At 41.2% G+C, this 115,343-nt stretch carries 97 protein-coding genes and 1 tRNA gene (2 of these 98 cut by a window edge); 56 read left to right on the top strand and 42 right to left on the bottom strand.

Annotation, left to right across the window (positions count from 1 at the left end):
* A protein-coding gene (locus GWK08_RS10950; RefSeq protein ID WP_163607217.1) for a serine hydrolase domain-containing protein crosses the window boundary here: on the top strand, nt 1–111 show its 3' end. 1,371 nt of this gene lie to the left of the window's left edge; 111 of the gene's 1,482 nt are visible here — the last part of the coding sequence; its start codon lies beyond the left edge, outside the window; its stop codon occupies nt 109–111.
* Nucleotides 112–117: 6 nt separating this feature from the next.
* On the opposite strand, the gene GWK08_RS10945 is transcribed toward GWK08_RS10950, so the two are convergent.
* From GWK08_RS10945 to GWK08_RS10920, 6 genes are all read right to left on the bottom strand, one after another.
* Entirely contained in the window at nt 118–549 is a 432-nt protein-coding gene (locus GWK08_RS10945; RefSeq protein WP_163607215.1) for an SRPBCC family protein, read from the bottom strand.
* A gap of 93 nt (nt 550–642) precedes the next feature.
* On the bottom strand, nt 643–1,335 hold the full coding sequence (locus GWK08_RS10940; protein ID WP_163607213.1) for a helix-turn-helix transcriptional regulator: 693 nt from the start codon (nt 1,333–1,335) through the stop codon (nt 643–645).
* Between the two features lie 45 nt (nt 1,336–1,380).
* A complete protein-coding gene (locus GWK08_RS10935) occupies nt 1,381–1,758 on the bottom strand; it encodes a VOC family protein (protein ID WP_163607211.1) in 378 nt (125 codons plus the stop codon).
* A 147-nt stretch (nt 1,759–1,905) separates the two neighbouring features.
* Entirely contained in the window at nt 1,906–3,120 is a 1,215-nt protein-coding gene (locus GWK08_RS10930) for an adenylate/guanylate cyclase domain-containing protein (protein WP_163607210.1), read from the bottom strand.
* Between the two features lie 29 nt (nt 3,121–3,149).
* Entirely contained in the window at nt 3,150–3,815 is a 666-nt protein-coding gene (locus GWK08_RS10925) for a Crp/Fnr family transcriptional regulator (protein WP_163607208.1), read from the bottom strand.
* Nucleotides 3,816–4,983: 1,168 nt separating this feature from the next.
* Nucleotides 4,984–5,068 (bottom strand) — tRNA-Ser (locus GWK08_RS10920).
* A 164-nt stretch (nt 5,069–5,232) separates the two neighbouring features.
* Here GWK08_RS10920 and GWK08_RS10915 point away from each other — a divergent pair.
* The gene (locus GWK08_RS10915) at nt 5,233–5,985 is read left to right on the top strand and encodes a sulfite exporter TauE/SafE family protein (protein WP_163607206.1); all 753 of its coding nucleotides are present in this window, start codon (nt 5,233–5,235) and stop codon (nt 5,983–5,985) included.
* Here the strand turns inward: GWK08_RS10915 and ribB are convergent.
* The 11 genes from ribB to GWK08_RS10860 all read right to left on the bottom strand — a co-directional run bounded on the left by ribB (nt 5,982) and on the right by GWK08_RS10860 (nt 16,931).
* A complete protein-coding gene (gene ribB / locus GWK08_RS10910) occupies nt 5,982–7,115 on the bottom strand; it encodes a 3,4-dihydroxy-2-butanone-4-phosphate synthase (RefSeq protein WP_163607487.1) in 1,134 nt (377 codons plus the stop codon). The genes GWK08_RS10915 and ribB overlap by 4 nt on opposite strands.
* A gap of 17 nt (nt 7,116–7,132) precedes the next feature.
* Nucleotides 7,133–8,614 carry an LptF/LptG family permease gene (locus tag GWK08_RS10905; RefSeq protein WP_163607205.1) on the bottom strand — a complete coding sequence of 494 codons (1,482 nt, stop codon included), beginning with the start codon at nt 8,612–8,614 and terminating at the stop codon, nt 7,133–7,135.
* 4 nt (nt 8,615–8,618) lie between these two features.
* Nucleotides 8,619–9,263 carry a LolA family protein gene (locus GWK08_RS10900; protein WP_163607203.1) on the bottom strand — a complete coding sequence of 215 codons (645 nt, stop codon included), beginning with the start codon at nt 9,261–9,263 and terminating at the stop codon, nt 8,619–8,621.
* A gap of 9 nt (nt 9,264–9,272) precedes the next feature.
* Nucleotides 9,273–11,735: an FtsK/SpoIIIE family DNA translocase gene (locus GWK08_RS10895; protein WP_163607201.1), complete on the bottom strand. Its 2,463-nt coding sequence runs from the start codon at nt 11,733–11,735 to the stop codon at nt 9,273–9,275.
* Nucleotides 11,736–11,796: 61 nt separating this feature from the next.
* A complete protein-coding gene (locus GWK08_RS10890) occupies nt 11,797–12,156 on the bottom strand; it encodes a diacylglycerol kinase (RefSeq protein ID WP_163607199.1) in 360 nt (119 codons plus the stop codon).
* Entirely contained in the window at nt 12,149–12,655 is a 507-nt protein-coding gene (gene tpx / locus GWK08_RS10885) for a thiol peroxidase (RefSeq protein WP_163607197.1), read from the bottom strand. The genes GWK08_RS10890 and tpx overlap by 8 nt, the downstream gene beginning before the upstream one ends.
* A gap of 106 nt (nt 12,656–12,761) precedes the next feature.
* Entirely contained in the window at nt 12,762–13,019 is a 258-nt protein-coding gene (locus tag GWK08_RS10880) for a DUF6952 family protein (RefSeq protein WP_163607195.1), read from the bottom strand.
* A complete protein-coding gene (locus GWK08_RS10875; RefSeq protein ID WP_163607193.1) occupies nt 13,000–13,314 on the bottom strand; it encodes a thioredoxin family protein in 315 nt (104 codons plus the stop codon). The genes GWK08_RS10880 and GWK08_RS10875 overlap by 20 nt, the downstream gene beginning before the upstream one ends.
* A gap of 5 nt (nt 13,315–13,319) precedes the next feature.
* Nucleotides 13,320–13,964, bottom strand: coding sequence for a peroxiredoxin (locus GWK08_RS10870; RefSeq protein WP_163607191.1), 645 nt, complete (start codon nt 13,962–13,964; stop codon nt 13,320–13,322).
* A gap of 174 nt (nt 13,965–14,138) precedes the next feature.
* On the bottom strand, nt 14,139–15,623 hold the full coding sequence (gene nhaC, locus GWK08_RS10865) for a Na+/H+ antiporter NhaC (protein ID WP_163607190.1): 1,485 nt from the start codon (nt 15,621–15,623) through the stop codon (nt 14,139–14,141).
* 81 nt (nt 15,624–15,704) lie between these two features.
* Complete coding sequence (locus tag GWK08_RS10860) at nt 15,705–16,931, bottom strand: aminotransferase class I/II-fold pyridoxal phosphate-dependent enzyme (protein ID WP_163607188.1); 1,227 nt, start codon at nt 16,929–16,931, stop codon at nt 15,705–15,707.
* 154 nt (nt 16,932–17,085) lie between these two features.
* On the opposite strand from GWK08_RS10860, the gene GWK08_RS10855 reads away from it, so the two are divergent.
* On the top strand, nt 17,086–17,547 hold the full coding sequence (locus GWK08_RS10855; RefSeq protein ID WP_163607185.1) for an Lrp/AsnC family transcriptional regulator: 462 nt from the start codon (nt 17,086–17,088) through the stop codon (nt 17,545–17,547).
* 7 nt (nt 17,548–17,554) lie between these two features.
* Here the strand turns inward: GWK08_RS10855 and GWK08_RS10850 are convergent, their stop codons facing one another.
* Complete coding sequence (locus GWK08_RS10850) at nt 17,555–18,685, bottom strand: SMP-30/gluconolactonase/LRE family protein (RefSeq protein WP_163607184.1); 1,131 nt, start codon at nt 18,683–18,685, stop codon at nt 17,555–17,557.
* Between the two features lie 137 nt (nt 18,686–18,822).
* On the opposite strand from GWK08_RS10850, the gene lpdA reads away from it, so the two are divergent.
* Nucleotides 18,823–20,229 (top strand): dihydrolipoyl dehydrogenase, encoded by a 1,407-nt coding sequence (lpdA, locus tag GWK08_RS10845; RefSeq protein WP_163607182.1) that lies wholly within the window; start codon nt 18,823–18,825, stop codon nt 20,227–20,229.
* Between the two features lie 68 nt (nt 20,230–20,297).
* Here the strand turns inward: lpdA and GWK08_RS10840 are convergent, their stop codons facing one another.
* The 4 genes from GWK08_RS10840 to GWK08_RS10825 form a co-directional block, all read right to left on the bottom strand.
* Complete coding sequence (locus GWK08_RS10840) at nt 20,298–20,537, bottom strand: CDGSH iron-sulfur domain-containing protein (protein ID WP_163607180.1); 240 nt, start codon at nt 20,535–20,537, stop codon at nt 20,298–20,300.
* 428 nt (nt 20,538–20,965) lie between these two features.
* The gene (locus GWK08_RS10835) at nt 20,966–22,702 is read right to left on the bottom strand and encodes an ABC transporter ATP-binding protein (protein WP_163607178.1); all 1,737 of its coding nucleotides are present in this window, start codon (nt 22,700–22,702) and stop codon (nt 20,966–20,968) included.
* A 69-nt stretch (nt 22,703–22,771) separates the two neighbouring features.
* Nucleotides 22,772–24,166 (bottom strand): DUF3179 domain-containing protein, encoded by a 1,395-nt coding sequence (locus tag GWK08_RS10830; protein ID WP_163607176.1) that lies wholly within the window; start codon nt 24,164–24,166, stop codon nt 22,772–22,774.
* 105 nt (nt 24,167–24,271) lie between these two features.
* Nucleotides 24,272–25,462: a heparan-alpha-glucosaminide N-acetyltransferase domain-containing protein gene (locus tag GWK08_RS10825; RefSeq protein ID WP_163607174.1), complete on the bottom strand. Its 1,191-nt coding sequence runs from the start codon at nt 25,460–25,462 to the stop codon at nt 24,272–24,274.
* A 300-nt stretch (nt 25,463–25,762) separates the two neighbouring features.
* Here GWK08_RS10825 and pabB point away from each other — a divergent pair, with 300 nt between their 5' ends.
* From pabB to GWK08_RS10800, 5 genes are all read left to right on the top strand, one after another.
* Nucleotides 25,763–27,109, top strand: a complete 1,347-nt coding sequence (gene pabB, locus GWK08_RS10820; RefSeq protein WP_163607172.1) for an aminodeoxychorismate synthase component I — start codon at nt 25,763–25,765, stop codon at nt 27,107–27,109.
* A gap of 16 nt (nt 27,110–27,125) precedes the next feature.
* Nucleotides 27,126–27,953 (top strand): alpha/beta hydrolase, encoded by an 828-nt coding sequence (locus GWK08_RS10815; RefSeq protein ID WP_163607170.1) that lies wholly within the window; start codon nt 27,126–27,128, stop codon nt 27,951–27,953.
* A gap of 3 nt (nt 27,954–27,956) precedes the next feature.
* Nucleotides 27,957–29,270 carry a tRNA lysidine(34) synthetase TilS gene (tilS, locus tag GWK08_RS10810; protein WP_163607168.1) on the top strand — a complete coding sequence of 438 codons (1,314 nt, stop codon included), beginning with the start codon at nt 27,957–27,959 and terminating at the stop codon, nt 29,268–29,270.
* On the top strand, nt 29,270–31,240 hold the full coding sequence (locus GWK08_RS10805) for a protein-disulfide reductase DsbD family protein (RefSeq protein ID WP_163607166.1): 1,971 nt from the start codon (nt 29,270–29,272) through the stop codon (nt 31,238–31,240). The genes tilS and GWK08_RS10805 overlap by 1 nt, the downstream gene beginning before the upstream one ends.
* Nucleotides 31,241–31,438: 198 nt before the next feature.
* Nucleotides 31,439–33,283, top strand: a complete 1,845-nt coding sequence (locus tag GWK08_RS10800; protein WP_163607164.1) for a CocE/NonD family hydrolase — start codon at nt 31,439–31,441, stop codon at nt 33,281–33,283.
* Nucleotides 33,284–33,354: 71 nt separating this feature from the next.
* Here the strand turns inward: GWK08_RS10800 and GWK08_RS10795 are convergent, their stop codons facing one another.
* Nucleotides 33,355–33,507 carry a hypothetical protein gene (locus tag GWK08_RS10795; RefSeq protein WP_163607162.1) on the bottom strand — a complete coding sequence of 51 codons (153 nt, stop codon included), beginning with the start codon at nt 33,505–33,507 and terminating at the stop codon, nt 33,355–33,357.
* Nucleotides 33,508–33,752: 245 nt separating this feature from the next.
* On the opposite strand from GWK08_RS10795, the gene GWK08_RS10790 reads away from it, so the two are divergent.
* The 7 genes from GWK08_RS10790 to GWK08_RS10760 all read left to right on the top strand — a co-directional run bounded on the left by GWK08_RS10790 (nt 33,753) and on the right by GWK08_RS10760 (nt 45,385).
* The gene (locus GWK08_RS10790; RefSeq protein WP_163607160.1) at nt 33,753–35,291 is read left to right on the top strand and encodes a YifB family Mg chelatase-like AAA ATPase; all 1,539 of its coding nucleotides are present in this window, start codon (nt 33,753–33,755) and stop codon (nt 35,289–35,291) included.
* A 186-nt stretch (nt 35,292–35,477) separates the two neighbouring features.
* Nucleotides 35,478–38,348 (top strand): M16 family metallopeptidase, encoded by a 2,871-nt coding sequence (locus GWK08_RS10785; protein WP_239524901.1) that lies wholly within the window; start codon nt 35,478–35,480, stop codon nt 38,346–38,348.
* A gap of 207 nt (nt 38,349–38,555) precedes the next feature.
* A complete protein-coding gene (locus GWK08_RS10780) occupies nt 38,556–41,765 on the top strand; it encodes a S41 family peptidase (RefSeq protein WP_163607158.1) in 3,210 nt (1,069 codons plus the stop codon).
* A 119-nt stretch (nt 41,766–41,884) separates the two neighbouring features.
* Nucleotides 41,885–43,075, top strand: a complete 1,191-nt coding sequence (locus GWK08_RS10775) for an Nramp family divalent metal transporter (RefSeq protein WP_163607485.1) — start codon at nt 41,885–41,887, stop codon at nt 43,073–43,075.
* A gap of 12 nt (nt 43,076–43,087) precedes the next feature.
* Nucleotides 43,088–43,822: a 5-oxoprolinase subunit PxpA gene (pxpA, locus tag GWK08_RS10770; RefSeq protein ID WP_163607156.1), complete on the top strand. Its 735-nt coding sequence runs from the start codon at nt 43,088–43,090 to the stop codon at nt 43,820–43,822.
* A complete protein-coding gene (gene pxpB, locus GWK08_RS10765; RefSeq protein WP_163607154.1) occupies nt 43,819–44,544 on the top strand; it encodes a 5-oxoprolinase subunit PxpB in 726 nt (241 codons plus the stop codon). The genes pxpA and pxpB overlap by 4 nt, the downstream gene beginning before the upstream one ends.
* Nucleotides 44,537–45,385 carry a 5-oxoprolinase subunit C family protein gene (locus GWK08_RS10760; RefSeq protein ID WP_163607152.1) on the top strand — a complete coding sequence of 283 codons (849 nt, stop codon included), beginning with the start codon at nt 44,537–44,539 and terminating at the stop codon, nt 45,383–45,385. The genes pxpB and GWK08_RS10760 overlap by 8 nt, the downstream gene beginning before the upstream one ends.
* Here GWK08_RS10760 and GWK08_RS10755 read toward each other — a convergent pair.
* Nucleotides 45,375–45,608: a hypothetical protein gene (locus GWK08_RS10755; protein ID WP_163607150.1), complete on the bottom strand. Its 234-nt coding sequence runs from the start codon at nt 45,606–45,608 to the stop codon at nt 45,375–45,377. The two genes, GWK08_RS10760 and GWK08_RS10755, sit on opposite strands and share 11 nt — an antisense overlap.
* 352 nt (nt 45,609–45,960) lie before the next feature.
* Here GWK08_RS10755 and GWK08_RS10750 point away from each other — a divergent pair, with 352 nt between their 5' ends.
* The 5 genes from GWK08_RS10750 (at nt 45,961) to GWK08_RS10730 (ending at nt 49,259) form a co-directional block, all read left to right on the top strand.
* Nucleotides 45,961–46,404: a hypothetical protein gene (locus GWK08_RS10750; protein WP_163607148.1), complete on the top strand. Its 444-nt coding sequence runs from the start codon at nt 45,961–45,963 to the stop codon at nt 46,402–46,404.
* 167 nt (nt 46,405–46,571) lie between these two features.
* The gene (locus GWK08_RS10745; protein ID WP_163607146.1) at nt 46,572–47,069 is read left to right on the top strand and encodes a hypothetical protein; all 498 of its coding nucleotides are present in this window, start codon (nt 46,572–46,574) and stop codon (nt 47,067–47,069) included.
* A gap of 43 nt (nt 47,070–47,112) precedes the next feature.
* Nucleotides 47,113–47,823, top strand: a complete 711-nt coding sequence (locus tag GWK08_RS10740; protein ID WP_163607144.1) for a hypothetical protein — start codon at nt 47,113–47,115, stop codon at nt 47,821–47,823.
* A 10-nt stretch (nt 47,824–47,833) separates the two neighbouring features.
* Entirely contained in the window at nt 47,834–48,610 is a 777-nt protein-coding gene (locus GWK08_RS10735) for a sensor histidine kinase (RefSeq protein WP_239524900.1), read from the top strand.
* Nucleotides 48,611–48,614: 4 nt separating this feature from the next.
* Nucleotides 48,615–49,259 (top strand): response regulator transcription factor, encoded by a 645-nt coding sequence (locus GWK08_RS10730; protein ID WP_163607140.1) that lies wholly within the window; start codon nt 48,615–48,617, stop codon nt 49,257–49,259.
* On the opposite strand, the gene GWK08_RS10725 is transcribed toward GWK08_RS10730, so the two are convergent.
* Entirely contained in the window at nt 49,256–50,050 is a 795-nt protein-coding gene (locus GWK08_RS10725) for a DUF2189 domain-containing protein (protein ID WP_163607138.1), read from the bottom strand. The genes GWK08_RS10730 and GWK08_RS10725 overlap by 4 nt on opposite strands.
* A 14-nt stretch (nt 50,051–50,064) precedes the next feature.
* The gene (locus GWK08_RS10720; RefSeq protein ID WP_163607136.1) at nt 50,065–50,796 is read right to left on the bottom strand and encodes a nitroreductase family protein; all 732 of its coding nucleotides are present in this window, start codon (nt 50,794–50,796) and stop codon (nt 50,065–50,067) included.
* A 369-nt stretch (nt 50,797–51,165) separates the two neighbouring features.
* Here GWK08_RS10720 and GWK08_RS10715 point away from each other — a divergent pair, with 369 nt between their 5' ends.
* The 9 genes from GWK08_RS10715 (at nt 51,166) to GWK08_RS10675 (ending at nt 66,526) form a co-directional block, all read left to right on the top strand.
* Nucleotides 51,166–54,465, top strand: a complete 3,300-nt coding sequence (locus tag GWK08_RS10715; RefSeq protein ID WP_163607134.1) for a SusC/RagA family TonB-linked outer membrane protein — start codon at nt 51,166–51,168, stop codon at nt 54,463–54,465.
* 34 nt (nt 54,466–54,499) lie between these two features.
* On the top strand, nt 54,500–55,975 hold the full coding sequence (locus GWK08_RS10710) for a SusD/RagB family nutrient-binding outer membrane lipoprotein (protein ID WP_163607132.1): 1,476 nt from the start codon (nt 54,500–54,502) through the stop codon (nt 55,973–55,975).
* A gap of 22 nt (nt 55,976–55,997) precedes the next feature.
* Nucleotides 55,998–57,506, top strand: coding sequence for a BCCT family transporter (locus tag GWK08_RS10705; protein WP_163607131.1), 1,509 nt, complete (start codon nt 55,998–56,000; stop codon nt 57,504–57,506).
* Between the two features lie 623 nt (nt 57,507–58,129).
* Nucleotides 58,130–59,806: a dihydroxy-acid dehydratase gene (gene ilvD, locus GWK08_RS10700; protein WP_163607130.1), complete on the top strand. Its 1,677-nt coding sequence runs from the start codon at nt 58,130–58,132 to the stop codon at nt 59,804–59,806.
* 12 nt (nt 59,807–59,818) lie between these two features.
* Nucleotides 59,819–61,552 (top strand): biosynthetic-type acetolactate synthase large subunit, encoded by a 1,734-nt coding sequence (gene ilvB, locus GWK08_RS10695; RefSeq protein WP_204336042.1) that lies wholly within the window; start codon nt 59,819–59,821, stop codon nt 61,550–61,552.
* 5 nt (nt 61,553–61,557) lie between these two features.
* On the top strand, nt 61,558–62,091 hold the full coding sequence (gene ilvN, locus GWK08_RS10690; RefSeq protein ID WP_163607129.1) for an acetolactate synthase small subunit: 534 nt from the start codon (nt 61,558–61,560) through the stop codon (nt 62,089–62,091).
* 15 nt (nt 62,092–62,106) lie between these two features.
* Nucleotides 62,107–63,576 (top strand): ketol-acid reductoisomerase, encoded by a 1,470-nt coding sequence (ilvC, locus tag GWK08_RS10685; protein ID WP_163607128.1) that lies wholly within the window; start codon nt 62,107–62,109, stop codon nt 63,574–63,576.
* A gap of 11 nt (nt 63,577–63,587) precedes the next feature.
* Nucleotides 63,588–64,850, top strand: a complete 1,263-nt coding sequence (gene ilvA / locus GWK08_RS10680) for a threonine ammonia-lyase IlvA (protein WP_394352002.1) — start codon at nt 63,588–63,590, stop codon at nt 64,848–64,850.
* A gap of 71 nt (nt 64,851–64,921) precedes the next feature.
* Nucleotides 64,922–66,526 carry an NADP-dependent glyceraldehyde-3-phosphate dehydrogenase gene (locus GWK08_RS10675; protein ID WP_163607126.1) on the top strand — a complete coding sequence of 535 codons (1,605 nt, stop codon included), beginning with the start codon at nt 64,922–64,924 and terminating at the stop codon, nt 66,524–66,526.
* A gap of 83 nt (nt 66,527–66,609) precedes the next feature.
* Here the strand turns inward: GWK08_RS10675 and leuB are convergent, their stop codons facing one another.
* From leuB to GWK08_RS10655, 4 genes are read right to left on the bottom strand one after another with little or no spacing between them, the layout of a single operon-like run.
* Nucleotides 66,610–67,728 carry a 3-isopropylmalate dehydrogenase gene (leuB, locus tag GWK08_RS10670; protein WP_163607125.1) on the bottom strand — a complete coding sequence of 373 codons (1,119 nt, stop codon included), beginning with the start codon at nt 67,726–67,728 and terminating at the stop codon, nt 66,610–66,612.
* 14 nt (nt 67,729–67,742) lie between these two features.
* Nucleotides 67,743–68,330 carry a 3-isopropylmalate dehydratase small subunit gene (leuD, locus tag GWK08_RS10665; RefSeq protein WP_163607123.1) on the bottom strand — a complete coding sequence of 196 codons (588 nt, stop codon included), beginning with the start codon at nt 68,328–68,330 and terminating at the stop codon, nt 67,743–67,745.
* Nucleotides 68,330–69,712, bottom strand: a complete 1,383-nt coding sequence (gene leuC, locus GWK08_RS10660) for a 3-isopropylmalate dehydratase large subunit (RefSeq protein WP_163607121.1) — start codon at nt 69,710–69,712, stop codon at nt 68,330–68,332. Before leuC ends, leuD begins: the two co-directional genes overlap by 1 nt.
* Nucleotides 69,713–69,716: 4 nt before the next feature.
* Nucleotides 69,717–70,889 (bottom strand): 2-isopropylmalate synthase, encoded by a 1,173-nt coding sequence (locus GWK08_RS10655; RefSeq protein ID WP_163607120.1) that lies wholly within the window; start codon nt 70,887–70,889, stop codon nt 69,717–69,719.
* Nucleotides 70,890–71,041: 152 nt separating this feature from the next.
* On the opposite strand from GWK08_RS10655, the gene GWK08_RS10650 reads away from it, so the two are divergent.
* Entirely contained in the window at nt 71,042–72,586 is a 1,545-nt protein-coding gene (locus tag GWK08_RS10650) for a hypothetical protein (protein ID WP_163607119.1), read from the top strand.
* Between the two features lie 3 nt (nt 72,587–72,589).
* Nucleotides 72,590–73,450: a DMT family transporter gene (locus GWK08_RS10645; protein ID WP_239524899.1), complete on the top strand. Its 861-nt coding sequence runs from the start codon at nt 72,590–72,592 to the stop codon at nt 73,448–73,450.
* Here the strand turns inward: GWK08_RS10645 and GWK08_RS10640 are convergent, their stop codons facing one another.
* Nucleotides 73,451–74,140, bottom strand: coding sequence for an RluA family pseudouridine synthase (locus GWK08_RS10640; RefSeq protein ID WP_163607118.1), 690 nt, complete (start codon nt 74,138–74,140; stop codon nt 73,451–73,453).
* A gap of 54 nt (nt 74,141–74,194) precedes the next feature.
* Nucleotides 74,195–75,013 (bottom strand): 3-methyl-2-oxobutanoate hydroxymethyltransferase, encoded by an 819-nt coding sequence (panB, locus tag GWK08_RS10635; RefSeq protein ID WP_163607117.1) that lies wholly within the window; start codon nt 75,011–75,013, stop codon nt 74,195–74,197.
* Nucleotides 75,014–75,073: 60 nt separating this feature from the next.
* Between panB and GWK08_RS10630 the strand changes: the two genes are divergently transcribed.
* Nucleotides 75,074–75,532: a nuclear transport factor 2 family protein gene (locus tag GWK08_RS10630; RefSeq protein WP_163607116.1), complete on the top strand. Its 459-nt coding sequence runs from the start codon at nt 75,074–75,076 to the stop codon at nt 75,530–75,532.
* On the opposite strand, the gene GWK08_RS10625 is transcribed toward GWK08_RS10630, so the two are convergent.
* Nucleotides 75,533–76,963: an L-serine ammonia-lyase gene (locus GWK08_RS10625; protein WP_163607115.1), complete on the bottom strand. Its 1,431-nt coding sequence runs from the start codon at nt 76,961–76,963 to the stop codon at nt 75,533–75,535. It abuts the gene before it with no gap.
* Nucleotides 76,964–77,170: 207 nt separating this feature from the next.
* Here GWK08_RS10625 and dnaK point away from each other — a divergent pair, with 207 nt between their 5' ends.
* Complete coding sequence (gene dnaK / locus GWK08_RS10620; RefSeq protein WP_163607114.1) at nt 77,171–79,072, top strand: molecular chaperone DnaK; 1,902 nt, start codon at nt 77,171–77,173, stop codon at nt 79,070–79,072.
* A gap of 74 nt (nt 79,073–79,146) precedes the next feature.
* Here dnaK and GWK08_RS10615 read toward each other — a convergent pair whose 3' ends face one another.
* From GWK08_RS10615 to GWK08_RS10600, 4 genes are all read right to left on the bottom strand, one after another.
* Nucleotides 79,147–79,293 carry a hypothetical protein gene (locus GWK08_RS10615; RefSeq protein WP_163607112.1) on the bottom strand — a complete coding sequence of 49 codons (147 nt, stop codon included), beginning with the start codon at nt 79,291–79,293 and terminating at the stop codon, nt 79,147–79,149.
* A gap of 18 nt (nt 79,294–79,311) precedes the next feature.
* The gene (locus GWK08_RS10610) at nt 79,312–79,614 is read right to left on the bottom strand and encodes a hypothetical protein (RefSeq protein ID WP_163607111.1); all 303 of its coding nucleotides are present in this window, start codon (nt 79,612–79,614) and stop codon (nt 79,312–79,314) included.
* Nucleotides 79,615–79,784: 170 nt separating this feature from the next.
* Nucleotides 79,785–80,363: a GNAT family N-acetyltransferase gene (locus GWK08_RS10605; RefSeq protein ID WP_163607110.1), complete on the bottom strand. Its 579-nt coding sequence runs from the start codon at nt 80,361–80,363 to the stop codon at nt 79,785–79,787.
* A 2-nt stretch (nt 80,364–80,365) separates the two neighbouring features.
* Nucleotides 80,366–81,010 carry an alpha/beta hydrolase gene (locus GWK08_RS10600; RefSeq protein WP_163607109.1) on the bottom strand — a complete coding sequence of 215 codons (645 nt, stop codon included), beginning with the start codon at nt 81,008–81,010 and terminating at the stop codon, nt 80,366–80,368.
* Between the two features lie 84 nt (nt 81,011–81,094).
* On the opposite strand from GWK08_RS10600, the gene GWK08_RS10595 reads away from it, so the two are divergent.
* From GWK08_RS10595 to GWK08_RS10580, 4 genes are all read left to right on the top strand, one after another.
* Nucleotides 81,095–81,520, top strand: a complete 426-nt coding sequence (locus GWK08_RS10595; protein ID WP_163607108.1) for a PaaI family thioesterase — start codon at nt 81,095–81,097, stop codon at nt 81,518–81,520.
* Between the two features lie 5 nt (nt 81,521–81,525).
* Complete coding sequence (locus GWK08_RS10590; protein WP_163607107.1) at nt 81,526–82,614, top strand: chorismate-binding protein; 1,089 nt, start codon at nt 81,526–81,528, stop codon at nt 82,612–82,614.
* Between the two features lie 41 nt (nt 82,615–82,655).
* Nucleotides 82,656–84,338 carry a 2-succinyl-5-enolpyruvyl-6-hydroxy-3-cyclohexene-1-carboxylic-acid synthase gene (menD, locus tag GWK08_RS10585; RefSeq protein WP_163607106.1) on the top strand — a complete coding sequence of 561 codons (1,683 nt, stop codon included), beginning with the start codon at nt 82,656–82,658 and terminating at the stop codon, nt 84,336–84,338.
* A gap of 83 nt (nt 84,339–84,421) precedes the next feature.
* On the top strand, nt 84,422–84,763 hold the full coding sequence (locus GWK08_RS10580; RefSeq protein ID WP_163607104.1) for a DUF2853 family protein: 342 nt from the start codon (nt 84,422–84,424) through the stop codon (nt 84,761–84,763).
* A 64-nt stretch (nt 84,764–84,827) separates the two neighbouring features.
* Here GWK08_RS10580 and GWK08_RS10575 read toward each other — a convergent pair whose 3' ends face one another.
* Entirely contained in the window at nt 84,828–85,217 is a 390-nt protein-coding gene (locus GWK08_RS10575; RefSeq protein WP_163607102.1) for a hypothetical protein, read from the bottom strand.
* A gap of 83 nt (nt 85,218–85,300) precedes the next feature.
* Here GWK08_RS10575 and GWK08_RS10570 point away from each other — a divergent pair, with 83 nt between their 5' ends.
* Nucleotides 85,301–86,131 carry a CvfB family protein gene (locus GWK08_RS10570; protein ID WP_163607100.1) on the top strand — a complete coding sequence of 277 codons (831 nt, stop codon included), beginning with the start codon at nt 85,301–85,303 and terminating at the stop codon, nt 86,129–86,131.
* Here GWK08_RS10570 and GWK08_RS10565 read toward each other — a convergent pair.
* The gene (locus tag GWK08_RS10565) at nt 86,124–86,477 is read right to left on the bottom strand and encodes a hypothetical protein (protein WP_163607098.1); all 354 of its coding nucleotides are present in this window, start codon (nt 86,475–86,477) and stop codon (nt 86,124–86,126) included. The genes GWK08_RS10570 and GWK08_RS10565 overlap by 8 nt on opposite strands.
* Before the next feature lie 175 nt (nt 86,478–86,652).
* Between GWK08_RS10565 and GWK08_RS10560 the strand changes: the two genes are divergently transcribed.
* The 5 genes from GWK08_RS10560 (at nt 86,653) to GWK08_RS10540 (ending at nt 93,595) form a co-directional block, all read left to right on the top strand.
* The gene (locus GWK08_RS10560; protein WP_163607096.1) at nt 86,653–87,495 is read left to right on the top strand and encodes a 1,4-dihydroxy-2-naphthoyl-CoA synthase; all 843 of its coding nucleotides are present in this window, start codon (nt 86,653–86,655) and stop codon (nt 87,493–87,495) included.
* 12 nt (nt 87,496–87,507) lie between these two features.
* Entirely contained in the window at nt 87,508–88,116 is a 609-nt protein-coding gene (locus tag GWK08_RS10555) for an SPOR domain-containing protein (RefSeq protein WP_163607094.1), read from the top strand.
* Between the two features lies 1 nt (nt 88,117).
* Entirely contained in the window at nt 88,118–89,014 is an 897-nt protein-coding gene (locus GWK08_RS10550) for a 1,4-dihydroxy-2-naphthoate polyprenyltransferase (RefSeq protein ID WP_163607092.1), read from the top strand.
* A 43-nt stretch (nt 89,015–89,057) separates the two neighbouring features.
* The gene (locus GWK08_RS10545) at nt 89,058–89,834 is read left to right on the top strand and encodes a LytR/AlgR family response regulator transcription factor (protein WP_163607090.1); all 777 of its coding nucleotides are present in this window, start codon (nt 89,058–89,060) and stop codon (nt 89,832–89,834) included.
* A gap of 1,853 nt (nt 89,835–91,687) precedes the next feature.
* The gene (locus GWK08_RS10540; RefSeq protein ID WP_239524898.1) at nt 91,688–93,595 is read left to right on the top strand and encodes a histidine kinase dimerization/phosphoacceptor domain -containing protein; all 1,908 of its coding nucleotides are present in this window, start codon (nt 91,688–91,690) and stop codon (nt 93,593–93,595) included.
* 6 nt (nt 93,596–93,601) lie between these two features.
* Here GWK08_RS10540 and GWK08_RS10535 read toward each other — a convergent pair whose 3' ends face one another.
* On the bottom strand, nt 93,602–94,396 hold the full coding sequence (locus GWK08_RS10535) for an SDR family oxidoreductase (protein ID WP_163607086.1): 795 nt from the start codon (nt 94,394–94,396) through the stop codon (nt 93,602–93,604).
* 55 nt (nt 94,397–94,451) lie between these two features.
* Between GWK08_RS10535 and GWK08_RS10530 the strand changes: the two genes are divergently transcribed.
* From GWK08_RS10530 to GWK08_RS10495, 8 genes are all read left to right on the top strand, one after another.
* Complete coding sequence (locus GWK08_RS10530) at nt 94,452–95,486, top strand: o-succinylbenzoate synthase (protein WP_163607084.1); 1,035 nt, start codon at nt 94,452–94,454, stop codon at nt 95,484–95,486.
* 6 nt (nt 95,487–95,492) lie between these two features.
* Nucleotides 95,493–96,437, top strand: coding sequence for a CPBP family intramembrane glutamic endopeptidase (locus GWK08_RS10525; protein ID WP_163607082.1), 945 nt, complete (start codon nt 95,493–95,495; stop codon nt 96,435–96,437).
* Between the two features lie 34 nt (nt 96,438–96,471).
* Nucleotides 96,472–97,536: an AMP-binding protein gene (locus tag GWK08_RS10520; RefSeq protein WP_163607080.1), complete on the top strand. Its 1,065-nt coding sequence runs from the start codon at nt 96,472–96,474 to the stop codon at nt 97,534–97,536.
* Between the two features lie 127 nt (nt 97,537–97,663).
* Nucleotides 97,664–98,233: an RNA polymerase sigma-70 factor gene (locus GWK08_RS10515; RefSeq protein WP_163607078.1), complete on the top strand. Its 570-nt coding sequence runs from the start codon at nt 97,664–97,666 to the stop codon at nt 98,231–98,233.
* A 68-nt stretch (nt 98,234–98,301) separates the two neighbouring features.
* On the top strand, nt 98,302–99,276 hold the full coding sequence (locus tag GWK08_RS10510; protein ID WP_163607076.1) for a FecR family protein: 975 nt from the start codon (nt 98,302–98,304) through the stop codon (nt 99,274–99,276).
* Between the two features lie 153 nt (nt 99,277–99,429).
* Complete coding sequence (locus GWK08_RS10505; protein WP_163607074.1) at nt 99,430–102,909, top strand: TonB-dependent receptor; 3,480 nt, start codon at nt 99,430–99,432, stop codon at nt 102,907–102,909.
* 12 nt (nt 102,910–102,921) lie between these two features.
* A complete protein-coding gene (locus GWK08_RS10500; protein ID WP_163607072.1) occupies nt 102,922–104,412 on the top strand; it encodes a RagB/SusD family nutrient uptake outer membrane protein in 1,491 nt (496 codons plus the stop codon).
* 199 nt (nt 104,413–104,611) lie between these two features.
* The gene (locus tag GWK08_RS10495) at nt 104,612–106,681 is read left to right on the top strand and encodes a vWA domain-containing protein (RefSeq protein WP_163607070.1); all 2,070 of its coding nucleotides are present in this window, start codon (nt 104,612–104,614) and stop codon (nt 106,679–106,681) included.
* 64 nt (nt 106,682–106,745) lie between these two features.
* On the opposite strand, the gene GWK08_RS10490 is transcribed toward GWK08_RS10495, so the two are convergent.
* A complete protein-coding gene (locus tag GWK08_RS10490) occupies nt 106,746–107,168 on the bottom strand; it encodes a DoxX family protein (protein ID WP_163607068.1) in 423 nt (140 codons plus the stop codon).
* 441 nt (nt 107,169–107,609) lie between these two features.
* Here GWK08_RS10490 and GWK08_RS10485 point away from each other — a divergent pair, with 441 nt between their 5' ends.
* From GWK08_RS10485 to GWK08_RS10475, 3 genes are all read left to right on the top strand, one after another.
* Nucleotides 107,610–108,947, top strand: coding sequence for a M24 family metallopeptidase (locus tag GWK08_RS10485; protein WP_163607066.1), 1,338 nt, complete (start codon nt 107,610–107,612; stop codon nt 108,945–108,947).
* A gap of 35 nt (nt 108,948–108,982) precedes the next feature.
* On the top strand, nt 108,983–111,127 hold the full coding sequence (locus GWK08_RS10480) for a TonB-dependent receptor plug domain-containing protein (RefSeq protein ID WP_163607064.1): 2,145 nt from the start codon (nt 108,983–108,985) through the stop codon (nt 111,125–111,127).
* A gap of 128 nt (nt 111,128–111,255) precedes the next feature.
* Entirely contained in the window at nt 111,256–113,475 is a 2,220-nt protein-coding gene (locus GWK08_RS10475) for a carboxypeptidase-like regulatory domain-containing protein (protein WP_163607062.1), read from the top strand.
* Nucleotide 113,476: 1 nt separating this feature from the next.
* Here GWK08_RS10475 and GWK08_RS10470 read toward each other — a convergent pair whose 3' ends face one another.
* Nucleotides 113,477–115,105 (bottom strand): acyl-CoA carboxylase subunit beta, encoded by a 1,629-nt coding sequence (locus tag GWK08_RS10470; RefSeq protein WP_163607060.1) that lies wholly within the window; start codon nt 115,103–115,105, stop codon nt 113,477–113,479.
* 229 nt (nt 115,106–115,334) lie between these two features.
* On the opposite strand from GWK08_RS10470, the gene GWK08_RS10465 reads away from it, so the two are divergent.
* A protein-coding gene (locus GWK08_RS10465; protein ID WP_239524912.1) for a CAL67264 family membrane protein crosses the window boundary here: on the top strand, nt 115,335–115,343 show its beginning. It continues 168 nt past the right edge of the window; only the first 9 of its 177 coding nucleotides appear in the window; it begins with the start codon at nt 115,335–115,337; the stop codon falls past the right edge of the window.

The following is a 115,343-nucleotide window of genomic DNA, read 5'->3' as shown; positions in this document are numbered from 1 at the left end:
GAGATGGAGCTTAGTTTAAAAGACACCATAAACCGGAAACAATACATATTTGAGGTAAAACTGGAAGGAGATGCTCAATCAAAATTTAAAAGTATACAGCTAAAGCAATAGAAACCGTTAACCGTTATACCGGTTTTCATAAGCTACAAAAACGCCCTGTTCCAGGTAATTCTTTAAACACCGGAGGTACATGGCCCAGCAATAAACCGATCCACGGTATTCCTGATTAATATCGGGCCATTTGCAATGAGAAAACCTGAGAAGGACCGAATCTTTTTGACGCTCCAGTTGAAACCCGACTTCGGTATTTAACCAATCTGCACTGGCTTTGGTCATTAGAAATGTAACTTTTGTATTGGGTAAGTACTCAATAATTTTAGCTTCCCATTGGTATTCGGGGCCGAAATCCAGTTTAAACAAGGCATTCATAACCGGGTTTCCTTCGGTGGCTATGGTCCACCATTTTGCCAATCCGTCCGGAGTAGATACGCCTTTGAATACTGCCTCCTGGGAACTGTGAATGCTTAATTCCATAAATACATCTGCCATTGTTTTATTTTTTATGATGGATGATAAAAATAGGAGAGATGCTCCGGATAAAATTGGATAAATACGACAAGATATGATCTATGGGGAGGTGAATTATTTATCTTCAAAAGGGCAGGAGGCAAAGTAATCTTTGATGCTGAAGTTTCTGTCCTCAAATTTCTCGGATAAGATCTTAAAATGCCTGATCCGGTCTATGCGAAAGGCCCTGTAGTCGTTACGTAAATGACACCAGGCGACCAGGATCCATTTAAGTTCGGCGGAGTACATGGCACAGGGTTCAATTTTCCTGAAAGTTATGTTGGTATCTCCTAATTTCTGGTAATCGATCTCGATATAATTAAAGTTGGTAATTGCCAGTTGGATCTCCGAAAGAGCATCGCTGGTAAACTCTTCAAAGTGCCAGTTAAAAACGCGGATCTTATCGCTGAGCAATTCGCTTTTCTCCTGGATGGATGTTCTGAAAACCGACTTTATTTTCGTCATGGCATCGCTAAAATCATTCACAAAGGAAACGTCCTTGGACTGATTTACGATATGTTGTGCTGTAATTAATGCGTTGGCTTGTTTTTCGGTAAACTGAACAGGCGCCACCGTATAATTATCCACAAGACTATAGCCTCTTCCTTCGATGGTATAAACGGGAACTCCGGCTTCTTCCAGTTTACGGATATCCCTGTAAATGGTCCTGACACTGACATCGTATTTTTGTGCCAGTTCCGTAGCTGTTAACAATCGCTTGGATTTTAACAGGGTGAGTATCGATATGAGCCTGGATAGTTGCGACATTGAAACAAAGATAGCGAACCCTGAAAGGATTCGCTATACTAAATATTATCCCATTGAATGAAGAGCCACACGATTACCTTCGGTATCGGTAAATTGAGCAATAAATCCATTTTCCTGAATATCCATTTTGGGCATAATTACTTTCCCGCCCGCAGCTTCAACTCTGGACAGAGGGCCACTCAGATCCTCTCCACCGTTTAAATATACGGTAGAGCCATCTGTTGAAGGGTTCATTCCTTCCATCTGCATGATAGCTCCCCCGACTTTTTCATTTTTCATATCATAAGGAAAGACTCCGTATTTTACATTCTTATCTTCCATATGATGGTCGATAATTTCTATGTCTAAAACCTCTGAATAGAATTTTTTTGCTCTCTCGTAATTTCGTACCGGGATCTCAAACCAGTTAATTGCATTTTTCATTGGATTGTTTTTTTGAATTAATACTACTACAAAATTACCTGTGACTTTGACAGACTATGTCAGGGGTGTTTTAAAAAATTATTTTTCTGATGTTTTTAGTTTGGGAAGCCCTCCTTGTCATCCCTGCGCAGGCAGGGATCCACGGGTTTAGGGTAATTCCGAAACATCGTAGATCGTGATAGGATCTTTAAACCCTTTGATCTTTGCTCTTATGTGTCCTATTGGTTGGATCCAGTCTGCATTTTTTTCGAAAGTAGATTCAGATATCAAAATTTGATTTGGAATGGCCAATGATTCTATCCTGGCGGCAATATTCACCGTCTCTCCCACAACTCCGTATTTCATCCGCTTTTTTGAACCGATATTACCAACGATCAAATGACCGCTATTGATCCCGATCCCCATTTCCAATGACGGTAATTTTTTGCTCAAAAGCTGATTATTGATCTTCTTCATTGCTTTTTGCATTTCTCTTGCACATTCAATGGCCTTCTTTGCACAATTACCTACCGGTTTGGGAGCACCGAATACTACGAGGATCCCATCGCCCAGGATCTCATTTATATAACCGTCATATCCGTGGATTATGCTGATCATTTCTTCAAAATAAAGATTGAGAATATCGACAATAACACTGGCCTCATATTTTTCAGACAATGGCGAAAAACTTCTTAAATCACTCATCAATATGGTAACATATTTTTCTTCTCCACCTATTTTAGGTTGTTCTCCCTCGTTCATAACTCTATTCAGGAGTGATTCGCTCATGTATCTTCCAAACAGTTTTTCGTAAAATTTATTTGACTGTTTTAGTTGCTTATTCACAGATCTTAACTGGTCCTTTGATGCTTGAATTTGACTTTGAATACTGCCTAACTTATGCATGCGAAGCCTTTCAATCAGGAGCTTTCCTATGATCTTAAAGATGTTCAGTTCGTCGTCATCGAGTTTTCTTGTAACCGTATCTGCGATGCAAAGTGCTCCAACATTGTTGCCAAGTAGACTTGTTAACGGAAAACCTGCGTAAAACCGTATTTTGGGGTCGTTGGTTACCATCGGGTTGTCAAAAAACCTCTCATCCCTATGTGTGTCTTCAACTATAAAAATTTCATTTTGTAAGATCGTATGCCCACAGAATGAAGTTGACCTGTCAGTTGAACCGGTGTTTATACCGCAGGCACTATGTATTTTTTGCTGTTTACTTTCGATCGATGAAACATACGCTATCGGAACATTAAGGCATTTAGACAAGATCGTTACAATATTATCTAATTGCTCCGCTTTATTGGAGTTTGATAGATCCAATGCAATTAGGTCAGCAAGCCTCTCCGCTTCATTTTTAGGAATAGATGGTGCTTTCATATTTACATTGCTGTTTCTTTTTTAAGGAATTAATCATCGACTTTTAAAATGGAGATTGTTTTTGTGTCGTAATCTATGACCTCTTGTTTTCTTAAGTTACTGAGTACATTGTTAACCGTTTGACGGGAAGTGTTTGTAAGATGAGCAATATCTTTATGAGTTAGCAGGTTTTTGGCAATCATTCTGTTCCCTTCTGTTTCACCGAACTCCTGGACATAATTGATAATAAACTCTGAAATCCGTGTTGCACTGTCTTTATAGAGCAGGTCCTGGAGCCGCCGCTCCAGTTTTTGTATTCTGAAACCGTAAGCTTTTAAAATGCCATTTTTTAAAGACTTATGCTTCTGCATAAGCTCATTCATTTGCTCAGCTTCAATGTAACATATAATACAATCCTCTAATGCAACAGCTTGTTCCTCATTGGAGTTATTATCTTTAAACAGAGCTAATTCACCGAATACGTTTCCTTTTTTTACTATGAATTTTACTGTTTTGTCTTCGCTGTTTTCAATTTTGATGGTCCCTTTTTTCAGAAAAAATACACAGTCCTTTTCTCTTGAATTAAAATTGATTGTACATCCCTTATCTATATTTTCCATTTCAAGGATCTTACAGATACGCATCATATGAATCCTGCCTAGCTTATTAAACAAATTAAAGCCTTCGAGAAACCAGTATTTTGTTAGTGTATTCATATTTTAAAATTCAAATCTATCTTTTTTAGTTTATTTATCCAGCCGGAAAAAAACACAAAGTTACTTTAGGCGACATTTGTCAAATTTAATTGAGCTTATGTGTGTAATTTTCTGGTATTGAATATTTTGGTTATTAAAATTTCAGGATCACCTTTCTCTTGTATCAAAGCTAAAAACTATTTTTTTAAAGATGATTTTTCTTGTTCCAGGGAATAGTAGAAGTAGTATGTCATCCCTGCGGAGGCCGTCTTTGTCAGTAGGTGATGTAACTGGAATGATATGTCATCCCTGCGCAGGTTTACCTGCCGATAGGCCAGGCAGGGATCTACGTGATGTGGCCGGAGTTAATAGAACTTCCCCTCTGGCTGCATTAGGCTAAAAGGAATGCATTTGGACTAATTACATCCCTGAGAGGAAGAACATTCAGGTTTATGTTCTAACCTGATTCAAATCATGTATTCGGTAAACGGTTCGCGGACAAGTATTCTACTTAAATCACCGCTAGAAAGTGAAGAGGAGTTTTTGACCATATCAAACTGACCGAATTTCGTTATTAGGTCGAAAGTGATAACTCCGGAACCCCGGATAATGTCCTCTTCTTTGCGCAGGTTGTTAATAAATACATCTCTAAGATCAATAAGATCTTTACCCCTTGGGTCATCATAATTCAGCAGCTCATGCTGTATTTTAAAACTAATCATAAAAAAAATTTGAATTAATAATATAAAGATAACCATTATATAAACGCACTCATTTTTTGTGATTCACAGCTATTAATATCTGAATATCAGATTTATATGTGTTTTGCTGTCAACATGAATATTTGACATATTTGTAATGGGACGCCCAGGCATAACTTCAGAGAGGAGAAGTACCGTTTGATGGAGAATACTTGAATTCAAAAACAGATGATAACTATGCCATACTTGCAAATACCTGCTTTTTTCGCTGCTTGCGGTAGGCTGGATAGACAGGCAGGGATCCAGGGATTACTCGCCCTCCTTCGTTACGACTTCGGAGAGCTCGTGATCCCCTTTGAGGAATCCAATACAAAGAAAAGCACCCCTCTCCGAGGGCTGTTTTTTTATTCCTCCTTCGCTTACAATAGCAAGCTTTTGACGCGTATCGGAATAAAAAAAGCTTCACCCTTTGGTGAAGCTTTTCTTTGCGGAGAAAGAGGGATTCGAACCCCCGGAGGTGTGACCCTCAACAGTTTTCAAGACTGCCGCATTCGACCACTCTGCCATTTCTCCTTTAGCGAGTGCAAATATAGAAAGCTTTTTTAATTCTTTAAAAGATTTTTTGAAGTTTTTTATAGAATATTCATTACGAATACCATAGCGAAAGTTTTCCGGGCATTTTTGCTTCAGGCTACCAAAAAATGGGTATTTTCGATACCTGAATTAATTTTCTCTACATGGAATTTGGTTGGGAACTCGTCTTACTGGTCCTTGCCGGTTTTGCTGCCGGATTTATCAATACCCTTGCCGGAGGCGGCTCCTTAATTACGCTTCCTATGCTTATTTTTATCGGCTTACCTTCCAATGTGGCCAACGGGACCAATCGTATTGCTATAATCCTACAGAATTTTTCAGCTGTCATGGGCTTTAAGAGTAAAGGGGTATCTACCTATCCCTTTAATACATATCTTGGCATATCGGCGCTTATAGGGGCTCTCATAGGAGCACAGATCGCGGTAGATATAAAAGGAGAGCTGTTTAACAGGATCCTTGCTATAATTATGATCATCGTGGTGCTGATCATTGTTTTTAAGCCTAAAATAGACCTGGCCAATATGGAAGAGCGCCTTACAGGAAAACACCTGTGGCTGGGAATAGGTGTATTCTTTCTTTTCGGGATCTACGGTGGGTTTATCAATGCAGGCCTCGGATTCCTTATCCTTCTTTTCCTGCACTATGTAAACAGAATGACTCTTGTAAGGGCCAATGCTACCAAAGTGGCAGTAGTACTTATCTATACTCTGGGAGCTTTGGTTGTTTTTGCTTTAAACGGGAAAGTAGACTGGAAAGTGGGGCTGATCCTCTCTCTCGGAAATGCATCAGGTGCCTGGCTGGCCAGCAGATGGTCCGTAAAAAAAGGGGATAAGGTCATTAAACTATTCCTGGTGGGAATGGTAATTGTAATGGCCGTTAAACTCTGGTTTTTTTAGAAGTTTACGTAATCTACGATCTCCAGTCCGTATCCTATCATCCCGACTCTTTTGGTTTGCTCCGTATTGGAAACCAAACGTATTTTGGAGATATTCAGGTCGTGAAGGATCTGTGCCCCGATCCCGAAATCCTTGGAATCCATCTTGATTTTCGGAGCTTTCATCTGCCCATTGGATTGCAGCTTTTTCAGTTCGGATAAACGGTGCAACAGGTTGGTAGATAATATATTCTGATTGATAAAGACTATGGCACCTCTTCCTTCGTCATTGATAAGCTTAAACATATTGTCCAGCTTTTTATCCGCATTATTGGTAAGTGTGCCCAGAATATCGTTATTTACCAGCGTAGAATTAATTCTTGTCAAAACAGGCTCATCATGATTCCAGCTGCCTTTGGTAAGGGCAATATGCACTGCATTATTAGTGGTTTGCTGATAAGCTCTTAAACGAAAAGTCCCGAATCGGGTGTTGATATCAAAATCTTCTTTTTTGATGATCAGGCTGTCGTGCTGCATACGGTAAGCCACCAGGTCTTCAATAGATACCAGCTTGAGATCGAACTTCCTCGCTACTTCCATCAGCTGGGGAAGTCTGGCCATAGTACCATCTTCGTTCATGATCTCTACAATAACTCCGGCGGGTTTTAAACCTGCCAGCCTCGCGAAATCTATAGCGGCTTCAGTATGTCCTGTACGCCTTAACACGCCTCCTTCTTTGGCAACCAGTGGAAAAATATGCCCGGGTTTACTCAATTCAAAAGGTTTGGTGTCCTTATCAATAAGTGCATGAATGGTCTTGGCTCTGTCTGAGGCCGAGATCCCGGTGGTAACTCCGTTACCCCTGAGGTCTACAGATACGGTAAAAGCAGTCTCCATAGGATCGGTATTGTTACCTACCATCATATGAAGCTCCAGCTCTTTACATCTTTTTTCGGTAAGAGGAGTACAGATAAGCCCTCTTCCGTGGGTAGCCATAAAATTGATCATCTCCGGACTCACCTTATCGGCAGCCGCAACAAAATCGCCTTCATTCTCTCTGTCCTCATCATCAACTACAATAATAACCTTCCCATTCCTGATGTCTTCAATGGCTTCTTCAATTGTGTTTAGCTGAATTCTTGTCTGTTCCATGGTTGTTGACCCCATTCTTATTCTTCTTTAGCGCTTTTTTTTCTTTTAAACAGGTTTTTGATGCTTTCGTTAAAACTGTCCATATCAAAAACTCCTTTATCTGCCGTAGCATTCCTGGTAAGCATAACACTTAGCGGAAGCATTACAAGGGCAGAGATCCAGGAACCCAGAACCGGGGAAATACTCCCGTTTTCTGCATAGTTCTTTGCAAAAATATCAATAAAATAATAAGTCAGGAAGAGGATAATAGCCAATACCATAGGCAATCCCATTCCTCCTTTCCTGATAATAGCCCCCAATGGTGCTCCTACAAAGAACAAAATAATACATGCAAACGGAAGGGCATATTTGGAATGAAGCGAGATGACATGGTGATTTAACAGCTTTTCCCGTCTTTGAATATCTCTTTTCTTCCCTTCAATGGTAGCCTTGGTATTTGCAATATTGTTTACGGCAGCGTCCAGCAATTGCTCTCTTCTCCATTCCTCAAACCTGTTGATCAGATCTTCTGCAGAACCTAATTTCCGTACACTGTCTTTCTTTACGATCTTTTCTTTTTCCTTTTTTACTTCCTCTTCCAGGTTAGGGTTGGGAACAAAAGTGGTGATCCCTGTGCGTCGGTAGATATTTTCCCCGAAGCCGTTAACTACCTTTTTATTATCTACATTAATAGAATCTATATAGTAATTCAGCTCGCTGACGTTCAGCATCCTGTAAAGATTATCTACATTGCTCTTTTCCAGGTCTACATCGTTCAGCTTGCTTAAGTCTACATTAATGGTATAAGTCTCGAAATATGCCTTGGCATGCGGATATTTTCTACTTGATTTAGGTGTTGTGGACTTTACATCTTCGTAGTAGTTCCCGTCGATGAGCTTTAATTCCAGAACGTCTGAAGATTCACTACTTTTAAGCTCTCCTTCCGTGGCCTTGATCACTTTATTGTTCTCTCCGCTGGAGGTCTTCTGATGGATGATCACATTGCGGAGGAAATTATCGTTCTCTCCGAATTTTTCATCCACTTTAATATTAAAATCGCCTATATCGTTAAAAACTCCTTCATTAATGGCCAATGCAGGCTTTAATTTACTGATGTTCTTTCGGAGGTTATAGGATTTGAATTCGGCGTAGGGGATAACATTATTGGCAAAGAAAAAGGTTCCGATCCCCAGGATACCAACAAAGATGATCAGGCTCCTCATAGCCCTGTTTAGTGATATACCCGAGGCTTTCATTGCCGCAAACTCATAGTTCTCAGCAAAGTTCCCAAAGGTCATGATAGACGAAAGCAGCACCGTTAACGGTAGTACTTTGTTTACCAGGGTGGGGGAGTAATAAAACAGGAATTTCCCGATAATAACAAAGTCCAGTCCTTTCCCCGCAAATTCATCTATAAAGAACCAAATGGCCTGAAAAATGAAAATAAGCATCAGGATCACAAAAGAACTTGTGAAATTATACAGGAAACGATATAAAATATATTTATCTAATCTTTTCAAATGCCTAATTTCTTATGATATAGTATCCGTCATCTTCATACTTCTTGGCATCAAAAGTAAATAAGGTTTTCGAAATGGGCTGATTTGTTTTAAAAGAATTAACAGTAATCGTGGTTTTCGTACCGTTTTTCCCGGTTTCGATCAGGTTGTAAATGTGTTTGGTCTTAGCGTCTATTCCTAAAAGGATCTGCTTGATCTCCGAATTGGAATCTATAGGTGTAAGTTCTACATACTGGATCTGTCTTCCTTTTACATTCTGAAGGATATCCCAGTCGTAATTATAACCGTTCCTGTAAAAAGTAAGCATTTTAGAAGGGGTAATGGTACCTTCTTCGGCTTCGTCCTTATTTTCAATGGTTACTTCCTCGTTTTCGGGAACGATGGTATATATTTTCTTTCCGTCATAGATCTGTGTTGCCCCCAGGTAGTTAAAGTAGTATTTGTTTTTCTGAATAGTTACATCTCCTCGCGTTTCCTGGTATATATTTTCCTTGGTATTGCTAAGCGCATATTTAAAATCCACGAAAATATTGTCATAGCTGTTTACCTTGTTATATACCTCATCTAAAAGCGCCTTTGCTTTACCGGAATTCTGAGAAATACCTGCAAAAGACACTATCATCATTACTATTACTAAGAATTGTTTCATTGTAATTAATTATTGTTTTTCATTATTAAAAAATTCTTCCAGGGCAGCGAGATCCGTGATCAGTACCTGTCGTGCTTTACTTCCTTCAAAAGGACCTACAATACCTGCGGCTTCCAGCTGATCGATCAACCTTCCCGCTCTGTTGTATCCGAGTTTCAGTTTTCGCTGTAAAAGTGAGGCTGAACCCTGCTGAGCGGTAACGATCACTTCGGCAGCTTCCCTGAAGCGTGAATCCCTGTCAGATACATCTATATCAAGACCTGTGCCAGATTCTTCACCAACGTATTCCGGCAGTAAATGTGCTTCCGGATACGCTCGCTGAGAACCTATATATTCGGTTATTTTTTCTACTTCCGGAGTATCCACAAAAGCACATTGCAGACGAACAATATCATTCCCCTGTGTGTAGAGCATATCCCCTCTACCAATGAGCTGATCCGCTCCCTGACTGTCCAGAATGGTCCTTGAGTCTATTTTAGAGGTTACCCTGAAGGCAATTCTGGCCGGGAAGTTAGCTTTAATAATACCCGTAATAACATTTACCGAAGGCCTCTGGGTGGCAATGATCAGGTGAATTCCGATGGCACGTGCCAATTGTGCCAATCTGGCAATAGGTGTTTCCACTTCCTTCCCTGCTGTCATGATAAGGTCGGCAAATTCATCAACCACCAGCACAATATACGGCAGGAATTTATGTCCGTCATTCGGATTGAGCTTCCTTGCCTTGAATTTGGTATTGTATTCCTTTATGTTACGCACCATGGCATTTTTAAGAAGCTCATAGCGATTATCCATTTCAATACAAAGCGAATTAAGGGTATTAATTACTTTCGTATTATCGGTAATGATCGCATCTTCAGAATCCGGTAATTTGGCCAGATAGTGTCGTTCTATTTTATTGAAAAGCGTAAGTTCTACTTTTTTAGGGTCCACCAGAACGAATTTCACCTCCGCCGGATGTTTTTTATAGAGGATAGAGGTAAGGATAGCATTAAGTCCCACCGATTTTCCCTGACCTGTAGCTCCCGCCATCAGAAGGTGAGGCATTTTTACCAGGTCTACCACATAGGTTTCATTGCTGATGGTCTTTCCGAAGGCGATGGGTAATTCCATTTCTGCCTTCTGGAATTTCGAAGAAGAGATCACCGAACGCATGGAAACGATGGTTGGTTTTTTGTTTGGCACTTCAATACCAATCGTTCCCTTGCCCGGAATAGGTGCAATGATCCTGATCCCCAGTGCGGAAAGCGATAACGCAATATCGTCTTCCAGGTTCTTGATCTTTGAGATACGTATTCCCGCTTCCGGAACGATCTCATATAAGGTAACCGTAGGCCCGATAGTTGCCTTGATCTGTGCAATCCCTATTTTGTAGTTTTTAAGGGTCTCTACGATCTTATTCTTATTTTCTTCCAGTTCCTCCTGGTTAATGGTAATGCTTCCCGCTCCGTAATCGCTCAGCAATTCGATAGTCGGGAATTTGTAGTTACCCAGTTCCAGGGTAGGATCAAATTCTCCGAAATCTTCTACCAGTTTATCAGAAAGGTTCTTCTTTTCCTCTTTTTCTTCTGTAGGAGCTGCAATTTCCACTTCCAGTTTTCCTTCTTCTTTTTCCTCTTTTGGTTTGCTCTCTATAGACATTTCGGTTGCAACCGGTTCTTCCTCTGCAACTTTAACCTCAAAGGAGTTTTCTATGTCAACATCCGAAAGTTTATCTATGGTAGAATAATTCTGTATGGTGGGCTCCATGTTTTCCAGAGAAAGCTCGAATACAGATTTTTTGCCATCATCTTCTGTAGTCTCCGCTGGTGTTTCGGTATTTGCAACCACAGGAGCAGCGGTTTTTTCTTCACTTTTAAAATCGGAGGCGATCTCTTCCTGCTTTCTGATAAAATACTCGCTTATTTTTTCAGGATTGAGTTTTAAGCGGATCACCAGGTAACTGATAAGTACAAAGGTGAGCAGGAGGATAACTCCTATCTTTCCGATATATATCTGAAGGAAATCGTTGAGTTCATAACCGATGATCCCGCCCAGAAGCGGTGCTCTTTCTCCAAGGAAACCAAACAGGGTGGAGGTCCATGTAATAATTAGGATACTCCAGAACCATCTGTTGATCAGGCTGTTCTTTTTAATACTGAGGAAAAAATAGAGGCCTGTAAAAAAGAAAAGGAAAGGGAAAACAAAAGAAGAGATCCCGAATCCCTTATAGATGAACAGATGACTGACGGAAGCTCCGAATTTCCGCATCAGGTTTTTAGCTTCGGAATTGCGATTGGCAAAATCCGATAGCAAACTCTGGTCCTGTTGCCAGGTAAAGAAATAGGAAACGAAAGCAACCAGCAGGCCAATACTGAAAAGCATTAAAAGTGTCCCAAAAATGATCTGATATTGTTTAGGAACTGAAAAGGATTTTGCTGGCTTGGTTTTCTTGCGTGCGGTAGTTTTTTTATCTGTCTTTTTTTTCGCCATTAGCAACGTTAGGTTTAAAACAAAAATACAAATTACTAACGTTTTACTTCAATATATATTTTTAAAATATTTTGGGAAGATAGATGATGCAGGCAACGATAACGGCCACAATGGCACTGATAAAAACCGCACCGGCCGCTATGTCCTTTATAAAACCGATCTTATCATTAAAATCGGGATGGATAAAATCGGCCATTTTTTCAATAGCGGTATTTACACCTTCCACACTCATGATCAGGCCTATGGTAAGGATCTGGATCAGCCATTCTGTGGAAGAAATATTAAAATAGAAACCTGCCAGAGTTACCAGAATACTCATAAATACCTGTACCTTGATACTGGCTTCGGTAGTTATCAGCAGAACAGCACCCTTAAATGCATATCCTACGCTCTTTATTCTTTTAATGATAAAATTAGTCATTCTGAAGAGCTTCTAGGGCAGCTTTGTAATTGGGCTCGTCTACAATCTCATTTACCTGCTCCGTATATTTTACAATACCGTTTTCATCTAATACGATAACCGCTCTGGAATGAAGTCCGTCTAAAGGACCATCGGTAAATTCGAGCCCGTAGTCCTTCCCGAAAGCTCCGTTCTTAAAGTCGGATAGATTGATCACATTTTCCAGCCCTTCTGCTCCGCAAAACCTCGATTGTGCAAAAGGAAGGTCCCTGGAGATACAAAGTACCCTGGTATTTTCGAGTTCGCTTGCTTCCCGGTTAAAGGTCCTTACCGAAGTAGCGCAGGTAGAAGTATCTATACTTGGGAAAATATTGAGAACCACTTTAGATCCTTCAAAATCCTTTAGAGTGGCGTGTGTCAGATCGTTTTTTACTAATTGAAAATCCGGAGCTTTATTTCCCGTCTGCGGCAAATTACCTATGGTATTTATCGGATCTCCTTTTAATGTAACTGTTGCCATGTTTCGTCTTTTACAATTAATTATTCAAATTTAATACAAAAGAAAATCCTCTGCGAATTTCTGCAGAGGATTTCTATGTTTTTCATCGAATTTATAAAGAGCTCAGTTATTGATCTATAGATCCAAGTACTCTCGACATAAATCCGTTTAGAGCTTCTTTTTTGTCCATTCCGCTCTGTATGCTTTTATGAACCTCAATAGCTCCGTACATATTGGAGATCAGTTCGCCTATTACATCCAGTTCTTCGTCTTTAAGGGAAGGGACTTCCGTAATAGCTTCTAAAGTCTCGATAGCTTCTACTACAAAATCTTCATCGTTCTCTTCAATGAAGTTTGTCAGTTGTTTAATTAGCGGTAACTTCATTTACAAGATCTGTTAATGATTCCAGTTTATTAGTCTGTACCTGGTTTACGAATGCCCCGTTCTTAAAGGTTGCGAAAGTCGGAAGGTTATCCACTTTGGCAAGTTTTCTCGATTCCGGGAATTTTTCCGCATCAACCACAACAAAAGCAGCCTGCTCGTTTTCCGAGGCCATTCTTTTAAACTTGGGTTTCATGATCCTGCAGTTACCACACCATCCCGCAGAGTACTGAACCACTACGGTCTCATTATTAGCGATAACTTCAGACAGATTGTCCTGATCTAATTCCTGTATCATTTTTCTTAGTTAAGAGAGTGGCTTAAATATTCTGCTACTCCGTCTCTTGTAGCTTTCATAGCTTCTTTCCCGTCTTCCCAGTTTGCAGGACAAACTTCTCCGTGATCCTGAACGTGAGCATAAGCGTCGATCAGTCTCAGGTATTCGTTTACGTTTCTCCCAACAGGCATATGGTTAATACCTTCGTGGAAAACAGTTCCTTCTTCATCTATTAAATAAGTAGCCCTGTAGGTTACGTTATCACCTTCAAAGATGAACGCGTCCATATCTTCATTATAAGTTTCGTTCTGAAGATCAAGGATCCCAAGGATATTAGCCAGGTTACGGTTAGAATCAGCAAGGATAGGGTAGGTAACTCCTTCGATACCTCCGTTATCTTTAGAAGTGTTTAACCATGCAAAGTGTACTTCAGCAGTATCGCAAGACGCACCTATAACGATCGTATTTCTTTTTTCGAACTCAGGTAAGGCTTCCTGAAATGCGTGTAGCTCTGTCGGGCACACAAAAGTAAAATCTTTTGGATACCAGAAAAGAAGTACTTTTTTCTTGTTGTTTACTGCTTCTTCCAGAACATTCAGTGAAAATGTGTCGCCCATTTCATTCATTGCGTTCACATTAAGATTTGGAAATTTTTTACCTACAAATGCCATTGATTTTGGTTTTAATTTTTTAATAATTTCCGGCAAAAGTAAGTCGCAGATCGCTAATAAAAAATATCTGATATTAGATTTGTTTATAATTATATAAGGAAAGCTTATATTAAAAATAAAAGAGGCTGATAATGATGTCATCAGCCTCTTTTTCTATAAGTTTTTAAAGTGATTTTATTTTGTTGTCAATTGCTTGATCTTTATTTTGAATGCTGCAAAAAGCAGGGTCATAAACGGACTCAGCCAGTTGAAGATCGCATAGAAGAAATACTCACCTACACCAACACCGAGTACTCCCGATTGATAGGCTCCACAGGTATTCCAGGGAATCAGCACTGAGGTTACCGTACCCGAGTCTTCCAGGGTCCTACTTAAGTTTTCAGGAGCCAGGTTCCTGTCTTTATACGCCTTGGAGAACATCTTTCCCGGTACTACAATAGCCAGGTACTGATCGGAAGCCGTAACGTTTAAGGCCAGACAACTTGCTACGGTACTTGCAAAAAGACCGAAGGTGCTGGTAGCCAGATTAAGCAGGGCTTTACTGATAGTAGCAAGAGCTCCGATGGCATCCATAACCCCTCCGAAAACCATGGCACAGATGATCAGCCAGATGGTGTTAAGCATTCCGTTCATTCCCCCCGAAGAGAACAGGTCGTTTAATTCGGCACTGTTGGTCTGTACGGCGGTATCTACGGTCATGGCGTTCATAACACCTTTATACGCCGAATTGAAGGTCAGACTACTTTCTCCCGAAACGCTAAGAACGATATCCGGTTGTGCAATTATGGCGGCAACTGCTCCTAAAAGAGTTCCGATCAATAAAGCAATGATCGGCGGAGTTTTTCTGACGATTAAAAAGATAACTACGGCCGGAACGAGAAAGAGCCACCCGTTTATATTAAAAGCCTGATCTATGGCTATAAGTTTATCTGAAATATCAGGAGTTCCGGTGGTTTCTATCCCCAGTCCTATTAAAATAAACACGATAAGCGTAACTACAATGGTAGGTACGGTGGTCAGGGCCATATAGCGAATATGGTCGAACAATTCCCCTCCGGCCATTGCAGGAGCAAGGTTTGTTGTATCGCTAAGAGGAGACATCTTATCTCCGAAATATGCTCCCGAAATAACAGCTCCTGCTGTCATCCCCATGGATATACCGAGTGTATTTCCAATTCCGATAAGGGCGATACCCACTGTAGCCGAAGTGGTCCAGCTACTTCCGGTAGCAATAGATATGATGGCACATATAACAATACAGGCCGGAAGAAAAATGGTGGGATTCAGTATTTTGAGCCCGTAATAGATCATGGAAGGAATAATACCACTAATAAGCCAGGTACCGGCCAGGGCTCCTACAAATAAGAGAATGATCAGTGCTCCTGTAGTCGATTTGACATTTTGCGCTACCTCTTCCAGCATTTGTTTATAGGATACTTTGTTCCAAAAACCGACGATGGCGGCAACGGCTGCCCCCATTAATAAAATAAACTGATTACTCCCGCTCAGGGCGTCGTCTTTAAAAACAAAGAAAACATTGTAAAAAAGCATTAAAACAAGAGCAAAAACCGGAATAAGGGCCTCCCAGATGTTCAATTCTTTATTTTCTACAATCTTTTCATCCTGGGGTTCTGTAGGCACGATGTCTTGACTTTCCATGAAGTATTTTTAAAATTCGAAGTGTAATAATACAATTTTGAACGACTTCTTGCAAGTACAAAGAAAAAAGCCTGAAAAAAATCAGGCTTCCTTTAAAATGCTTTCGGTTTCCAGAATATCCAGATCCTGCATACATTTTTTCATCATAGCGTAGGTTCGCTCTATATCGTTATCCAAGCCGATGGAGAAACGTATTAAACCGTCCGTAAGCCCCATTTCTGCCTGTTCTTCTTCCGATATTTCCGATGAAGTAGAAGTTCCCGGAGCACTGAAAAGGGTCTTGTAAAAACCTAGACTTACCGCCAGATAACCCAGGTTGTTATTCTGCATGTGTTCCATCAGGGCATTGGCCTTGTCCAGAGAACCTACGTCTATGGTGAGCATTCCGCCAAAGCCGTATTCTTCATTCATTTGTTCTTTCATGTTTTTATAACCCGGATGCGATTCAAGCCCAGGATAAACTACTCTCAGTCCGTCTTTTTCGAATTGCTGAGCAAGGTATAGAGCATTCTCACTGTGTTTCTTAACACGGATATGAAGTGTTCTGAGATTCTTAAGAATGGAAGAGGCTCTTAGGCTATCCATGGTACTTCCCAATAGCATACAGGCGCCGTCATTAACATCTTTAAGGCTGAGGATCAGTTCCTGGCTTCCGCAGATCACACCGCCCACGCTATCACTACTCCCGTTAATGAACTTTGTAAGACTGTGTATTACCACATCGGCACCAAGCTCGGCCGGTGCAATATTTAAAGGAGAGAAGGTGTTGTCTACCACCAAAGGAATATTATGCTTTTTGGCAATGGCAGCCAAAGCCTTTATATCTGCGATCTCGAGTAACGGATTGCTAACCGCTTCGCAATACAGCATTTTCGTATCTGCCGTAATGGAAGCTTCTACCGTTTCGGGCTTGGTGATATCGATAAAAGAGGTTTGTATATTTAGTTTGGGAAGAAAGTTCTTCATAAAGGCATAGGTACCTCCATAGACCGTCCTGCTCGAAACGATATGAGAACCTGCTCCGCAAAACTGAAGGATAACAGCGGTAATAGCACCCATTCCCGAAGCGGTTACGGTAGCAGCTTCCGTACCTTCCATTGCTGCCAGTGCTTCTCCAAGATACAGATTGGAAGGGGAGGAGTGACGTGAATATAAATAACAACCTTCGGTATTTCCTTCAAAAGTATCGAACATGGTCTTTGCCGAAAGGAAGGTATAGGTTGAAGAATCGGAAATAGAAGGGTTAACGCCTCCGAACTCTCCGAAGTACTGTAGATCCTGGATCTTGTTTGCCGGTTTGAATTTCATAATGAATGGGTTTATTCATCAAAATAACCATATATAAGTATAAAAATCAATACAAATTCATTTATATAGAATATTTTTCTTATTAAATCGATTTATGCAAAAAAATATTAATTACATTTGAAATAGTTTTTACTAAAAAGCGAAAATATTTCAGATGAAACTCGATGCCATAGATAAACAGATCCTGGAGTTACTTCAGGAGAACAGCAAGAGAACCAACAAAGAGCTTTCCTATAAGCTTAACCTTTCTGTAACCGCGGTTTTTGAGCGGATAAAACGCCTGGAAAAGGAAGGAGTGCTCTCTAAATATGTGGCACTGGTTAACAAGGAAAAAGTAAACAGGTCGTTCGTGGTATTCTGCCATATCAAATTGCTGCAGCACAGCAAATCCTTCCTGACCCGTTTTGAAGCTGAAGTGCTTAAACTGGATGAGGTACTGGAATGTTACCATGTGAGCGGGGATTACGATTATATTCTTAAGATCTTTGTCAGCGATATGAATGCATACCGGGAATTTATGGTAACCAAGCTAACTACGCTTCAGCATATAGGGAGTACGCAGAGCACCTTTATGATAGGAGAGGTGAAGAATTCTACCGCTATCAGCCTTTCCTGAACCCTGATCAATCTATGAGCGGGAAACGGTAAATATGATAAGGAGCATGCTTTTTCATATGCTTTTTGCTCTTTAGCATCTGATTGGGAAGATCGCTGTCTGCCAGGTACATATATCCGTCCCCACCGAGGGAAAATCCATCCGCCCAGCGTATTTTAGGGTCCTTTATTAATGTATAGGCCTTTCCCGAAGGCTCCTGTACATATACCCCGTTATGTTCTATATCGGTAATGTAAACATTGCCGTTAAAGTCGGTTCGTATCCCGTCGCTCAGCGGTTTAACTCCCACAAGTTCCACAGCAGCATCGATTTCTTCCTCAGGTAAATCAAAATCAGTAGCGGTTTTTACCGGGATCCTGTAGAGTTTGGAATGCCCCATAGCAGCAAAATAGAGGTATTTGCCATCTTTTGTAACATCCAGTCCGTCTACTCCGATAAGCAGATCTACCAGGCCTCCCGCAAATCGCATCTTACGGGCAGGAGTAACCGGAACATAACCTTCGTCCTTTACTGCCTCATGACCTTCAAGTATTCTGCGGCTTTTTCCTGTTTTGATATTGTAAACTACAATGGCTGGATTACGCCTGAAGAAGCTCACGTCTGAGATAAAAACATAGTTGCCGTCCGGACTCACACTTAGATCATTAAAAAAGGAAAAGGTCTGTGCTATTGCCTTCGGGAATATATGCTCGTGTACCTTTTGATCGGTTTTCAGATCGAAAGCTAAAAGTTTTACGGGATCAAAACCGTGGTTCCCGTGATCTATGGTCCATAATCGTTGTTGGTCATCCACAAAAACACCTAACACCGTTTTAAAAAGAGAGGATTGGCTTTCGGCATCCGGATAGGGTGAAGCCTTTCCGTTTTTAATAACCATCAGTTTGTTTGTTTTTGGCCTGCTTTCGGGATGAATACTGAAAAATACCCGCTGGTCGGTGCTGTCCCTGCTTACTGCTATATTGCCGATGGGTTCCTCATAGGAGAAAAACAGCTCTGTCTGTGCTTCGGTATAGATGGGAGCGGTGGAAACATCGGTATATTCCTTTCCTCCTCCGTAACGTATCCTGAGGAAAAGAGCAAGAAGGATAACAAAGAAAAACAGAAGAAGAATAAAGCGTTTCAGGTATTTTTTTAACATTTTCCGATAGGTATTTAACAACAGGCGATGATGGCTGATTTTACTTAAGATCAAGTTAACCAAATTTGTACCTGTTTTCAAATAAACATTCGTACTTTTGTACGACTAATGATAAAAATACTTCAAATAAATCATTTATGAATCAATACGATGTAGCCGTAATAGGCTCAGGTCCGGGTGGATATGTAGCAGCAATCAGATGTGCTCAGCTCGGAATGAAAACTGCGATCATAGAAAAATACTCAACACTTGGTGGAACCTGTCTTAACGTAGGATGTATTCCTTCGAAGGCCCTTCTCGATTCTTCACATCACTACGAGGATGCTGTTAAACATTTTGAGGAGCATGGGATAGAGATCCCGGGAGAGGTTAAGGTAAATCTGGAGAAAATGATTGGCCGTAAGCAGGCAGTTGTAGACCAGACTACCAAGGGGATCCAGTTCCTAATGGACAAAAATAAGATTGATGTATACGAAGGATTGGGAAGTTTTGTGGATGCTACTCATATTGCCATTCAGAAAAACGACGGTTCTTCCGAACAGATAGAAGCAAAAAACACAATTATAGCTACAGGTTCCAAGCCTTCAAGCTTACCTTTTATCAATATAGATAAGGAAAGGATTATTACTTCAACGGAAGCATTAAAGCTTAAGGAAGTTCCTAAACATATGATCATTATTGGTGGAGGAGTTATCGGATTGGAATTAGGACAGGTTTACAAGCGATTGGGAGCTGATGTATCTGTGGTAGAGTTTATGGATCGTATCATTCCGGGAATGGATGGTTCGCTTTCCAAAGAGCTTCAGAAAGTGCTGAAAAAGCAGAAGATGAAGTTCTACACTTCTCACAAGGTAAAATCGGTGGAGCGTAAAGGAGATGAGATCATTATTAAAGCCGATAACAAAAAAGGAGAAGAAGTAGAATTTAAAGGAGATTACTGCCTGGTATCTGTAGGGAGAAGACCTTATACAGACGGATTGAATGCAGAGGCTGCAGGGGTAAAAATTAACGAAAGAGGGCAGGTAGAGGTAAATGATCACCTTCAAACCTCGGCACCGAATATCTACGCAATTGGCGATGTGATCAGGGGAGCTATGCTGGCGCATAAAGCCGAAGAAGAAGGAACTCTGGTAGCTGAAACCCTTGCAGGGCAGAAGCCGCATATAGATTACAACCTTATCCCGGGAGTGGTATATACCTGGCCGGAAGTGGCTGCTGTTGGAAAAACAGAAGAGGAATTAAAAGAAGCCGGGGTAAAATATAAAGCCGGACAATTCCCGATGCGTGCCCTGGGCCGTGCAAGAGCCAGTATGGATATCGACGGATTTGTAAAAATCCTCGCTGATGCGGAAACCGATGAAGTGCTAGGTGTTCATATGGTAGGAGCAAGAGTTGCCGATCTGATCACAGAAGCGGTAACAGCTATGGAATTCAGAGCATCTGCTGAAGATATTTCCAGAATGAGCCATGCGCACCCGACCTATGCGGAAGCTGTAAAAGAAGCTGCACTGGCAGCAACAGATAACAGGCCGATCCATATTTAGAATAAAGTAAATACATATAAAAAAGCCCTGACAGTTGTCGGGGCTTTTTAGTTTATCAGGCTTGAATTTTACAAGCTGTTATGTGTTCCGTCGCAATAAGGAGGATTGCTTGTTTGTTTGCAGGTACACAAATATTTGGTTCCGCTTTCTTCGGCTTCAAAGCCCATGGAAACCTTATCGGTATCTGCAGCTCTGTGCGAACCGTCGCAAAACGGCTGATCGCCGCTATGGCTGCAACTGCACCACGCATATCGCTTTCCTTCTTCGAGTTCTACTCCTATAGGTTCGTATTTTTTTTCTTCACTCATACTTTTATTTTTTAGGATAACTAAAATAAAAAAAGAGGAATTAAGATTCGTTTTAAATTGGGAAGGTTAGTTGTTAGCCATTAGCGGTTAGCCTTTAGTTACTTGTTGCTCGATTTGTCATCTCGAGCATCCTAAGCTAGCACTATCCCGATAGCTATCGGGATGTGACTAGAGCTATATATCCTAAAGACACACATTCCTCCTTTCCTTGCAGAACAAAAAATCACCTCTCAAAAATGAAAGTGGCTTGTCTTTATTCTATCCCACGCAAGTTACAAACTTGCGCTAGCAGGGAGAGAACGAAATCCTCAAGGGGGCAATACTAAAAACCATCAACTAAAAACCATCAACCAACAACTAACAACCATCAACCAACAACCAATTGTTCATTGTTCATTGCTCATTGATTATTGCTCATTGTTAACTGCCTAAATCCTTGCCTGATAAGTATACAGATCAAAATAACGGCCTTCTTTTTGTATGAGTTCTTCGTGGGTACCCTGCTCGGCGATCTTTCCTTTTTCTATAACCAGGATCTGATCTGCTTTACGGATCGTACTCAACCTGTGGGCAATTACAAAAGTGGTCCGGCCTTTCATCAGCTCGGCTAAACTCTTTTGTATGAGAGCTTCACTTTCGGTATCCAGATTAGAAGTGGCCTCATCAAGAATAATGATCTTCGGATTGGCCAGGATAGCTCTTGCAATGGCGATACGCTGGCGTTGTCCCCCGGAGAGCTTTACACCTCTTTCCCCGATAAGTGTATCCAGTCCGTCTTCAAAACGATCGGTAAACTCGTTAACATAGGCGGCGTCCACTGCTTTTAATAACTCCTCCTCACCGGCATCCGGCCTCGGAAACAATATATTTTCCCTGATACTTCCTTCAAAGAGGAATTCATCCTGTAAAACCACTCCCAGGTACTGGCGATAGCTATTGAGATGTACTTTGGAGAGATCCTGCCCATCCACCGTAACCATACCCGATCCGGGGGTCAGAAAGGATGCGGCCAGTCCGGCAATAGTAGATTTTCCGGATCCCGACGATCCCACGAGGGCCGTAATACTGCCCGAATTGGCTTTAAAGCTGATATTATGAAGTACTTCCTTCCCTTTTTCATAGGCAAAGGACACATTATTAAAGACAATATTCCCTTCTGTTCTTTCCAGTTGAACAACCCTGTTTTCTTCATCGTTTTCAGGCTCCATATTCATTAATTCCTCGGTTCTGTCAAGACCTGCCAGTGCTTCTGTCAGCTGACTTCCAATATTACTCATCTGAACAATAGGCGCGATCATAAAGCCCAGGTAAAGGGTAAAGGAAAGGAAATCACCGATCGTGAGGTGACCATTAATAATATTGTAGCCTCCGATCCCCATAATACCCGTAGAAGCCAATCCGAGTAAAAAAGTAGAGGAACTCGTAATTAAAGCAGTGGAGGTAAGGCTCTTTTTGACATTGAGGAAAAGGCGTTCCACTCCATCTTCAAACATCTTATTTTCCTGCTCCTCTGCGTTAAACCCTTTTATAACACGTACCCCGTTCAGTGTTTCTGTTAACCTTCCGGTCACTTCGGCGTTAATTACCCCTCTCTTCCTGAAAATAGGGCGTATATATTGAAATGCTTTTAGTGCCACCAGGGCAAATATGATTACAGGAATTAAGACAAAGGCCGTCATGGAAGGGCTTATGCTTATTAAGATGATCAGAGAAAAGACAGAGGTCAAAGTTCCACCTACCAATTGTACCAGGCCGGTTCCTACCAGGTTACGTACCCCTTCTACATCGGTCATAATTCGGGAAACCAGCTCTCCTGACTTTGTATTATCAAAAAAACTAATAGGCAGGGAGAGCACCTTTCGCTGTACCTGTGCTCTTAAGATAGAAATTAGCCTTTGAGCTTCCACACTCAATATCCGCGTAAGCAGAAAAGAAGTTGAAGCCTGTACCAGGATAGCAGATCCTACAGCAATTAAAAGGAGTTTGAGCATCTGCAGGTCCTTATCGACGATCACATCGTCTACCAGGAATTTCATTGCTCCCGGTAATACCAAACCCGCTACACGACTGATAAAGATGAGGATAAGACCTATAAATACAATTTTCCTTCTGGGCCAGATAATCGTTTTAAAGGCCTGTTTTATACTTACTTTTTTCTTGGACATAGATTGTATCTGAATTTTAGAAACCTAAAAATACGGAATTACAAATGTCCGGGATAAATAGTGAGTCAATTATTTTACAAGCTCGGTATGCGGGTAAGCAGCTTTCCAGCCAAACCAGAATGCATTATAGGCCGGGATACGTTGCAGTATCTCTCCGGTGGTACTTTCCAGCTTGTCTTCCGATAGTGTCCATGATCTTCCCAAATGATCGGTCGCGGTAAAATCGCCGTCGTAATCGCTGAATACTGCTCCTTTGGTCTCATAAACCCGGTTAGCTCCTGTTTTATCGGTAAGCACAACAAAATTCATCTTCCCGATCGTATGCTGATAAACCGGATTCTTTTTAAGGAATTTGGTAGATACCGCCAGGGCATCTTCGGGATATTCGGCCAGTCGGATAGCCAGAATAGATTGTTTGTTTTTTAGTTTTTTATCGGGAGAGGGAACGTTGAACATCAGTTCATCGGTAGCAAAGTAATCCTGGTATGCCACTCCTTCGCCATAATCCCTTCTGTGCCCTGTGTTAAGCGACAGAACCTTGGTATTGGGATGTCTTTTCTTCCATTCACCCCAGGTAGTGGTTACCACACTCATATATTCCAGTTCAATGCCTTTTCCTACCAGAGGGCCGACTACCGGTTTACCCCAAAGGGTATTCCATAGAGATTGTGTAGCCTTGTCATACATGAGTTTATTGGACCTGTAGAGGAATCCGCTGGTCCCAAATCGGTGTTTTACTCCTTTATGTTCTGTTTTGTACAGGATCACGGTACCGCAAAGCGTACAGTATACGCCCGCAACCGGAATGCCTCCCACTTCATCGGTAAACATCTCGTGCCATGCCAGTATTCTTTTAGGATAGGCCCGTACATCGCCGTTTACTTCAATCCCGAAAACCACATGATCATCTTCCAGGTATTTGGCTTGTGAAGCTTCGATCATTTTGGGATTTCTCAAAGGCGGTATTCCGTCCTGGCGAACGCCTCCCCAACGTATTTCATCAAAACGGATAATTCGCTCATCCTGGCGGTCCTGAAAATATTTCCCGAACCTGTTGTCTATATAGTTATGTAATTTGGCTTTGAAAAAATGATATTCGGGATGAAGTTTTTCATCCTTACTCCAGATCCATTCGTACCATTTATTATGATCGTAACCGAATTGCTTTCCTGTTTTTTTCTGAAGCAGAAGAGTCAGCTTTAAAGAAAGATCGGTGTTATTGTAGTTAAAATACATCAGCTCCAGCAACATGATCTCGTATTCCGGCTTCCAGTTCTTTTCAATATAGGATAGTGAACGCCCTATAACCACCTGATCTCTTGCATTGATCAGATCGAGAAAATATGTTATTTCAGATTTGTTTGTGCTTAGGGCCAGGCGCTTGTCCTGACTTATAGCCTCATCGGCAAATAGAAAACCGAACAATAAAAATAAAAAGCTGATCTTTCTGATTTTTAACCACATAGAATTCTGTTTATGCTTATTAAGTCGCATAAATAGAAAAGGACTGACTGTCTAAAACTTAAATGTTTTATAAAATTGATGGCAACCCCCGGTAAGAGCTAATGATTAATTCTTTGAAAGCCCCAGGCTTTTAAGGAGTTTGTTCTTAATACGGCTGAGATAAGGTTTGCTGTATTCGTACCCATTACCGATCCTTACCGTGGCTTCGCTTCCGATATTGGCCAGTACCATTTTTATCTGCACTTTATTCCTTCCGTATAGCAGCGACAGATAGGTAACTACTATAAGAAACAGTGCAGCTCCTGTTATGGTATACACCGCATCTACCGAGTGATGGAAATATTTATAAAGTCCGAGTCCGGTAAAACTTCCGTACAGGATAATAAAGTGTATTACATAGATATAGAGGGTGCTTTTTCCAATATCCAGGATGATCTTTGAAGTGATCAGGCTTCTGAAAAACATAAAGACTGCAAATAGGATCAGTACATTACCAAAGCGGATAAACAGGTAGTTGTTATTAAATACATCGGCAAAGATCTGTATTTGCGTCATCTCGAACATGAACAGAAAGAATCTGGACGAGTAGAAGGTAAGCAGCAGCCCGCTGAGGAGTGTTAGTACGATAGCCTTCGGATAGAGATAAGAAACCTGCTTGTATCGCTGAAACAGAACGGCGATAAAACCTCCGATCGAAGCATAACCGAACCATGGGAAAATAGTAAATACAGAACCGTTGGCTTTACTAAAGTAATTAGCTATAAAACCGGGCAGGAAGGAATAATCCAACGCTTTATATGCCGGCTCCAGCAAAAAGATAAACACACTTACGATCCCGAGGATGGTTGGTAACACATACTTCTTTTTATTGGCACTATATGCGTAGATCCCGATAAGGAACAGAATAGACAGACCAATACAGTGCAGTACATCTACCAGGTAGAAACTGTTGTAGATAACTCCGTCAAACAGGCCGAAAATATTTAATCTCAGGAGGTAACCTATTCCGATAAGCATTAATCCTCTTTTGATACCCTTTTTGATCCTTGGGTTCCCGTTTGCCAGAGAACTTCCTTCTCTGATAAGGAGATAAGTAAAAATAAATCCGGATACGGTAAAGAAGGTGGGCGCGGTTATTCCCCTGAAAAATCTCCAGGTAGTATAGATAATATTGTTTTCGTCTCTGAAAGCGGGATGCAGAAGTCCGTCAATAAAATGACCCTGTAGCATCATAAGGATGGCCCATGCGCGCATGGCATCGATAAAATAAAGCCGTACTTTTTTCTGTTCTTTCATTGGTAGATTTTTTCGGAGCTTCACCCAATATCTAAATGGTTGATTTTGAATGAGCTCCGAAATTAAGCAAAATTACAATAATATCTGTTAAGATTTTTTTATACATACGCTTATTCTTTAAAAATAGATTTCTTATTATTGTTAATAATGACTTGTGAGAGATGAAAAAAGAAAGAGTGAGCGCATTTTTTTTAGTGTTAGAAAAAAGCACTTCAATCATAGTAAATTACGGCTTTCCCGGTAGCAATAGAATGAATTCTGGTTTTTGCGGAAGTAATATTGAAAATAAACCTGCCTGATATGCAGATCGAATTAAAAAAATCGGGACATAAATTTCAAAACAGATTGCGCACATCCAGGATCTATAAAACAGACGATATAGGTTCTTTTAAGGATCGTTTGCTAAGCTGGGCCCAGCAATTTGAAGATGTTTTATGGCTCGACTCCAATAATTATCCCCGGGACTACAGCAGTTTTGATTGCCTGCTGGCGGTGGATGCTTTTACCTCAATAAAGACCGATTTTTACAACGGTTTTGAAGACCTGAAGGAATATCAGACCACTACCGGCGACTGGATCTTCGGTTATCTTACCTACGATCTCAAGAACGATATTGAAGATCTGCATTCCTCCAATACGGATGAACTGGATTTCCCTGATCTGTATTTTTTTCAACCCAAAAAGATAATTAGGATACAGGGTGATGAAATTTGTTTTGATTACCTGAATATGGTAGATGACGAGCTGGAGCCTGATTTTATGGAGATTTCCGCTACGGATACTTCACCAGATGAAACCGGAGAAGAAGCACAACCGGTTAAGATCAAGCTGAGGATACATAAAGATGAATACCATTCCAAGTTAGAGAAGATGCTAAAGCATATTCACAGGGGTGATATTTACGAAGCAAATTTCTGCCAGGAATTTTATGCAGAGAATACCAGGATCGATCCCTTAAAGATATATGGCAAACTGAATCGTATTTCTGAGCCTCCCTTTGCTACTTTTCTCAAGATGGGATCCCGTTTCCTGATCTCGGCCTCTCCGGAACGATACCTTCGTAAGGAGGGAAGAAAAGTAATATCCCAACCTATTAAAGGAACCGCAAAGAGATCTGAGAACAGGGAAGAGGATGAAAGCCTGCGGCAAAAATTAAAGCAGGACCCGAAGGAACGGGCAGAGAACATTATGATCGTAGACCTGGTACGGAACGACCTTTCCCGTTTGGCAAAGAAAGGAAGTGTAAAAGTAGAGGAGCTTTGCGAAGTTTATACCTTTAAACAGGTACATCAAATGATATCTACGGTGATTGCGGAGGCAGATGATGAGGCAGGAGCAGTAGATCTTATAAAGGCCACTTTCCCGATGGGAAGTATGACGGGAGCTCCAAAGATAGCGGCCATGAAGATCATCGAGGAACTTGAAACTACCAAAAGAGGCCTTTATAGTGGAGCAGTGGGGTATTTCAGCCCTGAAGGAGATTTCGATTTTAATGTGATCATCCGAAGTATATTGTATGACGATATAAAACAGTACGCTTCCTTTTCAGTGGGAAGTGCCATCACCGCTAAATCTGTTCCGGAGAAGGAATACGAGGAATGTCTTATTAAGGCAAAGGCGATGAGGGAAGTACTCGAAGCTAATTAAATACGGAAGGTTAAGTATGGAACATCAGGAGTTTAATTTTCGATATAAGCAATACGAGCTGTTTGCACAATACTGGAAAACTCAAAACATGAGAGCAGCGGTAGTACTGGTGCACGGAATGGGAGAGCACTCCACCCGTTATACCGATTATGTGATCCCTGAACTGCTTAAAAATGGAATTGCCGTACTTACATTTGATAATTTCGGTCATGGAAAAAGCAGTGGAAAACGTGGGCATTGCCCGGGTTATGAAGCTATTATGGAACTGGTAGATCAAATGCTCGCTAAAGCAAAAGCCTTGTTCGAAAATGTTCCTTTATTCCTGTACGGCCATAGTATGGGAGGAAATGTGGTCATTAATTACACCCTCCGTCATAAACCTCAAATAGTGGGAACTATTGCCACCAGTCCCTTTTTAAAACTGGCTTTTCAACCTCCGGGATGGAAAATAAGTATAGGAAAGCTTTTGCAGCGAATTGCTCCTTCCATAACTCTACCCACAGAACTGGAGGTGGAGGCAATTTCCAAAGATGTTTCCGAAGTAAATAAATACAAAGAAGACCCTTTGGTTCACGACAGGATAAGTCCTAATTTCTCTTTCCCGGTTATGGAAGCGGGAGAATGGGCTCTTTCTAAAGCTGGAGAGTTAGAAGCACCAATGCTCCTACTGCACGGAACCGCAGACAGGATCATCGATCATAAAGCAACTGCCGAATTTAATGAGAAGGCAGGAAACGCCAGCCTTAAATTATATGAAGGCGGTTATCATGAACTTCACAACGACGAAGAAAAGGAAAAACTCCTGGAAGATATCGTTAATTGGATCAATGTTAAATTGCAGTGAGGAATGCTGGATAAATTTAAAGAACATATTGTAAATGATCTGCCTTTTCTAAGCAAGAGCAGGGTGCTTATTGCCGTAAGCGGAGGGCTTGACAGTATGGTCCTTGCTCATCTATGCCTTAAAGCAGAGATGAATATGACCCTGGCCCATTGTAATTTTCATTTAAGGGGAGAGGAAAGCGATGGAGATGAACAATTTGTTGTAGAATGGGCCGACGACCATAATGTTGAGGTGTTTATTGAACATTTCGACACTCAGGCCTATGCGGAAACGGAAGGATTGTCTATCCAGATGGCAGCCAGAGAGCTCAGGTACAACTGGTTTGACAGGCTTTGTACGGATCTGAAGTTTGATTATGTTCTTACTGCTCATCATGCTGATGACAACCTGGAAACCTTTATAATTAATCTTAGCAGAGGAACGGGACTGGAAGGGCTGAGTGGGATCCCTCAGTTAAATAAGAAGAGAGTAAGGCCTTTATTGCCTTTTTCAAGAAAGGAAATAGAAATCTACGCCAAAGAAAATAAGATCTCCTGGAGGGAAGACAGCAGTAATCAGGAAACCAAATACCTGAGAAACAAGATCAGGCATGAGATCGTTCCTAAGCTTAAAGAGTTGCACCCTCAGTTCCTTCAGAATTTTTTAAATACTCAGATTTATCTGGAAGGGAATGCGGATATCCTGAATACCGAAATCGGGAAGATACAGGCACGCATATTCCGGCAGGAAGAAAAGATATACAGAATTGCTGTTGATGAATTGAAAAAGCTTCAGCCTTTAAAAGCGTACCTGTACGAACTTTTTAAGGACTTTGGCTTTACACAATGGGATGATATTGCAGATCTGCTGAATGCACAGAGTGGAAAACAGCTCTTTTCATCTACTCACAGAATGCTTAAGGACAGGGATGATATTCTCCTGGAAAGGATAGAGGGAAAAGATGAAACGAAAGATGAGTATCATATCAATTCGGAGCATGAAAAACTCACTTATCCCTTGAATATCAGTCTGGAAGCGGTAAAGAAGATGGGGGAGCAATACAATAATCTGATTTACGTTGATAAAGAAAAGTTAAAATTCCCCCTGCTCGTAAGAAAATGGGAAAATGGTGACTATTTTTATCCACTTGGATTAGGAGGGAAAAAGAAATTGAGCAAGTTTTTTAAGGATGAAAAATTCTCTCTGATCGCCAAGGAAAATCAATGGTTGCTTTGTTCTGCTAACGGCGATATCATCTGGATTATAGGAAAAAGAACAGATCAACGTTATAGGATAACGGAAAAAACAAATCAAATATTAAAAATACAATTGCATTAATGAAACCTTTTTTAATCATATTCAGCGTTCTGATAAGTGCCCTTTCTTTCGGACAGGCAAACGACCCTGTGCAATGGGAAAAATCCATAAAAAAGATTTCAGATACAGAATACGACCTGATCTTTAAAGCTACGATCCGGGACGGATGGCACCTGTATTCAATCGAAGAAGTTGAAGGAGGGCCCATTCCCACGAGCTTCCTATTTGAAAATGAAGCAAATGCCTTTGAACTGGTGGGACCTATGAAGGAATCCGAGTCAATAACCGAATACGATCAGATTTTTGAGATAGACCTCTCCTTTTTTGATCATGAAGCGGTGTTTACACAGCGTATAAAACTTCTGGATGAGAACCTGAATGTCCTTAAAGCTCTGGTAGAGTATCAGGCTTGTGATGATAAGGTTTGTATTTTTACCGATAATGATTTTACCTTTTCCCTGGATGGGTCGGAAGTGAGTCTTGCAGAAAAGAATATAGATGAAAGGAGCCTGGCTCTTTCAAAACAATTAAAACTCGATATTAAGAACCCGAACCTTATTAAGGGAGCTAACGAAATAGCTCAGAACAAGAATGGTCTCTGGGGTATTTTTGCATTAGGGTTTCTCGGAGGGTTGCTGGCGTTGCTGACACCCTGTGTTTTCCCGATGATCCCTTTAACGGTTTCTTTCTTTACCAAACAATCCGATAACAGGAGCAGAGGGATACGAAATGCCGTTTTCTACGGCCTCTTTATCATTATTATATATTTTCTGTTGAGTATTCCTTTTCATTTCCTGGATTCCTTGGATCCGGATATCCTGAATAATATTTCAACTAATATCTGGCTGAACCTGTTCTTCTTTGCAATATTTATCTTTTTTGCCTTTTCATTTTTCGGTTATTACGAATTGACCTTACCCGCATCCTGGGGAGCTAAAATGGATAAAGCTTCGAGTGTAGGCGGACTTTTGGGGGTATTCTTTATGGCCGTTACCCTGGCCATTGTATCCTTTTCATGTACCGGACCTATTCTAGGGGGACTTCTCGGAAGTACCACGCTGTCTGAAGGTGATGTAGCTACGAATTTATCGGCGGGAATGACAGGCTTCGGAGTTGCGCTGGCATTACCTTTTGCACTGTTTGCATTATTCCCCAATTGGCTGAATTCCCTGCCAAAATCGGGAGGATGGCTTAATACGGTAAAGGTTATTTTAGGATTCCTGGAACTGGCACTGGCATTTAAATTCCTTTCTAATGCAGACCTGGTTGCACACTGGGGTATCCTTAAAAGAGAAGTATTCCTCGGAATATGGATCCTGATCTTTATTCTGATGATCCTTTATATTTTCGGAAAGCTGAGGTTCCCGCATGACGGACCTAAAAGTAAACTGAGTTTTTCCAGGATCTCTTTTGGAATATTAACTATTGCCTTTACGGTATATCTGATATCCGGCCTTGCAAAATTCACTTCCCTGAAATTGCTTAGCGGATTCCCTCCACCGGAATTTTACAGTGTGGTAGAACAAAAAAGCGAATGCCCTCTGGGGTTAAATTGTTTTAAGGATTTTGAGGAAGGCCTGGCCTATGCCAAATCAAATAACAAGCCCATTATGCTCGATTTTACCGGATGGGCATGTGTCAATTGCAGAAAGATGGAAGAGAATGTCTGGAGTACTCCTGATATCTACAAACTCCTGAATGATGAATACGTACTGATCTCTTTATATGTAGACGACAGAAAAGAACTCCCTGAAGATAAACGTTTTGATTTTCTCAATTCCAATGGAAGGGTAAGGGCTATCGAAACGGTGGGTAAAAAGTGGGCTACTTTTCAATACCTGAATTTCGAAACGGCGTCTCAACCCTATTACGTATTGATGTCTCCTGAAATGGAACTACTGAACTCTCCGGAGCAATATACAGATTCAGCTACCTATAAAGCCTGGCTGGAACAAGGGTTGAACAATTTTAAGAACGGCGGAGCAGATTAATTTATTTGGTTGTTAGTTTTTAGTTGTTGGTCATTGGTAATTGTTAACTGATAATTGATCACTGTTCATTGAACATTGACACATATCTCACATCTCACAGGAAATTTGTTAATTGATTTATCATCACACCTTTATTCTGAACTTAACTTTTATCCCTTGTTCATTATAAGTATATTTAAGCATCAAAAAACATAAACGATGCGACAATTATTTTTACTATTTTTTGTGATGGCAACCTATTTTGCCGGTGCTCAGAACAATACCTATGATGTTAAGGAGCATTACAACAAAAAGGAAATAACGATTACCATGAGAGATGGGGTTAAACTCCACACCACTATTTACAGTCCGAAGGACACTTCCAAAGAATACCCTATTTTATTACAGCGTACTCCTTATAGCTGCAGGCCTTACGGAGCCGATCAGTTCAGATCGCAAATAGGACCTAATGCTACTTTGATGAAGCAGGGTAATATTATCGTGTATCAGGATGTAAGAGGAAGATGGAATAGTGAAGGTACTTATGATAATATGAGGGCTTTTATTCCCAAAAAGAAGAGAAAGCAGATAGATGAGGCTTCAGATACTTATGATACCATAGACTGGTTGGTAAAAAATGTAGATGGCAACAACGGAAAAGTTGGTGTTTGGGGGATCTCTTATCCCGGGTTTTATGCAACCTATTCGCTTTTATCCGATCACCCTGCCTTAAAGGCGGTATCTCCTCAGGCTTGTATAGGGGATTTCTTTTTTGATGATTTCCACCATAATGGCGCTTATTTACTGAGCTATTGGTATGTGACCGCGCTTTTCGGATACGATAAGCCGGGACCGACAACAGAGGCATGGTATAAGTTTCCGGAACTGGGAACTCAGGATCAGTATCAGTTTTTCCTGGATGCAGGACCACTTTCCAACCTGGATAAATACTATAAAGAGGATAATATCTTCTGGCAACAGCTTAAGGATCATCCGAACTACGATGAATTCTGGAAGTCCAGAGGGATCATTCAACACCTCGAGAACATAAAACCTGCTACCATGATCGTTGGAGGTTGGTTTGATGCGGAAGATCTTTACGGTCCGCTAAATACCTATTCCAATATCGAAAAGAGAAGCAACAATTACAACACAATTGTAATGGGACCCTGGAGTCACGGCGACTGGGCCAGATCCAGAGAACGTCAGGCAGTCGGAAATGTATATTTCGGCGATAATATCTCTGAGTTCTATCAGAATGAAATAGAAACAAAATTCTTTAATCACTTCCTGAAAGGGAAAGGTGATAACAATTCAGGTTTACCGGAAGCATATGTATATGACACAGGTAAGAACGAATGGCAGACTTTTGCCAACTGGCCTCCCAAGAACACTTCAAAGCAGGTATACAGCCTGCAACAGAATGAGCGTTTAGGACAAACGGCTACCCGTGAGATCTCATTCCAGGAGTTTACCAGCGATCCTAAAAAACCGGTTCCTTATTCAGAAGATATAAAGGTGGTATTTACTCCGCGTAAGTATATGACAGATGATCAGCGTTTTGCAGGACGCAGACCTGATGTACTTGTTTTTGAAACCGAAGTACTGGAAGATGATGTTACACTGGCAGGGGATATCCTGGCTAAACTAAAAGTTTCAACTACCGGAACCGATGCCGATTGGATCGTAAAGGTGATTGATGTATTCCCTCCGGATGCAAAGGATTTTAAGGAAACTCAGGATCACCTGAAAATGAGTAACTATCATATGATGGTAAGAAGTGAAGTAATGAGAGGACGATTCAGAAATAGCTTTGAAAAACCGGAAGCGTTTGTTCCTAATGAGGTAACCGACGTAAATATTGAATTACAGGATGTGTTCCATACGTTTAAGAAAGGGCATAAGATCCAGATACAGGTACAGAGTTCATGGTTCCCGCTTATCGATCTGAACCCGCAGACTTTTGTAGATAATATTTTCTACGCCAAGGAAAGCGATTTTAAAAAGCAGACGCATAGAGTATATAACAGTTCTCAGATAGAATTTACGGTTTTGAATAAATAAGAACCGGAAAAAATAAAACATACTAAAAAGGGACTGCCACGGCAGTCCCTTTTCTCATCATTAATTTTCAATTAATAGCATTGTGCTCCCGGAGGAGGGCAGGTATTCAGTGGACCGTCTGTCGGGCAGCAACCCGTATGTCCTCCTTTTATCTCTTCTGCTTTGAAATTGGAAACAACACTTTTCTTCAGGCTTAACCTGGAAGTTAAACTTACTTTTTTCATAATGAATTATAGTTTGATGGTTAATAATTTACATGTAGTAATTTTCTTTTCTTTTTCTTTTTTCGAGTTGTAATAATAACAAAATTATAAATGGAATTATAGATACCTTGCTAAATTTTAACATGAAAATTTAATATTTAACATATTGAAAATCAATATTATATATAAACCGTAGTTCTTTTGATGTTTTTCTGTAGCATTTTAGAGTCAAATTCTCAAAAGTAAGAATTTTATTATATTTGAGTATGTTGACAAAAGTTTATGGGAGCGCTGTTTTCGGAATTGATGCTACTACGATCACTATTGAAGTTAATGTAGATATAGGAGTGGGGTACTACCTGGTAGGCCTTCCCGACAATGCAATTAAAGAGAGTAACTACAGGATAGCAGCTGCTTTGCAAAACAACGGATACCGTATTCCTGGAAAGAGGATTACCCTCAATATGGCACCGGCAGATCTTAGAAAAGAGGGCTCTGCATACGATCTTACCCTGGCTATCGGAATACTTATTGCCAGCGGTCAGATAAAAGAAGGGAATGTAAGCGATTTTGTGATCATGGGAGAACTATCCCTGGATGGAGGACTCCACCCGATAAAGGGAGCTTTGCCCATCGCTATAAAAGCAAAGGAAGAAGGTTTTAAGGGCTTTATCCTGCCGAGAGAGAATGCCGCAGAGGCTGCAGTGGTAGAAGGCCTGGATATCTATGGTGTGGATAGTATTATTGAGGTTATTGATTTTTTTGACGAAAAGGCAGAATTGACCCCGCTTAAAATTGACAGTCGCGAAAAATTCTACAAAGAGGTTGAATTTCCGGAATTTGATTTTGCGGATGTAAAAGGACAGGAATCGGTGAAACGCTGTATGGAAATAGCCGCTGCCGGAGGACACAATATCATTCTTATTGGTCCCCCGGGCTCTGGAAAGACAATGCTGGCCAAAAGATTACCGAGTATTTTACCTCCCATGACCCTGTACGAGGCCCTGGAGACTACCAAGATACATAGTGTAGTCGGGAAGACCGGGAATTCAGGGCTGATGACACAACGCCCTTTTCGAAACCCTCATCATACCATTTCCGATGTAGCCCTGGTAGGAGGGGGAAGCTATCCGCAACCGGGAGAAATTTCTCTTTCTCATAACGGGGTACTGTTTCTGGACGAGCTTCCCGAATTCAAGAGAAGCGTTCTGGAAGTAATGCGTCAGCCTTTGGAGGACAGGGAGGTGACTATTTCGAGAGCCAGGTTTACGATCACCTATCCTTCCAGTTTTATGTTGGTGGCCAGTATGAATCCCAGTCCGGGAGGCTATTTTAACGACCCGAATGCTCCTGTAACTTCTTCTCCGGCAGAAATGCAGCGATATCTCAGTAAAATATCGGGTCCGCTTTTAGACCGGATCGATATTCACATAGAAGTAAATCCCGTGCCTTTTGAAAAACTTTCCGGTGATGCCAGGGAAGGGGAAGCCAGCCTGGAGATCCGCAAAAGGGTGACCAAAGCCAGAAGTATTCAGACCGAACGCTTCAGCAAACTGGAAAATATGCATTACAATGCACAGATGAGTACCGGGCAAATTAAACTTTATTGCCGCCTCGATGAGGAATCCAAACAATTATTAAAAGAAGCAATGGAGCGCTTACAATTGTCTGCCAGGGCATATGATCGCATTTTAAAAGTAGCAAGGACCATTGCAGATCTGGAAGGTGAATACAATATTAAAGCTTCGCATATAGGAGAGGCCATTCAGTACCGAAGTCTGGACAGAGAGGGATGGCTGGGGTAATTCAATCTTTCAGGCTCAAGCCATGCACTGTATTTAAAGGATATTGGCTGAAAAAGAGGTGTTTAGCTTCGTAATTTATATGTTTTAAAATAATGTTAATTTTTCTTCCGTCATAGTTAAATTCTTATAGCTTTTGAAGAAAGTCTTTATCTTCCTTGCTCAAACTACATCAAAAACACATAATTTATGAAAATCAAAGATTTTAGGACAATGAGCCTGGCCTTTATAGGTCTTTTGTTTTTAAGCTTGTTGTCCTGTGAAAATCCTGAAAAGGGTGGAGAGGACGGTAAGTTATCAATTGAATTTGAAAAATATGAACTTGATAACGGTTTACAGGTAGTCCTGCATCAGGATAAGTCAGATCCGATCGTATCGGTCGCAATTCAGTACGGGGTGGGATCAAACAGAGAAAAAGCCGGAAGGACTGGATTCGCTCACTTATTTGAGCATATGCTCTTCCAGGAATCTGAAAATGTACCTCAGGATCAGTTTTTTAAGAAAATTCAGGATGCCGGAGGAACACTTAACGGTGGAACCTGGCAGGATGGAACAATTTATTACGAAGTTGTGCCAAAGAATGCCATGGAAATGGTAATGTGGCTGGAGTCGGACAGAATGGGATATCTCATCAATACGGTTACGGAAGCAGCATTCGTGAATCAGCAGGAGGTTGTTCAGAATGAGAAAAGACAACGCGTAGACAATAACCCTTATGGGCATACGAATTGGGTGATCGATAAGAATATTTTCCCGGAAGGACACCCGTATAACTGGCAGGTGATCGGAGAATTGGTCGATCTGCAGAATGCAACCATAGAGGATGTAAAAGAATTTTACGATAAGTTTTACGGCCCGAATAACGCTACGTTGGTAGTAGCCGGTGATTTTGAAACTGAAGATGCCAAAGCTTTGATCGAAAAGTATTTTGGAGAGATCAAAAGAAGGCAGGAGGTAAGCCCGCTGGAGGTTCAGAATGTTAGCCTAAGTGAAACTAAAAGATTGTATCACGAAGATAATTTTGCAACAACAGCGCAGTTAAATATGGTATGGCCTACAGTAGAGCAATACAATGAGGATGCCTATGCCCTTGATTTTCTAGGGCAATTACTGGCCGACGGAAAAAAAGCTCCTCTGTATAAAGTTCTTGTTAAGGACAAGGAGCTGACATCCAATACAACTGCTTTTAATAGTGCTATGGAGGTTGCCGGGAAATTCAGGATAATTATCACGGCCAATGCCGGTAAGAACCTTAACGATATTGAACAAGGTATTTTTGAGGCGTTCAGCAAATTCGAGGAAGAAGGAATTACGGATAAGGATATTGAAAGGATCAAAGCCGGATTGGAAACCGGATTCTACAATGGTATCAGCAGTGTTTTAGGTAAATCTTTCCAGCTGGCCCGATACAATGTCTTTACGGGAGATCCTGGTTTTATAACTCAGGATATTGAAAATATCAAGGCAGTTACCAAGGAAGATGTAATGAGGGTTTATGAAAAGTACATTAAGGGCAAGCCGTTTGTACTGACAAGTTTTGTTCCCAAGGGAAAACCAGAACTGGCAGCAAACGATTCCGAAAGAGCTAAGGTAGTTGAGGAAGTTATTAAGGAAAATGTTCAGACTGAAGTAGCTCAGGCTGATAATGAGGTTAAAAAGACCCCGGCCAGTTTCGACAGATCTGTAGAACCTGCACAGGGGCCTGCTCCGAAATTAAATATACCGGAATCATGGACAGCAACCCTGTCTAATGACCTTAAAGTTTACGGAATTGAGCAGAATGAACTCCCTATCATTAATTTCAGCCTTGTAATTGAAGGAGGGCATCTGATGGATTCCTTCGATAAAGTAGGGGTAGCCAACCTGATGACAGATATTATGATGGAGGGTACAAAAAATAAGACCCCTGAGGAACTTGAAGAGGAAATAGAACTTTTGGGAGCTTCTATCAATATGTTTACCGGCAGGGAGAGCATTACCATCAGAGGAAATACTTTGGTTCGTAATTTCGATAAGACCATGGCACTGATAGAAGAGATTCTTTTGGAACCCAGATGGGATGAAGAAGAATTTAAAAGAATTAAGATCAGTACGATAAACGGTATTAAAAGATCTGATGCCAATCCGAATGCGGTTGCCAACAGAGTGTTTAACAAGCTTCTTTACGGAGAAAAGCACATGTTTGCCTATCCGACCTCAGGAACGGAAGAATCTGTTAGTTCCATTACTATCGATGACATGAAGGAGTTCTACGATAAAAATTACTCTCCTTCTATTAGCAGGTTCCATGTAGTTGGGGATATTTCTAAGGAAAAAGCTCTTAAAGCACTTGAAGGCCTTGAATCTAAGTGGGCCAGTAAGGAAGTTAGCATTCCGGAATATGAAATAAACCCGGAACGAAACAAATCTTCTCTGTATTTTGTAGATATACCGGATGCCAAACAATCGGTTATCAATATAGGTTACCTGTCAATGGCGAGAACCGATGAGAATTTCTACCCTGCTACAGTGATGAACTATAAGCTGGGAGGATCTTTCTCAGGTAATGTGAATTTGATCTTGAGAGAGGAAAAAGGATATACTTACGGAGCGCGTTCAGGATTCTCAGGAACCAAGATCCCGGGTACTTTTTCCGCTTCATCCAGTGTACGGACAAATACGACTCTGGAATCTGTTCAGATCTTCAAAAATGAGATAGAAAAATACAAAGACGGTATTTCTCAGGATGATCTTGATTTCACCAAGAATGCACTTATTAAATCGAATGCACGAAGATTTGAGACACAGGGCTCTCTGCTTGGAATGTTGCAGACGATGAGTACTTATGGTTTTCCCGGAGATTATATTGGTAATGAAGAAAGTATTGTTAGCAATATGACCCTGGAAGAACATAAGGCTTTGGCGCAAAAATATCTCGATGAAACAAAGATGGCTTATCTGGTGGTCGGAGATGCCAAAACACAGTATAAACAATTTATCAGTGCAGGCTTTGATGAGGTTATTTTACTGGATAAAAATGCAAAACCGGTAGATAAGACCCTGAATGCCGAATTGAAATAATATTGATATAACTTATCAGAAGAAAGCAGGTATTTTAAAATGCCTGCTTTTTTTATTTTCAGAATTTAAAAATTAAAGTAAAAATGGCTTCTGCTATTTAAATCGAAAGTTGAATGTTAAAGAACTTTTAAATAAAAATGAACAGTTGCTAATTTGGTTAAATTTAGGACGCTAAATTTATTATAATCAACTAAATACCCTAAACTAATGAAACTATTCTTCAGAGCCTTCCTGATTGCCATATCGGCAATAGGAACGGTGAACGCACAGAACCCTTTGATCAATTTCCCATCCGTCAGCCCGGATGGACGATCTATAGCTTTTAACTTCCAGGGGGACATATGGACCACCGATATAAACGGACAGAATGCGAGGCGTGTAACGGTTCATGAGGCGTATGATACCAGGCCGTTATGGAGTCATGATGGAAAATCCATCGCTTTTCAGAGTAACCGGTATGGGAATGATGATATCTATATTATTCCGGCTACTGGCGGACTTCCCAAAAGGATTACTTATCATTCTGCTTTTGATGCCATAACCGATTTTACAAAAGACGGAGATATCCTGTTCACCACAAGAAGGGATTTCGCCCAGGTGGAAAGAGAGAATGAGATCTTCAGGATCAATGAAAAGGGAGGAACACCTTCCAGATATATGAACTCTCTTGGGTTCGATGCTGTTCTGTCACCAAACGGCAATTTTATCGCCTTTGTCAAAGGATCCTGTCGCCTGGAAAGAGAAGCTTATCAGGGACCTGCCAACAGAGATCTTTGGCTCTACAACATTAAAAACGATTCCTATATTCAGTTAACTAACTTCGATGGGAATGATTTTTACCCTCAATGGGGAGATAACAACACTATTTATTTTCAGTCTTCAAGAAGCGGGAAATACAATGTTCACAAACTTCAAATTAATGAGAATGGACAAAGGCAGGGATCTCCGGAACAAGTGAGTTCTTTTAACGATATGGGAATATTTTCCTTTAAGCTGAGTGCCAACGGAAAAGATATCGTAGCCGTAAAAGGAGACAAAGTATATGTCCTGGATGCATCTTCGAATGCATCGAGAGAGATCAACATCAATATAGGATCGGACTACAGATTGGATCCTGTGGTACACAGGAACTATACGAATAATATAAGTGAGGTAGCTCCTTCGCCGGACGGGCAATACAGTGCCATGGTGATAAGAGGGGAGATCTTTATTACCGAAAACGACACGAAAAAGAACAGGACGGTAAATGTTTCAGACTCTCCGTACAGAGACAGAATGATCTCCTGGCTGAATGATTCTTCTTTACTTTTTGTATCCGACAGGGACGGGCAGAACGATCTTTATGTAGTTCAATCTGACGACCCGTCAGAGTCCAACCTGTTTAAAACACTTAAGCGAAAGATCACAAGAATTACCAGAACAGAAGAAGAGGAGAGTAATCCAATATTATCTCCGGACGGTAAATCTATTGCCTTTCTGAGGGGAAGAGGAAAACTGATCGTTGCTAACATAGATGAAAACGGAAAATTATCCGGACAGAAAACACTTCTGGACGGATGGGATACTCCCGGAGGGGTTTCCTGGTCACCGGATTCCAAATGGCTGGCTTACAGCCTCGGGGATCTTGATTTTAACGATGAGATCTATGTTCATAAAGCTGATAACTCTGCAAAACCCGTAAATATTTCTATGCACCCGAAACAGGATTTCGGCCCTATCTGGAGTAAAGACGGAAAGAAAATAGTCTTTTCCTCCAACAGAAATAACGGCGATTACGATGTGTGGTTTGTTTGGTTAAACAAAGTCGATTGGGAAAAGACCAATCAGGATTGGGATGAAGAAAAAGAAGAAAAGACAGCAAGTAAGGACAAGAAGGAAGGGCAGAAAGAAGTTAAGCCTGTAACCATAGATTTCGATAATATCTATGAGAGACAGGTACAGGTAACTTCCTATACCGGAGGAGAATTTGCACAGCTTATTTCCAATGACGGAAAAACCATTTATTATACCACAGGTAACGGAAGCAGGGGGAATGCCAGGACAGAATCCGATCTGTTTAAAATAAAATGGGACGGAACCGAGAGAAAGGCAGTTACCAAGGGGAATACCGGGCCTTCAAATATTGTGGCAAACAAAAAGCAATCCCAGCTTTATCTGACCCGCCGAAGAGGGAGCCTTGCAAGGATCAATCTGTCGAATGACAAAACCGAAAGCCTTCCTATTCTGGCAAGAATGGATATTAATTATCCGCAGGAATCTGCTCAGATATTCGATGAAGCCTGGAAAGGGATCAATGATGGTTTTTACGACCCGAATTTTCACGGGCAGGATTGGGGAGCTCTAAAGAGAAAATATAAGCCTTTGGCTATGAAAGCCTCTACCAGAAGGGATTTCCAAACCGTTTTTAACTGGATGCTCGGACAGATCAATGCCAGTCATATGGGACTTAGAGGAGGTGAAGTAAGAGAGGACCTTCAGAGAGAAATAACCGGTTTATTAGGAGTGGAGATCGAACCTCAGTCCAACGGGAGTGTAAAAGTAACATCGGTAACTCCGAGTATGCCGGGAGACCGCGTAGTGAGTAAGATCAATCAGGGAGATATAATACTTTCCGTTAACGGAACTAAACTTTCTTCCGATACTAACTTTTACAGCTTATTTACGGGAACTTCCAATGAAAAGATATACCTGGAAGTAAGAAGAGGTAATACCACTAAAGAAATTATAATCAGGCCTAAGGGTAATAACCGTGTGGAGAATTACAATGCCTGGGTAAAGGAGAGAAAACGTCTCACAGATCAATATTCTGGAGGTAAACTCGGTTATATTCATATCCAGGGAATGAACTGGCCTTCCTTTGAGCGATTCGAAAGAGAACTTGCAGCAGCAGGACATGGAAAAGAAGGAATTGTTATAGATGTGAGATATAATGGAGGAGGATGGACTACAGATTATTTAATGGCAGTCCTGAATGTACGGCAACATGCCTATACGGTTCCAAGGGGAGCAGCAAAGAACCTGGAAAGGGAACACCGTAAATTTATCAATCACTATCCCTTCAGTGAAAGGCTTCCACTGGCTGCCTGGACCAAACCTTCTATTGCATTAAGTAACCACAGAAGTTATTCCAACGCAGAGATATTTGCACATGCCTATAAAACCCTTGGAATAGGTAAACTGGTAGGAGAATCTACTTTCGGGGCTGTGATCTCGACAGGAGGAAGAGGGCTGATAGATGGTTCTGCGGTGAGAATGCCGTTTAGGGGATGGTACGTAAAAGCTACCCAATCTAATATGGAACTCGGGCCGGCAGTACCGGATATAGAAGTAGACAATGCTCCGGATGATAAGGCCAAAGGAAAGGATACCCAATTAAAGAGAGCAGTTGATGAACTTCTGAAACAACTCGGAAATTAAAAAATAAAACCCTGACATTTATCGTCAGGGTTTTTTATTAGGAATCCTTTTATTTATTAAAACTTAATAGTAGCTTTAATCATTATTAAAGCACTAACTAAAAATTACCTGTGAAGAATATTTTTAAGAACATTGGCCCCGGGACCCTGGTAGCAGCAGCTTTTATTGGCCCCGGTACTATAACCGTTTGTACCATTACGGGAGTGAGTTTTGGAAATGCCCTGCTTTGGGCGATGGCACTCTCCATTATTGCGACCATAGTTTTACAGGAGATGGCAGCAAGGTTGGGGATCATTACCCAGAAGGGACTGGCAGATGTTATTAAAGAGCAGATAAAGTCGCCTTTGTTAAGGAAGATGGCTGTTTTTCTTATTCTTTCCGCAATTGTAATAGGTAACGCCGCTTATGAAGCCGGGAATATCGGAGGAGCCTCTCTTGGAATGGAAGCCATGTTTGGGAGTGAATCCGGCCTTTATCCGTATATCATCGGAGGTGCAGCTTTCCTGCTTTTGTATTTCGGTAATTATAAAATACTGGAGAGAAGCCTGGTTTTTCTGGTCCTTGTAATGAGTTTCTCTTTTCTGCTTACTGCGATCATTACAAAACCCGATCTGACGGCTATTTTTAAAGGGATCTTTGTCCCTTCCTTTCCGGAGAACAGTATTCTTACCATCGTGGCCCTGGTCGGAACAACTGTGGTACCCTATAATCTCTTTCTTCATGCATCTCTTGTAAAAGAAAAATGGAATTCCGAAGAGGGTTTGTCCCTTGCAAGAAAAGACACTCTTATCTCCATTATCCTGGGAGGAATTGTATCTATGGCCATTATCATATCCGCTTCCAGTATTCAGATTGAGGAAGTAACTTCTGCTTTGGATCTGGCAAAAGGCCTGGAGCCCCTTTATGGCAATATGGCGAAATACTTTCTGGGAATTGGATTACTTGCGGCCGGGATTACTTCGGCTATCACCGCTCCATTGGCGGCAGCTTATGTAGCTAACAGTTGTTTTGGATGGAAAGCTGGCCTGAAAGATCTGCGTTTTCGTCTGGTATGGATATTTATATTACTTCTGGGGATACTTTCATTATCCTTCAAGGTACGTCCTATAGAAGTTATTCAGTTTGCACAGATAGCTAACGGGATCCTGTTACCGGTAATTGCCGTATTTTTGTTATGGGTAGTGAACAAAACAGAAGTTTTAGGGAAATATAAGAACACCAGAATGCAGAATGTACTGGCTGTTTTGATCGTAGCCATTGCAATATTTCTGGGAGTTCGGAGTATACTAAAGGTTTTCGGACTGTTTTAAAACCGTTTTCAAATGACAATCGATATTAACTGCGATGTTGGGGAAGGCCTGGATAATGAGGCTGTTCTTTTGCCTTATATCAGTACCTGCAATATAGCCTGCGGAGCCCACGCAGGAGATGAAGAGACCATGCGTAAGGTACTTCGCCTGGCAAAAAAACACAATGTCAAAGCCGGGGCACATCCGTCATATCCCGATCGGGAAAATTTCGGAAGAACGGTGATGAATATGGAAATGGATGCCCTTTCAGATACTGTTTACAAGCAAATATTAAAGATCCTTGCGATTGCGGGGGAGGAAGGCATTTCCCTTTATCATACCAAACCCCACGGAGCACTTTACAATGAAGCCGCCAGGAATGAAAATGTAGCAAAGGCAGTGATCGATGCCATTAAACGGCTGGACATAAAAATTAAGCTTATGGCTCCTTTTGATTCTGTCATCGCCCGTCTTGCGGAAGAAAACGGAATTGAAATGGTATATGAAGCTTTTGCCGACAGGAATTACAACGAGGACCTGTCTTTGGTATCCCGGAAACAACCTAATGCCTTATTACATCAGCCGGAACAGATCCTGGAACATGTCCTCAGAATGGTTCGGGACGGAGAGGTAAAGACGATCACTGGAGAAAAAATAAAGATAAAAGCGGATAGTTTTTGTATACACGGCGACAATGAAAACGCGATAGCGATCCTTAAGTTTTTGATAGATAAGTTACCCGGACACTCCATAGAAGTACTGAAATGAGCTTTAAGATCCAATACAAAGAATTTGGAGCCAACGCCCTGCTGATAGAATGGCCCGATATAATTGAGGAGGCTGTTCTGTCCGATATTCAGAATTTTGGCAATAGGATCGGATCTGAAATATCTGAAATAGAAATTATCCCCTCTTATAATTCCCTGACCATCGTTGATTATCACCCCAAGCGTACATTAAAAGATTTACGGAAAAGAGCGGAAGAAATATATACAGCTTTTAAAGATCAGAAAAAACAGCCCTATACCCTTTGGAGAATACCGGTTTGTTATGATCCGAAATTCGGGATCGACCTGCAACGCCTGGCAGAAACCAAAGGCCTATCGACGGAAGAAGTTATTAAGTTACATACGGAAGCTGTTTATAGCATTTACTGTATAGGCTTTCTTCCCGGTTTTATGTATTTGGGAGGCCTGGCTGAAATTCTGCACACACCCAGATTAAATGCCCCCCGATTGAATATTCCGAGGGGAGCAGTTGGAATTGGAGGAAATCAAACAGGAGTTTATCCACAGGATTCCCCGGGAGGGTGGAATATTATAGGTAACAGCCCTGTAAGACTTTTTGATACGAACAGAGAATCTCCTTGCTCTATCAGAACGGGAGATAAGGTTCAGTTCTATTCGGTGAGCTTACCCGAGTACAGGGTATTGGAAATAGAAGTAAATGCTTCTGTATTTGAAATGGAAAAAACGGAGATGAATGATTGAAGTGATCAAACCTGGTTTTTACAGTAGCGTACAGGACATGGGCCGGTTCGGCTACAGGCAGTTTGGGGTACCGGTTTCGGGAGCTATGGACATGACAGCCCTGAATGCAGCTAACTTTCTCCTGGGGAATGATGAAAAAGATGCAGCCCTCGAAATTACAATGACCGGGCCTTTACTAAGATTTCACAGCGATACTTTTATTGTAATAACAGGGGCCTGTATGGAAGCGAAACTAAACGATACCGATCTGGAAAATAATGTAGTATACCGGGTAAGGACTAAGGACGAGCTGCGTTTTGGAAGGCTCCGCAAAGGTTTCAGGTCCTATTTAGGAATTAAGGGAGGAATTCAGATCGAAAAAGTACTTGAAAGCCGCTCCTTTTATAAAAATATAAGCCCGAATGCCATGATCGCGACCGGGGATAAACTTCCCATAAAAACTCTTGATGATGCAGAACCGGAAAAGAAAGTGATCTGGTCTGATGACTACCTGGATAAAACGGAAATAGAAGTGTATCCGGGACCGGAATACCATCAGCTGAACGACAAACAACTAGAGAAGCTCTTTTCCAGAGAATTTACAATTGCAAAGGAGAATAACAGGATGGCGTATCAGTTGGAAGAGCAAATACAGGAACATCCTTTTTCTTTGCTGACTTCAGCGGCTTTACCGGGTACCGTACAACTAACATCTTCGGGAAAACTTATTATCCTGATGAGGGACGGGCAGACTACCGGAGGATATCCCAGGATCCTTCAATTATCTGAAAAGGGGATCTCCACACTGGCGCAAAAAAAGACATTCGATAAGATAGAACTGAAACTAAAACTTATTTCTTGAATAGATTGATCTCTGCAGCCAAAAGCTCCAGAGAAGCCTGCTCTCCGATCTCTGTCTGGATCTCTACAGCCTTTTCCTTAAATTCTTCGTGTTTGAGAAGAGCCCTCCATAAGGCAGGTATAAATTCGTTAAAGACCAGACCGTCATTCCATGTAATCAGGTTTTCGTCATAAGCCTTTTCGAGTAATTGCTTTACCTCCTCTCTGTATTTACTTTGTTTCATAACAATTTGACCATATAAACAATGATACAAGGGGACTAAATTAAGATATGAAAAAAAAGTAATAAAGGGGATTTTTCCTGTTTTAAAAATTATAATGATGATAATAGGTTGATAATGAGACGTGTATAAGAGTTGATTTTACTGCATGTATATTATATTAACTGAAAAAAGTCTCTCATAAAGAATATAATACGGTAAAAAAAGGGGATTTTTCCCCTTTATAACGCAATAACCTTACTTATTTTACTGGAAAACAGTAGCTTGTAGATTAATGAGAATTAAAGTTGTGCTGTAAGGATTTTCATGCTTATATTTTGGCTATATTATCAATTACTAAATAAATTATTTTATTATGGGAAAACCTAAAAAACTAATTACCAAAGACGAAGCTATTGCCCTGGAGGACTACTGGTTGAAAACCAGAGGGAAAGCCATTGAGGGAGCTTGTGGCTATCAGGATTGCAGAGAGTACTGGTACTCTTTAAATGATCTTCAGGATTATATAGATTATGTAAAGAAAAAAGCCAAGAAAAAAGGATACAAGACCAAAGATCTGGGGCTACGTATCTACCTGGGAACCTATCCGCCTACCAAAGATAAACACGATGGTTTATCTACAGTTTTTTTAGCACCTACCGTTAAAAAGAGCCAACCGCCAAAATCGCAAGGTAAAGATGGAAGTACTGATGGAGATGACGATCAGGAAAACATTTATGACATTGAACCCTTGAACAAAGGAGGAAATGGCTGGCCTCCAAACAACTATGGAGATGGTGGAGATGGCGGAGGTGATTAAACCGCTTAATTTACAGAAGGGTTTTTTCCCCTTTTTACAAAACCAAAAACATTATAACCAGCTGATTTTCAGCTGGTTATTTTTATTCTAAGAAGAAGTGAAAATTTGATTTTATTTTTCACATTCGAATTTTGAGTATCTTAGAAAGATAATTTACCTAACACATTATGAAAAGAGCATCCAATAAAAAACTGATGTTTCTCTTTGCTGTTTTTTTTCTGGTGATTTCGTATTCCTGCCAGAAAAAGCAAAAAGAAATAGAGAAGCCTGAAAAGACCATCAGCGTCGAAGAGGCAAAAGAGCTGCAGAACAATCATAAGAATCTCCACGCCAGGATTTTAAGAGATACTTTTGGTTATGAGGACACCAGGGAATTCTGGTTTTCGATGAAAGAATTGGAAGAATATTTGGCTTATGTAAAACAGGAAGCTGACAAAAAAGGATATGATAATTTGGGAATACGAATATATCTAGCTGCATATCCGCCAACCCCGGAGAGAAAATTCGGTTTATCTACAGTCTTTCTGGCCCCGACAGGAGACAGGACAAAAGAGAAGGGTTCTATAATCGATTTCGATTTTATGAGAAGGGATAATGAACCTAATATCTATGAGATCGATCCTTTAAACAAAGCGGGAAATGGAATTCCTCCAACAGACTATTAAATTTTAAGTGGAATGACCTTAGGGTCTGAGATTAGAATAAATAATGTTTTCAGAACTTTTAAGAGAGGGTATATATTATACTGAATTGATTGCTGCAGTTGTAGCAAGTTTAACCTATAAATATTACAAGAATACACCGAATAAGCTTTTTCTACCGTTTTTGTGGATGGTATTCCTCTTTGAGACTTTTAACAAAGTAAAATGGTATCACTACAGAGATTATGACGGCACGTTAATGACCTTTCTTCGCAAGATATTTCCGGAAGGACTCCTTGCAGAGAATATATGGACAGGAAATTTATATACGATAATAAATTTCCTGATCTATATAATCTATTACTATCTTTTGTCCAGAAATGAGACAAATAAGAAGATACTGATGTGGATCTTATCGGTTTTTGTCGTTTGTACAGGAATTGACATCTGGTTGAACTACAACGATTTTAATGTTTATTTTTTAAACATAATAACTGTTTCCGGTTCCATAACATTTTTTATTGCTACCATAGTGTACCTGAGTGAGATATTCAACAGCAACGATATCCTGGATTTTCATAAAACATTGAATTTCTGGATAGTATTCGGAGCCCTGATCTTTCATTTGGGAACAGCACCGATATTTATATTTGGTAAAGAGTTTTCTTTTTCACACGATGCATATAATTATATACTTTCTATTTTTAATTATATTCTGTACGGTTCTTTTGTGATCGGATTTATAATTAATATGCAACAGCAGAAGAGATCACTATAAAATATTGCCTATGAGTAAAGAAGTGATTAGCCTGATAGTTTACCTGAGCCTACTAATTTTAGTTTTAGTGACTTTTGTGATGTTTTTCTTTTTGTCCTATCAAAAGAGGAAAAATCAACTTTTAATAGAAAAGGCTGAGGAAAAAAGACGTTTTGAAGCAGAGCTTTCCAAAACCCAGAATGAGATACAGGAACAGACCTTTAAAAATATAAGCTGGGAACTGCACGATAATGTAGGTCAGCTGTTGTCGGTTGCCAAGATGCAGTTAAATATGCTTCAAATGGAGCTTCCGGAGAATTATCAGAAGCGCCTGTCTGAGGCATCGGAGGTATTGGGAAAAGGCCTTTCCGAAATGAGGCAGTTGTCCCGTACCCTTAATACCGATTATGTTTCTAATCTGGGGTTGCAGGAATCTCTGGAAGTTGAGGTAAATCGCTTTAAACGGCTTAATTTCCTGCGTATTGAATATGATCATCTGGGAGATACAATTCCCATCAACAAGAAGGACGAGATTATTATTTTTCGTATTTTTCAGGAATGCTTTTCCAATTGTATTAAATATTCCAAGGCAACTTTACTCAGTATTGTTGTTGAATTCAGATCGAAGGAGCTCTTTATTTCGGCCACAGATAACGGAGTTGGTTTCGATATGAAGAAGAGAGGAGAAGGCGCAGGCCTGATAAATATGCGTAAACGGGCGGAACTTATTGGGGCAAAATTAACGATTACGAGTGAAATAAATAAAGGAGTTTCTGTAACTTTGGCCTATCCGTATAAGTCCAACTAATAAAATGAGAAAATATTCCATAGCCATTGTAGATGACCATCTGCTCTTTGCGCAGTCTCTGGATTCTTTAGTATCCTCTTTTGGGGACTATGAGGTGACCTTTCATGCTACAAATGGAAAGAATTTCATTGAAAACCTGGACCGTTTAAAGGAAAAACCCGATGTGGTCCTGCTCGACATCAATATGCCTATCATGAATGGTATTGAGACCATGAGCTGGCTCAAGGAAAATAAACCCGAGCAGAAGGTAATTGCCTTATCTATGGATGATAGCGAGGAAACCATTATCAAGATGCTGAGATTGGGAGCCAAGGGATATCTCCTCAAAGATATTCACCCTCAGGTCTTTAAAAGGGCTATTACCGATGTTATTGAAAAGGGGTTTTACTATTCGGAAAGAATTACCAATACCCTTTTGGATACGCTGGACAGGAAAGACAAAAATGAAGATGTATTCCTTAAAGACAGGGAGATCGAATTCCTAAAACTTGCCTGTACCGAAAAAACCTATAAGGAAATAGCAGGAGAAATGTACCTGTCTCCGAAAACCATAGATGGCTACAGAGAGACCCTTTTCGACAAATTAGAAGTAAAAAGCCGAATAGGGCTGGTTCTCTACGCCATTAAACATAAATATATTGAGATCTAATATACCTCTCCGGTTCCGATCTCGTCTATCTCCGAACTTTCATCATCTCCCACAATAGCATCGTAAGTGCAGAAGTAAACTGCATACAGAAAAGGAAGACTGAATAGTATTCCGATCCCGCAAAGGAAAACTCCCAGAAAAGAAGCCAGGGTCCCTACCAGGATCAATAAAAACACCATTAAAAAGTTCTTGGAAACAAGCTTAATGCTGTATTCTATAGCCTGCATGGCGTTAAAGTCCTTAAAAATGATCAACGGAATGATCAGTACTGTCAAAGTAGAAAAGATAATAGAGAAAATATAGTTCAGGAAAAGCATGCTTAGCATAAACTGGGAAATAAAGGAAAATACCCCGCTAACGATCGAAAGGATCACGGTAGCCACGATAATATTCCCCAGGTATTCGGATGAATAATACTGGAAGATCGAACTAAAACTAGGCTCTTTATTATCTTTTGCATCTTTACATACTTTAAGGAAACCTGCATTGACGGGCCCTAAGAGAGCAGCTATAACAATCCCGAAAAGTGTGGTGGATAAAAAATACGAAACGCTTCCACCTATAGTACTGACGGCCGGATCCAGAGAAATAAAATCGTTTAGTTGTATTCCGAAAATAACCGAAAACAGCAGGATCACCAGCACTGCAGTGATCATACCAACAACCAGGATACCCAACAGGATCATCCAAATCGATTTTTTGTAAACTTCAAAACTTTTGTTGAATACATCCCCGAAATCCAGTTCGTATCCATTCTGTAAAATCCGATCTATTCGTTCTTTGTTTTTCATAGATAATTGGTTAGTTAATTTATGTGTTTATATACTTCTTCAAAAGGTACTCTGTATCTTTCCGTATAAATCCCTTTATTACCGTCCCGTATCCCACAAGCGATGACCATGTTTATTTCCGAAGAGAACGGAAGCCCGAGTATTTTTTTCACCCTCAGCGTATCACTTCCCTCCATAGGGCAGGTGTCATAACCGATGGCTGCCATGCTTATCATAAAGTTCTGCGCGGCCAGTCCGGCACTCTTATGAGCTACAATACGCATATCACTGTTCCTTACCTGTCGGTAAATAGGCTTAAAAAGACCTACCAGATTAAACAGCAGGTATTTTGCCCAACCGATAATACCCAAAAAATCAAAATAAATGGTAGGTATCAGTTTGGTATAATAGTTTATCGCAAACTTTTCTCTCCTGCTGTACTGATCAGGACTTTTATTCCCGCTGAGCTTTCTTAAATGGGCTGCATTGAACCGGGCTCTTTTTCTCCAGAGATCTTTTCTGCAAACTACCACGACCATTTGGGTTGCAGTACTGGCTGCATTCTGCCCGAGGCAGGCCTTGGTCATCTTTTTAAGACTGTCCTTATTGGTAATATGAATAAACTCCCACAGCTGAAGATTACTGCTGGTAGGGGCCAGGACTGCATTTTCGATACACTTCTTTACTTTTTCCGGATCGGGTTGTTCGTTGTTAAAGACCCGTACCGAACGTCTGTAATGAATGGCATCGGTAACTGTTTTTTCCATAGTGACTAAAATAGGAGATTTATTCCGAATAGAATACCGAAAAAATAAATAAAAACAGTGTTTTTAACCCGACCAACTTCTTTTCCGGCTAATGGTATAAATCCCGAATATTGAGAGGTTTCCAATTGACCTTAGATAATTCAGCTTGCTTTTTCATGCTAAGTTTTTGTTGCATGAAAATATTAAAGTGTTGATTAATAGTTGATTAAAAATATTTTCGTGAAAAAAAATTATCATTCGTAAAAAATAAACAGAGGCTGTTCCTTCAGATAGTAGTTTTAGAGATGAAGTGACAGATGATAAGCTCCGAATATTAACTCTAACAATTTTTCGAGGCTTAAAATAAATGCTTTCTACAATGATATTCTTATGAGATCTTATTTGCGAATTCTTTTGCTATTACTTTTTGGTTTTTCCATATCCGTTTACGGGCAGAAAAGAGAAATTTCCGGTATTGTTACAGATACGGATGGTATCCCGTTGGCAGGAGCCAATATTGTTGAAAGAGGTACTTCTAACGGAACAATAACTGATTTTAACGGCCGCTTTTCGCTTGAGATAAATGTATCTTCAGATAAGATCGGGATTAGTTTTATCGGTTATCAGACTTTACAGTTACAGCTAACAGAAAAGGGATTTTATGAGATCACATTGTCGGTATCCAGTAATGAGTTAAGTGAAGTGATCGTTACTGCCCTGGGAATGAAAAGGGAAGAGAAAGCTCTTGGATATGCGGTTCAGAAGCTTAAAGGGAGTGAGGTTTCCACGGTTAAATCCACAAATCTCGTCGCTGCACTGGCAGGTAAATTATCCGGGGTATATATTACGGGAAGTGCAAACGGACCTACTGCTTCTGCCAATATTAATATTAGAGGAACAGCATCTTTACTGGGAAATAACCAACCGTTGTTTGTGGTAAATGGCCTGCCGATCACAAACCGGCTCAACAGTTTTGACGATGGACTTAACGGTTCGTCAACCATCGATTTTGGAAATGCCGCTCAATTAATAAATGCAGATGATATTGCATCCGTCAATATACTTAAAGGCCCCGCTACATCTGCTCTGTATGGTTCCCGGGCGGCAAATGGAGTTGTACTTATCCAAACTAAAACAGGCAGGGAAACCGGAGGGCAGGAGGTAGAATTTAACAGCAGTACCACTTTCGAATCTATCTTAAAATTACCGGATTACCAGAATACCTATGGCTTTGGAGGAGGAGGGAAGTACAGCTATCTGGACGGAACCAATTATATAGGGGATAAAGAATATTATGAAGCCTATGGAGAAAACTGGGGCCCGGAAATGAACGGTCAGTTGATCAAACAATTCAACTCCGGCGGTCAGCCTGTCCCTTTTACCCCGGCAGCTGATAATGTGAAGAATTTTTTCAGAACCGGGATCAGTACGATAAATAATGTCTCTATCAATAATTATAAAGAAGACGGTAACTCACGGTTGTCGTATACCAATTTATTTAATGAAGGGATTATGCCCAACACAGGGCTTAAAAGAAACACGGTTCAGGTACATATAGGCCGCAAACTTTTGGAAAACAAACTGAATGTAAACTTTAATGCTATATATACCAATTCTGTTTCAGACAATATCCCGAATGCCGGATATGATGAATCCTCATCTGTAATGTATGGCTGGCTATGGTTTCCCCGTCAGGTAAAGATAGGTGACCTCAGAGATTACTGGACTCCCGGACAGGAAGGTGTACAACAGCGTTATGTAGAGAATCTTTGGGTGAATAATCCCTGGTTTATTGCTTATGAAAATACCAATGCCTTTAAAAACAACCGGATTATCACTCATGCGGAATTCCACTACGATCTCACAAATAGAATATTTTTCAGGCTCCGTTATGGAGCCGATATCCTTGCAGAAGAGAGGCAATATAAAAGGGCGCCGTCTACAAAAGCGGTATTGTTAGGGAGTTACCGGGAAGATGAAATTTCATTTAACGAATCCAATGCAGAATTCCTGTTCGGATATCAAAGCAGGCGAAATGAATTAGGCAATTTCAACTTCGATATAAAAGCGGGAGGAAATCTGATGCGTCAGCGTACAAACCTCCTGATCGCCGATAATCCCGAACTGGAATTTTTCGGGACAGAACCCGGTATATATAGCCTTGCCAATGCCCGTTCAGGGGTTTTAGTAAGCTCACAGAAGGCGCGAACCGGAATTAACAGCCTGTTTGGCCTGGTTTCACTGAGTTATCTCAATCGCTTGTTTCTCGACCTGACCTATCGGAACGACTGGAATAGTACATTGGTAAATCCCGGAGAAGGACTCCAATATTCCAACTATAGTTTCGGGTATCCGTCTGTTGCATTAAGTGCTTTGTTATCTGATTTCCTTGCATTACCGGAAACTACTTTTCTAAAACTGAAAACCTCTTATGCCGAAGTAGGTAACGGAGCTCCTGCCTTTGCTTTCGATAATACTTTTACCTCGCAACCGGCTTTTGGTAATCAGGCGGTTTTTTCAACGAACAGGACTATTACCGATCCCGATCTGACGAATGAAAGAACAAAGGCATATGAATTCGGATTGGATATGAGATTGTGGAGTGGCAGGCTCAAGGCAGATCTGACTTATTACAATATGCTGAGCTTTGACCAGGTGATCTTTTTACCGGTCAGTAAAACCAGTGGTTATGATTTTAACCTCACCAACGGAGGAGAAATAAGAAATAAAGGGATTGAATTGACCCTGGCGGGAAGATTGATCGATAAAAATGATTTTAGCTGGGATATAACCTTTAATGCAGGTAGGAACAGAGCAATTGTAGAAAGCCTGCCGGATGCCGTAAAGGGAGGAAGATATTCTGTGATTGCAGATCTGTATCCCGGAGATGAGGGAGGTGCCGATCTGGAATATGTGGCGGAAGAAGGGAAAGCTTTCGGTCAGCTATATGGCCTCGGATTTGAAAGAGGCCCTGACGGTAGGATCATTCATGAGAACGGCCTGCCTCTTCTCACCAAAGAAAAGGTATCTGCAGGCTCTTTTCAACCCGACTGGAGATTAGGGATCTACAATTCGTTTAAATACAAAAGTGTTACCCTGGGCTTCCTGTTGGACGGTCAGTTGGGAGGAAAGATTTACTCCAGATCACATGCTCTGTACGCCACCGGAGGCGCTATTACAAATAATGACGATCCCAACCTCAATCTTTCAACCCTTCAGGGACGTACCGTATATAGTGTAGGTTACGACTCTAACGGAGATCCTGTCTATACCCTTGTTAATGAAGGTGGGGTTATAGGCCCCGGGTGGAAGTACGATCCTAACGGTCAGCTGGTGGAGAACGATGTGGTAGTACCTGCAGGTGGAGCCGGTTACACCGGTTATTTCTACAACTACTATGGCAATGGCTTTAACCGGGATAATATTGAGGCGGCTACTTACGATGCAACTTATTTTAAACTAAGAGAGTTGAGTCTGACTTATAAAGTACCGGAGCTCTTTAGCCGGAAAATCGGGATCTCCAGGTTACGGGTCTCCCTTATAGGCCGGAACTTATTCTTATGGTCGAAGGTACCTACGATCGATCCGGAGACTTTTTCTATCCGAAACGGAATTTTTATAAATGGTTTTGAAAGCACTTCCTTTCCTTCAACAAGGAGTATTGGTATCGGTATTAATGCAGGATTTTAACAGGGAAAGGATAAAGTAACTTAAAAAAGAAACAATGAAGATCAGAGTATTTGTCAGCATATTTTTAGCGCCCTTATTTATCACCTGCAATGAGTTTGAAGAAATAAATGCAAATATTAATGAACCCACCCGGGTAACGGCAGATGTCCTTTTTCCTGCCGCCATAAGACAGACTATGACCACTATGGTAACGGAATCTTTTTTATTGGGAAATAACATAGCGCAGCTAACTGCCAAAACCCTGAGAACAGAAGTAGATTCGTATAACTGGAATGCCTTTCCAACAGTATGGGAAGGTCTTTTTTCAAGCCTGACCGATGTTTTGAATGTTGAAAAACTTGCAAAAACGGAAGGTAATACTGTTCAGGAAGGAGCGGCTATAGTCTGGAGATGCTACATTTTTGCAACTCTGACCAATGCTTATGGTGATATACCTTACTCGGAAGCTATTAAAGGAGATACGGATAACTTTACACCGGTCTATGATCTTCAGGAAGATATTTATTTAAATCTTTTATCCGAATTGGAACGCGCTGCTTTCCTTCTGGCTTCGGGAAAGGGTTCGGTTGGAGGCGATATTCTGTTTAATGGAGATGTGATAAAATGGCAAAAACTGGCTAATTCTTTAATGTTAAGATTGCTGATGACTGCAAATAATCAACTTCCCGATGCAGCAGAACGGTTTGTCCGCATCGTCAGCAGCGGGAATATTATCAGCTCAAATGAGGATAATGCAGTGCTGACATTTCTGAAAGGAGCTCCGAATCAATTTCCACTCATTCCTCTAAAAACAGGCGATTTTGATGCCGTTGCATTGAGCAGCACATCGTATGCAGTTATGCTCAAATATAAAGATCCCAGATTATCCCGTTATGCCCGCCCCGATAACAACAATTATAACGATCCGGTTTTTTCCGGAGCGATTAACGGCTCGAGTAATGCTAATTGTAACAAAGCAGGATCCCGTCTGGGGGCACAGTATTTTAATGACCCTGCACAGGTCCAGGCCAGTGAACTGGGATTGGAAACCGCTAAGGGTATTATCATGACCTATGCAGAGATTGAATTTCTGTTGGCGGAAGCAGCTGTCCGGGGCTGGATCAATGATCTGCCGAAAAGACATTATTTAATGGGCATAAAGGCATCTATGGAATACCATCAGGTAAACTATACGTCTTATGGATGGACGGACTTTGACGACTTTTATTTTAATTCCGGAGTTGTCTACAATAAACCTGCGGATATCTGGGAACAGAAATGGTTGTCTCTTTATTTTACAGGTTTGGAACCCTATTTCGAATTGAGAAGATGGTATTTTGAAAGTGGTTTCAGCTGGGATGGGATCCCGTTTATGGGCCCGGCTTGCGGAAACCTGAACGGTGATAAATTGCCATTGAGATTTCTGTATCCGGGACAGGAACAAAGCCTGAATTCGGTTAATTATAGAAAGGCAGTGGAAAGAATGGGAGGGGCCGACGATTTTAACGCATCCACCTGGCTGACACAATAATCTAAAATCCCAAGCCTGAAAAATGAAAAAAACGAAAAAATATTTTGATATCTATGCTCCGGTATTCTATCCGTCGGCAGGACTTATTCTTCTTACCATAACATTCGCTCTGCTTATAGGGGAGCCTCTGGAAGAGATTTTATGGAGTATTCAAAGCTGGATTACCGAACATTTCGGATGGTTTTTTATACTGACGGTCAACGTACTCCTGATTTCGGTAATATACTTTGCTTTTGGCAAATTTGGAAAACTGAAGCTGGGCGGAGAGGGGAGCAAACCTGAGTTTAGCTTTTTTGCCTGGCTGGCGATGCTTTTTTCTGCCGGAATGGGAATAGGTTTACTCTTTTTCGGCGTGGCAGAACCTATATCTAATTTTGACATGCCTCCGGTAGATACCGGGGTCCTGACAGAGGAGGCACATAATGCTTTGGTATATACGTATCTGCATTGGGGATTTCATGGCTGGGCAATTTACGCTTTGGTAGGACTTGCCCTGGCATTTTTTAGCTTTAGCAGGAAACTTCCTTTTTCTATCAGATCTGTTTTTTATCCGATTTTCGGTGAAAGGATTTACGGCAGATTGGGAGATGTGATCGATATCTTAAGTGTGGTATCCACTCTCTTTGGTCTCACCGTTTCATTAGGCCTGGGTGCGCAACAGATCACATCCGGACTTAACTATCTCTTCGGTATTCCCAATCAAACCTGGATGCATCTCACACTTATAGGTTTTATTACGGCCGGAGCTACAATTTCTGTGGTATTGGGCCTGAATAAAGGAATACGGGTTCTAAGCAAATTTAATATGCGCCTCGCTGTGATCTTTTTGTTTCTGATGATCATTATCGGACCTACACTGTTTCTTTTAAACGGATTTGTTCAGACCACGGGCGGTTATTTACAAAATATCATAAAATTGGGCACCTGGACGGGAGCTTATACAAATGGAGAATGGCAGAGTAAATGGACATTTGTCTATTGGGCCTGGTGGATCTCCTGGTCACCTTTTGTCGGTATGTTCATTGCCAGAATATCTATGGGACGTACGATAAAAGAATTTGTTCTGGGAGTTTTACTGGCCCCTGCCATTCTTACTTTTTTCTGGATATCTGTTTTTGGGGGATCGGCCCTGTTCCTGGAGATCAATGGTATCGGAGAGCTTTCACAAGCAGTTAAAAGCGATATTTCAACAGCGCTTTTTGCCATGCTCAGAGAGTTTCCTCTTGATTTTATTACCAGTTTTATAGGGATTGTCCTTGTCATTATTTTTTTTGTGACTTCCTCGGATTCCGGTTCCTTGGTCATCGATTATATTACCAGCGGTGGAAAGCTGGATGCTCCGGTGGGGCAGCGGATTTTCTGGGCTCTTTCGGAAGGAGGAGTAGCCGCCGTTCTCTTATTGGGAGGAGGGCTTGTAGCATTGCAAACTGCAGTTCTGAGTATAGGTTTGCCTTTTGCACTGGTTCTGCTTATCATGTGCTATAGCCTTTATAAAGGGCTTTTGGAAGAATACAAAAAACGTAGACAATGAGCAATTAGCAATGAACAATGAACAATTAACAATGAGGGGAAATGAATTATTGGAGGAATATTTTAAACGATTGATAATAAGACGGCTATAAAATGCCAAAATGAAAAAAATATATTCAAAATTTTTCATTTTAAAAGTTTCTTCCTAGGTTTGTCCCGTAAATGAGAAACAGAAACAACAATATCGTCCTTATTAACGTCATTAACATTATCGGTTTTTGATGAGGGGACGGTGTATATAATATTTTAAGAAGCCTTCCTTTTTCGGAAGGTTTTTTTTTGGAATAAAAAGATCATGAAAAGAACGATCCTAACAATTGTCAGTGTCATTATTATTAGCCCGCATCGGGGTTGATAAGCGGTACTTTGATTGTTATAAAAGAACCTGTATCAACCTCCATTGATACAGGTTTTTTCTTTTTTAAAGATTTATTACAAAGCTTGGATATGAAATATTTTTTAATATAAAATACTGATAATCAGTTAATTGAAATCACTATTTAACATTTGAACTTAAAAAGATGAAAGAAAAAGAGTATTAAACAGAATTTAATTGAAATAATTTCGAAGTGCAAAAACTACACTAAACGAAACGTAACATGAAAGATCAACTAATGAATAACAATGAAATTAAACAAGTACAGTCAGAACGTAACACAAGATGCTACGCAACCGGCCGCGCAGGCCATGCTGCACGCTATTGGCTTAACAGCTGAAGACCTTAAAAAACCCTTAATTGGCATCGCCAGTACGGGCTTCGAGGGCAATCCATGTAACATGCATCTCAATGGCCTGGCCAAATACGTTAAAACAGGCGTCCATGAGGAAAATTTGGTCGGGCTTATTTTCAATACCATCGGAGTAAGTGATGGTATTTCTATGGGAACTTCAGGAATGAGGTTTTCCCTGCCTTCCAGAGATGTAATTGCAGATTCCGTAGAAACAGTAGTACAGGGGATGAGCTATGACGGGGTGGTAACCGTTGTAGGTTGTGATAAAAACATGCCCGGAGCCCTGATGGGGCTTTTGAGGCTAAACAGACCTTCTGTATTGGTATATGGTGGAACCATAGCTGCCGGACATCATCAGGGAAAAAAACTGGATGTGGTATCGGCTTTTGAAGCATGGGGGCAGAAAGTAGCCGGTAAGATTACCGAAACGGAATTCAGATCGGTGGTGGAGAAATCCTGCCCCGGAGCCGGAGCATGCGGAGGGATGTATACTGCAAACACCATGGCATCTGCCATAGAGGCCCTGGGAATGGCATTACCCTATAATTCGTCTAATCCTGCCGAAAGTAATGAGAAGAAAGAAGAGTGTACCCAGGCCGGAAGGGCATTGAGGTACCTGCTGGAGAATGATATTAAACCATCGGATATTGTAACCAGAAAATCCCTTGAAAATGCCATCCGGCTTATTACCGTCCTTGGAGGATCCACCAATGCCGTACTTCATTTCCTGGCTATTGCCAAGGCGGCAAATATCGATTTCAGCCTGGAGGATTTTCAGCGTATAAGTGATTCCACTCCCTTTCTGGCAGATCTTAAGCCTAGCGGGAAATACGTTATGGAGGACCTTCATAAAATTGGAGGTATCCCCGCGGTACTGAAGTTTATGCTTATGAATGGAATGCTTCATGGAGAGTGCCTGACCGTAACCGGAAAGACCTTGGCAGAAAACCTTATTGATGTACCCGATCTGGCCGAAGGACAGCAAATCATAAAACCTTTACAGGAGCCGATCAAAAAGACAGGACATATAAGAATACTGTTCGGAAATCTTGCCGAAGATGGTGCAGTGGCCAAAATCACCGGAAAGGAAGGACTTAGCTTTACCGGAAGAGCCAGGGTCTTTGATGGTGAATTCGCTGCCAATGAAGGTATAGGCAAAGGAGAGGTGAAGAAAGGAGATGTGATCGTCATCCGCTATGAGGGCCCCAAAGGTGGTCCGGGAATGCCGGAGATGCTAAAACCGACATCGGCTATTATGGGAGCAGGCCTGGGTAAGGACGTGGCCCTGATCACTGATGGTAGGTTTTCCGGAGGAACTCATGGTTTTGTCGTCGGTCATGTGGCACCCGAAGCCCAGGAAGGAGGCAATATAGCATTGATAGAGAATGGAGATATCATTACCATCGATGCGGAAAAAAATACGATTAACGTGGCTGTTCCGGATGAAGAACTGGCAGCCCGAAAAAAGAATTGGAAACAACCTGAACTCCGTTACAAACGAGGAGTTCTCTATAAATATGCAAAAACCGTTTCATCGGCTTCAAAAGGATGCGTAACCGATGAATTTTAAAAGGAACTGATTATGGAAACCTTAAAAGAGAAAACTGCCAGTACAACTCAGGCAACAACTATAAGGATAAGTGGGGCAGAAGCAGTGATACGCTGTCTTCTTGAAGAAGGAGTAAACCTGGTTTACGGGTATCCGGGTGGAGCTATTATGCCTATTTATGACGAATTATACAAGTTCAGTGATCACCTGCATCACGTACTTACAAGACACGAACAGGGGGCTACTCATGCGGCTCAGGGTTTTGCCCGGGTTACAGGTGAAGTAGGCGTGGCCATGGCCACATCGGGACCGGGTGCCACTAATCTGGTTACCGGCCTTGCAGATGCCCAGATAGATTCAACACCAATGGTGTGTATAACGGGGCAGGTAGCTCGTCAGTTGTTGGGATCTGATGCTTTTCAGGAAACAGATATCGTTGGGATATCCACCCCGGTGACCAAATGGAATTACCAGATTACCAAAGCTTCGGAAATACCGGAGATCATGGCAAAGGCTTTTTACATTGCCAGATCGGGACGCCCGGGGCCGGTATTGATAGATATTACCAAAAATGCGCAATTCGATGAACTGGATTTTTCCTATGAAAAGTGCAATGGCATCCGCAGTTATAAACCGAAACCGGAGATCGACCTCAGTAAAATATCAGCTGCTGCTGAAATGATAAATACAGCCAAAAGACCGATGATCGTTTTCGGTCAGGGAATTATCCTCGGCCAGGCTGAAGAAGAATTGAAAGCGGTTGTCGAAAAGGCCGGGATCCCTGCTGCATGGACCATTCTGGGATTATCCGCTCTGGAGTCAGATCATCCGTTAAATGTGGGTATGGTAGGTATGCATGGGAATTATGCGCCTAACGTACTTACCAATGAATGTGACGTGCTTATCGCACTCGGGATGCGTTTTGATGACAGGGTAACCGGGAACCTAAACACCTACGCCAGGCAGGCCAAAGTGATCCACTTTGAGATCGATCCTGCCGAGATAGATAAGAATGTGAAGACAGATATTGCCGTTCTCGGAGATGTAAAGGAAACACTGGAACTGTTACTTCCGCTTCTTGAGCCTAATTCGCATAATAACTGGCTGGAAGAATTTAAGAAGAAAGATGCTATAGAGTTTGACAAGGTTATCAAAAATGACCTTTTCCCTGAAAAGGAAGGGTTGACCATGGGCGAAGTGCTTGGACAGATAAACAGGGCTTCCAACCACGAAGCGGTGATCGTTTCTGATGTTGGACAACACCAGATGATCGCCTGCAGATATGCCAAATTCAGGCAAAGCAAAAGCAATATCACCTCGGGCGGACTGGGAACCATGGGCTTTGCGCTTCCGGCAGCTATCGGAGCAAAGATGGGAGCTCCCGACAGAGAAGTTGTTGCAATTATCGGAGATGGCGGATACCAGATGACCATTCAGGAACTCGGAACCATTTTTCAGACGAGAACCCCGGTAAAGATCGTGGTGCTTAATAACGATTTCCTGGGAATGGTACGGCAGTGGCAGCAATTGTTCTTCGACAAGAGATATGCCTCTACCGAGCTTACCAATCCCGATTTTGTAACCATTGCACAGGGATATAACATCAATGCCAGACGGGTAACTAAAAGAGAAGACCTTGCAGCTGCCGTAGATGAAATGATCGCTTCCAAAGAAGCGTATTTCCTGGAAGTATGTGTAGAAAAAGAAGATAATGTATTCCCCATGATACCCTCGGGAGCTTCAGTTTCAGATATTAGATTAAGTTAAAGATTATGGAAAAAAAGACATTCACCATTTCGGTTTATTCAGAAAATAACGTAGGCCTTCTCAACAGGATATCAGGGATATTCTTAAAGCGCCACATCAATATAGAAAGTTTAAATGTTTCCGAATCGGAAATTGAAAATGTATTCCGATTTGTTATCGTTGTCCACACCACAGAAAATTGGGTAAAAAGGATCGTCGGACAACTGGAAAAACAGATAGATGTTATCCGGGCCTTCTACCATGTAGATAAGGAGACGATCTATCAGGAGTCGGCAATATTTAAAATATCTTCCGATCTCTTCTTTGACGAAGGGCAGATAGAAACCATTATCAAAGACAGCAATTCGAGTATAGTAAGTGTTTCCCGCGATTTTTTTGTGATCGCAAAGACAGGAAGACGCAGCGAAATACAGGAATTGTATGACGAGTTACAACCTTTCGGGATCATGCAGTTTGTGAGATCGGGAAGGATATCGGTTTCAAAACCCCAGATGAAAATATCATCATTATTACAGGAATTTCAAACAATCACACACTAAAAACACAATAAGAAAATGACTAATTATTTTAACAGCCTGCCATTGCGTTTACAATTGGAACAATTGGGAACCTGCGAATTCATGGAGGCTTCGGAATTTGAAGATGGTGTAAATAAATTAACAGGAAAGAAAATTGTAATTATAGGATGCGGAGCCCAGGGTCTTAACCAGGGATTGAATATGAGAGACTCCGGCCTGGATATCTCTTATGCCCTGCGCAAGGAGGCCATTGAGGAGAAAAGGCAATCCTATAAAAATGCCAGCGGTAATGGTTTTAATGTAGGTACTTTTGAAGAATTGGTGCCTGAGGCAGACGTGGTGTGTAACCTTACTCCCGACAAACAACATACGCATGTGATCAATACGGTTATGCCTTTAATGAAGAAAGGGGCAACTCTTTCGTATTCCCATGGTTTTAATATTGTAGAAGAGGGGATGCAGATCCGCAAGGACCTGACGGTTATTATGGTGGCACCCAAATGTCCGGGAACGGAAGTAAGAGAGGAATACAAAAGAGGCTTTGGGGTACCTACGCTTATTGCGGTACACCCTGAGAACGATCCTAAAGGAGATGGCCTGGAACAGGCAAAAGCTTATGCAGTGGCCACCGGTGGCCACAAGGCAGGAGTTTTGCGCTCTTCTTTTGTAGCCGAGGTGAAATCCGATCTTATGGGAGAGCAAACTATCCTATGTGGCCTGCTTCAGACAGGATCTATCCTTTGCTTTGATAAGATGGTCGAAAAGGGAATTGATCCGGCCTATGCTGCCAAACTGATTCAATACGGCTGGGAAACCATTACAGAGGCCCTTAAGTATGGAGGAATAACCAATATGATGGACAGGTTGTCTAATTCTGCCAAAATAAAAGCTTTTGAATTATCTGAAGAATTGAAGCAGATCATGAGACCGCTCTTCCGGAAGCATATGGATGATATTATGACCGGAAATTTTTCTTCGGGAATGATGAACGATTGGGCTAACAATGATGAAAAGCTACTCGGATGGAGAAAAGCAACCGGAGAAACTGCTTTCGAGCGTACCGAAGCCGGTGAACAAATCATTTCCGAGCAGGAGTATTTCGACAGAGGAGTATTGATGGTAGCTTTTGTAAAATCGGGAGTGGAGCTGGCTTTTGAGACCATGACCGAGGCCGGGATCATTGAGGAATCTGCCTATTACGAATCCCTTCATGAAACGCCGCTTATTGCAAATACTATCGCCAGGAAAAAACTTTTTGAGATGAACAGGATCATCTCGGATACGGCAGAGTATGGCTGCTATTTGTTTGACCATGCCTGTAAACCCCTTCTGGAAGATTTTATGCAGAAGATAGATACGGATGTAATAGGGAAACCATATACGTCTGATAATGCAGTGGATAATAAAGAACTGATCAACGTAAATTATCAGATCAGAACGCATCCTATAGAAGAGGTCGGGGAGTGGCTGAGAGCTTCCATGACCGCCATGAAAAAGGTAGTTTAAGTTCAGGAATGATGGAAACGAATACTTTATATATTCCCAGGTTGGAGGATGTTGAAAAAGCAGCTTCCATCCTGGAAAATATAGTTGATAAAACCCCTTTAATGCAGAACATTACCTATTCCAGACGCCTGGGAGCTAATGTCTTGTTTAAAAGAGAGGACCTGCAGAATGTTCGGTCCTATAAAATAAGAGGAGCCTATAATAAGATCAATTCGCTTTCCGCTGAAGAAAGGAAAAGGGGAATTGTCTGTGCCAGCGCCGGAAATCACGCTCAGGGCGTTGCTCTCTCCTGTAGTGAGCTCGGAATAAAAGGCAGGATATATATGCCGTTTCCGACTCCCAAGCAAAAGGTAGAACAGGTAAAAATGTTCGGGGGAGAGTTTATAGATATTGTATTGTACGGAGATACCTTCGACGATTCATATCAGGCAGCAGTCACCGAATGTGAAGAGGCAGGAAAAAGCTTTGTACATCCGTTTGATGATGAAAAAGTAATAGAGGGACAGGCCACCGTTGGCTATGAAATTATAAGACAGGCTTCAAAACCCATAGATTATGTCTTTGTACCCGTGGGTGGAGGAGGCTTAGCTTCCGGTTTATCCAGTATTTTTAATGTATTATCGCCAAATACCAAAATTATAGGAGTAGAGCCCGAGGGAGCCCCTTCTATGAAAACTTCCCTTGAAAAAGGCACCAATACGAAGCTGGAAAAAATAGAAAAGTTCGTAGATGGGGCTGCAGTTCAGAAAGTGGGAGATAAAACCTTTGAGGTCTGCAAACTATTTCTTCACAATATGGTAACTGTAGCTGAAGGTAAAGTGTGCCAGACCATATTAGATTTGTATAACAAAGATGCTATTGTGGTAGAACCGGCAGGTGCTCTTACAATAGCCGCCCTCGACCAGTTTAAGGAAGAAATTAAAGGAAAAAATGTGGTGTGCGTGCTTAGCGGGAGTAATAATGACATTACCCGAACCGCCGAAATAAAGGAAAGAGCTTTATTATACGCTAAGCTGAAACACTATTTTATTATACGTTTTCCCCAGAGAGCAGGGGCTTTAAAGCAGTTCGTTGCAGAAATACTGGGGCCTGATGATGATATTACTCATTTTCAGTACTCCAAAAAACACAACAGGGAAAACGGACCGGCAGTAGTTGGGATTGAATTGAAAAATCAGGAAGATTTAGTACCTTTAATACAGCGTATGAAATCCCATAAATTTTATGGAGATTATCTGAATGACAAGCCTGATCTCTTTCAGTTTTTAGTCTGATTTGCTGCAATTGAGATGGAAATAAGATCGGGCGATTTTATTTTAATATAGTATAAAACGAAACATAACATATGAGAAACGTGACTAAAACAGAAATTCCTGAGGAATTTCAGATTAAGGAACCTATTGTTCAGGATACTTACCTTATTAACGGGGAGTTGAGAAAATGGAAAGGAACAATGACCGAAGTATACTCCTCCATCCATACGGAAAATGACAAAGGAGAATACGGCCCCACTTTACTGGGATCTATCCCTTATATGTCAGAACCCGAAGCTTTGGAGGCCTTGGATGCCGCATGTGAGGCTTATGACAAGGGGCAGGGGTTATGGCCTACTATGAAAATTGCGGATCGTGTTGCCTGTATGGAAAAATTCGTGGAGGAAATGAAGACCAAACGCGAAGAGGTGGTAAAACTGCTGATGTGGGAAATAGGGAAGAACCTTCCCGATTCCAGGAAGGAGTTCGACAGGACGGTAGAATACATTTACGATACGATCGAGGATTATAAGCAGCTGGATCGCGATAGTGCCAAGTTCGAGAAGCACGGAGGCGTCTATGCCCATATCCGCAGAGGACCCCTGGGAGTAGTACTCTGCCTCGGGCCTTATAATTATCCGCTGAATGAAACTTTTGCCTTACTGATCCCGGCAATTATCATGGGAAATACCACTTTGTTCAAACCGGCAAAGCACGGGGTCTTGCTGATGTCTCCTTTGATGGAAGCTTTTCAGAAGTGCTTTCCTAAGGGTGTGGTAAACATCTTGTACGGTAGGGGAAGACTGGTGGCAGGTCCGGTAATGAAAACCGGAAGAATAGATGTACTTGCTCTGATAGGTAACAGTAAATCTGCTGTAGCCCTTCAGGATCAGCATCCGCATAAAAACAGATTGCGACTGGTATTAAGCCTGGAAGCTAAAAATCCGGCTATTGTATTACCCGATACCGATCTTGACCTGGCGGTTGAAGAATGTATCCTCGGAACATTGTCTTATAACGGGCAACGTTGTACTGCCCTGAAGATCGTATATGTGCATGAAGACATTGTTGAGGAATTCAACAGAAGATATACCCAGGGCGTCGATGCGCTTAAATTCGGGAATCCCTGGGAAGACGGAGTAAAGCTTACCCCGCTGCCGGAGCCCGGAATATCGGACTATATCCAGGAGCTTATAGATGACGCTCTTGCCAAAGGGGCAAAGATCATTAATGAGAAAGGCGGGGAGCGAAGTGAGAATTATATCTTCCCTGCAGTGCTTTATCCGGTTAACAAGGAGATGCGCGTCTTCGAGGAGGAACAGTTCGGCCCGGTGGTCCCTATCCTTCCGTTTAAGAGTATTGAAGAACCTTTAGATGATGTTGCCGATTCTAATTACGGGCAGCAGGTGAGCCTTTTCGGGAGAGATATCAAAACCCTGGCCCCGCTTATCGACAGATTGGTCAACCTTGTTTGCAGGGTAAATATCAACAGCTCCTGCCAGAGAGGGCCGGACGTATATCCGTTTACGGGAAGAAAGGATTCTGCAGCCAGTACACTCAGTGTTCACGATGCTCTGCGATCCTTCTCTATAAGGACTTTCGTAGCTTCTAAAGACAATGATTACAACAATTCGATCATCAATGAATTATTAGATACAAAAGCCTCTAATTTTGTCAGTACAGATTATATTTTATAAGTTTTTTACTTATTCATAATCTATCCAAAAAGCCCTGACTTTTACGTCAGGGCTTTTATCAAAAAACTAACACTAACTGGTATTTAAATAATGGTCGACTGACCAAAATTTATATTTTCCTTATTAATGCAGACTTCATCTTCCGCATTAACAATATAATCTGCAATAAAATCGCCTATTTTCTGTGTTCCGAAGGCACTCTCCGGATCCAGATCCGTAGTAACTATATTCAGGCTTAAGGACTTTTCCACAGCTTCATTGATCGCCTGTGCTTCCTCCTTTAAACCGAAATGTTCCAGCAACATAGCTGCCGAAAGAATGGAAGCTATAGGATTGGCAATGTCTTTTCCTTTTGCCTGCGGATAAGAACCGTGGATGGGTTCGAACAGCGCATTCTCATTTCCTATCGAAGCCGATGCCAGTAAGCCGATAGACCCACCAATAACACTGGCTTCATCAGAAATAATATCACCGAACATATTTTCCGTCAGGATCACATCAAACTGCTTGGGGTTAAGGATAATCTGCATGGCTGCATTATCTACGAACAGATAATCCAGCTCTACATCTTCATAGCTCTTCCCAACATTACTCACTACTCTTCTCCATAAACGGGATGTTTCCAACACGTTGGCCTTGTCTACCAGGGTAAGCTTTTTTCTCCGGCTCCGGGCAGCTTTAAAAGCGAGATGAGCTATCCTTTCTATTTCTTTTTCGGAATATTTACAAAGATCGGATGCAACGGTTCCCGCATCGTTTAATTTCTTATCGCCGAAATAGATCCCACCGGTCAATTCCCTGTAAATAGTGAAATCGGTACCGCTGATGATAGATTCCTTTAAAGGCGATTTATCTATCAGGGTAGGGTAGGCTTTTACCGGGCGGATATTGGTAAACAGACCGAGAGACTTTCTCAAACGTAACAGCCCTTGCTCCGGCCTCACTTTGGCAGAGGGATCGTTGTCGTATTTAGGATCGCCTATGGCTCCGAAAAGAACCGCATCACTGTTTTCACATATATCCAGGGTTTCTTCCGGAAGAGGGTTCCCCGTTTTATCGATGGCGATAGCACCTACCAGCGCCTCCCTGAATTCAAAACTGTGCGAATAAGTTTCGGCTATTGCATTCAATACTTTTATGGATTGGGCCGTAACTTCCGGTCCTATCCCGTCTCCTGCCAATACTGCTATATTTAACTTCATATGCTTTTTACTTCTTATGCTATTGTTTCTTCAAAAGATTTGATCTTGTCTTTTTTGCTGATTAAAAAATCAATATCGTCATAACCGTTTATCAAACAGAATTTTTTGTAGGCGTCTATATCGAAGGATTGTTTTGCATCCGTACCTTCTATAACGATATTCTGATCTTCAAGATCTACAATTACTTCTGTTTCCGGTGAAGATTGTACTTTTTCCAGGAGTTGCTTCAGGAACTCCGGGCTCACCTGCACGGGGAGCAATCCGTTATTAAGGGCATTTCCCTTGAATATATCTGCAAAATAACTGGACACGATCACTTTAAATCCGTAATCCGTTAACGCCCAGGCAGCGTGTTCCCTGCTTGATCCGCAGCCGAAATTATCTCCGGCGATCAATACACTTCCTTTGAATTTTGAATTGTTCAGAACAAAGGTATTATTAGCGGTTTCATCTTTATTGTATCTCCAGTCCCTGAACAAATTATTCCCGAAACCAACTTTGTCGGTCGCCTTTAAAAAACGGGCGGGAATGATCTGATCCGTATCTATGTTCTCTATAGGTAATGGAATTGCTGTAGAGCGTAATTTTGTGAATTTTTCCATCAGTTAAGCTGTTTTGTAATGTCTATTAATTTGCCTTCAACCGCTGTAGCAGCTGCCATGAGAGGACTGGCCAATATGGTCCTGGCACCCTGTCCCTGTCTTCCTTCAAAATTTCTGTTGGAAGTAGAAACACAGTATTCTCCCGCCGGGATCTTATCTTCATTCATTCCCAGACAGGCAGAACATCCCGGTTGCCTCAGTTCAAAACCTGCATCTTCAAAAACGCTTCTGAGACCTTCATCCTCAATTTGCCGGGCAACCTGCTGAGAACCTGGCACAATAAGGGCATTGACATTGTTGGCTTTTCTTTTTCCTTTTATATAATCGGCAACGATCCTGAAATCTTCTATCCTCGAATTGGTGCAACTACCTATAAACACATAGTTGATAGGCTTTTCAACCAAAGATTCTCCTTTTTCAAACCCCATATAACGGAGCGATTTATCAAAAGAGGCATCATTTATCTCGGGGATAGATTCTCCTATTTTAATACCCATTCCCGGATTGGTTCCGTAGGTTATCATAGGAGCTATATCTTCCGCATTAAAGCTGTATTCTTTATCGAAGGTGGCACCTTCATCGGTTACCAGTGTTTTCCAATAGGCCACTTTTTTATCAAAATCTTCACCCTGAGGAGCGAACTCTCTTCCTTTTACATAATCGAAAGTAGTCTGGTCGGGGGCTATCATCCCTCCGCGGGCTCCCATTTCTATACTCATATTGCACACGGTCATCCTTCCTTCCATACTCATATTCTCAAATACATCGCCGGCGTATTCCACAAAATATCCGGTTCCTGCATTTGTTCCCAGTTGCGCTATGATATAGAGGATCACATCTTTTGGAAGTACTCCCTTTTTCAGTTTTCCGTTAACGGAGATCCGCATGCTTTTTGGTTTTGACAACAGCAGACACTGGCTGGCAAAAACCTGAGCCACCTGGCTCGTACCAATACCAAAAGCAATGGTCCCGAAAGCTCCGTGGGTTGAGGTGTGACTGTCACCGCACACGATGGTCATTCCCGGTTGGGTAACTCCCAGTTCGGGAGCTATCACGTGAACGATACCCTGGTATTCATGACCGAGACCATAAAGGGTGACCCCGTGTTTTTTACAATTTTCCGTAAGCATTTCCACCTGCTTTCTGGAGAGGGCATCCTTGATAGGCAGATGCTGATCCTGAGTAGGTACATTGTGGTCTGCGGTAGCTACCACCTGATCCGGCCTGAAGAGCGGAATATTGCGTTGTTCCAGCTCGGCAAAGGCCTGAGGGCTGGTCACTTCATGGATCAAATGCTTATCTATATATAAAATTTGTGGCCCATTCTCTACAGAATCAACCACATGACTATCCCATACTTTGTCAAAAAGAGTTTTCTTCATTCTTTTAAGCGAAATTAATTTCGTTCAACTTACTTTCTTCTACAATAAAATGTATATCGTTATCCATGACCTCTTTTCTTTTATCGGCAAACTTTAAGAACTCCTGATACACGATATCCAGCTGAAGCTTGGTAAGGTCATAACCTACCTTTTTAGCCCTGTAAGCTAATGCAGCTCTTCCGCTTCTGGCAGTAAGAACAATAGCAGATTCGGTTACTCCCACATCTTCCGGATTAATGATCTCGTACGTTTCCCTGTTTTTGATAACCCCATCCTGGTGAATCCCCGAACTGTGAGCAAAGGCATTGGCACCTACGATGGCCTTATTAGGTTGTACAGGCATACACATACTGTTAGAGACCATCAAGCTGGTATCGTAAAGTAATTTGGAGTTGATATTGGTGTCGAGATTCAGATCCGGATGCTGCCTGAGGATCATCACAACTTCTTCGAGAGAAGTGTTCCCGGCTCTTTCTCCGATCCCGTTAATTGTACATTCTATCTGGCGTGCCCCGTTAATAACCCCTGCAATGGAGTTGGCAGTTGCAAGCCCCAGATCGTTATGGCAATGACAGGAGAGAATGGCTTTGTCTATACCTTTTACATTCTCCTTGAGGTATTTTATTTTGGCTCCGTATTCTTCCGGAAGGCAATAACCTGTTGTATCCGGGATATTGAGTACGGTAGCACCTACTTTTACCACAGCCTCACATACTCTGGCCAAAAATTCATTATCTGTTCTTCCTGCATCCTCTGCATAGAACTCTACGTCTTCCACAAAGGATTTGGCATAGGAAACGGCATCAACTGCTCTCTGAATGATCTCCTCCCTGCTGGCATTGAACTTGTATTTTATATGAGAGTCGGAAGTACCTATTCCGGTGTGGATTCTCGGTCTTTTTGCATACCGAAGTGCTTCCGCAGCTACCTCTATATCTTTTTTAACGGCTCTTGTCAGGCCGCAAACGGTAGCGTTTTTGACGATTTTTGAAATCTCACTGACCGAACTAAAATCCCCCGGGCTCGATATAGGGAAGCCGGCTTCTATGATATCTACCCCGAGTTGGTCTAGGCGATCGGCAATAACCAATTTCTGTTCCGTGTTTAATTTACAACCCGGAACCTGTTCGCCATCTCTTAAAGTAGTATCGAAGATCTGAACCTTATCTTTATTCATGATATTTTAAACTAAGTTTCTTTTTTACTCTACGAATTTATATTTTGCAGAAGTAAAAGATAGGTTTCACAAGAGTACATTTACAATGCTTAATTAGTTTTATTTTTATGTAACTCTTTTGTAATCAGTAAGTTAAAAACGAAGCCTTTACAATGACAAATAGCCAGAAAGATACCTTGTTTGTACTGATCAAATCTCTTTCCAAATCGGAAAAGAGACAATTTAAACTCTATGTCGGAAGACTTGGAGTGAATTCTGATGCAAAGTTTTTGGCACTTTTTAACCTCCTGGATAAGATTGATGATTATGATGAAAATCTGATCTTAAAAAGCGGTATTGTAAAGAAGCAACAGCTTTCCAATCTGAAGGCCCATTTGTACAAACAGATCCTTATCAGCCTTCGTTTGAATCCGGTACATCAGAATGTGCGGACCCAGCTGAGGGAGCAGCTGGATTTTGCTACCATTTTATACCACAAAGGTCTGTACAGGCAGAGCTTAAAGATCCTAGACAAGGCCAAATCCCTGGCTGTAGAGAATGAGGAAAAAAATATTGCCTACGAGATCGTAGAACTGGAAAAAGTTATAGAGACCCAGTATATCACCCGTAGTATGGGAGGCAGGGCAGATGAGCTTTCTATTCAGGCAAAGAACCTGAGCATGCAAAATGTTATTACGAGTAAGCTTTCCAACCTCTCGCTTCAGTTGTATGGGATCATGCTCAAAACAGGTTATGTAAAGAACGATATAGAATACAAACAGGTAACCGAGTATTTTAATGCGCGATTACCTCGTTTTGATCCGGACCAGTTGGGATTCAGGGAAAAATTCTGGCTTTACAATGCGCATTTGTGGTACAGTTTCCTTATCCAGGATTTTCTGTCCTGTTATAAATATGCAAGCAAATGGGTAGATCTGTTCTACGAGCACGAACAGATGATCTATCTTAATCCGGTCTTTTACCTGAAAGGAAATCACTATTTACTGGAGTCCTTATTTCTTATAAAATACAAGAGCCAGGTAAAGGAGACCCTTGAAAAGATGGAAAACACACTGAACAGCGATAAGTTCCCGAAAAATGACAATATTCAATCGCTTTCATTTCTGTACACCTATAACAACAAGCTTAATCTGCATTTCCTGGAAGGGACCTTTAGCGAAGGCCTGAATCTGGTAGATGAGATCCTTTTAGGCCTGGAAAGACATAAAGACAGGATAGATGCACACCACGTGATGGTCTTTTATTATAAGATCGGTTGTCTGTACTTCGGAAGTGGTGATAACCGGACCTGTATCGGTTATTTAAAGAAGATCATAGAGAACCGTAACCTCAAGATGAGAGAGGACCTGATGTGTTTCTCAAGGGTGTTGAGCCTTGTTGCTCATTATGAAGCGGGCATGGACTATCATCTGGAGGTACAACTAAAAAGCACCTATAAATTCCTTCTGAAGATGAATGATCTCCACGAAGTGCAAAAGGAGATGATAAAGTTCCTGCGAAACCTGGGGAATATCTATCCGCATGAACTTAAACGCGAATTTGTAAAACTGCACGAAAGGTTAAAGGAATATGAGGACCATCCTTATGAAAAACGTGCATTCCTATATTTAGATATTATTTCATGGCTGGAAAGTAAAATTGAGAATAAACCGGTGGCACAGATTATTCAGGAAAAAGCTAAAGAACTGATCAGATAATTAATGGATAAGAAACAGCATTTTAACCGGGTTCTCGAGATTAATCTTGCAATGGTATTTATCAGTACTTCGGGTACTTTAGGACGATATATTCAGATGTCACCTCCGCTTACCATTTTCTGGCGGGCATTTTTTGCAGCTATTTTTCTCTTTTTGTTCTGCAAATGGAAAAAGGTAAAACTATTTGAAGGGAGTAGTAAAGACCGCTTACCGGTTATTGCCGGAGGGATATTTTTAGGATTGCACTGGATCACTTTTTTTTATTCCCTTCAACTGTCCAATGTAGCCATAGGGATGTTATCTATTTTTACCTATCCCGTTTTTACTTCCTTCCTGGAACCGCTTTTATTAAAGACGAGATTTCAGAAGATCCACCTGCTGCTGGCACTGCTGGTCCTGATAGGTATATTCTTCCTGGTGCCTGAATTCGATTTTAGGAATAATTATACTTTGGCAGTAATTCTCGGACTTTTTTCGGCCCTGTGCTATGCTCTGCGAAATATTATCCTGAAGAAACGTATAGAATATCACCATGGAACAGCTCTGATGTGGTATCAACTGATCATCATATCCGTTCTGCTTTCTCCGGTACTTTTTATCTACGATCTTAGCCCGGTAACCGAACAATGGCCGGCACTGGTCACCTTATCGCTCTTAACCACAGCTATAGGGCATACGCTTTTCCTGATGAGCTTTAAACATTTTTCTATCACCACAGCCAGTATTATGAGCAGTGCCCAGCCTATTTACGGGATCTTACTCGGAATGCTCTTCCTGAAGGAATACCCGGATTGGACAACCATCATTGGAGGGGTACTTATTCTCTCTGCAGTGGTTATTGAAAGTATACGCTCGTATAAATGATCAGTTACAGGCGTCCCAGACAGGATCTGGTGGAGTAGGAGCCACGATACTGAGAGGTTCTTTTTTGACCGGATGGATAAAAGAGATCTTCCTAGCGTGTAAATGAATACCTCCGTCTTTGTTACTTCTGGCAAAACCATATTTCAGATCTCCTTTGATAGGTAGGCCGATGGCAGATAATTGCACCCGGATCTGATGATGCCTTCCGGTTTCCAGATCGATCTCCAGCAAAAAATAACGCTCTAGCTTTTTTAGAATATTGTAATGAAGAATGGCTTTTTTGCTTCCTTCCGTTTCCTTTTTGTAGGCTTTGGAAGTATTGTTTTTCGGATATCTTTTCAGCCAGTGCACCAGACTGTCTTTTTCCTTTGGAGGTTTGTCCTTTACCACTGCCCAATAGGTTTTACGGGCTTCTTTGGTACTAAAAAGCTTGTTGAGTCTGGGGAGTGCCTTGGACGTTTTTGCAAAAACAACTGCGCCGCTGGTTGGCCGGTCCAATCTGTGAACGACTCCCAGATAAACATTCCCCGGTTTATTGTATTTCTCCTTTAAATAAGCCTTCACTACCTCACTTAGCGGAGTGTCTCCGGTCTTATCACCTTGAACGATATCCCCAACTCTTTTGTTGATGATAATAAGGTGATTGTCCTCATATAATACCTGAAGATTATTTTTATTGGATCTGGACATATATTAGATCTGATGCGGGTTCGGTTCCCGCTTTAAAAGGATATGACTAACGGTTTAATATTGCTCCTCGTCACTTGGAAAATCAACAGATTTCACATCGGAGATATATTGTTTAAAAGCACTTGTCATATCATCATACAGCTGTAAATACCTTCTCAGGAAACGCGGATTAAATTCATGGGTCATTCCCAGCATATCGTGGGTAACCAAAACCTGTCCGTCAACCCCGTTCCCGGCACCAATTCCTATAACAGGTATGGTAAGGCTCTTTGCTACTTCGCCTGCCAGTTTAGCCGGAACTTTTTCCAGTACTACGGCAAAACACCCTGCTTTTTCCAGCATAAGAGCATCCTCCTTAAGCTTGGTTGCTTCCTCTTTTTCTTTGGCCCTTACAGTATAGGTCCCGAATTTATAAATGGATTGAGGAGTAAGTCCCAAATGCCCCATTACCGGGATCCCGGCGTTCAGGGTACGCTTGATAGATTCTTTGATCTCCTTTCCGCCTTCCATTTTTACAGCATGGGCTCCGGATTCCTTCATGATCCTGATAGCAGAACGAAGCGCCTCCTTAGGATCTGACTGATAACTTCCGAAAGGGATATCCACAACCACCAGCGCTCGTTTAATCGCTCTTATCACAGAAGAGGCGTGGTAGATCATCTGATCCAGAGTAATAGGAAGCGTGGTCTCATGCCCCGCCATTACGTTACTGGCAGAATCTCCTACCAGGATAACATCGATACCCGCTCCGTCTATGATCTTCGCCATTGTAAAATCGTAGGCTGTTAGCATGGAAATTTTTTCCCCGTTCTTTTTCATTTCTACCAGGGAATTGGTAGTGATCCTTTTATATTCTTTTTTAGCAACTGACATTCCTTGTAATTATTTGTTGTAAAAGTACTAAATTGTACTTTCAAATCAATTTAAGCTAAAATGAAATTCTGTACTTTATTATTTGCACTGCTTTTTTCTCTTACTATGAGCGCACAACAATCTGAGAAAGATGAGGTAAAAGCTACTGTAGAACGTTTCTTTGAAGGTTTCCATAAGGGAGACACCACAATAATTAAAGAAACTATTTCCGATAAGATAATTATGCAGACTGCATTCAGGAACCGGGAAGGTAAAGATGTCCTGAACAGCGACGACGCCAATAAATTTTTAAATGCCATTGCCACCCGCCCGGACGATCAGAAATGGGACGAGCGTTTATTGTCCTTTAATATTCAGGTAGATGGGAATATGGCCAATGCCTGGACTCCGTATGAATTCTGGTTTAACGGCCGGTTCAGCCATTGCGGGGTAAATTCCTTTCAGCTTTTTAAGGATAACGGAAGCTGGAAGATCATTTATCTGATCGATACGCGAAGAAGGCAGGGATGTAAGGAATGATCAGCAATCACTAATATGGACACCAACTGCGAGGCCGCCCTCTGAAGTTTCCTTGTATTTGGTGTTCATATCTTTTGCTGTTTCCCACATGGTGGCTATTACCTTGTCCAGCGGTACCTTGGCATGAGACGGATCGCTGTCTATGGCCAGTTCTGCTGCATTGATCGCTTTAATAGCTCCCATTGCATTTCTTTCTATACAAGGTATTTGTACCAGGCCTCCAATAGGATCGCAGGTAAGACCGAGATGGTGTTCCATCGCAATTTCACTTGCCATAAGCACTTGTTCATGGGTTCCGCCCAGTAATTCGGTCAGGGCTCCTGCTGCCATAGCTGAGGAAACACCTATTTCTGCCTGACAACCTCCCATAGCTGCCGAGATGGTAGCTCCTTTTTTGAAAAGACTTCCTATTTCACCTGCAACCAGCAGGAATTGTCGTATATGGTTAAAATCGGCCTGATGGTTTTCAATTACCATATAATACATCAGTACCGCAGGGATCACACCCGCACTTCCATTGGTAGGAGCTGTTACCACCCTTCCGAGGGAAGCGTTTACTTCGTTAACGGCAAGGGCAAAACAGCTTACCCATTTTAATATCTGCCTGAATTTAACCTCGGTTTTACGGATAGCCTGCAACCAGCTTTCCTGATCACTATAGCTTGCATCGGAAGCCTCCATTAGTTTTTTATGTGCATCAAAGGCCCTTCTTCTGACGTTCAGGCCTCCTGGCAGGGTACCTTCGCTATGACACCCGATATACATACATTCCAGCATGGTATCCCAGACGCGCTTAAGCTCTGCATCTATTTGTTCCGGCTCTCTTATCGATAATTCATTTTGCCATACGATCTCCGAGATCTTCTTTTGCTGATCGGAACAATAATCGATAAGCTCGGAAGCCAGATTGATTGGAAAAGGAAAGCACTGCTGGATTTTTAAGTTCTCTTCTGTTTTGGACAAATTCTCTTTTATAACAAAACCTCCGCCGATGGAGTAGTAGGTTTCGCTGATCTCTGTATTGTCTTTAAGCTGGGCGGTAAACTTTATTCCATTTGAGTGAAACGGAAGGAATTCCCGGTTAAAAACAATATGCTGATCCATATCGAAGTCTATCCCGAAAGAATCTCCGAAGAGAAGGGATCCGTTTTTCTTAACTTCTTCGATCAACCCGTGAATGGAGTCGACAGGAATGTATTCCGGATCGGTACCGCTAAGCCCGAGGATGACCGCATAATCTGTGGCATGACCCTTTCCGGTTAAGGATAAGGAACCGTACAGATCGACACGAACACTCTTAACCATATTAAACTGCTGGTTTTCCTTTAGTTCGGCAATCCATCTCTCTGCAGCTCTCCACGGTCCTAAAGTGTGCGAACTGGAGGGACCGACCCCAATTTTCAACATGTCAAAAACACTGATACATTCCATAGCTAATTTTTGAACTCAATAATGCGGTAAATTTACATTTTTCGTAAAAACAGGGGAATATTTTCGCGAATTTTTAATTTAACCGCAATAAAAAAAGACACAAAATCATAAAAGTGACATCCTGTCAGCAAATAAGAGTTGGCATAAAGATTGACATTGGATAGACACAATAAAAAAGAATTTTTCAACACATAATAAAAATAAACAATGAGTAAAATTATCGGAATTGATTTGGGTACTACAAATTCTTGTGTTTCCGTGATGGAAGGGAACGAGCCCGTAGTGATTCCAAACGCAGAAGGGAAAAGAACCACACCTTCGGTAATTGCCTTTGTAGAAGGAGGAGAAATAAAAGTAGGTGATCCTGCAAAAAGACAGGCGGTTACTAATCCTAATAAAACCATTTATTCGATCAAGCGTTTTATGGGGAATAAATTTTCTGAATCTCAGAAAGAAGCCGGAAGGGTTCCCTATACAGTAGTTAAAGGAGATAATGACACTCCAAGGGTTGATATAGAAGGACGTTTATATACGCCACAGGAATTATCGGCAATGATCCTTCAGAAAATGAAAAAGACTGCCGAAGATTATCTTGGACAAACTGTTTCTGAGGCTGTAATTACTGTTCCTGCATATTTTAATGATGCTCAGCGTCAGGCTACCAAAGAAGCCGGAGAGATCTCAGGACTAAAAGTACAGCGTATCATTAACGAACCTACCGCTGCTGCTTTGGCATACGGACTTGATAAAAAGAATTCAGATCAGAAAATAGTTGTTTTCGATTTTGGTGGTGGTACACATGACGTTTCTATCCTTGAACTTGGAGATGGAGTATTTGAAGTACTGGCTACAGACGGAGATACACACCTTGGTGGAGATGATGTAGATGAAAAGATCATCAACTGGCTGGCAGAAGAGTTCAAGTCAGAAGAGAATATGGATCTTCGCAGTGATGCTATGGCGTTACAGCGTTTAAAGGAAGCTGCTGAAAAAGCTAAGATCGAGCTTTCATCTTCTACACAAACAGAAATTAATTTACCTTATATAACAGCTACAGCTTCAGGACCAAAGCACCTTGTAAGGACTTTATCCAGAGCTAAGTTCGAGCAACTTATCGACGATCTTGTAAAAAGAACGATCGCACCTTGTTCTGCAGCTCTTAAGAATGCAGGACTATCTACCGGCGATATTGATGAGATCATCCTTGTAGGTGGTTCTACAAGAATCCCTGCCGTTCAGGAAGCCGTAGAGAAATTCTTCGGAAAAAAACCTTCAAAAGGGGTTAACCCTGATGAGGTAGTGGCAGTTGGTGCTGCAATCCAGGGTGGAGTTTTAACCGGAGATGTTAAAGACGTACTCTTACTGGATGTTACTCCGCTTTCTTTAGGAATAGAAACTATGGGCGGTGTATTGACCAAACTTATCGATGCCAATACCACGATCCCTACCAAGAAGTCGCAGGTATTCTCTACAGCAGCAGACAATCAGCCTTCTGTTGAGATCCACGTACTTCAGGGAGAGCGTCCTATGGCAGCAGATAACAAAACTATCGGACGTTTCCACCTTGATGGAATTCCACCTGCACCAAGGGGAGTACCACAGATTGAAGTAACTTTCGATATCGATGCCAACGGGATCATCAATGTTTCTGCCAAGGATAAAGGAACTAATAAAGAGCAGAACATCAGAATAGAAGCTTCTTCAGGGCTTACAGAGGAAGAGATCGAGAAAATGAAGAGAGAGGCAGAAGCTAATGCCGAAGCCGATAAGCAAGCTAAGGAGAAAGCAGATAAGATCAATGAAGCTGATGCTATGATCTTCCAGACAGAAAAACAACTTGGAGAATTCGGGGATAAATTATCTGAAGATAAGAAACAACCGATCCAGGATGCACTGGAAGAGCTTAAAAAGGCTTATGAGACGAAAGATGTTGATACGATCCAGCCTGCACTTGACAAGATCAATGAGGCCTGGAAAGTAGCTTCGGAAGAAATGTACAAGGCTCAGGCAGAGGCTCAGCAGAACGGAGCACCTGGTCAGGAAGCCGGAGGATCCGATGCTAAAGAAGGAGACGATGTTCAGGATGTTGATTTTGAAGAAGTAAAATAAACTTTCCCGACATTAAACATAAAAAACGCAGCTGTATCAGCTGCGTTTTTCTTTTTATTACAAATCTATTTACCCTAGCAAGCTGCAGAACACTCATGCTGTGCATTGGTCACACAAGCTCTGCGTTCTGTTGCCCCTCCGGTTATTTTGGATAGCATTAGTCTGGAAACCACTCTCTTATTAAGATGTAACTTTACAGAACTAAAATTCCTTTTTTTCATAGATACTGTTTTAAAAAATTAGAAGCACTGGATTCCCGGAGGGCATACCGAATGCGATTGTGGCTCACAAACAAGCCCTGTATTCGGAGGGCATCCCTGGGTAACGCATCCTTGTGTAGGAGGCGGACATCCTTGCGTCGGACATCCTACGGTCTGGTTTCCACAACCAAAATCAGTTGGGAAATCACATGGTTCTCCGGGTATGGTAGGACATCCGTCCCAGCTGGTTCCCGTTCCCCCGATTAGCTTATTCGCTTTAAATCCAGCAACAGTGGATTTCTTTAACGACAGCTTGTTTAAGTTTAACTGCTTTTTTTTCATTTTATTTAGTTTAATGGTTAATATTCAAGCATTGACAGTCCCGGATTTTCAGGACTTGCTTGTCGGGGGGATAACGGTGTATAAAATTATTTTTAATTCCCCTAAATCACAAAAAAATAGCAGAAGAAGAAACAGGCTTTAGTAGGAGAATATGTATGAAAATCCAGTATTTATGAACCTTTCTGACCGAAAACAGAATTTTTAATTATTGGCCATTCACTTTTCAGAATGCCAAAACAACAAGTATTTCTTCTGAAACCGTCGGTCATAATCACATTTTCCCGTAATATACCTTCTAATTTCCCGCCAATTTTTTCGACGGCCTTTCTCGAACGAAGATTTCTTTCGTCCACACGAAACTCAATTTTATGAAATTCAAGAACCTCAAATGCGTATTTCAGCATCAGGTATTTTACTTCCTTATTGAGTCCTGTGCCCTGAAATTTTTTTCCTATCCACGTCCATCCTATATGAAGAACTTTATTCACCGGATCTATAAGTCCGAAGCGGGTACATCCGGCATAACTTTCGGAACGCTTGTCATAAATTATAAAGGGCATGGTCTTTCCTGCCTTTTCCCCTTTTAAAGCTTCTGCTACATAAGCAAGGAATTTTTCAGGAGTCGAGATATCAGAAGGAGAGTACTGAATGAGTTTATCCTCGGCGGCAATCTCATTCAAATGCGTGTAGTTATCAATGGTTAAAGGGATTAACTTAACGATCTGATTTTCCAGGACAGGTGTCTGCATAACTAAACAAGTGAGTTGATAATTTCTTTTTTGATCTCATGAACGCCTTCAAAGCTAACAAATTCGTAAAGGCCCGGGAAAAGCTTTTCGAGCTTATCAGTTTCCTTCTCCACTCTTTCAGGATTGATATAAGGATCTCCCTTACCGTAAACATAACTTACGGGAATTTTGTGTTCCTGCATAAAATGAAAATCCCCTTCCTTCAATTCAACCGGGATCCCGCCCGAATGCAGAATGAGCTTATCACATAAGATCCTGCGACTGGCCAGCCAGCGGCAGATTATAGATACTCCCTGTGAATAGCCGAAGGCGATGAGTTTTGCCGAAGACGGAATGTTCTCCGCTTTGTATACGGCATCCATATAATTTAATACGTTAACGGTTTCCTGCAGTGTATTCTCCTTGGTCAGCCAGCTTGCACCCACATGTTTGAATTCCTGGGTCTGATAGTATTTTGAAGGAGCCTGAGGGGCTATAATATAATTTTCTTCGGCAGGTAACTCGTTAAAGTACCTTATAAAATAGCGACTCAAATACCCCATCCCGTGACATACAAGCCATACATTTTTGGTTTTCTCCGTGAGTTGATTCAGGGTAGAATAGGTGTTGATCGTAGAATATTCTATATTTTTTTCCTGTGTATCCATTATCCGTATAAAATGTAATGTTTTAAAACGTTTTTTTGAGAGTATAAAAGTAAATGAATCACTATTTTTACCAAAAGATTTTTGATGACTTTAGATAAAGCTAAAATACTGGAGCAATGTAATGCCATTTGCAAGGATACATTGATGGAAACGCTCCGGATTGAATATATAGACATAGGTGAAGATTATTTAACGGCCAAGATGCCGGTTACCTCCAGGGTACATCAACCCGACGGGGTTTTGCACGGAGGTGCCATGGTAGCTTTGGCTGAGAGTGTGGGAAGTGCTGCTTCCTATGTTTTCCTGAATACGGATGATTTTTATATCAGGGGGATAGAAATAGCAGCCAATCATGTTAAGAGTATAAAAGAAGGAGAGGTTTTTGCAAAAGCAAGCTTTCTCCACAAGGGGAGAACTACCCAACTATGGAGTATACGTATAACCGATAAGGAGGACAGGCTCATATCGATCGTTAAACTGACTACCATAGCAATTTCTAAAACGAAGTAGTGAATATGTCCGAGAAGGAGGTTTTTTACTGGAAGATAAGATCACATATAGGTTCCGGTTTACCATTTGTAATTTACAGCGAACCGGAAGATGAGAAAATAAAAGGGATCCTGCAGGAAGACAATGAGGTTATTTCGGTAAAGGATTTTACGGAATCCGGTTTTGTATTTGCACCTTTTAATACCAGGGAAGAAGAGGCTATTCTCCTTCGTACCGATATTCAGTTGCTTACCAAGTCGGAAAGAGGGAAAGACAATGCCCTGGAGGAATTCGATTCTATTTACGACAGCAACATTATCAGAAACCATAAAAAACTGGTCAGGCAGGGGATCAAAGCCATTAAAGAAAGCGAACTCGAAAAAGTTGTGCTATCGCGGGTGGAGCCTTTTCCGCTCGAAAAGAATGACCCCCTGGAGATCTTTAAGTTTTTACATAATACCTATCCCACGGCATTCGTTTATTTCTGGCATCACCCTAAGATCGGTACCTGGTTAGGTGCTACTCCCGAAACTCTGCTGAAAGTGGAGGAAGATAGTTTTTCTACCATGTCGCTAGCAGGGACCTTACCTTATAATGAAGATGAAGATGTGATCATGTGGGGAGAAAAAGAAAAAGAAGAACAGCAGATCGTTACGGACGCTATTGTATCCGGCCTTGACAAGATCCCTGGCCTGGGTAATATTTGTGTTTCTGAGATAGAAACTATTCAGGCGGGAGGTATCCTGCATTTAAAAAGCAATATTTCAGGATCTCTTGAAAAAGCTTCCTTAAAGAATATATTGTGCAGCCTGCATCCAACTCCGGCAGTTTGCGGATATCCGAGAGAAGAGGCGAGAAAATTTATTCTTGAGAACGAGAAGTATCACCGTTCTTTTTACACCGGTTACCTGGGAGAACTGAATATGCAGAACTCCGAAAAGAGTACTAATTTCACGCAGTTGTATGTAAACCTTCGCTGTATGCAGTTAAAGGAGCAAAAAGCCTGGATATACGTAGGAGGAGGGATTACCGCAGATAGTAATCCTAACCTGGAATGGGAAGAGACCGTAAACAAATCCCAGACCATGAAAAAAGTCTTGCTGAATATCATCTGATTTATAGAAAACTTTCTAAGTTTGTAGTTCTTAATCGATTTATGAAATATCCAGCCATTCCTCTTGCACAAAGTGTTATTCAATTGTGCAAACAATATAAGATAACACATATTGTAATATCTCCGGGTTCGCGAAATGCACCCCTGACCATGGGATTCTATGAGGACGATTTTTTCACCTGTTATAGTATTGTAGATGAGCGCTGTGCCGCTTTTTTTGCCATGGGAATTGCCCAGCAAACCAAAAGTACGGTGGCAGTGGTATGTACTTCCGGTTCGGCTTTGTTGAATTACTATCCGGCCGTATCCGAAGCTTTTTACAGTGATATTCCGCTGGCGGTCATCTCAGCAGACCGGCCTTCAGCCAAGATCGATATAGGGGATGGGCAGACCATTAGGCAACCCGGTGTTTTTTCCAATCATATCCTTTATACTGCCAGCCTGAATGAAGATCCTGCCAGGCAGCAGTGGAATGAAGAGGAGATCAATAAAGCTTTAGGAACCGCAGCTGTTTCTAAAGGCCCTGTGCATATAAATGTTCCTTTTGAAGAACCGCTTTATGAAACTACGGATAAACTGATCGTTCCTGCTAAAAGAACGGAGCTGGTCAAAAATGAAAACGATCAGGAACAGGATTTTTCAGACTTTATCAACTGTTGGAATGATTCGAAGAAGAAGATGGTTCTGGTAGGTGTAAACAGCCCTGACCAGATAGATCAGGATGTTGTAGACTGGTTAGGAAGCGATCCTTCGGTGGTGGTTTTTACAGAAACGACCTCCAATCTGCATCACCCTAATTTCTTCCCGGGGATCGACAAGATAATTGCTCCGATTGAGAAGATAGATGAAGAGATTAAAAAGCTTCAACCCGATATGCTGATCACTTTAGGGGGAATGATCGTTTCCAAAAAGATCAAAGCCTTCCTCAGAAAATACAAACCGGCCTGTCATATACATATAGATACCAAGAAAGCCTATGATACTTTCTTTTGCCTGAAGCAACATATCCGCTTAACTCCTGAAAATTTCTTCAGACAGCAAAAAGAAAAACTTAAAACTGTTGATAGTAATTATAGGGCAGAATGGTTAAAAGTACAGGAATTCAGAAGAGAGAGGCATAAACTGTACCTGGAACAGATCCCTTTTTCAGATCTGAGGGCTTATCATTTTGTGCTTAACAGTCTCCCCGATAATTATCAATTACAGTTAAGCAACAGTTCTACCGTACGATATACTCAGCTGTTCGACCTTAATAAGAGCCTTAAGGTATTTTGTAATAGAGGAACCAGCGGGATAGACGGAAGTACTTCTACAGCTATCGGTGCAGCGGTTATATCCGATACTCCAACAACGCTTATCAGTGGGGACCTAAGTTTCTTTTACGACAGTAATGCCCTTTGGAACAATTATATTCCGGAAGATTTCAGGATTATTGTATTTAACAATCAGGGTGGAGGTATTTTCAGGATCCTTCCCGGACCGAAGGGAACGGATAATTTCGATACCTATTTTGAAACAACACATCATTTAAACGCTAAATCACTTTGCGGGATGTACAATATTGAATACAGCTCGGCAAATGATGAAAATACCCTCACAGAAAAGCTAAAAGACTTTTATACACCCACTTCCAACCCTAAACTTTTGGAGGTTTTTACCCCCCGAGAAGTGAATGATCGTATTTTAATCGATTATTTTGGGTTTTTAAACGAAAATTTCCAGTAAGCACTTAGCGAATTCTTCTTTCCCTGACCCAGCTTCTATTTTTGGTCCTCAAGAAATTGATAATCAAAATAAGAACTAAAATTATGAGTAAAAGAGACGAATTAATAGCTAAATACGCTACCGATCTTGAGGAGAAGTGCGGACTTACTCCGGATATGGATCTGTTAACAAAAGTTACTGTAGGTCTTGGACCATCTATTTACAATGCCGATGCTTCTACGGTTTCAGGTTCTGATGAGAAGGAACTGGCAACGGTAAAGAATAATTTCCTTATTAATAAACTGGGTCTTGACAACGGAGCTGATCTTGATAAAGCTATTGCGGAAGCCATAGACACTTATGGTAAATCCAACAGAAACAAATACAGAGCAGTGGTGTACTACCTATTGGTAAAACACTTTAAAAAAGAGTCGGTTTATAATTAATAAATAAACGATTGATCAATAGGGGTTACGCGCCTGTTTCCGGAAGGAGGCAGGCGTCCTTTTTTCAGATCTTTACGATCTTCCACTTAATGGCCTCCCAGTTTTCGTGAAGGCTGGCTTTCCTTGTAGGTTGCAGGCGATAGTCATCCAGAAAGGTCCAGTCTATCTCTGCAGAAATACGATCTATAAGCTTTCGGGAAGTGGTATTCGGGTAAGCGATCCACAAAACAGAAGAATCCAATAGTCTGGGAAAGAGCGTCATCATCTGTCGTTCCAGTTGTTCTTTGGAGTCGATAAATACCAGGGCAAATTCTACACAGGAAGTCTTTACCAGAGATCTTATGATGGTAACTCCCTCCAGTTTTTTGAGGTCGATTGAAAGATCTTCCGGTTGATTGAGAATTATAATTTCATTCTGCTTATTTAAACGTAATTGTTTAACAATTAAACACATAGTTTTAAAGATACGAAAAAATGCCTTTTACTTCTCAAATTTTTCTTCCTGCTTTAACTACCTTTGCCAGCTAAGATCAGTTTATGATAAAAATAGGCGAGTACAACGAGTTGGAAATATTGAGGGATACGGATCCCGGACTCTTTCTGGGCGATGAGGATGGAAATGAGATCCTTCTTCCGAATAAATATGTTCCCGATCATTTTGAGATAGGCGATACCCTTGAGGTTTTTTGTTATCTCGATCATGAAGAACGCCCTGTGGCCACTACCTTAACACCACAGATCCAACTAAACGATTTTGCCTTGCTGAAAGCAGTTTCTGTAACTTCCATAGGAGCCTTTATGGATTGGGGGCTGGAGAAACACCTGTTTGTTCCGTTTAAAGAACAGGCATTGAGAATGGTAGAAGGAAAATGGTACCTGATCTACTGTTATATGGATGAAATGACAGATCGCCTGGTAGGTTCCAGTAAAACCAATCGTTTTATCAGCAACGAGGAGATCAGTGTGGAAAAGTTTGAAGAAGTAGATATTATCATCTCCAGGCATACCGAACTGGGAGAAGAAGTGATCATCAACAAAAAACACAAAGGCCTTATCTATAACGAAGACCTTTACAGAACCTATAGCCTGGGAGAGAAGTTGAAAGGTTATGTAAAGAAAGTACGTTCTGACAATAAAATAGATATCGTTACCCAGCAGATAGGATATAAGAATATAGAACCTTCTGCAGAAAAAGTCCTGGAAATACTAAAGGAGAACAAAGGTTTCCTGGCCTTACACGATAAAAGCCATCCGGAAGAGATAAAACGTATTCTGGAAATGAGCAAAAAGAGCTTTAAAAAAGCTATCGGCTCGCTCTACAAACAAAAGATGATCCTTATAAAGGAAGACGGTATTTACCTTAATTAGAACGGGGTACACAAAAGCCGTAACCTCCTGCTCCCGGAATATTATAAGGCCCGGCCTTTAATTCCTTGTATACCGTATTGATATTTTTGGGCTTTCTGCTAGTGTATACTTTAACCTTGGGAAGTTCTGTTTTAAAGCTTTGCGTGGCAAATTGCTGTTTGCTATAGGAAGCAGTAGCCATATTAACAGTGGTTTTCCTGTTTGCCGGTAATAAGCTGACCGATGAGGTTGATGTAACCGCATTAATCTTCAACCCGTTATTCTCAAGAGGCTTTGAGCGTTTAATATCCTGTGCATATATAGACACAGTCATCAGAAAGGCAATGGCAGATAAAAGATATTTCATAATCAGCTTTTTAGCCAAGATAAGCAATACGGGCCACATAAAATGTTAATTAACTTTTGATTAAGTCCAATCGCCCTATCTCAAACGTAATTTTATGGAAAAAGCGCAAAAAGCGTTTAAAAATATTTAAGAAGAGTTTTGTATATCTTATTTTTACGCAAAACTTAGAAAAATTATGAGTCAAGCCAACTGGAAAGTAGTTAAGGAGTACGAAGATATAACCTATAAAAAATCTAACGGAGTAGCGAGAATAGCATTTAACCGGCCTAATGTTCGGAATGCCTTTCGCCCTAAAACGGTGGGAGAACTTTTTGAAGCTTTTTTAGACGCCAGAGAAGACACCTCTATCGGGATTGTTTTACTTTCTGCAGAAGGCCCTTCTACCAAAGACGGGGTATATTCATTTTGTAGCGGAGGAGATCAGAATGCCAGAGGGCATCAGGGTTATGTAGATGACGATGGAATGCCCAGACTCAATATCCTGGAAGTTCAGAGACTTATTCGTTTTATGCCAAAAGTGGTTATTGCAGTAGTTCCCGGTTGGGCCGTAGGAGGCGGGCATAGCCTGCACGTGGTTTGCGACCTTACCCTAGCCAGTAAGGAACACGCGATCTTTAAACAGACCGATGCCGATGTAACCAGTTTTGACGGAGGTTACGGTTCTGCTTACCTTGCCAAGATGGTAGGGCAGAAAAGAGCGAGAGAGATCTTCTTTTTAGGAAGGAATTATTCGGCTCAGGATGCCTATGAAATGGGAATGGTAAATGCCGTAATTCCTCATAACGAACTGGAAGACACCGCTTATGAATGGGCACAGGAAATCCTTGAAAAGTCACCTACTTCCATTAAAATGCTTAAGTTTGCATTTAATGCCACCGATGATGGCATGGTGGGACAACAGGTTTTTGCCGGAGAAGCAACGCGATTGGCGTACATGACAGATGAAGCGAAAGAAGGACGAAATGCCTTCCTTGAAAAGAGAAAACCCGATTTTAAAAATATTAAATGGATCCCCTAAATTGATGTTCAAATGCCGTTTATAGAAGAGGATAACTTACTGGACCTATACAAAAAGATCGACAAATCCGAAGCTAATAACCTAAGGCTTCAGGATCAGATATTCTACAAGAACAAAGAACTTTCCAAGAATGTAAAGCAACGAAATGTTTTTGGTGTTGTTGGTTTGATATGTATAGTGGCATGTGCCATCATAATTTCCTTTTCTCTCGGGGTAAAGAACACAGTGGATAAATTAAAAGCTACCAGCGAAGACAAGGTAGTGGTTCCTATAGACAGTCTCGAATCCTTGAAGAACAGCGTAAGAGTGCTGGAGGAAAAGAATGAGCAACTCAATGCGGTACGCGACTTTTACCTGGCCAGGAATTTACTGGACGGGCAAAAGATATTTGCGGTTCAGATCAGTGCTATAGAACAAAGTCATTTATCCTTACTTCCCTTGTCTCTCAGCAATATGCAATTGGTTAGGAACAACGGTTTCTTTTCTTTTTCGCTGGGGATCTTCGAAACCTTACAGGAAGCCCAGAACTTCAGATATGAACTGGTTAAACTGGGTTTTGAAGATGTCTTTGTAGTTTCCTATAAAGAAGGCAAACGAATCCAAATAGAAGAACCTTACTAGAATGACAAAAACAAAGGCCTGGTTATCTGCGGCCAGATTGAGAACACTTCCGCTTTCGGTTTCCGGAATTATCGTAGGTGCCGGACTGGCACATTCCAAAGGGCAGTTCGATACCCTTATATTCGTACTTGCTATCCTGACGACCATCGGTTTTCAGGTACTCTCTAATTTTGCTAATGATTACGGCGACGGAGTAAAAGGAACCGACAATGAAGAAAGGGTAGGACCGGAAAGAGCGATACAAAGTGGTGCCATACAACCCCGGGAAATGAAGAAGGGGATGATCATTACTACCGTAATCACTTTAATTATTGCCGGGCTGCTTATTTACACAGCTTTCGGAAAGGAGAATTTGTGGTATACCCTGATCTTTTTGTTACTGGGTATAGCTTCTATCGCGGCAGCTATTAAATATACGGTAGGGAAATCTGCATATGGATATCACGGTTTCGGAGATATTTTTGTTTTTGTTTTTTTTGGCCTGCTCAGTGTTACGGGTTCATATTTCCTTTTTACAAAAGAACTGAATGCCCTGATCTTCTTACCGGCAATTACGGTTGGCCTGCTCAGCGTGGCAGTACTCAACCTGAATAATATGAGGGACAGGGAAAGTGATGCCAGATCCGGAAAGAATACCCTGGTGGTTAAAATGGGCGAGAAGTTCGCGAGAATATATCACTTTAGTCTGATCATTCTGGCTATGGCAGCTACCGTGGTTTATACCATTAGAGCAGGGGAGGGTACACTGCTTGGCTTTGTATATATGCTGGCATATATTCCCTTAATTATCCATTTGCTGAAGCTCAGCAGAACAAAAGATCTGAAGACCCTGGATCCCGAATTAAAAAAAATAGCCCTAAGTACCTTCTTATTTGCTATTCTCTTTTTATTTAGTTGATATTTTTCGTAGTTTTATTTACAAATCTAATACACCATCCATTTTGAACGACGCTATCAAAATTTTAATTGTTGAGGACAATGTTATAATAGCTGATGATATGCAAACTATGTTGGAAGACATAGGTTATGATATTGTCGGTAATGTAATTGATTTTGAGCAGGCTACGGCCGTTTTAAAGGATAATAAGGTCGATCTGGTTTTGATCGATATCATTCTTGCTTCCGATAAAACCGGAATAGATCTCGGGCAACATATCAGAGACAACTACAATATCCCTTTTATTTTTGTTACTTCCAATTCAGATCGGGCTACGGTAGAGATTGCCAAGAAGGTAAAACCAAACGGATATCTGGTTAAGCCCTTCGAGCAGGAAGATCTTTATACGTCCATAGAGATTGCGTTGTCTAATTTTGATTATGGCGGGTCCGGTGCCACAGAGGAAAAAACCGAAAAGGTAGAATTGAATGTTGATGATTCAGACAGGAAGAATGTCTCCAATGCGGTTTTAAAGGATTCTATATTTGTTAAGAAAAACAATCTTTACTACAGGGTACAGTACGATGACATTCATTTTATAAAGGCTGATAATGTTTATCTGGAGATCAATACAGCCGATAAAAAATTCCTCGTAAGATCTGCTTTAAAGGATTATCTGGAGAAATTACCTTCCAACTACTTTTACAGGGCACATAAATCCTATATCATTAATCTTACTCATATTCAGGCGGTTAACAGCAAAGATATCATGATTAAGGACGAATTGATCCCGATTTCTAAGGAATTTAGGGAATTTATCTTGTCCAGTTTAAACTCTTAAACGGATATAAACATCATTTCGACGGCTTTTCACCACAATTTGAGGAGTATTCACAACAATATTTTTATTTTCTCTATTTGACTCTATACATTTACATTGTATTTGTTGAGAGACAAATCTTAGATAAAGGTCCCAAATGTTATTATTATAGATATGAATAGCAGAAAAGAGCCTTAAGCGTTAAACCTTAAGGCTCTTTTTTTATTTGCCTTATTCCTGTTTCCTTCCTTAATTCCAATGATCAATTAACAATTAGCAATGACCAATTACCAATGATCAATTAACCTCTAGAAGACATTTGTTTAGGTCATTACGAGGAGCTAAGCGACGAAGCCTGCCTACCGGCAGGTAGGTAATCTTTCAATATCATGATGAGATCGCTTCACTGCGTTCGCGATGATATCATTTGTAACAACCAAATTCCACCTCTCGACTGCGCTCGAGATGACAAATTCCAATTAACAGTATTCAATTAGCAATTAACAATGATCAATTAACCTCGAAGTGACATACTTCTCATCCCGATAGCTATCGGGACTCAATACTTTGTACTCACTACTATACACCAACAACCAACAACCACCAACGTACACCGCCCGCGTGCCGCCATAGCTCCAGCGGAGGCGCAAACTTTAGTGAAGGTGTAACAACCAAATTCCACCTCTCGACTGCGCTCGAGATGACAAATTCCAATGACCAATTAACAATTACCAATGATCAATTAACCTCGAAGTGACACACTTCTCATCCCGATAGCTATCGGGACTCAATACTTTGTACTCACTACTATATACCAACAACTATCAACCAACAACCAACAACCAACAACAACCAACAACCAACGTACACCGAAACTTTAGTGAAGGTGTAACAACTAACCCCTTAAATTTCAACTAAATAGCTTTTCACAACAACTATTCAGGCTTACACAACAAAAATTTAGAGAAAGTATATATGCTTTGTACATTTATATTGTTAACGTGAAATTATTTTTTTTAATAGTGTTATTTATTCCCAGATCTCATTTTGTTATTTAATGTTTGAAACGAGCTCCGCAAATCCTTCGGAGCTCGTTTTTTTTCACGCCTTTCCTATCGAATAAAATCCATAAAAAACACCATATAGACGGGAATTGTAATTTGACAACGCTTTTCGGTGTTTATACAACAAAATTTTTGCTACAGGCCAAAGAGGTGGTATGTTTGAAGTGTCAAAATGGCAATATTGTTTGATAGTGAAAATCCCAAATCTAACTTACTATCTGTATAATATTAAACGAAAGTCCGGACTCCTACTTATCCGGACTTTTTTTATGCCCGATGATGTCGAAAAAAGGCAAAAAAACAGCCTCATATATTCAAAATGAAATTTGACAACAACTTTGGGTCATTACACAACAAAAATTTTAAATAAATGAAAAGAGATGGTATGTTTGAAGTGTCAAAATGGTAATATTGTTTGATAGTACAAATCCCAAATCTAGTAGCTATCTATTTAATATCAAATGAGTCTCGATCACCTACTTATCGAGACTCATTTTTTTTATACTGACTAATCGCTCAGGCCTGTAACGATAAGGGATTGTTAAAATACTCTTAAAAGCAGGTTCGCAACAAAAATGCTGTATTACACAACAAAAATTTAACATTAATTTATAAAAGATTTATGTTTACAGCCGATATGGATAAATAACGTCCTGACCGGAAATTTGAACGATGCGGTTTTTGATTTTTTAAAATGTTGAGAACTATTATTTGCCGGGATACAATATTAATATCAGACACGTTATTTTAAATATCGTTTTAGATTTTGATCATATGCTTAAGATATATAAAAAGCTAATACTGATTTTCATGAATTTCATGATTGTTCTCAGTTGTTTTTCGCAGGAAAACAACGAGAGCACTGATGCATTTTTGAGATTTCAGCAGGCTAGTAGCATAGATAAAAGATTTGAGATCTTTTTCGATAACGATAACAGATATATTTATAATTCTGCCTTTAAATGGCTCGATAAAGTATCTGAATATCTTACCGTTGCAGAAAATGCAAAAGATGCTGTCCAGATCTATCAGTATAAGACCATTCTTTCTCAGATCCAGATAGACCTCGGCGACTACAAAAAAGGGGCGTTAATAGCAGAAAAATTATATAAGGACAGTAAAAAACTGGACATGCCTGTTCGTAAGCAGCTTTTACGCATTATGGATGAGGCTTATGGCGAACTTCGATTGTTTGAAAAACAACTGGAAGTGCGAACCGAAATGAAGAAGAACGGAGATCGCGTGATCTTGTATGATATATACTCAAACCTGGGACTTCACAGACAGGCAATGATGGATTATATTATAGAGGCAGAATCCAAAATAGATGAGAATGATCTCTATGCCAATGCAGAACACAACAACAACCTGGGTACCTACCTGAGAAGGGACGGTTCTATTTATACCGCCAAGAAAAAACTGGACACGGCACTTACCTATATAGATGCGTATTTAAATGATACAAGCCGGAACCTGACTGCTAAGCAATTCAGGGATGCTGTTTTCCTGAAAGGGGCTATTCAGGGGAACCTGGGAAAATGTGATATTGCCCTCGGAAATTACGAGAGCGCCATTCCGTTACTGGAAGCCGGTGTTTCCTCCAGTAAAGAATATGATAAAGGTAAATATTCGGGAAAGGTCATCGATATGTGGACCGACCTGGCAAACAGCCACCTTCAGCTGGGCAATCCTTTTGTTGCAAAATCATACCTCGACAGTATTTCCGCTACGAGTCGTATTACTAATATCGTTGATTTTAATTACCTCCTTGCCGAATATTACCTGAGAGTGGACGAGGCAGACTCTGCTTCCCACCATTATAAGGAATATATCAGATTTAAGGATTCTGTAAACGATAACAGTACAAAAAAAGAATTATTGGGGCTATTGGTAAGCTTCGATCTGGAAAACCAGAAAGCTACCATACAAAAACAACGTCAGGATATAGAAAAGACAAAGGCGCAGATACTGCAGAGAGATCGTAAGATCAATTATAGTATCTACGCGCTGGCATTCCTGCTGATCGGCCTTGGAGCCGTAGCCTTTGCATATTTTAAAAGTGTAAAGAACAAACGTCTTATTGAGGATCAGAACAAGATCATTGAGGCTTCCCTGGTAGAAAAGGATTCCCTCCTTAAGGAAATTCACCACAGGGTAAAAAACAACCTGCAAATGGTATCGAGCTTGCTGAGCATGCAAACCAAGAATACCAGAAGTAAAGAAGCTATAGAAGCCCTGGAAGAAGGAAAGAGCAGGGTAAAGGCTATGGCACTGATCCATCAGAAGCTATATCAAAACGAAGGTCTGTCAGTGATAGAAATGCAGGGATATGTAGAATCTCTGGTAAACAGTATTCAATCGGTTTATAAGAAAGGCGGGCACGATGTAAATATCAATATAGATGCCGAAGGAGCCGAACTTGATATAGACAGGGCTATTCCTATTGGTCTGATCCTGAACGAACTGGTTTCTAATTCCTTCAAATACGCATTCCCGAATAAGGAAAGCGGGCAGATCTACATAAACATCAGAATGAACGGAGAGGAAGGCTTCTTTGAATACCAGGACAATGGTAAAGGACTTCCCGACGATCTTGAAGAGAGAAGTAATAATTCGATGGGTGTAAAGCTGATACAACGCCTGGTTAATCAGCTGAGATCAAACCTTAACATAGATAATAGTGTAGAAGGCGCTCGTTTCTGGTTTAATTTTAAATAAGTTACCTTACCTCACTTTACTCCTTATAACCAACCTGTGGAGCATTCTGGGGAAAAAACGTTTAAGGTAAATACCTGCCACCTCTTTTTTTCCTATATATGCTTCGTATTTTTTCCGCTCCATAGCACGGATCATCTTTTGGGCAAAACGGGATACTTCCAGGCCGTTTTCTGTAGCCTCATCATTAGTATTCTGACGATTCCCGTCGCCGGTTAAGGCATTAAATGCAATACGGGTCTGAACGAAGCCCGGACAGATAAGGGTAACTGCTATCCCGTCTTTCTCATGTTCCATTCTAAGTACGTCAAAAAAACCATGGAGCGCATGCTTGGCCCCGCAATAACCTGACCGGTAGGGAGAACCGAATTTCCCCATAAGACTGGTAACCGTAACAAAATGACCCGCTTTTCTTTCCACAAAATGAGGGAGCAGGGCCTTGGTAAGGGCTACGGTTCCGAGGTAATCTGTTTCTATGAGCTTCCGGTCCACGGAAAAATCGGTTTCGGCAATAAGCGAACGCTGGCTGATCCCTCCGTTATGGACCATAATATCTATCCCGTTAAAAAGAGCAATAGCTTCCTTTACATAAGCCTCCATCTTGTCAAACTCAAGAAGATCGAGAGGGAGTACTTCTGTATTTTCGGGATGTTTGCATTGCTGCTTTACCCGGTTCAGTTCTTCTTTCCTTCGGGCCGAAAGAATGAGTTTGCATCCTCTTTCCGACAGGGCATAGGCCAGTCCTTCTCCTATCCCGCTGGAGGCCCCGGTTATCCAAATAGTTTTACCTTCTATCTTTTTCAATGAGTTAATTTTTTTGTCAGCATGAATTTATAATTAAATTTGAAGCGATCAAAACATGAAAGCATACTACAAAAAACATATTCTTCATTTTAAACGCCCCAGTGGAACTTCTAGAGGAGTACTGACCGATAAGGAAACCTGGTTTATTATCATAGAAGAGAACGGAAAAAAAGGAATAGGAGAATGCGGTATTCTCCGGGGATTGAGTATTGACGATACTCCTGACTACGAAGAGCAATTAAAGTGGGCCTGCGGGAATATCCATTTAGGACTGGAAAGACTCTATACGGAGCTTAAGGCCTATCCGAGTATTCAGTTCGGTCTGGAGCAGGCGTTCAGGATGCTGGGATCGGATGAATTATTTTCTTTATTTCCTTCCGATTTTACCAGGGGGAATAAAAATATTCCGATCAATGGCCTGATATGGATGGGAGAAGAGGATTTTATGAAATCCCAGATCGAAGCAAAGCTGAAGGAAGGCTTTGATTGCATTAAAATGAAGATAGGTGCCATCGATTTTGAAACCGAAATAAAACTCCTGAGATCTATCCGGAGATCATTTTCGCCAAATGAAATAGAGATCAGGGTAGATGCCAATGGTGCTTTTAGCCCGGATGAAGCTTTGGAGAAATTAAAGATCCTGTCCGAACTGGAACTTCACTCCATAGAACAACCCATAAAACAAGGGCAAACAGAACATATGGCACGCCTCTGTGAAAACACACCTTTGGCCATTGCTTTGGATGAAGAATTAATTGGTGTTTTTGATGTAACAAAGAAAAGAGAATTGCTACAAATAGTGAAACCTCAGTACATCATCTTAAAACCCAGTTTGGTGGGCGGATACAGAGGATCTGAGGAATGGATAGAAATAGCAGAAAATAATAATGCAGGCTGGTGGATCACCAGCGCCCTGGAAAGCAATGTAGGCCTGAGTGCCATAGCGCAATGGACCTATACACTGCAAAGCGATATGCCCCAGGGGCTGGGAACAGGAAGCCTGTACACAAATAATTTTGAAAGCCCTCTTCGGGTTACTCACGGAGAACTCAGATACGAGCAGGGCAAAGATTGGAACTTTAACTTATAATAGTATATGTATTTAGCACAAGCATTTAAGGTAAAACACGATTTTTGGAGATATGTAATAGGTTCAATAGCAGTAATAGGAGTTAATTTTGTAGCCCAGATCCCATTTATTATCGCTATAGTTTTTAAAGATGGTTTTTCCGGATTAAGCGTGTCGGATGAAAGCGACCTTTTAAATATCCTCGATTCCAATACTACCTTGTTCTTAATATTGCTGCCTTTTGCAGCCTCTCTTATAGCTTTGTACTTTGTTGTTAAATACCTTCACAAACAATCGTGGAGATCGGTAACTACCTCCAGGAAGAAAATAGACTGGAAACGGGTCTTTTTTGCTTTCGGTTTATGGGCGGTAGTAACTGTCATTCTCACCTTTATAGATTATTATTCATCACCTGAGGACTACGTCTGGAACTTTAAATTTGTTCCTTTCCTTATACTGTTTATCATAGCGGTAATTTTTATCCCCCTGCAAACCAGCCTGGAGGAGTACCTTTTCCGCGGATACCTGATGCAGGGCTTCGGTACCTTGTTCAGAAACAAATGGATCCCGCTTATCATGACCTCTCTGATATTTGGCGGCCTTCATTATTTTAATCCCGAAGTGGCAAAACTCGGAAATACGATCATGATCTATTATATAGGTACCGGTTTCTTTCTGGGAATTATGACTTTAATGGATGAGGGAATGGAACTTGCTCTCGGATATCATGCGGCCAACAACCTGATCACGGCACTTTTGGTTACTGCAGACTGGACCGTTTTCAGGACTCACTCTCTTTTAAGGGATGTTTCGGAACCCGTATTGGGCTTTGATGTCTTTATTCCCGTATTTGTGATCTTCCCGACCATCCTGTTTATTTTCTCCAGAAAATACAAATGGACCAACTGGAAAGATAAATTGTTTGGAAAAGTAGAAGAACCTGTAGAAGAAATCATCCTGGGAGAAGAATAATCCCTAATTTAGCTATTGGAATTAAATACTTCTGATGGCTTTCACCGCAAAAATACATCCCGGTTTTAAATTTAACGGTCTTTCTTATACGGAGAAGGATCTGGAGGAACTTGCCTACGATCTTGTTAAGGAAGGGGAAGCGCATGAACAATCTGCCGGCGATTTTCTCCTGGACTGGCTGAATACCGAAGATTGGGTAGAGGTAAAGACTTCCGGTACTACCGGAGCTCCTAAAAACATCAGGATACTCAAAAACAACATGCTGAATTCTGCCATGGCCACCGGTCGCTTCTTTGACCTCGGTCCGGGTAACAGCGCTCTTCATTGTTTGCCTTCAAAATATATTGCAGGTAAAATGATGTGGGTCAGGGCTATGATCCTTGGATGGGAGATCGACCTGGTTGCTCCTTCTTCAAAGCCTCTTGAAAACACAGACAAGAAATACGATTTCTGTGCCATGGTACCCTTACAGGTTCAAAATTCTCTGGAAGAACTTCACAGGGTAAAGAAACTCATTATAGGCGGGGCAAAAGTATCCGAAGAACTTACTGCCCATCTTCAGCATGTACCTACACTGGCCTATGAGACCTACGGGATGACAGAAACCATTACCCATATTGCGGCAAAAAAATTAAATCACCTTAAAGACCCTTCAAAAAGCGGGAATTTTCATTTGTTGCCGAATGTTAGCATCGAAAAAGATGAAAGAGACTGCCTGTTGATAGAGGCTCCGGAAGTGGCTTCGGAAAAGATAATTACCAATGATATTGTAGAGATCGTTTCGGATCTGGAATTTAAGTGGTTAGGCAGGTTTGACAACGTCATTAACTCGGGGGGAATTAAACTTATTCCGGAGCAAATTGAAATTAAATTGTCCAAAACTGTAACAAATAGGTTTTTTTTATCGTCTATAAAAGACAAGCAATTAGGTGAAAAACTGATTCTGGTAGTAGAAGGAAGCGAAAAGGAAAGAGACAGGATCTCCGAGGCAATAAAAAGCCTGAAAACGATTGACAAGTACGAGATCCCCAGGGAAATCTACTTTTTCGAACGCTTCGAGGAAACAGAAAATGGGAAGATTGTAAGGAAATTGGGCTAAGCTACCGAATTGTTCTAATACTGTGTTAAAACTATATTCAAATTATTACATATAAGTTAATTTTTTATTAAGTTTATATAATAATAGGGCCAAACAACCAAAAATAATTACAATAAACTAACTACCAGTGATACGTGTTGATATCAATAACGCCATTTTTATTAGCCTGATTAATGATGGTGATTCCAAAGCATTTGAGACACTGTATAAACTATACTACAACAGACTATTGCATCTTGCCAAAAGTTATGTAGGTAATTCAGAGGATGCAGAAGAGATCGTTCAGGATGCTCTTTTGAAGGTCTGGAAGAAAAAGAAAAAGATCACTACCAATATTAACGGTTATCTCTACAAAATAACCAGGAATTCATGTCTTGATCATTTAAGGAAGAACAAAACGCGAATCGGTCTGTACGATAATTTTGATCAGAAGGACACCTGGATCAATTATATTTCTTTAAAGGATAATGCTGCTTCCCTGCTTATAGAACAGGAACTGGAGAAGCAAATTACTGAAGCTATTGAGTTGCTTCCGGAAAAATGCAGGCGCGTATTTATCAAGAGCCGTATAGAAGGCCTTAAACAGAAAGATATATCGGAAGATCTGAACATTTCTATCAACACCGTAGAAAATCATATTGCCAAGGCTTTAAAGCATATGCGACTTCACTTACGGGAGTTTTTATCACTTTTTTAAAAAAAAATTGGATTTGGAGTAGTGGGTGATCCGTTTTTGTGCGTCATACTAATAAACGACACACCAAAATGGAAAAAAACCTCATTGAGAAATATATTCAGGGCAAAGCTAATAGGCAGGAGAAAGAGGTTGTCTATAAATGGCTGAAGGAAGATCCTTTGCATCAGAAAGAATTTAGTCTTTTAAAAGCTAAGTATGTGGCAGCTTCTTTAGAGAATGTAACCGATGAAAGCGTTGCAGAGAAGTATTCCAGTTTTAACAGAAAAAGACAATCCGCCAAAAACAGATTCAACTATATCGTATCTGCAGCAGCAAGCGCAGTTATTATTTTCCTCGCCTGGGGACTTTATCAGCAGAGCATTACAGAGCCGGAAAATCAACTTCAGAATAGCCTGGCTGTTAATTACATCAATATAAGTACGGAAAACGGACAGAAAAAAGAAGTTACGCTTCCCGACGGGAGTGTGGTAGTTCTAAATATTGATAGCCAGCTTACCTATCCCGATAAGTTTGAAGATAACATCAGAGAAATAACCCTTAACGGAGAAGCTTTTTTCGATATAGCCCATAATAAAGAGAAGCCTTTTATTGTAAACACCAACAATATTAAGGTAAAAGTGCTGGGAACTTCTTTTAATGTAAAATCCTATCCGACGGATAAAAAAGTGGAAACTACCCTGGTTACAGGAAAAGTAGAGCTCCTGCATGAAGAAGAATCGCCTATCATTCTTGAACCCTCCCAAAAAGCAGTTTTTCATAAAAAAGAAAAGAAGGTAGAGATCAAAGAAGTAAAAACTTCGGATGTGATTGCCTGGCGTGAAGGAAAACTGATTTTTAACAAAACGTCCATAGAGCAGGTCATCCTTGATCTGGAAAGGAAATACAACACGAAATTTATTATTAATTCACCTAAACTATTAAATTATGAATATACCGGGACCTTTGATAATCTAACATTAGATGAAGTATTGAAACTTCTGATGATCTCGTCACCTATCGAGTACGAAATTAAAAACGACACCATTGTACTCGATATGAAATAATAGCAAAAAAAAAGAGAGTGCTGCAACACCCTCTTTTCGTAAGCTGTTAATTATTTGACCACAGACTAAAGTGATAAACAATTAAACCATTTCAAAATTATGAAAAAAAACGAATCTAGGGTTTTTTCTAGGAAAATTCTATTGTTCAGAATTATGAAAATCTATGCCGTTTTATTGTGTATTTCGATAGCAAAATTATTTGCTGACAACACCTATGCACAAAATATTTCGTTGAAAATGCGGAATGTGGAGTTAAAAACCATCTTTACGGAAATAGAAAAGAAAAGTGAATACAGCTTCTTCTATAATAACAGTTTGGTAGACGTTTCTAAAAAGAAATCACTAAATGTTGAAAATAAAGAAGTTCTTGATGTTTTAAGTACCCTACTTAAAAATACAGAGATAGACTATAAGATCTTTAAAAAACAAATAATCCTATTTCCCAAAAACAATGTTTCCATTGGGAACCTTTTAAAAGAATTATTAGAGAAAAATGAACAGACCGTCAATTCGGATGCGAACGATGTAGGAGATGCAAATCTCGAAAATGTCGAAGCTATATTCGAGGATGCTGTTCAGGATCTCGTTAGCGGTAATGTAAGTGATAATAATGGTACACCATTAATTGGGGTGTCCGTTGTTATTAAAGGAACCACTACCGGAACTCAAACCGATTTTGACGGAAATTATCAGATAGATGCCAAGCAAGGAGATATTCTGGTATTTTCTTATATCGGTATGCAGACCACCGAAATTACGGTAGGTACGAGCAAAACGATTAATGTAACCATGCAGGAAAGCGTAAATTCTCTGGAAGAAGTTATTGTGGTAGCTTATGGTACTGCTAAAAAAGGAGACTTTACCGGTTCTGCAACAAAGATCGATGCAAAAACAATTGAAAAAAGAACACTTACCAACGTAGCCAATGTACTGGATGGTGCTTCTGCCGGGGTTAGGGTAACACCTGCCAGCGGACAGCCGGGATCCGGACCTGCTATTAGGGTAAGAGGTATAGGTTCTGTGAACGCTTCCAGTGCTCCTTTAATTGTATTGGACGGGGTTCAGTTTGATGGAAATATATCGAGTCTTAATGCCAACGATATTGAGAGTTTTACGGTATTGAAAGATGCCGCATCAACATCTCTTTACGGGGCAAGAGCAGCAAACGGGGTGGTGATCATCACTACTAAAAGAGGTAGATCAGGACAAGCCGATCAGTTCTCACTAAACGTGAGCCAGGGTATTACATCCAGATCTATCCCCGAATACGACAGAGTAAATGCTTCACAATACTATCCTTTAATGTGGGAAGCGTTGAGAAACAGTCTTTCCATTTCAGGAAACACTCCGATAGACCAGGCTAACCAGTTAGCTACGGATGGAATTTTTGATGAATTACTGACTAACCCGTTTAATGTACCTAACGATCAGATTGTTGGAACAGATGGTTTACTGAATCCGAATGCTCAGCTGTTATATCCGGACGATCTGGACTGGCAGGAACCTTTGATCAGATCGGGATCGAGAAGTAATATCGACTTTTCATACAGAGGAGCCAGCCAGACAACAGATTATTTCGTGTCTCTGAGTTACCTGAATGAAAAAGGATTCTTGATCAACACCGATTTTGAGCGTATTACAGGACGTATAAACGTGAACACAAAATTAAATGATTGGTTTAAGACAGGTTTAAATCTTTCCTATGCCAATTCGGTTTCAAATCAGCAAACGGCTGCAACCAATGCCTTTGTTAACCCGTTCTTTTCGGCCCGGGCAGTTGCACCTATTTATCCGGTATTCCTGCACGATCCTGTAACAGGAGAGTTTATTTTAGATGATAACGGAGACAGGATCTTCGATCCGGGTGCCAACCGTGTAGGGGGTACCAGCGGACGTCATGTGGTTCAGGAAACCATGCTGAATGTAGACCGCGATGAGATCAATACTATTTCGGCAAGAACATATGCTGAGTTCCACTTCCTGAAGGATTTTACTTTTACCTTCAATGCAACATTGGATAAGCGTTTCTTTAGAAATGAAGACCTCAATAACCGTATTACCGGTGATGGTGCACCGGATGGTAACGCATCGCGTACGTCTAACCTCTTTACTTCGATCACTTACAACCAGTTATTGAACTATACGAGAGATTTTGACAAGCATTCCATCTCTGTACTTCTCGGACATGAGAGCTACAGAACAGAAAGAGAATTCCTGACAGGTACCAGAACACAACAGGTTGCCGACGGAAATACAGAACTAGACAACTTTGTAACTACTACCAATCTTAGCTCGCAAACCGATGAGCAAAGTACGGAAGGTTACTTCTCCCGATTCAGTTATGATTATGATGATAAGTACTATTTGTCCGGTTCCTACAGAAGGGATGGTTCTTCAAGATTCGATCCCGATGTAAGATGGGGTAACTTCTTCTCAGTAGGAGGTGCCTGGAGATTGGACAGAGAAAATTTCATGGCAGATCTTCCATGGGTAAATGCACTTAAATTAAGAGCGTCTTACGGAGAGGTTGGAAACGATAACTTAGGTTTCTTTGTTAGCCAGGAGCTTTTTTCTCTAGGATTTAACAACGAGGCAAACCCAGGTATTTTATCTGCTTCTTCAGGAAACCCTAACCTTAAGTGGGAGGTGAACGTTCAAACAGATGTTGCTGTTGAGTACGGGTTATTCAATAATAGAATTTCCGGAACGATCGAATACTATAACAGAGAGTCTAAAGACTTACTCTTTAATGTACCGCTTCCGAGAGAGGCCGGTTTGGATAACATTCCTTCCAATATCGGATCTATGGAAAACCGCGGATTTGAATTCGATATTTCTGCAGATATTATTACGAAGCCAGACTTTAAGTGGAATCTTAATCTGAATGCAGCTACGATAGAGAATGAAATAACCGAACTTCCGCAGGAAGAGATCATTACAGGAACCAAGAAGTTAGTTGTTGGTGGAGACATTTTTGCCTTTTTCCTAAGAGAGTGGGCCGGTGTTGATCCTGCAGACGGATCCGGTTTATTTATCCTTGACCCGGAACTGGGAGCAGTAGGAGATTCAGACGTGAGAACTGTAGACGGTCAGGTGGTTACTACCAACCAGAACAAGGCGTTGAGAAGTTTTGTAGGTACTTCACTTCCTGATGTTTTCGGAAGTTTTACCAATACGTTCACGTATAAAGGTTTTGAACTGTCATTTTTATTCACCTATCAGTTAGGAGGTTTAACTTTAGATAACAACTACGGTGCCTTAATACACTCGGGAACCTATGGTAATTCCCTGCATACGGATATACTTGACCGCTGGCAGCAACCGGGAGATATTACTGATATCCCCAGACTTGATGCCGACCAGGTAAATACCTTCGGAGCACAGTCTACCAGATTCTTTATTAAATCTGACTTCCTGGCATTACGTCAGGCCAGTATCTCCTATACATTTAGAAATGATTCCTTTACAGAGAGTTTAGGTTTGAATAGCGCAAGGATCTATGCTACCGGAGAAAATATCTTCATAGCATCCGGAAGATCCGGATTTGATGCAGGCCAAAACTTCAATGGAACTACTCAAAATAGATTTACTCCATCAAGAGTGATAGCTTTTGGTGTTAATGTAACATTTTAAAAACTTTACATTATGAAAAATTACAAAATAGTTATTTTAATCTTTGCTGTTACTACAAGCATGCTTTTCAATTCTTGTAGTGATGATTTTCTTGATAGATTCCCTACAGATCAGATCTCAGCGGAAGATGCGGTAGCAACAACCGGAAACCTGAGATTGGTATTGAACGGGATCCACAGATCTTTATATATACGTTACGGAGCACAGGGAAGAACAGGAATAGGATCTTTAATGATCCAGAATGAAGTTTTGGGAGAAGATTTCGTAATGAATGCACGGGCAAACGGGTGGTTCATCAATGCCTATCAGTGGAATGATCATACCAATGCCCTGGATGCAGATGATCTTTTTCCGTATAGAACCTATTACAGGATAGCCAGAAATGCCAATACCATTATTAATGGTGTTGCTGTGGCGGACGGTCCGGACGATGAGAAGAACGAACTTAGAGGACAGGCCCTTATTTACAGAGCCTGGGTACATTTTCAGCTGGTTCAGTTATACGGAATGAGATATGATGCAGCGGGAAATAATACGCAATTAGGAGTTCCGATTGTTTTAACTACAGATTTCGAACCTATAGCACGAAGCACTGTGGAAGAAGTATATCAAAGGATCAACGACGATCTGGATGAAGCGATCGTTTTACTGGATGGAAGCGGTCAGGGAGATGTTCCTGATCTGGACCTTAGTGTTGCTCAGGGCCTAAAAGCAAGAGTATCACTGGTACAGGGTAATTGGGCCGTAGCAGCTCAGTTTGCAGCCCTGGCTCGTTCAGGATATACTTTAGCCGATTTTGATACGTATTTCAACAGCTTTAGTGATTCCGGTAATGGAGAATGGATGTGGGGAAGCCGTGTTCAGGAAGATCAGTCCGACAGATTTGGTAACTTCGGCGCATGGGTTTCAAGAAACTTCAGCTCATCCAATATCAGAGGAAATCCTAAGTCGATAAACAGTTTGCTACACGCTACGATCCCTGTGACTGATGTAAGATCTCAGTTATTTGATCCTACGGGAGATCACCTTAATCTGCCTCCGGGCGTTGAGATCTCTTCAAGACACCAGAGATTCCCGTATACAAACCAGAAGTTTATTGCCGCCGGAACAGGAGACAGTAGAATGGATACTCCTTATATGAGAGCTCCCGAAATGTACCTTATTGAAGCAGAGGCAAGAGCCAGAATGAATGATGATGCCGGAGCGGCAGCAGTTTTATTTGAGTTAGGATCGGTAAGGGATCCCGCATATGTACTATCTGTCAATACCGGACAGGCATTGATCGATGAGATCCTTCTTCAAAGACGTTGGGAGCTTTGGGGAGAGGGCTTTAGATTCTACGACTTAAAGAGGTTAAATCTTCCTTTAAATAGAAATGGAGCAAACCATCCTGCTAATGTGGCCGTAATATTTGATGTTCCGGCAGGAGATCCGAGATGGCAGTGGCTTATCCCACAGTCTGCTTTGGATGCAAACCCCTTATTAGAACAAAATCCATTATAATTTTATTTTAATTTAATTTTTTTATTATTTGTAGTCCATCACCTGGCAGCCTTAGGTTGCCAGGTTTTTATATAAAGCCCCAAAAACAAAACTCAGTCAAAAACCGCGTTTACTTCCTTCGCAGACCCTTTGACTCATTCTTACTTTTAATCACATTTCTTTCCTTCTAGTTTTATCCTGAATCTAAAAATGATCCAGGATGAAAAAACTACTCACGGCCATTACAGCAATGCTGATATGTATCTCATTGCAGGCACAACAGAAACAAATAAGCGGAAAAATTACCGATCAGGACGGACTTCCTTTACCCGGAGCTAATGTCGTGATTAAGGGAACCAAAATAGGCACTCAATCAGATTTTGAAGGAAACTATTCTATTACAGCCAGTTTAGGACAGATACTTGAATATTCTTATGTCGGTATGATTACGGCTACCAGACTGGTTGGAGCTTCCAATACAATTAATGTACAACTGATGTTTGCAAGCAATTCATTAGACGAAGTGGTTATTACCGGATATAGCACTAGTACCGTTACGCGCTCTACCACATCCGAAGTCAACATCCGAAGGGAAAAACAAAAAGCCAGGCATGCACAGCTGGCCAGGAAATTACAGGGACAGGCACAGGGAGTACAGATCCTGAGTAATAAGGACAATAAAGTAAAGTTGTCTAAGCAAGAGCCTTTGTATATCGTAGACGGCGTTCCGCTGCAAACTTCTTATAATACCCTTGCAAAGAAGATAGATCCGGCAAAAATAGAAAGCTTAAATGTATATAAACCCAATAAGGCCACCCGGCTTTTCGGAAATATTGCCAGGAACGGTTGTGTGGTCATCAGGACCAAAAAAGGGAATTACCGCGTAGAAAATGACGAATCCTATGCCAGTATCAGTGAAAATCAGTTTGAACATGTGGCTTCCTCACCTTTATCTACCTTCTCCATAGATGTGGATAAGGCTTCCTACAGCAATATAAGACGTATGATCAACGGAGGGGTTTCTCAGATCCCTGCGGATGCGGTTAAAATTGAAGAGATGATCAATTACTTTAATTATGATTATCCTCAGCCTCAGGATACTCATCCTTTTTCTATAAATACCGAAGTAAGCCAAACGCCCTGGAATGAGCAGACCAAACTGGTGAAGATAGGCCTTCAGGGAAAAAAGTACAGCAATGAGGAGATCCCTCCGGCAAATCTGGTATTTCTTATAGATGTATCGGGTTCAATGTCATCGCCAAATAAATTATCCCTGCTAAAGCCGGCCTTTAAGCTTCTTGTTAATCAGCTTAGGGATGAAGATAAAGTATCTATTGTGGTCTATGCCGGAGCGGCGGGAGTAGTGCTCGAGCCTACTCCGGGAAGTTCCAGGAAAAAGATCCTGGAAGCATTGGATAGATTAGAAGCTGGCGGATCTACAGCCGGAGGAGCAGGAATAAACCTTGCTTATAGACTTGCTGAGAAAAACTTCCTTAAAAACGGGAACAACAGGATCATCCTGGCAACAGACGGCGATTTTAATGTGGGAATATCCAGTGATAAGGAAATGGAAGAACTCATAGAAGAAAAGAGAAAGTCAGGAGTATTTTTATCGGTCCTCGGATTCGGAATGGGAAATTACAAAGATTCAAAACTGGAGATCCTTGCCGATAAAGGAAACGGGAATCACGCCTATGTCGATAATATGCAGGAAGCGCAGAAGATCTTCGGAGAAGAGTTCGGAGGTACTTTATACACCATTGCCAAGGATGTAAAGATCCAGGTAGAATTTAACCCTGCCAAAGTAAAAGCGTATCGCCTGATTGGTTATGAGAACAGACTTTTAGCCGATGAAGATTTTATAGATGATACCAAGGATGCCGGAGAACTGGGGAGCGGGCATACCGTAACGGCCCTGTATGAAGTGATCCCTGTAGGTGTGGAAAGCAAGTTTCTGGCAAAGCTGGACGATCTTAAGTATACCACAAGGAATGAAGGAGGAAATTATTCTGATGAGCTGCTGACGGTAAAATTCAGATATAAAAAGCCAACAGGAACCCAGAGTGTACAGATGGTAAAAGTGGTAAAAGACGAACTCAGAAATGCTTCTTCCGATCTGAAATTTATTTCGGCGGTTGCCTTACTGGGAATGAAATTGAGGAATTCAAGGTTTCAGAATGGAGCCTCTACAGAACAGATCATTGCACTGGCAGAATCGGGAAGAGGGAAAGATAACAACGGATACAGAGCAGAATTTATAAGATTGATCAAATCATTTTACCGCTTGTAGAGTGAGGTTTTTAGGTTGGTGACCCCTTTTAGGGGAAGAAAAGAGCGCTTTATGCGCTCTTTTTTTATTTTTCCATTTTAAAATAATAATCTGCCGAATGTTTTCCGGAGCCGTAAATAAGAAAGAACAGACATAGCAGAAAAACAGTAACAGATAGAATAAGATTAGTAGTATTCATTTCCCCTATAAAATTAATAAGGATAGCCCCGATCAGAATAGGTAGCTGTGCCAGCACAGACCATCTGGTTAGTAATCCGAAGGTTATCAGAATACCTCCCAGCATATGCGCCGGAGCAACATAATGAATGACCAGCATGGCCCCTGCAAAATTCTGAAAAGGTTTAAAGAGCGCAATTAAATTCTCACTGTTCGCAATAAAAGAGGTCCCTTTTATAAAAAGAAACACCCCCAAAGCGATACGTAACAGGTCCAACGGATAATAAGTATGCGCATTGGCCCATTTGTTTAATGATTTTACGACACCCATAATTTTAGGAATTAAGTTTCTATGTAAATTACTGATTTTTAACCAAATAATCAAGTTGTATGTAATAGACCCCCGTTGGTTTGGTTTAATTTGATTAATTTTAAAAGAGAAAATCGCAGATTCGGTTTTAGTAGCTAAACAATGTATTAATGCCTGTTTTACAGGAGATTTGGGGTATCCGAAAGGGCTCATCTGTAAAACACCGCCGATGTTTTAAAAAAATACCGCCGTTGCTCAAAATATATGTCGACGGTATTCAAAGCATATATCGGCGATATTCAAAACACATAACGACGTTGTTTAAAATAAATATCGTCGTTGTTTAAAATATATATCCAGGTTATTTGAAAAATATACCCAGGTGATTTTAAAAATGCATTGATATACGGCACATACCTAAGCGGTTTTCCGGAACAAATTACAATTGCAAACTTTAAAATAATGAAGAAATATTTCTGTTTTTTTCTGATGCTGCCCTCATTCCTGGGAGCACAGGAAATACTCCCGGAGAGAGAACGGGCAATCGTCGTAGATGAGATCCTTGCAGACCGGTTTAATAACCTTCTGCCACAATTAATGGACAGGACCCAAATAGATATGTGGGTCATCATCTCCAGGGAATACAACGAAGACCCCGTTTTAAAGACCATGCTCCCCGCCACATGGCTTAATGCCCGACGCAGGACCATCCTGGTGTTTTACAGGGATAAGGCTAAGAACACTATAGAGAAACTGGCCATAGCCCGCTATAATATCGGGAAGAACATTGTCTCTGCCTGGGATAAAGAAAAGGAACCGGACCAATGGAAGCGGCTCGTTCAGATCATTGAAGAACGTAATCCGCAGAAGATAGCCCTGAACTTTTCTACAGATTTTAATATTGCAGACGGCCTGGTAAAAACAGATTATGAAGAATTTACTTCATACCTGCCATCAAAATATAAACAGAAGATCGTTTCGGCAGAAAAGCTGGCCATCGCCTGGATAGAGACCAGAACTCCCCGGGAAATGGTTATTTACAATCAGCTGGTTGCCATTACTCATAATATTATCGAGGAGGCCTTCTCCGAAAAAGTGATCACTCCCGGTATAACTACCACTACCGATGTAGAATGGTGGATGCGGGAAAAGGTTACACAACTGGGCCTGGAAACCTGGTTCCATCCGTCGGTAGATATCCAGCGAAGCAATGAAGTATTGGGAAATCATCTGTATTCCTTCTCTAACAGGCCGGAACAGATGGTTATCATGCCAGGAGATCTGCTGCATTGCGATTTTGGTATCAGCTACCTCCGCTTAAATACCGATTGCCAGGAACTGGCCTATGTCCTGAAACCCAATGAAAAGGAAGTTCCCGACTTCCTGGTAAATGCCCTTAAAGAAGGTAATAAAGTACAGGATTATCTTACGGATAATTTTGTCACCGGAAAAAGCGGAAATGCCATTCTGCTCAAAGCTCTCGATGAGGCGCGAAAAGCAGGGTTAAAACCAGCAATTTACACCCACCCGCTGGGAAGTTACGGGCATTCATCAGGCCCGACTATCGGGATGTGGGATGCGCAACAGGGAGTACCGGGAGCCGGAGATTATCCCTTGTACCCCAATACGGCTTATGCCATAGAGTTGAATACTACCGTGAACATTCCGCAGTGGAAAAGAGATATCAGGGTTATGCTGGAGGAAGCCGGATTTTATGGAGAGGATGGTTTCAGATATGTAAACGGAAGACAGACAAAGATCCTGACCATTCCGAAAACGGAAGAACATCTGGGAAATTGATTTATACCAAATAGAAGACTGTTAAACGCTTTAAAATGAAACTATACATACTTCTTTTTTTAGGATTTATAGGGTATTCCTACAGTTCACCGGCTTTTCAACAACCCGAAAAGCAGAAAATAATACTGTTCTGGGATGTGTCTCTTTCTATGGAAAACAGGAATATTAACGGGGAACTTGATTACCTGAACAATTTTTTTAAAGCGGATGAGGTTTACGACCTGACATTGATAAAATTCAATTCTGAAGTAGTGTTAAAAAAACAGTTTAAACTGCTTCAGGGAGATTGGAACGAGCTGAAGGAAGAGCTTATCAATTCTGTTTATGACGGGGCCACATCCTATCAGTGCCTTGATGAGGCGCAGGCAGGAGAGAGGCTACTGATCTTTTCAGACGGGAATGAGAATATGGCAAGAAGTAAACTTCCGAAGGGAGCCAAAACCACTTTTGTAAATGCGGTCAATCCTTATAAAGCTGATATAAAAAAGAAGCTGAAAGAACATCAGGTAGAAACGGTCGACCTTATTCCCGAAAAGCCGGAAACCCCGGAAGGAAGAGTCCTTTATACCGGAACCGTTTACACCAAAAATGCTCCCCTGGCCGGAGCAAATGTGCAGATAAAGAATTCTGCCAGAGGTACGGTTACAGATATCAACGGGAATTTTGAGATCTATGCGGAGGAAACAGACACCCTTGTATTCAGTTACCTGGGTAAGGGCCTTCAGCAGAAAAGACCGGATAAGATCGGGAAGATGGATGTATGGCTGGATCACAGGGCACTGCAATTGGATGAAGTGGTGGTGGAAGGCGAATTGCAAAAGCAAAAAGATCAGCAGAACACGGGTTACGGTAAAAAAGACAAGGACCGTGTCGGTTATGCGGTATCTACGGTAAAAAGCGGCGATATTAACAGTGTCGAAACCACCACGGGACAGGCATTGAACGGAAAGGTTTCCGGCTTAAATGTAGGCCCGACCGCCAAAGCCGGACAAAGCGACCTGAGTAAGGCGGTTATCCGGGGGATCAGTTCCTTTAAATTGACCAATCACCCGCTGATCGTAATAGATGGAGTACCTCTCAACAGGAGCCAGCCGTCTAACGAATTCAACAGTGCAAGTAATTCTTTTTACGATTTTATAGACCCCAACAATATTCATGAGATAACGGTCTTAAAAGGCCTGGCTGCGAGTAACCGATATGGCAGCCTGGGGAATAACGGGGTTATCCTGATCACTACTAAAACTGCTTATGCCGAGGCATCCGTCAGCGGAAAAAAAGATAAAAAAGCACCCGAATATATCGAGAGGGTAGAGGAGAAGGAGGCATTGTATATTACCGATATCAGGAAGCAGCCCGGTACCGAAGAGAAGTATGAAACCTATCTTACTTACAGAAGCCTTTACGGAAGATCGCCTTCTTTTTACATTAATGTGTATAAGGCTCTTAAGGAGCAAATGCCTGAAGAGGCCGGGCATATTTTAATGAATATCGTAGAAAAATACGAAGACAGGCCGCACGTACTGAGAATGCTGGCCTATACCCTGGAAGAGGATAAAAAATATAAGCTGGCAACAGAGATCTATGAAAGAATAAGAACGATAGAAGAGGGAAAAGCCCAGGCATTGCTGGATCAGGCAAATATCGATGCCCTGAATAAAAAACCTAAGGAAGCCTTTACGCATCTTGCCGAACTTCGCGCAGATAAGTCGCATAACAATTACGATCTTAAGAAAATGCTGGTAAATGACATCAGGCACCTGGTCCGCAATTCCCCGGAACTCAGATCCGATCCTGAAGTTCCCGCCTTTTTCAAATCGAATGTAAGTTATGCAGCCAGGATCGTCTTTGAATGGAATGATCCCAATGCAGAATTCAACCTGCAGTTCATCGATCCCAAGAAGAATTATTCAGACTGGGAACACAGCCGGAATGATGCACAGCAATTTACAGAGCATCAGAAAACCGGACTTTTATCGCAGGAGTACATCATAGAAGAGGGGCCGAAGGGAATGTGGCTCATCAACCTGAAATACCTGGGTAACGGCTCGTCAGAGCCCAGTTATTTTAAGGTAAAACTGATCAATAATTTCGGGAAACCGAACGAACATACGGAGATCAGGTATTTTTCTGCAAGGGAAACAGGCCTGAACCAGAATATATTGAAATTGTACGTAAACTGAACCGGTTTTCGGAAGTGATACACGCTTTCTGAAATCCTAACTCATACATACCTGGAATTTAATGTTTTATGGTATAATTGTTGAGGTGTTTTTAGGACTCAAAGCAAACTTAAAAAGTAATTATCTGTATGAAAAAGTTAAAATTCCTTTCGTTTTTTCTGTGCTTTTTGTGGATCAGTCAGTACGGAAACGCTACAAATGAGCTCTCACCAATAAATGATAAACCGGAGAAAATTACCATTCTATGGGATGGTTCCTGGTCGCTTAACAACAAGAAACTTAACCGGGAACTTAATTTTCTGAACGATTATTTCAATCACCTTAAAAATGTAGAGGTAGAAGTAGTTTCTTTTGCCTATCAGCACGTATCCAGAAAAACCTTTAAGGTAAAAAAGACCAACTGGAAAGAGCTGAAGGAACATCTGGAGAAAACGGTTTATGACGGTGCCACTTATTTCCCGAATGGGATAGATAAGATAGAATCTGATGAAATACTCCTTTTTTCGGATGGCTATTTCTTCAACAATAAAAAAGACCGGAAATACAAAAGCCCGGTTTACTGTATAGTAAGTGTTGAGGATTATAACGATGGTGTATTGAACACCCTGGCGGTAAACTCTAACGGAAACATTATCGATCTGAATAATGATCCGCACAGCAAAAAACTTCAATTGGTCAAGAACGCCGATATACGTTACCTCAAATCCAAAAAGGCTTCAAAAAACAAGACCATCAGGATCTCAGGAATGGTATGCAATTTCGGGAAACCTTTAAACAAGGTGAATATTGTTAACAAAAGCACAGGTACAGGTACGGTAACCACAGAAAAAGGGATCTACCAGATAAAGGCGAATGTCAATGATAAACTGGTATTCTCTCACCTGGGATATGAAGATATAGTAGTTACGGTTACGCCTAACAGCAAAGCACTAAATCTGAATATGATACAGGGAAGGGAAGAACTCAACGAAGTGGTAATTACCCAGGATACCATTAGCGGAACCGCCAGTTCTGTAGATTTCGGAAGAAGTAAGAGAACAGCGGCAAGTGTAATTCATATCAGATCCGAAGACTTTAATCCCAGTGCTTTTTTCCTTGCAGATGCAATAAACGGTAGAGGTTCAGGGATCTTTGTGGATGGCTTCGGACAGAACGCAAGGATCTTTTTAAGAAATACCCTTACCAGACTGGGAGGATCCAAAAGGGTACAGCCTTTATATGTAATAGATAACACTCCGATTACCCAATATCCCGATTACCTGGATCCAAGGCTTATCGAAGATGTGGTGATCATCAAATCTTTGGCAGGAGTGGCCAGATACGGTTCTATAGCCAGAGGTGGGGTTATAAAAATCACCACCAGGAATTATGCAACCGCCCGAAAGAGGATACAGCGTGAAAAGGATAGTATGGCCCTGTTAAATAAAAAACTGTATCAGGATGATGCGGTAGACTATGCGGAGATCCCTCTGTCGGAGCCTAAGTATATGGAAACCTATCATGTGGAGAGTTCTTTGGAAAAAGCCTATGAGAAATACCTGGAAGACCGCTTTGTATACTCGAGTTCCCATCAGTACTATATTAATATGTTTGAATATTTTATAGAAAGGGGAGACCGGGAAAAGGCTTTTAAGATCCTCTCGAACATTATGGAAGTACACTCCGGAAATACAACGGCATTAACCACGCTTGCGCATATTTATGAATCTTTGGGCGAGCAGGAAAAAGCATACAGAGTGTATAAGCAATTATTAGTTAATGATCCAACAAAGTTTACTACCCTCTATGGTTTGATCAATCACTATAAGTTGAAGGGAGAATATAAACTGGCAGCTTCGGTCCTGGAGAAATTTATTTCGGAAACAGAGATCAAAGATCCCGGGATGTATCAGTTTATCTCACATGAAGCTACCTCTCTGTATCATGCGTTACAGGCTTCCGAAGCGTTTAGCTCTAACCTGGAACCCTTTATTATAGATGACAAATACGATGCCCGTATTGTGGTAGAATGGGATAATCCCGATGCACAATTCAGCCTGCAGTTTGTCAGCCCTGATAAGAGGTTCTCTACCTGGAAACACGATCATGTAAATTCGGGAGAGCGCATCGATCAGGAGAAGGCAAACGGATTCCAGATGCAGGATTTCTACATAGAAAAAGACTTTGCAGGCACATGGCTGCTCAACCTGAAATACTTCGGGAATACCGGTTTTAATCCAACTTATTTTAAGGTAACGGTTTACAGAGGCTTCGGTACTGAAAGTGAGACCAGAGAGGAATCATTTTTTACCGTAGACCAGCAAAATGTCAATCAGACCTTAAAGGAAATAAGGGTAGGTCAGAGGTAGATCACACCTGAATTACCCCGAGGTTAAACGGTTTTTCTATCGGTGCATGATCCGCTGCCTCTATTCCCATGGAGATCCACTTTCTGGTGTCCAGCGGATCAATTATAGCATCTGTCCATAGGCGGGCAGCTGCATAATAAGGTGAAACCTGTGCATCGTAGCGGGATTTGATCTTATTGAACAGTTCCTGCTCTTTTTCCTTGGATATTTTTTCGCCTTTCTTCTTAAGGGAGGCGGTCTCTATCTGTAAAAGTACCTTCGCAGCCTGGGCTCCTCCCATTACTGCCAGCTCGGCACTTGGCCATGCTACTATAAGTCTCGGATCGTATGCTTTTCCGCACATAGCGTAATTTCCGGCTCCATAACTGTTACCTACAACAATGGTAAATTTGGGAACTACCGAATTACTCACGGCATTTACCATTTTAGCTCCGTCTTTGATAATACCTCCGTGCTCACTCTTACTTCCTACCATAAAACCGGTAACATCCTGTAAAAAGATAAGCGGGATCTTCTTCTGGTTACAGTTGGCAATAAAACGGGTGGCCTTATCTGCAGAATCCGAATAAATAACCCCTCCGAACTGCATTTCCCCTTTTTTGGTCTTAACCACCTTTCTCTGATTGGCTATGATCCCTACTGCCCATCCGTCTACGCGGGCATACCCGGTAATAATGGATTGTCCGTAACCGGCTTTGTATTCTTCAAATTCAGAACCGTCGACAAGCCTTTTAATGATCTCGTACATATCGTACTGATCGGCTCTCGATTTTGGGATTATTCCGTAAATATCTTCTTGTTTCTCTTTGGGTTTTACCGCTTTTATCCTGCTGAAGCCGGCTTTTTCGTAATCACCTATCTTGTCTACGATATTCTGGATGGTCGTAAGCGCATCCTTATCATCTTCAGCTTTATAATCGGTTACTCCGCTTATTTCGCAATGAGTAGTGGCTCCTCCAAGGGTTTCGTTATCTATGCTTTCTCCGATAGCTGCCTTTACCAGGTAACTTCCCGCAAGGAAGATACTTCCTGTTTTATTTACGATAAGTGCTTCATCACTCATAATTGGTAAATAAGCACCACCTGCCACACAACTTCCCATAACCGCAGCGATCTGGGTAATTCCCATACTGCTCATCCTTGCATTATTCCTGAAGATGCGCCCGAAATGTTCCTTGTCCGGAAAGATCTCATCCTGCATTGGTAAATAAACCCCGGCACTGTCTACCAGGTAAATGATGGGCAACCTGTTTTCTATGGCTATTTCCTGAGCCCTGAGGTTCTTTTTTCCTGTAATCGGGAACCAGGCACCTGCCTTTACCGTAGCGTCATTGGCAACTACGATACATTGTTTTCCTTTAATATATCCAATCTTAACAACAACTCCTCCAGACGGGCATCCTCCGTGTTCTTCATACATTCCATCTCCGGTTAATGCACCTATCTCGATCTGTTTCGCACCCTTATCCAATAAAAAGTCGATACGCTCCCTCGCCGTCATTTTTCCTTCACCGTGGAGTTTATCTATTCTTTTCTGACCGCCGCCTAATTTTATTTGAGCCAGTTTATTCTTTAAATCGGAAAGTAGTAACTTATTGTGATCTTCGTTTTTGTTGAAGTTGATATCCATAAAATTGTATTTATTGCGGCAGAATAGTCGAAGCAATGATTTTATTACTTACTAAGATATTCTGTTTTTTTACTTTATTGCTTAATTTTTCCCGGGATTCGGGAACGGATGCTAAAATACGAAAACCTTATATTTTTTATTACTTAAAAATTGATTAAAAAATCAGATATTTGTAATCCTAACTCCCCGGAGAATCGCATTAATTGCTTTTAAAATTGCACAAATGAGAATGAATAAA

The organism is Leptobacterium flavescens (assembly GCF_010671605.1).
GTDB lineage: Bacteria > Bacteroidota > Bacteroidia > Flavobacteriales > Flavobacteriaceae > Leptobacterium > Leptobacterium flavescens.
This window is presented reverse-complemented; position numbering and strand designations above follow the sequence as displayed.

What these genes read in the sequence shown, in the direction of transcription:
- GWK08_RS10945 (WP_163607215.1), bottom strand. Translation starts at nt 549, where the DNA reads ATGGCAGATGTATTTATGGAATTAAGCATTCACAGTTCCCAGGAGGCA.
- GWK08_RS10940 (WP_163607213.1), bottom strand. Translation starts at nt 1,335, where the DNA reads ATGTCGCAACTATCCAGGCTCATATCGATACTCACCCTGTTAAAATCC.
- GWK08_RS10935 (WP_163607211.1), bottom strand. Translation starts at nt 1,758, where the DNA reads ATGAAAAATGCAATTAACTGGTTTGAGATCCCGGTACGAAATTACGAG.
- GWK08_RS10930 (WP_163607210.1), bottom strand. Translation starts at nt 3,120, where the DNA reads ATGAAAGCACCATCTATTCCTAAAAATGAAGCGGAGAGGCTTGCTGAC.
- GWK08_RS10925 (WP_163607208.1), bottom strand. Translation starts at nt 3,815, where the DNA reads ATGAATACACTAACAAAATACTGGTTTCTCGAAGGCTTTAATTTGTTT.
- GWK08_RS10915 (WP_163607206.1), top strand. Translation starts at nt 5,233, where the DNA reads ATGGAATTTGGTTGGGAACTCGTCTTACTGGTCCTTGCCGGTTTTGCT.
- ribB (WP_163607487.1), bottom strand. Translation starts at nt 7,115, where the DNA reads ATGGAACAGACAAGAATTCAGCTAAACACAATTGAAGAAGCCATTGAA.
- GWK08_RS10900 (WP_163607203.1), bottom strand. Translation starts at nt 9,263, where the DNA reads ATGAAACAATTCTTAGTAATAGTAATGATGATAGTGTCTTTTGCAGGT.
- GWK08_RS10895 (WP_163607201.1), bottom strand. Translation starts at nt 11,735, where the DNA reads ATGGCGAAAAAAAAGACAGATAAAAAAACTACCGCACGCAAGAAAACC.
- GWK08_RS10890 (WP_163607199.1), bottom strand. Translation starts at nt 12,156, where the DNA reads ATGACTAATTTTATCATTAAAAGAATAAAGAGCGTAGGATATGCATTT.
- tpx (WP_163607197.1), bottom strand. Translation starts at nt 12,655, where the DNA reads ATGGCAACAGTTACATTAAAAGGAGATCCGATAAATACCATAGGTAAT.
- GWK08_RS10880 (WP_163607195.1), bottom strand. Translation starts at nt 13,019, where the DNA reads ATGAAGTTACCGCTAATTAAACAACTGACAAACTTCATTGAAGAGAAC.
- GWK08_RS10875 (WP_163607193.1), bottom strand. Translation starts at nt 13,314, where the DNA reads ATGATACAGGAATTAGATCAGGACAATCTGTCTGAAGTTATCGCTAAT.
- GWK08_RS10870 (WP_163607191.1), bottom strand. Translation starts at nt 13,964, where the DNA reads ATGGCATTTGTAGGTAAAAAATTTCCAAATCTTAATGTGAACGCAATG.
- nhaC (WP_163607190.1), bottom strand. Translation starts at nt 15,623, where the DNA reads ATGGAAAGTCAAGACATCGTGCCTACAGAACCCCAGGATGAAAAGATT.
- GWK08_RS10860 (WP_163607188.1), bottom strand. Translation starts at nt 16,931, where the DNA reads ATGAAATTCAAACCGGCAAACAAGATCCAGGATCTACAGTACTTCGGA.
- GWK08_RS10855 (WP_163607185.1), top strand. Translation starts at nt 17,086, where the DNA reads ATGAAACTCGATGCCATAGATAAACAGATCCTGGAGTTACTTCAGGAG.
- GWK08_RS10850 (WP_163607184.1), bottom strand. Translation starts at nt 18,685, where the DNA reads ATGTTAAAAAAATACCTGAAACGCTTTATTCTTCTTCTGTTTTTCTTT.
- lpdA (WP_163607182.1), top strand. Translation starts at nt 18,823, where the DNA reads ATGAATCAATACGATGTAGCCGTAATAGGCTCAGGTCCGGGTGGATAT.
- GWK08_RS10840 (WP_163607180.1), bottom strand. Translation starts at nt 20,537, where the DNA reads ATGAGTGAAGAAAAAAAATACGAACCTATAGGAGTAGAACTCGAAGAA.
- GWK08_RS10835 (WP_163607178.1), bottom strand. Translation starts at nt 22,702, where the DNA reads ATGTCCAAGAAAAAAGTAAGTATAAAACAGGCCTTTAAAACGATTATC.
- GWK08_RS10830 (WP_163607176.1), bottom strand. Translation starts at nt 24,166, where the DNA reads ATGTGGTTAAAAATCAGAAAGATCAGCTTTTTATTTTTATTGTTCGGT.
- GWK08_RS10825 (WP_163607174.1), bottom strand. Translation starts at nt 25,462, where the DNA reads ATGAAAGAACAGAAAAAAGTACGGCTTTATTTTATCGATGCCATGCGC.
- pabB (WP_163607172.1), top strand. Translation starts at nt 25,763, where the DNA reads ATGCAGATCGAATTAAAAAAATCGGGACATAAATTTCAAAACAGATTG.
- GWK08_RS10815 (WP_163607170.1), top strand. Translation starts at nt 27,126, where the DNA reads ATGGAACATCAGGAGTTTAATTTTCGATATAAGCAATACGAGCTGTTT.
- tilS (WP_163607168.1), top strand. Translation starts at nt 27,957, where the DNA reads ATGCTGGATAAATTTAAAGAACATATTGTAAATGATCTGCCTTTTCTA.
- GWK08_RS10805 (WP_163607166.1), top strand. Translation starts at nt 29,270, where the DNA reads ATGAAACCTTTTTTAATCATATTCAGCGTTCTGATAAGTGCCCTTTCT.
- GWK08_RS10800 (WP_163607164.1), top strand. Translation starts at nt 31,439, where the DNA reads ATGCGACAATTATTTTTACTATTTTTTGTGATGGCAACCTATTTTGCC.
- GWK08_RS10795 (WP_163607162.1), bottom strand. Translation starts at nt 33,507, where the DNA reads ATGAAAAAAGTAAGTTTAACTTCCAGGTTAAGCCTGAAGAAAAGTGTT.
- GWK08_RS10790 (WP_163607160.1), top strand. Translation starts at nt 33,753, where the DNA reads ATGTTGACAAAAGTTTATGGGAGCGCTGTTTTCGGAATTGATGCTACT.
- GWK08_RS10785 (WP_239524901.1), top strand. Translation starts at nt 35,478, where the DNA reads ATGAAAATCAAAGATTTTAGGACAATGAGCCTGGCCTTTATAGGTCTT.
- GWK08_RS10780 (WP_163607158.1), top strand. Translation starts at nt 38,556, where the DNA reads ATGAAACTATTCTTCAGAGCCTTCCTGATTGCCATATCGGCAATAGGA.
- pxpA (WP_163607156.1), top strand. Translation starts at nt 43,088, where the DNA reads ATGACAATCGATATTAACTGCGATGTTGGGGAAGGCCTGGATAATGAG.
- pxpB (WP_163607154.1), top strand. Translation starts at nt 43,819, where the DNA reads ATGAGCTTTAAGATCCAATACAAAGAATTTGGAGCCAACGCCCTGCTG.
- GWK08_RS10760 (WP_163607152.1), top strand. Translation starts at nt 44,537, where the DNA reads ATGATTGAAGTGATCAAACCTGGTTTTTACAGTAGCGTACAGGACATG.
- GWK08_RS10755 (WP_163607150.1), bottom strand. Translation starts at nt 45,608, where the DNA reads ATGAAACAAAGTAAATACAGAGAGGAGGTAAAGCAATTACTCGAAAAG.
- GWK08_RS10750 (WP_163607148.1), top strand. Translation starts at nt 45,961, where the DNA reads ATGGGAAAACCTAAAAAACTAATTACCAAAGACGAAGCTATTGCCCTG.
- GWK08_RS10745 (WP_163607146.1), top strand. Translation starts at nt 46,572, where the DNA reads ATGAAAAGAGCATCCAATAAAAAACTGATGTTTCTCTTTGCTGTTTTT.
- GWK08_RS10740 (WP_163607144.1), top strand. Translation starts at nt 47,113, where the DNA reads ATGTTTTCAGAACTTTTAAGAGAGGGTATATATTATACTGAATTGATT.
- GWK08_RS10735 (WP_239524900.1), top strand. Translation starts at nt 47,834, where the DNA reads ATGAGTAAAGAAGTGATTAGCCTGATAGTTTACCTGAGCCTACTAATT.
- GWK08_RS10730 (WP_163607140.1), top strand. Translation starts at nt 48,615, where the DNA reads ATGAGAAAATATTCCATAGCCATTGTAGATGACCATCTGCTCTTTGCG.
- GWK08_RS10725 (WP_163607138.1), bottom strand. Translation starts at nt 50,050, where the DNA reads ATGAAAAACAAAGAACGAATAGATCGGATTTTACAGAATGGATACGAA.
- GWK08_RS10720 (WP_163607136.1), bottom strand. Translation starts at nt 50,796, where the DNA reads ATGGAAAAAACAGTTACCGATGCCATTCATTACAGACGTTCGGTACGG.
- GWK08_RS10715 (WP_163607134.1), top strand. Translation starts at nt 51,166, where the DNA reads ATGAGATCTTATTTGCGAATTCTTTTGCTATTACTTTTTGGTTTTTCC.
- GWK08_RS10710 (WP_163607132.1), top strand. Translation starts at nt 54,500, where the DNA reads ATGAAGATCAGAGTATTTGTCAGCATATTTTTAGCGCCCTTATTTATC.
- GWK08_RS10705 (WP_163607131.1), top strand. Translation starts at nt 55,998, where the DNA reads ATGAAAAAAACGAAAAAATATTTTGATATCTATGCTCCGGTATTCTAT.
- ilvD (WP_163607130.1), top strand. Translation starts at nt 58,130, where the DNA reads ATGAAATTAAACAAGTACAGTCAGAACGTAACACAAGATGCTACGCAA.
- ilvB (WP_204336042.1), top strand. Translation starts at nt 59,819, where the DNA reads ATGGAAACCTTAAAAGAGAAAACTGCCAGTACAACTCAGGCAACAACT.
- ilvN (WP_163607129.1), top strand. Translation starts at nt 61,558, where the DNA reads ATGGAAAAAAAGACATTCACCATTTCGGTTTATTCAGAAAATAACGTA.
- ilvC (WP_163607128.1), top strand. Translation starts at nt 62,107, where the DNA reads ATGACTAATTATTTTAACAGCCTGCCATTGCGTTTACAATTGGAACAA.
- ilvA (WP_394352002.1), top strand. Translation starts at nt 63,588, where the DNA reads ATGGAAACGAATACTTTATATATTCCCAGGTTGGAGGATGTTGAAAAA.
- GWK08_RS10675 (WP_163607126.1), top strand. Translation starts at nt 64,922, where the DNA reads ATGAGAAACGTGACTAAAACAGAAATTCCTGAGGAATTTCAGATTAAG.
- leuB (WP_163607125.1), bottom strand. Translation starts at nt 67,728, where the DNA reads ATGAAGTTAAATATAGCAGTATTGGCAGGAGACGGGATAGGACCGGAA.
- leuD (WP_163607123.1), bottom strand. Translation starts at nt 68,330, where the DNA reads ATGGAAAAATTCACAAAATTACGCTCTACAGCAATTCCATTACCTATA.
- leuC (WP_163607121.1), bottom strand. Translation starts at nt 69,712, where the DNA reads ATGAAGAAAACTCTTTTTGACAAAGTATGGGATAGTCATGTGGTTGAT.
- GWK08_RS10655 (WP_163607120.1), bottom strand. Translation starts at nt 70,889, where the DNA reads ATGAATAAAGATAAGGTTCAGATCTTCGATACTACTTTAAGAGATGGC.
- GWK08_RS10650 (WP_163607119.1), top strand. Translation starts at nt 71,042, where the DNA reads ATGACAAATAGCCAGAAAGATACCTTGTTTGTACTGATCAAATCTCTT.
- GWK08_RS10645 (WP_239524899.1), top strand. Translation starts at nt 72,590, where the DNA reads ATGGATAAGAAACAGCATTTTAACCGGGTTCTCGAGATTAATCTTGCA.
- GWK08_RS10640 (WP_163607118.1), bottom strand. Translation starts at nt 74,140, where the DNA reads ATGTCCAGATCCAATAAAAATAATCTTCAGGTATTATATGAGGACAAT.
- panB (WP_163607117.1), bottom strand. Translation starts at nt 75,013, where the DNA reads ATGTCAGTTGCTAAAAAAGAATATAAAAGGATCACTACCAATTCCCTG.
- GWK08_RS10630 (WP_163607116.1), top strand. Translation starts at nt 75,074, where the DNA reads ATGAAATTCTGTACTTTATTATTTGCACTGCTTTTTTCTCTTACTATG.
- GWK08_RS10625 (WP_163607115.1), bottom strand. Translation starts at nt 76,963, where the DNA reads ATGGAATGTATCAGTGTTTTTGACATGTTGAAAATTGGGGTCGGTCCC.
- dnaK (WP_163607114.1), top strand. Translation starts at nt 77,171, where the DNA reads ATGAGTAAAATTATCGGAATTGATTTGGGTACTACAAATTCTTGTGTT.
- GWK08_RS10615 (WP_163607112.1), bottom strand. Translation starts at nt 79,293, where the DNA reads ATGAAAAAAAGGAATTTTAGTTCTGTAAAGTTACATCTTAATAAGAGA.
- GWK08_RS10610 (WP_163607111.1), bottom strand. Translation starts at nt 79,614, where the DNA reads ATGAAAAAAAAGCAGTTAAACTTAAACAAGCTGTCGTTAAAGAAATCC.
- GWK08_RS10605 (WP_163607110.1), bottom strand. Translation starts at nt 80,363, where the DNA reads ATGCAGACACCTGTCCTGGAAAATCAGATCGTTAAGTTAATCCCTTTA.
- GWK08_RS10600 (WP_163607109.1), bottom strand. Translation starts at nt 81,010, where the DNA reads ATGGATACACAGGAAAAAAATATAGAATATTCTACGATCAACACCTAT.
- GWK08_RS10595 (WP_163607108.1), top strand. Translation starts at nt 81,095, where the DNA reads ATGACTTTAGATAAAGCTAAAATACTGGAGCAATGTAATGCCATTTGC.
- GWK08_RS10590 (WP_163607107.1), top strand. Translation starts at nt 81,526, where the DNA reads ATGTCCGAGAAGGAGGTTTTTTACTGGAAGATAAGATCACATATAGGT.
- menD (WP_163607106.1), top strand. Translation starts at nt 82,656, where the DNA reads ATGAAATATCCAGCCATTCCTCTTGCACAAAGTGTTATTCAATTGTGC.
- GWK08_RS10580 (WP_163607104.1), top strand. Translation starts at nt 84,422, where the DNA reads ATGAGTAAAAGAGACGAATTAATAGCTAAATACGCTACCGATCTTGAG.
- GWK08_RS10575 (WP_163607102.1), bottom strand. Translation starts at nt 85,217, where the DNA reads ATGTGTTTAATTGTTAAACAATTACGTTTAAATAAGCAGAATGAAATT.
- GWK08_RS10570 (WP_163607100.1), top strand. Translation starts at nt 85,301, where the DNA reads ATGATAAAAATAGGCGAGTACAACGAGTTGGAAATATTGAGGGATACG.
- GWK08_RS10565 (WP_163607098.1), bottom strand. Translation starts at nt 86,477, where the DNA reads ATGAAATATCTTTTATCTGCCATTGCCTTTCTGATGACTGTGTCTATA.
- GWK08_RS10560 (WP_163607096.1), top strand. Translation starts at nt 86,653, where the DNA reads ATGAGTCAAGCCAACTGGAAAGTAGTTAAGGAGTACGAAGATATAACC.
- GWK08_RS10555 (WP_163607094.1), top strand. Translation starts at nt 87,508, where the DNA reads ATGCCGTTTATAGAAGAGGATAACTTACTGGACCTATACAAAAAGATC.
- GWK08_RS10550 (WP_163607092.1), top strand. Translation starts at nt 88,118, where the DNA reads ATGACAAAAACAAAGGCCTGGTTATCTGCGGCCAGATTGAGAACACTT.
- GWK08_RS10540 (WP_239524898.1), top strand. Translation starts at nt 91,688, where the DNA reads ATGAATTTCATGATTGTTCTCAGTTGTTTTTCGCAGGAAAACAACGAG.
- GWK08_RS10530 (WP_163607084.1), top strand. Translation starts at nt 94,452, where the DNA reads ATGAAAGCATACTACAAAAAACATATTCTTCATTTTAAACGCCCCAGT.
- GWK08_RS10525 (WP_163607082.1), top strand. Translation starts at nt 95,493, where the DNA reads ATGTATTTAGCACAAGCATTTAAGGTAAAACACGATTTTTGGAGATAT.
- GWK08_RS10520 (WP_163607080.1), top strand. Translation starts at nt 96,472, where the DNA reads ATGGCTTTCACCGCAAAAATACATCCCGGTTTTAAATTTAACGGTCTT.
- GWK08_RS10510 (WP_163607076.1), top strand. Translation starts at nt 98,302, where the DNA reads ATGGAAAAAAACCTCATTGAGAAATATATTCAGGGCAAAGCTAATAGG.
- GWK08_RS10505 (WP_163607074.1), top strand. Translation starts at nt 99,430, where the DNA reads ATGAAAATCTATGCCGTTTTATTGTGTATTTCGATAGCAAAATTATTT.
- GWK08_RS10500 (WP_163607072.1), top strand. Translation starts at nt 102,922, where the DNA reads ATGAAAAATTACAAAATAGTTATTTTAATCTTTGCTGTTACTACAAGC.
- GWK08_RS10495 (WP_163607070.1), top strand. Translation starts at nt 104,612, where the DNA reads ATGAAAAAACTACTCACGGCCATTACAGCAATGCTGATATGTATCTCA.
- GWK08_RS10490 (WP_163607068.1), bottom strand. Translation starts at nt 107,168, where the DNA reads ATGGGTGTCGTAAAATCATTAAACAAATGGGCCAATGCGCATACTTAT.
- GWK08_RS10485 (WP_163607066.1), top strand. Translation starts at nt 107,610, where the DNA reads ATGAAGAAATATTTCTGTTTTTTTCTGATGCTGCCCTCATTCCTGGGA.
- GWK08_RS10480 (WP_163607064.1), top strand. Translation starts at nt 108,983, where the DNA reads ATGAAACTATACATACTTCTTTTTTTAGGATTTATAGGGTATTCCTAC.
- GWK08_RS10475 (WP_163607062.1), top strand. Translation starts at nt 111,256, where the DNA reads ATGAAAAAGTTAAAATTCCTTTCGTTTTTTCTGTGCTTTTTGTGGATC.
- GWK08_RS10470 (WP_163607060.1), bottom strand. Translation starts at nt 115,105, where the DNA reads ATGGATATCAACTTCAACAAAAACGAAGATCACAATAAGTTACTACTT.